Annotated in this window: 123 protein-coding genes and 2 tRNA genes (2 of these 125 cut by a window edge); 49 read left to right on the plus strand and 76 right to left on the minus strand. The window is 36.9% G+C overall.

Annotated elements, in window-relative coordinates; genetic code table 11:
• From TYM08_RS14985 to tssA, 8 genes are all read right to left on the minus strand, one after another.
• On the minus strand, nucleotides 1-324 hold the 5' portion of the coding sequence (locus TYM08_RS14985; protein WP_422379958.1) for a type VI secretion protein IcmF/TssM N-terminal domain-containing protein. Its footprint begins 3,204 nt before the window's first position; the window shows 324 of its 3,528 coding nt (coding positions 1-324); it begins with the start codon at nucleotides 322-324; its stop codon lies beyond the left edge, outside the window.
• A 16-nt stretch (nucleotides 325-340) separates the two neighbouring features.
• Nucleotides 341-1,015: a DotU/TssL family secretion system protein gene (locus tag TYM08_RS14990; RefSeq protein WP_422379959.1), complete on the minus strand. Its 675-nt coding sequence runs from the start codon at nucleotides 1,013-1,015 to the stop codon at nucleotides 341-343.
• 2 nt (nucleotides 1,016-1,017) lie between these two features.
• Complete coding sequence (tssK, locus tag TYM08_RS14995) at nucleotides 1,018-2,403, minus strand: type VI secretion system baseplate subunit TssK (protein ID WP_422379960.1); 1,386 nt, start codon at nucleotides 2,401-2,403, stop codon at nucleotides 1,018-1,020.
• A 183-nt stretch (nucleotides 2,404-2,586) separates the two neighbouring features.
• Complete coding sequence (tssJ, locus tag TYM08_RS15000) at nucleotides 2,587-3,318, minus strand: type VI secretion system lipoprotein TssJ (RefSeq protein WP_422379961.1); 732 nt, start codon at nucleotides 3,316-3,318, stop codon at nucleotides 2,587-2,589.
• A gap of 19 nt (nucleotides 3,319-3,337) precedes the next feature.
• Entirely contained in the window at nucleotides 3,338-3,853 is a 516-nt protein-coding gene (locus TYM08_RS15005) for an Hcp family type VI secretion system effector (protein WP_422379962.1), read from the minus strand.
• A gap of 103 nt (nucleotides 3,854-3,956) precedes the next feature.
• On the minus strand, nucleotides 3,957-5,432 hold the full coding sequence (tssC, locus tag TYM08_RS15010; protein WP_422379963.1) for a type VI secretion system contractile sheath large subunit: 1,476 nt from the start codon (nucleotides 5,430-5,432) through the stop codon (nucleotides 3,957-3,959).
• A 39-nt stretch (nucleotides 5,433-5,471) separates the two neighbouring features.
• Entirely contained in the window at nucleotides 5,472-5,966 is a 495-nt protein-coding gene (tssB, locus tag TYM08_RS15015; protein WP_422379964.1) for a type VI secretion system contractile sheath small subunit, read from the minus strand.
• Nucleotides 5,959-8,325: a type VI secretion system protein TssA gene (tssA, locus tag TYM08_RS15020; protein WP_422379965.1), complete on the minus strand. Its 2,367-nt coding sequence runs from the start codon at nucleotides 8,323-8,325 to the stop codon at nucleotides 5,959-5,961. The genes tssB and tssA overlap by 8 nt, the downstream gene beginning before the upstream one ends.
• A gap of 605 nt (nucleotides 8,326-8,930) precedes the next feature.
• Between tssA and TYM08_RS15025 the strand changes: the two genes are divergently transcribed.
• Complete coding sequence (locus TYM08_RS15025) at nucleotides 8,931-10,442, plus strand: ShlB/FhaC/HecB family hemolysin secretion/activation protein (RefSeq protein ID WP_422379966.1); 1,512 nt, start codon at nucleotides 8,931-8,933, stop codon at nucleotides 10,440-10,442.
• Nucleotides 10,443-10,511: 69 nt separating this feature from the next.
• Here TYM08_RS15025 and TYM08_RS15030 read toward each other — a convergent pair whose 3' ends face one another.
• Together TYM08_RS15030 and TYM08_RS15035 are read right to left on the minus strand one after the other, a co-directional pair.
• Complete coding sequence (locus tag TYM08_RS15030) at nucleotides 10,512-11,222, minus strand: SapC family protein (protein ID WP_422379967.1); 711 nt, start codon at nucleotides 11,220-11,222, stop codon at nucleotides 10,512-10,514.
• Between the two features lie 90 nt (nucleotides 11,223-11,312).
• Nucleotides 11,313-11,388 (minus strand) — tRNA-Arg (locus tag TYM08_RS15035).
• A gap of 291 nt (nucleotides 11,389-11,679) precedes the next feature.
• On the opposite strand from TYM08_RS15035, the gene TYM08_RS15040 reads away from it, so the two are divergent.
• The 9 genes from TYM08_RS15040 (at nucleotide 11,680) to TYM08_RS15080 (ending at nucleotide 18,987) form a co-directional block, all read left to right on the plus strand.
• Nucleotides 11,680-12,237 carry a GspH/FimT family pseudopilin gene (locus tag TYM08_RS15040; RefSeq protein WP_422379968.1) on the plus strand — a complete coding sequence of 186 codons (558 nt, stop codon included), beginning with the start codon at nucleotides 11,680-11,682 and terminating at the stop codon, nucleotides 12,235-12,237.
• Nucleotides 12,228-12,692: a type IV pilus modification protein PilV gene (pilV, locus tag TYM08_RS15045; RefSeq protein WP_422379969.1), complete on the plus strand. Its 465-nt coding sequence runs from the start codon at nucleotides 12,228-12,230 to the stop codon at nucleotides 12,690-12,692. Before TYM08_RS15040 ends, pilV begins: the two co-directional genes overlap by 10 nt.
• A complete protein-coding gene (locus tag TYM08_RS15050; protein WP_422379970.1) occupies nucleotides 12,692-13,780 on the plus strand; it encodes a PilW family protein in 1,089 nt (362 codons plus the stop codon). The genes pilV and TYM08_RS15050 overlap by 1 nt, the downstream gene beginning before the upstream one ends.
• Entirely contained in the window at nucleotides 13,780-14,430 is a 651-nt protein-coding gene (locus TYM08_RS15055; RefSeq protein ID WP_422379971.1) for a pilus assembly PilX family protein, read from the plus strand. Before TYM08_RS15050 ends, TYM08_RS15055 begins: the two co-directional genes overlap by 1 nt.
• Nucleotides 14,431-14,570: 140 nt before the next feature.
• Nucleotides 14,571-14,646, plus strand: a tRNA-Thr gene (locus tag TYM08_RS15060).
• A gap of 166 nt (nucleotides 14,647-14,812) precedes the next feature.
• A complete protein-coding gene (locus TYM08_RS15065; RefSeq protein WP_422379972.1) occupies nucleotides 14,813-14,980 on the plus strand; it encodes a hypothetical protein in 168 nt (55 codons plus the stop codon).
• A gap of 62 nt (nucleotides 14,981-15,042) precedes the next feature.
• Entirely contained in the window at nucleotides 15,043-16,632 is a 1,590-nt protein-coding gene (locus TYM08_RS15070; RefSeq protein WP_422379973.1) for an L-lactate permease, read from the plus strand.
• 71 nt (nucleotides 16,633-16,703) lie between these two features.
• Nucleotides 16,704-17,720 carry a GGDEF domain-containing protein gene (locus TYM08_RS15075; protein ID WP_422379974.1) on the plus strand — a complete coding sequence of 339 codons (1,017 nt, stop codon included), beginning with the start codon at nucleotides 16,704-16,706 and terminating at the stop codon, nucleotides 17,718-17,720.
• 97 nt (nucleotides 17,721-17,817) lie between these two features.
• A complete protein-coding gene (locus TYM08_RS15080) occupies nucleotides 17,818-18,987 on the plus strand; it encodes a cation:proton antiporter (protein ID WP_422379975.1) in 1,170 nt (389 codons plus the stop codon).
• Here the strand turns inward: TYM08_RS15080 and TYM08_RS15085 are convergent.
• The 13 genes from TYM08_RS15085 to prfC form a co-directional block, all read right to left on the minus strand.
• Nucleotides 18,973-20,967: a transglutaminaseTgpA domain-containing protein gene (locus tag TYM08_RS15085; RefSeq protein ID WP_422379976.1), complete on the minus strand. Its 1,995-nt coding sequence runs from the start codon at nucleotides 20,965-20,967 to the stop codon at nucleotides 18,973-18,975. The two genes, TYM08_RS15080 and TYM08_RS15085, sit on opposite strands and share 15 nt — an antisense overlap.
• The gene (locus tag TYM08_RS15090) at nucleotides 20,967-21,923 is read right to left on the minus strand and encodes a DUF58 domain-containing protein (RefSeq protein WP_422379977.1); all 957 of its coding nucleotides are present in this window, start codon (nucleotides 21,921-21,923) and stop codon (nucleotides 20,967-20,969) included. Before TYM08_RS15090 ends, TYM08_RS15085 begins: the two co-directional genes overlap by 1 nt.
• A 12-nt stretch (nucleotides 21,924-21,935) precedes the next feature.
• Nucleotides 21,936-22,859 carry an AAA family ATPase gene (locus TYM08_RS15095; RefSeq protein WP_422379978.1) on the minus strand — a complete coding sequence of 308 codons (924 nt, stop codon included), beginning with the start codon at nucleotides 22,857-22,859 and terminating at the stop codon, nucleotides 21,936-21,938.
• Nucleotides 22,860-22,935: 76 nt separating this feature from the next.
• Nucleotides 22,936-23,976 carry a DNA polymerase III subunit delta gene (gene holA / locus TYM08_RS15100; protein WP_422379979.1) on the minus strand — a complete coding sequence of 347 codons (1,041 nt, stop codon included), beginning with the start codon at nucleotides 23,974-23,976 and terminating at the stop codon, nucleotides 22,936-22,938.
• A 3-nt stretch (nucleotides 23,977-23,979) separates the two neighbouring features.
• Nucleotides 23,980-24,645: a (d)CMP kinase gene (gene cmk / locus TYM08_RS15105; RefSeq protein ID WP_422379980.1), complete on the minus strand. Its 666-nt coding sequence runs from the start codon at nucleotides 24,643-24,645 to the stop codon at nucleotides 23,980-23,982.
• 18 nt (nucleotides 24,646-24,663) lie between these two features.
• Complete coding sequence (locus TYM08_RS15110) at nucleotides 24,664-25,563, minus strand: prephenate dehydrogenase/arogenate dehydrogenase family protein (RefSeq protein ID WP_422379981.1); 900 nt, start codon at nucleotides 25,561-25,563, stop codon at nucleotides 24,664-24,666.
• Nucleotides 25,563-26,672 carry a histidinol-phosphate transaminase gene (gene hisC / locus TYM08_RS15115; RefSeq protein WP_422379982.1) on the minus strand — a complete coding sequence of 370 codons (1,110 nt, stop codon included), beginning with the start codon at nucleotides 26,670-26,672 and terminating at the stop codon, nucleotides 25,563-25,565. The genes TYM08_RS15110 and hisC overlap by 1 nt, the downstream gene beginning before the upstream one ends.
• 9 nt (nucleotides 26,673-26,681) lie before the next feature.
• Entirely contained in the window at nucleotides 26,682-27,782 is a 1,101-nt protein-coding gene (gene pheA, locus TYM08_RS15120) for a prephenate dehydratase (protein WP_422379983.1), read from the minus strand.
• Nucleotides 27,775-30,465 (minus strand): DNA gyrase subunit A, encoded by a 2,691-nt coding sequence (gene gyrA, locus TYM08_RS15125; RefSeq protein ID WP_422379984.1) that lies wholly within the window; start codon nucleotides 30,463-30,465, stop codon nucleotides 27,775-27,777. The genes pheA and gyrA overlap by 8 nt, the downstream gene beginning before the upstream one ends.
• Nucleotides 30,466-31,081: 616 nt before the next feature.
• Nucleotides 31,082-32,344, minus strand: coding sequence for a serine hydroxymethyltransferase (gene glyA, locus TYM08_RS15130; protein WP_422379985.1), 1,263 nt, complete (start codon nucleotides 32,342-32,344; stop codon nucleotides 31,082-31,084).
• A 119-nt stretch (nucleotides 32,345-32,463) separates the two neighbouring features.
• Nucleotides 32,464-32,901, minus strand: a complete 438-nt coding sequence (locus TYM08_RS15135; protein ID WP_422379986.1) for a hypothetical protein — start codon at nucleotides 32,899-32,901, stop codon at nucleotides 32,464-32,466.
• 108 nt (nucleotides 32,902-33,009) lie between these two features.
• Nucleotides 33,010-33,279 carry a hypothetical protein gene (locus TYM08_RS15140; protein ID WP_422379987.1) on the minus strand — a complete coding sequence of 90 codons (270 nt, stop codon included), beginning with the start codon at nucleotides 33,277-33,279 and terminating at the stop codon, nucleotides 33,010-33,012.
• Between the two features lie 23 nt (nucleotides 33,280-33,302).
• Nucleotides 33,303-34,883 carry a peptide chain release factor 3 gene (prfC, locus tag TYM08_RS15145; protein ID WP_422379988.1) on the minus strand — a complete coding sequence of 527 codons (1,581 nt, stop codon included), beginning with the start codon at nucleotides 34,881-34,883 and terminating at the stop codon, nucleotides 33,303-33,305.
• 252 nt (nucleotides 34,884-35,135) lie between these two features.
• On the opposite strand from prfC, the gene TYM08_RS15150 reads away from it, so the two are divergent.
• Nucleotides 35,136-35,327, plus strand: coding sequence for a hypothetical protein (locus tag TYM08_RS15150; RefSeq protein ID WP_422379989.1), 192 nt, complete (start codon nucleotides 35,136-35,138; stop codon nucleotides 35,325-35,327).
• Here TYM08_RS15150 and TYM08_RS15155 read toward each other — a convergent pair.
• From TYM08_RS15155 to TYM08_RS15300, 30 genes are all read right to left on the minus strand, one after another.
• Nucleotides 35,313-35,636: a hypothetical protein gene (locus TYM08_RS15155; protein WP_422379990.1), complete on the minus strand. Its 324-nt coding sequence runs from the start codon at nucleotides 35,634-35,636 to the stop codon at nucleotides 35,313-35,315. The genes TYM08_RS15150 and TYM08_RS15155 overlap by 15 nt on opposite strands.
• Nucleotide 35,637: 1 nt before the next feature.
• Nucleotides 35,638-40,065: a hypothetical protein gene (locus TYM08_RS15160; RefSeq protein ID WP_422379991.1), complete on the minus strand. Its 4,428-nt coding sequence runs from the start codon at nucleotides 40,063-40,065 to the stop codon at nucleotides 35,638-35,640.
• Between the two features lie 78 nt (nucleotides 40,066-40,143).
• Nucleotides 40,144-40,563 (minus strand): hypothetical protein, encoded by a 420-nt coding sequence (locus tag TYM08_RS15165; RefSeq protein WP_422379992.1) that lies wholly within the window; start codon nucleotides 40,561-40,563, stop codon nucleotides 40,144-40,146.
• A 22-nt stretch (nucleotides 40,564-40,585) separates the two neighbouring features.
• The gene (locus tag TYM08_RS15170) at nucleotides 40,586-41,008 is read right to left on the minus strand and encodes a hypothetical protein (RefSeq protein WP_422379993.1); all 423 of its coding nucleotides are present in this window, start codon (nucleotides 41,006-41,008) and stop codon (nucleotides 40,586-40,588) included.
• Nucleotides 41,008-43,011 carry a hypothetical protein gene (locus tag TYM08_RS15175; protein WP_422379994.1) on the minus strand — a complete coding sequence of 668 codons (2,004 nt, stop codon included), beginning with the start codon at nucleotides 43,009-43,011 and terminating at the stop codon, nucleotides 41,008-41,010. Before TYM08_RS15175 ends, TYM08_RS15170 begins: the two co-directional genes overlap by 1 nt.
• A 138-nt stretch (nucleotides 43,012-43,149) precedes the next feature.
• Complete coding sequence (locus TYM08_RS15180) at nucleotides 43,150-43,530, minus strand: hypothetical protein (protein ID WP_422379995.1); 381 nt, start codon at nucleotides 43,528-43,530, stop codon at nucleotides 43,150-43,152.
• On the minus strand, nucleotides 43,530-43,919 hold the full coding sequence (locus tag TYM08_RS15185; RefSeq protein ID WP_422379996.1) for a hypothetical protein: 390 nt from the start codon (nucleotides 43,917-43,919) through the stop codon (nucleotides 43,530-43,532). Before TYM08_RS15185 ends, TYM08_RS15180 begins: the two co-directional genes overlap by 1 nt.
• A 3-nt stretch (nucleotides 43,920-43,922) precedes the next feature.
• On the minus strand, nucleotides 43,923-44,351 hold the full coding sequence (locus TYM08_RS15190; RefSeq protein ID WP_422379997.1) for a hypothetical protein: 429 nt from the start codon (nucleotides 44,349-44,351) through the stop codon (nucleotides 43,923-43,925).
• The gene (locus tag TYM08_RS15195) at nucleotides 44,348-44,914 is read right to left on the minus strand and encodes a phage tail protein (RefSeq protein ID WP_422379998.1); all 567 of its coding nucleotides are present in this window, start codon (nucleotides 44,912-44,914) and stop codon (nucleotides 44,348-44,350) included. Before TYM08_RS15195 ends, TYM08_RS15190 begins: the two co-directional genes overlap by 4 nt.
• A gap of 4 nt (nucleotides 44,915-44,918) precedes the next feature.
• A complete protein-coding gene (locus TYM08_RS15200; protein ID WP_422379999.1) occupies nucleotides 44,919-45,281 on the minus strand; it encodes a hypothetical protein in 363 nt (120 codons plus the stop codon).
• Nucleotides 45,281-45,766: a hypothetical protein gene (locus TYM08_RS15205; protein ID WP_422380000.1), complete on the minus strand. Its 486-nt coding sequence runs from the start codon at nucleotides 45,764-45,766 to the stop codon at nucleotides 45,281-45,283. The genes TYM08_RS15200 and TYM08_RS15205 overlap by 1 nt, the downstream gene beginning before the upstream one ends.
• A 76-nt stretch (nucleotides 45,767-45,842) precedes the next feature.
• Nucleotides 45,843-46,853, minus strand: a complete 1,011-nt coding sequence (locus TYM08_RS15210; protein WP_422380001.1) for a major capsid protein — start codon at nucleotides 46,851-46,853, stop codon at nucleotides 45,843-45,845.
• Between the two features lie 78 nt (nucleotides 46,854-46,931).
• On the minus strand, nucleotides 46,932-47,300 hold the full coding sequence (locus TYM08_RS15215) for a head decoration protein (protein WP_422380002.1): 369 nt from the start codon (nucleotides 47,298-47,300) through the stop codon (nucleotides 46,932-46,934).
• Nucleotides 47,301-47,360: 60 nt separating this feature from the next.
• Nucleotides 47,361-48,692, minus strand: coding sequence for a S49 family peptidase (locus tag TYM08_RS15220; RefSeq protein ID WP_422382838.1), 1,332 nt, complete (start codon nucleotides 48,690-48,692; stop codon nucleotides 47,361-47,363).
• A gap of 48 nt (nucleotides 48,693-48,740) precedes the next feature.
• Nucleotides 48,741-50,363, minus strand: a complete 1,623-nt coding sequence (locus TYM08_RS15225) for a phage portal protein (RefSeq protein WP_422380003.1) — start codon at nucleotides 50,361-50,363, stop codon at nucleotides 48,741-48,743.
• A complete protein-coding gene (gpW, locus tag TYM08_RS15230) occupies nucleotides 50,360-50,581 on the minus strand; it encodes a gpW family head-tail joining protein (protein WP_422380004.1) in 222 nt (73 codons plus the stop codon). The genes TYM08_RS15225 and gpW overlap by 4 nt, the downstream gene beginning before the upstream one ends.
• A 14-nt stretch (nucleotides 50,582-50,595) precedes the next feature.
• Nucleotides 50,596-52,644, minus strand: coding sequence for a terminase gpA endonuclease subunit (locus TYM08_RS15235; protein ID WP_422380005.1), 2,049 nt, complete (start codon nucleotides 52,642-52,644; stop codon nucleotides 50,596-50,598).
• Between the two features lie 6 nt (nucleotides 52,645-52,650).
• Nucleotides 52,651-53,184: a DUF1441 family protein gene (locus tag TYM08_RS15240; RefSeq protein WP_422380006.1), complete on the minus strand. Its 534-nt coding sequence runs from the start codon at nucleotides 53,182-53,184 to the stop codon at nucleotides 52,651-52,653.
• Between the two features lie 561 nt (nucleotides 53,185-53,745).
• Nucleotides 53,746-53,898 carry an Rz1-like lysis system protein LysC gene (gene lysC / locus TYM08_RS15245; protein ID WP_422380007.1) on the minus strand — a complete coding sequence of 51 codons (153 nt, stop codon included), beginning with the start codon at nucleotides 53,896-53,898 and terminating at the stop codon, nucleotides 53,746-53,748.
• Between the two features lie 4 nt (nucleotides 53,899-53,902).
• On the minus strand, nucleotides 53,903-54,157 hold the full coding sequence (locus tag TYM08_RS15250; RefSeq protein ID WP_422380008.1) for a hypothetical protein: 255 nt from the start codon (nucleotides 54,155-54,157) through the stop codon (nucleotides 53,903-53,905).
• Between the two features lie 13 nt (nucleotides 54,158-54,170).
• Nucleotides 54,171-54,398 carry a hypothetical protein gene (locus tag TYM08_RS15255; protein ID WP_422380009.1) on the minus strand — a complete coding sequence of 76 codons (228 nt, stop codon included), beginning with the start codon at nucleotides 54,396-54,398 and terminating at the stop codon, nucleotides 54,171-54,173.
• On the minus strand, nucleotides 54,391-54,867 hold the full coding sequence (locus TYM08_RS15260; RefSeq protein WP_422380010.1) for a hypothetical protein: 477 nt from the start codon (nucleotides 54,865-54,867) through the stop codon (nucleotides 54,391-54,393). Before TYM08_RS15260 ends, TYM08_RS15255 begins: the two co-directional genes overlap by 8 nt.
• On the minus strand, nucleotides 54,864-55,094 hold the full coding sequence (locus TYM08_RS15265; protein ID WP_422380011.1) for a hypothetical protein: 231 nt from the start codon (nucleotides 55,092-55,094) through the stop codon (nucleotides 54,864-54,866). Before TYM08_RS15265 ends, TYM08_RS15260 begins: the two co-directional genes overlap by 4 nt.
• A 63-nt stretch (nucleotides 55,095-55,157) precedes the next feature.
• Nucleotides 55,158-56,546, minus strand: a complete 1,389-nt coding sequence (locus TYM08_RS15270; protein WP_422380012.1) for a hypothetical protein — start codon at nucleotides 56,544-56,546, stop codon at nucleotides 55,158-55,160.
• Entirely contained in the window at nucleotides 56,546-56,827 is a 282-nt protein-coding gene (locus tag TYM08_RS15275; protein ID WP_422380013.1) for a hypothetical protein, read from the minus strand. Before TYM08_RS15275 ends, TYM08_RS15270 begins: the two co-directional genes overlap by 1 nt.
• A 157-nt stretch (nucleotides 56,828-56,984) precedes the next feature.
• Complete coding sequence (locus tag TYM08_RS15280; RefSeq protein WP_422380014.1) at nucleotides 56,985-57,479, minus strand: DUF1870 family protein; 495 nt, start codon at nucleotides 57,477-57,479, stop codon at nucleotides 56,985-56,987.
• Entirely contained in the window at nucleotides 57,476-58,108 is a 633-nt protein-coding gene (locus TYM08_RS15285; RefSeq protein WP_422380015.1) for a hypothetical protein, read from the minus strand. The genes TYM08_RS15280 and TYM08_RS15285 overlap by 4 nt, the downstream gene beginning before the upstream one ends.
• Complete coding sequence (locus TYM08_RS15290; RefSeq protein WP_422380016.1) at nucleotides 58,098-58,736, minus strand: hypothetical protein; 639 nt, start codon at nucleotides 58,734-58,736, stop codon at nucleotides 58,098-58,100. The genes TYM08_RS15285 and TYM08_RS15290 overlap by 11 nt, the downstream gene beginning before the upstream one ends.
• A gap of 61 nt (nucleotides 58,737-58,797) precedes the next feature.
• Nucleotides 58,798-59,256 carry a hypothetical protein gene (locus TYM08_RS15295; RefSeq protein ID WP_422380017.1) on the minus strand — a complete coding sequence of 153 codons (459 nt, stop codon included), beginning with the start codon at nucleotides 59,254-59,256 and terminating at the stop codon, nucleotides 58,798-58,800.
• 156 nt (nucleotides 59,257-59,412) lie between these two features.
• Nucleotides 59,413-59,739 (minus strand): hypothetical protein, encoded by a 327-nt coding sequence (locus TYM08_RS15300; protein WP_422380018.1) that lies wholly within the window; start codon nucleotides 59,737-59,739, stop codon nucleotides 59,413-59,415.
• Nucleotides 59,740-59,900: 161 nt separating this feature from the next.
• Here TYM08_RS15300 and TYM08_RS15305 point away from each other — a divergent pair, with 161 nt between their 5' ends.
• Complete coding sequence (locus tag TYM08_RS15305; RefSeq protein ID WP_422380019.1) at nucleotides 59,901-60,506, plus strand: hypothetical protein; 606 nt, start codon at nucleotides 59,901-59,903, stop codon at nucleotides 60,504-60,506.
• 100 nt (nucleotides 60,507-60,606) lie between these two features.
• On the opposite strand, the gene TYM08_RS15310 is transcribed toward TYM08_RS15305, so the two are convergent.
• The 8 genes from TYM08_RS15310 to TYM08_RS15345 all read right to left on the minus strand — a co-directional run bounded on the left by TYM08_RS15310 (nucleotide 60,607) and on the right by TYM08_RS15345 (nucleotide 65,766).
• A complete protein-coding gene (locus tag TYM08_RS15310) occupies nucleotides 60,607-61,395 on the minus strand; it encodes a hypothetical protein (protein WP_422380020.1) in 789 nt (262 codons plus the stop codon).
• A 135-nt stretch (nucleotides 61,396-61,530) separates the two neighbouring features.
• Complete coding sequence (locus TYM08_RS15315) at nucleotides 61,531-62,115, minus strand: BRO-N domain-containing protein (RefSeq protein WP_422380021.1); 585 nt, start codon at nucleotides 62,113-62,115, stop codon at nucleotides 61,531-61,533.
• A gap of 320 nt (nucleotides 62,116-62,435) precedes the next feature.
• The gene (locus TYM08_RS15320) at nucleotides 62,436-62,804 is read right to left on the minus strand and encodes an antiterminator Q family protein (protein ID WP_422380022.1); all 369 of its coding nucleotides are present in this window, start codon (nucleotides 62,802-62,804) and stop codon (nucleotides 62,436-62,438) included.
• Nucleotides 62,785-63,237: a hypothetical protein gene (locus TYM08_RS15325; protein ID WP_422380023.1), complete on the minus strand. Its 453-nt coding sequence runs from the start codon at nucleotides 63,235-63,237 to the stop codon at nucleotides 62,785-62,787. The genes TYM08_RS15320 and TYM08_RS15325 overlap by 20 nt, the downstream gene beginning before the upstream one ends.
• On the minus strand, nucleotides 63,234-63,836 hold the full coding sequence (locus TYM08_RS15330) for a DUF1367 family protein (protein ID WP_422380024.1): 603 nt from the start codon (nucleotides 63,834-63,836) through the stop codon (nucleotides 63,234-63,236). Before TYM08_RS15330 ends, TYM08_RS15325 begins: the two co-directional genes overlap by 4 nt.
• Complete coding sequence (locus TYM08_RS15335) at nucleotides 63,826-64,857, minus strand: replication protein (RefSeq protein WP_422380025.1); 1,032 nt, start codon at nucleotides 64,855-64,857, stop codon at nucleotides 63,826-63,828. The genes TYM08_RS15330 and TYM08_RS15335 overlap by 11 nt, the downstream gene beginning before the upstream one ends.
• A gap of 2 nt (nucleotides 64,858-64,859) precedes the next feature.
• Entirely contained in the window at nucleotides 64,860-65,474 is a 615-nt protein-coding gene (locus TYM08_RS15340) for a hypothetical protein (RefSeq protein WP_422380026.1), read from the minus strand.
• Nucleotides 65,475-65,562: 88 nt separating this feature from the next.
• The gene (locus TYM08_RS15345; protein ID WP_422380027.1) at nucleotides 65,563-65,766 is read right to left on the minus strand and encodes a YdaS family helix-turn-helix protein; all 204 of its coding nucleotides are present in this window, start codon (nucleotides 65,764-65,766) and stop codon (nucleotides 65,563-65,565) included.
• A 120-nt stretch (nucleotides 65,767-65,886) separates the two neighbouring features.
• Between TYM08_RS15345 and TYM08_RS15350 the strand changes: the two genes are divergently transcribed.
• The 21 genes from TYM08_RS15350 to TYM08_RS15450 all read left to right on the plus strand — a co-directional run bounded on the left by TYM08_RS15350 (nucleotide 65,887) and on the right by TYM08_RS15450 (nucleotide 77,627).
• Nucleotides 65,887-66,537: a LexA family protein gene (locus TYM08_RS15350; RefSeq protein WP_422380028.1), complete on the plus strand. Its 651-nt coding sequence runs from the start codon at nucleotides 65,887-65,889 to the stop codon at nucleotides 66,535-66,537.
• A gap of 50 nt (nucleotides 66,538-66,587) precedes the next feature.
• Nucleotides 66,588-67,463: a hypothetical protein gene (locus TYM08_RS15355; protein ID WP_422380029.1), complete on the plus strand. Its 876-nt coding sequence runs from the start codon at nucleotides 66,588-66,590 to the stop codon at nucleotides 67,461-67,463.
• A 237-nt stretch (nucleotides 67,464-67,700) separates the two neighbouring features.
• Nucleotides 67,701-68,078 carry a hypothetical protein gene (locus tag TYM08_RS15360; RefSeq protein ID WP_422380030.1) on the plus strand — a complete coding sequence of 126 codons (378 nt, stop codon included), beginning with the start codon at nucleotides 67,701-67,703 and terminating at the stop codon, nucleotides 68,076-68,078.
• A gap of 37 nt (nucleotides 68,079-68,115) precedes the next feature.
• Nucleotides 68,116-68,349, plus strand: a complete 234-nt coding sequence (locus tag TYM08_RS15365; RefSeq protein WP_422380031.1) for a hypothetical protein — start codon at nucleotides 68,116-68,118, stop codon at nucleotides 68,347-68,349.
• Between the two features lie 252 nt (nucleotides 68,350-68,601).
• Nucleotides 68,602-68,769, plus strand: a complete 168-nt coding sequence (locus TYM08_RS15370; RefSeq protein WP_422380032.1) for a hypothetical protein — start codon at nucleotides 68,602-68,604, stop codon at nucleotides 68,767-68,769.
• A gap of 9 nt (nucleotides 68,770-68,778) precedes the next feature.
• Nucleotides 68,779-69,183, plus strand: coding sequence for a hypothetical protein (locus TYM08_RS15375; RefSeq protein WP_422380033.1), 405 nt, complete (start codon nucleotides 68,779-68,781; stop codon nucleotides 69,181-69,183).
• Nucleotides 69,184-69,192: 9 nt separating this feature from the next.
• Nucleotides 69,193-70,080: a recombination-associated protein RdgC gene (locus TYM08_RS15380; protein ID WP_422380034.1), complete on the plus strand. Its 888-nt coding sequence runs from the start codon at nucleotides 69,193-69,195 to the stop codon at nucleotides 70,078-70,080.
• Between the two features lie 5 nt (nucleotides 70,081-70,085).
• The gene (locus TYM08_RS15385) at nucleotides 70,086-70,556 is read left to right on the plus strand and encodes a single-stranded DNA-binding protein (protein ID WP_422380035.1); all 471 of its coding nucleotides are present in this window, start codon (nucleotides 70,086-70,088) and stop codon (nucleotides 70,554-70,556) included.
• A 13-nt stretch (nucleotides 70,557-70,569) separates the two neighbouring features.
• Nucleotides 70,570-70,779 (plus strand): helix-turn-helix transcriptional regulator, encoded by a 210-nt coding sequence (locus tag TYM08_RS15390; RefSeq protein WP_422380036.1) that lies wholly within the window; start codon nucleotides 70,570-70,572, stop codon nucleotides 70,777-70,779.
• 33 nt (nucleotides 70,780-70,812) lie between these two features.
• A complete protein-coding gene (locus TYM08_RS15395) occupies nucleotides 70,813-72,234 on the plus strand; it encodes a DNA cytosine methyltransferase (RefSeq protein ID WP_422380037.1) in 1,422 nt (473 codons plus the stop codon).
• Nucleotides 72,235-72,236: 2 nt separating this feature from the next.
• Nucleotides 72,237-72,467 (plus strand): hypothetical protein, encoded by a 231-nt coding sequence (locus TYM08_RS15400; RefSeq protein WP_422380038.1) that lies wholly within the window; start codon nucleotides 72,237-72,239, stop codon nucleotides 72,465-72,467.
• 4 nt (nucleotides 72,468-72,471) lie between these two features.
• Complete coding sequence (locus TYM08_RS15405; protein ID WP_422380039.1) at nucleotides 72,472-73,029, plus strand: hypothetical protein; 558 nt, start codon at nucleotides 72,472-72,474, stop codon at nucleotides 73,027-73,029.
• Nucleotides 73,029-73,913, plus strand: a complete 885-nt coding sequence (locus TYM08_RS15410; protein WP_422380040.1) for a hypothetical protein — start codon at nucleotides 73,029-73,031, stop codon at nucleotides 73,911-73,913. The genes TYM08_RS15405 and TYM08_RS15410 overlap by 1 nt, the downstream gene beginning before the upstream one ends.
• A 30-nt stretch (nucleotides 73,914-73,943) precedes the next feature.
• Nucleotides 73,944-74,696: a hypothetical protein gene (locus TYM08_RS15415; RefSeq protein ID WP_422380041.1), complete on the plus strand. Its 753-nt coding sequence runs from the start codon at nucleotides 73,944-73,946 to the stop codon at nucleotides 74,694-74,696.
• Nucleotides 74,693-75,298 (plus strand): hypothetical protein, encoded by a 606-nt coding sequence (locus tag TYM08_RS15420; protein ID WP_422380042.1) that lies wholly within the window; start codon nucleotides 74,693-74,695, stop codon nucleotides 75,296-75,298. Before TYM08_RS15415 ends, TYM08_RS15420 begins: the two co-directional genes overlap by 4 nt.
• Nucleotides 75,295-75,654, plus strand: a complete 360-nt coding sequence (locus TYM08_RS15425; protein ID WP_422380043.1) for a hypothetical protein — start codon at nucleotides 75,295-75,297, stop codon at nucleotides 75,652-75,654. Before TYM08_RS15420 ends, TYM08_RS15425 begins: the two co-directional genes overlap by 4 nt.
• Entirely contained in the window at nucleotides 75,647-76,054 is a 408-nt protein-coding gene (locus tag TYM08_RS15430; RefSeq protein ID WP_422380044.1) for a hypothetical protein, read from the plus strand. The genes TYM08_RS15425 and TYM08_RS15430 overlap by 8 nt, the downstream gene beginning before the upstream one ends.
• The gene (locus TYM08_RS15435; RefSeq protein WP_422380045.1) at nucleotides 76,047-76,811 is read left to right on the plus strand and encodes a hypothetical protein; all 765 of its coding nucleotides are present in this window, start codon (nucleotides 76,047-76,049) and stop codon (nucleotides 76,809-76,811) included. The genes TYM08_RS15430 and TYM08_RS15435 overlap by 8 nt, the downstream gene beginning before the upstream one ends.
• On the plus strand, nucleotides 76,786-77,070 hold the full coding sequence (locus tag TYM08_RS15440) for a hypothetical protein (RefSeq protein WP_422380046.1): 285 nt from the start codon (nucleotides 76,786-76,788) through the stop codon (nucleotides 77,068-77,070). Before TYM08_RS15435 ends, TYM08_RS15440 begins: the two co-directional genes overlap by 26 nt.
• Nucleotides 77,070-77,342: an ASCH domain-containing protein gene (locus TYM08_RS15445; protein ID WP_422380047.1), complete on the plus strand. Its 273-nt coding sequence runs from the start codon at nucleotides 77,070-77,072 to the stop codon at nucleotides 77,340-77,342. Before TYM08_RS15440 ends, TYM08_RS15445 begins: the two co-directional genes overlap by 1 nt.
• Before the next feature lie 3 nt (nucleotides 77,343-77,345).
• Complete coding sequence (locus TYM08_RS15450; RefSeq protein WP_422380048.1) at nucleotides 77,346-77,627, plus strand: hypothetical protein; 282 nt, start codon at nucleotides 77,346-77,348, stop codon at nucleotides 77,625-77,627.
• Between the two features lie 13 nt (nucleotides 77,628-77,640).
• Here the strand turns inward: TYM08_RS15450 and TYM08_RS15455 are convergent, their stop codons facing one another.
• The 8 genes from TYM08_RS15455 to TYM08_RS15490 form a co-directional block, all read right to left on the minus strand.
• Nucleotides 77,641-78,861 (minus strand): tyrosine-type recombinase/integrase, encoded by a 1,221-nt coding sequence (locus TYM08_RS15455; RefSeq protein ID WP_422380049.1) that lies wholly within the window; start codon nucleotides 78,859-78,861, stop codon nucleotides 77,641-77,643.
• 399 nt (nucleotides 78,862-79,260) lie between these two features.
• The gene (locus TYM08_RS15460) at nucleotides 79,261-79,794 is read right to left on the minus strand and encodes a DUF2937 family protein (RefSeq protein ID WP_422380050.1); all 534 of its coding nucleotides are present in this window, start codon (nucleotides 79,792-79,794) and stop codon (nucleotides 79,261-79,263) included.
• A gap of 38 nt (nucleotides 79,795-79,832) precedes the next feature.
• Complete coding sequence (locus TYM08_RS15465) at nucleotides 79,833-80,678, minus strand: symmetrical bis(5'-nucleosyl)-tetraphosphatase (RefSeq protein WP_422380051.1); 846 nt, start codon at nucleotides 80,676-80,678, stop codon at nucleotides 79,833-79,835.
• A 14-nt stretch (nucleotides 80,679-80,692) separates the two neighbouring features.
• A complete protein-coding gene (gene apaG / locus TYM08_RS15470) occupies nucleotides 80,693-81,061 on the minus strand; it encodes a Co2+/Mg2+ efflux protein ApaG (RefSeq protein WP_422380052.1) in 369 nt (122 codons plus the stop codon).
• Complete coding sequence (gene rsmA, locus TYM08_RS15475; protein ID WP_422380053.1) at nucleotides 81,048-81,854, minus strand: 16S rRNA (adenine(1518)-N(6)/adenine(1519)-N(6))-dimethyltransferase RsmA; 807 nt, start codon at nucleotides 81,852-81,854, stop codon at nucleotides 81,048-81,050. Before rsmA ends, apaG begins: the two co-directional genes overlap by 14 nt.
• Nucleotides 81,847-82,842, minus strand: a complete 996-nt coding sequence (pdxA, locus tag TYM08_RS15480) for a 4-hydroxythreonine-4-phosphate dehydrogenase PdxA (RefSeq protein WP_422380054.1) — start codon at nucleotides 82,840-82,842, stop codon at nucleotides 81,847-81,849. Before pdxA ends, rsmA begins: the two co-directional genes overlap by 8 nt.
• A complete protein-coding gene (locus TYM08_RS15485; RefSeq protein WP_422380055.1) occupies nucleotides 82,832-84,106 on the minus strand; it encodes a peptidylprolyl isomerase in 1,275 nt (424 codons plus the stop codon). Before TYM08_RS15485 ends, pdxA begins: the two co-directional genes overlap by 11 nt.
• A 1-nt stretch (nucleotide 84,107) precedes the next feature.
• The gene (locus TYM08_RS15490) at nucleotides 84,108-86,621 is read right to left on the minus strand and encodes an LPS-assembly protein LptD (protein ID WP_422380056.1); all 2,514 of its coding nucleotides are present in this window, start codon (nucleotides 86,619-86,621) and stop codon (nucleotides 84,108-84,110) included.
• A gap of 83 nt (nucleotides 86,622-86,704) precedes the next feature.
• On the opposite strand from TYM08_RS15490, the gene djlA reads away from it, so the two are divergent.
• From djlA to pnp, 8 genes are all read left to right on the plus strand, one after another.
• Nucleotides 86,705-87,532 carry a co-chaperone DjlA gene (gene djlA / locus TYM08_RS15495; RefSeq protein ID WP_422380057.1) on the plus strand — a complete coding sequence of 276 codons (828 nt, stop codon included), beginning with the start codon at nucleotides 86,705-86,707 and terminating at the stop codon, nucleotides 87,530-87,532.
• Between the two features lie 57 nt (nucleotides 87,533-87,589).
• Nucleotides 87,590-88,255, plus strand: coding sequence for an HAD-IA family hydrolase (locus TYM08_RS15500; protein ID WP_422380058.1), 666 nt, complete (start codon nucleotides 87,590-87,592; stop codon nucleotides 88,253-88,255).
• Complete coding sequence (gene hslR, locus TYM08_RS15505) at nucleotides 88,252-88,650, plus strand: ribosome-associated heat shock protein Hsp15 (RefSeq protein WP_422380059.1); 399 nt, start codon at nucleotides 88,252-88,254, stop codon at nucleotides 88,648-88,650. The genes TYM08_RS15500 and hslR overlap by 4 nt, the downstream gene beginning before the upstream one ends.
• Nucleotides 88,651-88,653: 3 nt before the next feature.
• On the plus strand, nucleotides 88,654-89,508 hold the full coding sequence (locus TYM08_RS15510) for an Hsp33 family molecular chaperone HslO (protein ID WP_422380060.1): 855 nt from the start codon (nucleotides 88,654-88,656) through the stop codon (nucleotides 89,506-89,508).
• Between the two features lie 18 nt (nucleotides 89,509-89,526).
• A complete protein-coding gene (locus TYM08_RS15515) occupies nucleotides 89,527-91,839 on the plus strand; it encodes a Tex family protein (RefSeq protein ID WP_422380061.1) in 2,313 nt (770 codons plus the stop codon).
• A 228-nt stretch (nucleotides 91,840-92,067) separates the two neighbouring features.
• Nucleotides 92,068-92,709 (plus strand): 16S rRNA pseudouridine(516) synthase, encoded by a 642-nt coding sequence (locus TYM08_RS15520; RefSeq protein ID WP_422380062.1) that lies wholly within the window; start codon nucleotides 92,068-92,070, stop codon nucleotides 92,707-92,709.
• 121 nt (nucleotides 92,710-92,830) lie between these two features.
• The gene (gene rpsO, locus TYM08_RS15525) at nucleotides 92,831-93,100 is read left to right on the plus strand and encodes a 30S ribosomal protein S15 (protein ID WP_422380063.1); all 270 of its coding nucleotides are present in this window, start codon (nucleotides 92,831-92,833) and stop codon (nucleotides 93,098-93,100) included.
• A 204-nt stretch (nucleotides 93,101-93,304) separates the two neighbouring features.
• A complete protein-coding gene (gene pnp, locus TYM08_RS15530; protein WP_422380064.1) occupies nucleotides 93,305-95,431 on the plus strand; it encodes a polyribonucleotide nucleotidyltransferase in 2,127 nt (708 codons plus the stop codon).
• 209 nt (nucleotides 95,432-95,640) lie between these two features.
• On the opposite strand, the gene TYM08_RS15535 is transcribed toward pnp, so the two are convergent.
• Nucleotides 95,641-96,387, minus strand: a complete 747-nt coding sequence (locus tag TYM08_RS15535) for a hypothetical protein (protein ID WP_422380065.1) — start codon at nucleotides 96,385-96,387, stop codon at nucleotides 95,641-95,643.
• 820 nt (nucleotides 96,388-97,207) lie between these two features.
• Between TYM08_RS15535 and TYM08_RS15540 the strand changes: the two genes are divergently transcribed.
• The 5 genes from TYM08_RS15540 to TYM08_RS15560 all read left to right on the plus strand — a co-directional run bounded on the left by TYM08_RS15540 (nucleotide 97,208) and on the right by TYM08_RS15560 (nucleotide 100,635).
• Complete coding sequence (locus TYM08_RS15540) at nucleotides 97,208-97,477, plus strand: DUF1778 domain-containing protein (RefSeq protein ID WP_422380066.1); 270 nt, start codon at nucleotides 97,208-97,210, stop codon at nucleotides 97,475-97,477.
• A gap of 432 nt (nucleotides 97,478-97,909) precedes the next feature.
• Complete coding sequence (locus tag TYM08_RS15545; RefSeq protein ID WP_422380066.1) at nucleotides 97,910-98,179, plus strand: DUF1778 domain-containing protein; 270 nt, start codon at nucleotides 97,910-97,912, stop codon at nucleotides 98,177-98,179.
• Nucleotides 98,176-98,706 (plus strand): GNAT family N-acetyltransferase, encoded by a 531-nt coding sequence (locus TYM08_RS15550; protein ID WP_422380067.1) that lies wholly within the window; start codon nucleotides 98,176-98,178, stop codon nucleotides 98,704-98,706. Before TYM08_RS15545 ends, TYM08_RS15550 begins: the two co-directional genes overlap by 4 nt.
• Before the next feature lie 403 nt (nucleotides 98,707-99,109).
• The gene (locus TYM08_RS15555; protein ID WP_422380068.1) at nucleotides 99,110-100,102 is read left to right on the plus strand and encodes a hypothetical protein; all 993 of its coding nucleotides are present in this window, start codon (nucleotides 99,110-99,112) and stop codon (nucleotides 100,100-100,102) included.
• Between the two features lie 110 nt (nucleotides 100,103-100,212).
• Nucleotides 100,213-100,635 carry an IS1096 element passenger TnpR family protein gene (locus tag TYM08_RS15560; RefSeq protein ID WP_422380069.1) on the plus strand — a complete coding sequence of 141 codons (423 nt, stop codon included), beginning with the start codon at nucleotides 100,213-100,215 and terminating at the stop codon, nucleotides 100,633-100,635.
• A 1,017-nt stretch (nucleotides 100,636-101,652) separates the two neighbouring features.
• On the opposite strand, the gene TYM08_RS15565 is transcribed toward TYM08_RS15560, so the two are convergent.
• Entirely contained in the window at nucleotides 101,653-102,546 is an 894-nt protein-coding gene (locus tag TYM08_RS15565) for an N-acyl homoserine lactonase family protein (protein ID WP_422380070.1), read from the minus strand.
• Between the two features lie 110 nt (nucleotides 102,547-102,656).
• Between TYM08_RS15565 and TYM08_RS15570 the strand changes: the two genes are divergently transcribed.
• Together TYM08_RS15570 and TYM08_RS15575 are read left to right on the plus strand one after the other, a co-directional pair.
• Nucleotides 102,657-103,556, plus strand: coding sequence for a LysR family transcriptional regulator (locus tag TYM08_RS15570; RefSeq protein WP_422380071.1), 900 nt, complete (start codon nucleotides 102,657-102,659; stop codon nucleotides 103,554-103,556).
• A 760-nt stretch (nucleotides 103,557-104,316) separates the two neighbouring features.
• A complete protein-coding gene (locus TYM08_RS15575) occupies nucleotides 104,317-106,731 on the plus strand; it encodes a response regulator (protein ID WP_422380072.1) in 2,415 nt (804 codons plus the stop codon).
• Between the two features lie 9 nt (nucleotides 106,732-106,740).
• Here TYM08_RS15575 and TYM08_RS15580 read toward each other — a convergent pair whose 3' ends face one another.
• Nucleotides 106,741-107,643, minus strand: coding sequence for a hypothetical protein (locus TYM08_RS15580; RefSeq protein ID WP_422380073.1), 903 nt, complete (start codon nucleotides 107,641-107,643; stop codon nucleotides 106,741-106,743).
• 103 nt (nucleotides 107,644-107,746) lie between these two features.
• A complete protein-coding gene (locus tag TYM08_RS15585; RefSeq protein ID WP_422380074.1) occupies nucleotides 107,747-108,175 on the minus strand; it encodes a BLUF domain-containing protein in 429 nt (142 codons plus the stop codon).
• A 321-nt stretch (nucleotides 108,176-108,496) separates the two neighbouring features.
• Here TYM08_RS15585 and TYM08_RS15590 point away from each other — a divergent pair, with 321 nt between their 5' ends.
• Nucleotides 108,497-110,158, plus strand: coding sequence for a di-heme-cytochrome C peroxidase (locus TYM08_RS15590; protein WP_422380075.1), 1,662 nt, complete (start codon nucleotides 108,497-108,499; stop codon nucleotides 110,156-110,158).
• 166 nt (nucleotides 110,159-110,324) lie between these two features.
• Here the strand turns inward: TYM08_RS15590 and TYM08_RS15595 are convergent, their stop codons facing one another.
• The 3 genes from TYM08_RS15595 to lysA form a co-directional block, all read right to left on the minus strand.
• Nucleotides 110,325-113,534, minus strand: coding sequence for a PKD domain-containing protein (locus TYM08_RS15595; RefSeq protein ID WP_422380076.1), 3,210 nt, complete (start codon nucleotides 113,532-113,534; stop codon nucleotides 110,325-110,327).
• Nucleotides 113,535-113,907: 373 nt separating this feature from the next.
• Nucleotides 113,908-114,078: a hypothetical protein gene (locus TYM08_RS15600; protein WP_422380077.1), complete on the minus strand. Its 171-nt coding sequence runs from the start codon at nucleotides 114,076-114,078 to the stop codon at nucleotides 113,908-113,910.
• Nucleotides 114,079-114,094: 16 nt separating this feature from the next.
• Nucleotides 114,095-115,343: the 3' portion of a diaminopimelate decarboxylase gene (gene lysA, locus TYM08_RS15605; protein ID WP_422380078.1), read on the minus strand. The gene runs 38 nt beyond the window's last position; only the last 1,249 of its 1,287 coding nucleotides appear in the window; the start codon falls outside the window, past its right edge; it ends in the stop codon at nucleotides 114,095-114,097.

Consider the following 115,343-nt stretch of genomic DNA (forward strand, 5'->3'; position numbering starts at 1 on the left):
CGACTTTTTAATGCCTTTAATGGCTGTTTTCCAGCCCTTTTTTAGGTCTTTAATTAACTCACTAGAACTCATGCCTAGCTCATCAATGTCTTCTGGTTTTTCTTCCTGAACTAATCTTCTTACCTGTGCACGTGCTTTAAGGCGGATATATAATTTACGCAGCAACACCACTGAAATAACAACAGCAAAAATAAAGCCTGTAGCGATTAAGGATTTATTTAAATCCCCTGGGAAAATTAAAAACAAAAACAAAGCAATTAACGCAACAGCAATGACTGCGTAGAGCAATGTGTATAATATAAATTTTAAAATCTTTTTAAACATAACATTTCTTCTTCAATTACTGAACGACGTTCATAATTTCACCCATTAAATGGGATACTTTAAATTGATAAAACACAATAACACCAGCACATATCACTAAAGGGATACCAATTGCATAAGGTAAAACATTCAAACGTGTTTTGAATTTACCTTGAGAATTTTGATCGTGTCCACTATATGCAGTTGGGAACAAAGTCGCTGTGTCTAAATTCCTTTGTTTTTGATCTGGCAGCAATTGCTTGATATTGAATTCTTTTACTTTCTCAAGTACGCGCTTATCATCAATAGAAAAATATTTGCCTTTAAATCCTAAACCTAAAACCAATAAATATATTTCACGAACCCAATCATTGGTTTCAGTTTTATCTAGTTCACTTAATGTGTCATAAAATTCAGAACCTATATTGGTTGTTGAATAATATTTACGTTGTAATGAATTTTTTTGCCATAAACTGCGCTCTTTCCATTTAGAACACAGAATTAATTCATCAATATAAGCAATAACAGGATAAATACCTTTACTCACAACTTCACTTGAAAAATCATTTGCTTCAGCTTTGATGACACTTTCAGTCAGCATCCCAGTTAATTTATTTTGTAATTGTTCAAAGTTTACTTCGATTTTGTCAAAACTTTCGCTGACATCACGAGCAAACACAATCACATCAATAAAGTGATCCACTAATCGCATTGTTATCTCCTAACAATTACAAGTTCAATTTTCGCATCTACTGGAGCTTCATCCCATAAAAGCGCCACGTCTTTATGACGTTCAACAATCGGCCATTGTTCATCATGTGTATCTAAACGTACATAATGTGCATCTGGACGACGCGGCATATCAGCTGGAGGATTCGCTACATGAATCAAACCAACACCAGGAAGTGAACGCTCAGCCAATACTTCAACCATTTCATGCGCTGCTAATTTACCTGTTGTTAATAATGAGTTTTGGTGTTCTTGGAAATTTTCTTGAGTAGAAACAATAAGATAGAAATCGACACGTTGTTCAAAGAATTCTTGAGGAATATCCGCTTTAAATACGTTACCGATCAATGGCATTTCTACTAAGAATTGAGGACCAACTGTAATTTCATTTAATAATTTGGCCAACAAATCTTTAGCCATTGTGAAACACAAGCCTACATTTTGATGATCATATTTTGGTAGTAATCGTTCACCATCAAATGTTTCGCCTAATACATTTACGCTATCGGTAAATGTACTGATTTCGCCAATTAATTCGCGTAACACACCGTACACATCCCAAGGGTGAATTTCACCGCCATCTGTGTAGTGGAATAGTTTAGGAATATAACGACTTAGTGTACGAGAGGCTAATTTATAACGCATTAACGTAGCGTCATATTTCATACCGTCGTTTGAAGAATTATCATAACCTGTCAACTGGGTAATACGACCGGTTAACTCATCGCGTATTTCTTTTATTAAACGAGTTAAGCCGTCATTTACATTAATTGATAAAACTGGCGGGAAGAAATTTTCAGAAAATGCAATGCCGTTTTCTGTACGCATTACTTTTGCAACTGGAATCAACATGTAGTCTTCCAATTGATCGATTTCATTTTCCCAAACAAATTTTAAAACATGAGTTAATAATTTAGTTGGCGCATCTGGGCCTGATTTATACAAATCTTTAATATTTTCTGGATCAGCCTTGGTCACATAACGAGTAGTAACTTCAGTGATATTTTCGAAATTATTTACAACGGTAACATTTTCTTTATGTGCAGATAATTTTTTAAGACCTACATAAATAGTGAATGGCTTGTCAGCCTCAATCCATGCATCTTCAAAATTACGTTTATGAATAATTGCATCATTTGGTAAATTAACTAACGTGCCGTCTGGGAATAAAAATTGGCCACTGTTGATTTCACAACTTCTATGCTCCAACGCTGAACTACTTAAATCTAAAGCAGCTACACCCCAAAAATGCGCATGCAAATGCTTTTGAATTGGGCGAATAAGTGATTGTTGATATTGATCACTAAGTTGAAAGTGTTGGGGTTGTAAAAACATTCCCTGATGCCAAAAAATAGGCTTTAAATTGTCCACGGACGACCTCGTTAATTTTATTATGGGCAGACACCCAACTTTAAGTTTATTTTTTAAATCACTTATTTTTCAATTAAATGATTACGCTTATATTGATTGTTTGTAATGAAATATTAAAACTCTAGAAAAATGATTCATCGATCCTTTTTGATCACTAGAGTTTTGACTCATATTTCATTTAAATTAATTACATTCACTTGATAGATCGACCACGTTGGTGGTTTGATATTTTTTAACAGTAGAGCTGCCTAGATTTATATCAATGAATATTTTGTCAGGTTTTGCTTTTGCTTCATCAGCGATTAATGTTAATGAAGCAAGCACCTCTTCAACAATTCCGCGTCCCGATGATTTACAAGGAATTGGAAATAATTCAACATCTTGTGCCGCGTTTAAATCGTAATAACCAGCAATTATTCCGATGTATTTTGAATTTTGTGCACGACTGAAAACATCCACTCGATCTTCCCCTGGCTGAACAATAATTCGTCTAAAATCTACAATCGTATCATCGATTCGACCTTTTGAAAGTAACTCGATTGCCCCCGATTGTTCGGTACTTAACGCTTGAAATGTATTGGGGTCACTTAATTGGAAGACACCCAAAGTTAATGCATGGGGACGACCGCTGATTGCGTTCAAATCTGATGGTGCTTCTATTGTGATACTGATAGCGCCTTGCTCAAATTTCCATTCTTCGTCAGGAACGGTTAATTGGGTAATTGATGCACAACTCATAAATACTGATGTTGAAAAAAATAAAACGAATAACATCTTAGCATTGGCAATACATGCATGATATGCAGAGCAAAATAGACTGAATAGTTTTGAATTTAACTGAGAAATAACTGGCACTGAAACCTCTGACTTTTTTATTACAACAAAATATTGATGCACCTGAATAACTTCAGGCACACCAATGAAGGACTTAAAATTAAGCGCCTTCTTTTACACGCCAATCATCACCACCTTCAACACCAGCAATTTCATGAGTCCATGTAATTGTTGAGTAGCTGAAAGAAATTTTCTCTAAGTGAGTGAAGTGACCGTTAGCTGGATCTTGACAGTTAGGCATAATTGCTTCGATTTCAACAATTGCTGCACCTTCAAGATTTTGTGTGAAGTAATGCTCTTGTGTACCTTCAGATGAAGTACGGAACCATTGAATTTCACAAGTTAAGCTTTCACCAGTTACTAATGCTTGGTATAACAAAGGCGAAGCTTTATCAAATACTTTAGTTACTGTTAGTGGTTGGTGAACACGTACACCTGATGGCTGTCCTGATTGTACATCACGTGGAATAACGATTTTATGTTCAAATGCTTGAACGATAAAAGAATCATCATGACCTTCTTGATATAAACTACCTACACTTTCTTCTGAAAGTGCGCCTTCAGTAATCATACCCTGTGTTACACCTTCAACTGACATATACGCTGGAATTGGCATATAAAATTTCCTCTTTTATTTGGTTGGTTATTATGTGGGAAGTAAACTTCCCATTTTTTACTAAAAAGATATCGGTTAATTGGAAATAAAATTCCCAATACAATTAACTTTTATCTAACTTACCCGCTAAAGATAAGGTAAAACTTGCACCCATATATTTGAAATGAGGGCGAACATTCATTTGCACACGATAGAATCCTGGGCTTGAATCATCATCTTCAACTGTAATTTGCGCTTCACGTAATGGACGGCGCGAACGAACAGCTGCTGGTGGATTATCTTGGTCAGCAACAAACTGACGAATCCAAGTACTTAATTCACGCTCTAATTCTGAACGTGTTTTCCAGCTACCAATATTTTCACGCTGTAATACTTTAATATAATGCGCTAAACGGTTTACAACAAATAAGTACGGCAATTCTGTACCTAATTTATAGTTAATTGCAGCTTGTTTGCCTTCTTCGTCGTTGCCGAAGAATTTTGGTTTTTGACAAGAGTTTGCAGAGAAGAACGTTGCGTTGTCCGTTCCTTTACGAAGTGTCAAACCCATAAAACCTTGTTCAGCTAATTCAAATTCTTTGCGATCTGACAACATAACTTCAGTAGGAGAAGTTTGTTTCATTTCGCCATTTTCTTTGTAATTATGAACAGGTAAATCTTGAATCGCACCACCAGATTGAGGGCCAATAATATTTGGACACCAACGGTATTTTGCAAAACTAGCCGTTAGATTTGTTGCGAATGCGTAAGAAGCATTACCCCAAAGGAAATTTTCATTTGTGCCTTCTACGTTCTCAGTGTATTCAAATTCTTTAATTGAATTTTCTACACCATATGGCTGGCGCAACATAAAACGAGGTACGGTTAAACCTACATTTCGAGAGTCGTCTGATTCTCTAAATGATTGCCATTTTGCGTATTGAGGACCTTCAAAAATAGATTCCAAATCTTTTAAAGCTGGAAGTCCATCGTATTCATCTAATCCAAAAAATTCAGGACCTGCACCAGCAATAAATGGCGCATGACTCATTGCGCCAACACTTGCTACTTGTTGCAATAAACGGATATCTTGTGCGTTTGGAGAAAATGCATAGTTACCAATAATTGCGCCGTATGGTTTACCACCAAACTGACCGTATTCAGAAACATAAGCATGCTGATATAAACCAGATTTACTTACTTCTGGCACATCTTCAAAATCTTCTAATAACTCTTCTTTTGTAACGCTTAACAATTCAAGACGTACGTTTTCGCGAAAATCTGTACGGTCTACAACCATTTTAGCGCCACGCCAAGCGGATTCTAATTGTTTGAATTGATCGTTATGAATAATTTGATCCATTTGACCACTGATTTTCTTATCAATTTCAGAAATCATATGATCAACTACTTTTTGCTCTACTTTCTCGCCAGCACGTGACGGCTCTAGTAAATCAGCAATAAAGGCTTTAACGCCTGTTTTGGCTGTCTCGTAACCATCATCTTCTGGCTTTAAACGAGTTTGCTCCATGATTTGGTCAAGCAATGAAACTTCTTCACTTTGAGCCTGTGCCAAATCTTCTTTATTTAATTCTGTCATGTTCGGTACCCACTAAAATATTTAAAAGTATTAATGAAATTATTTTTCAGTTGCTAGGCCTAATTCGCCTTCAATTGCTGAACGTGTACTTTCATCAGATAAAATACTTTGAATCGTCTTACGAAATGCAGGTACATTTCCAAGCGGCCCTTTTAAAGCTAACAACGCTTTACGAAGATCAAGTAAAGATTTTAATTCAGGAACTTGTTGTGCAATGTTATCTGGGGAAAAATCCTTAATTTCTTTAAATTTTAATTCAACTGGAATCTGCTCATCTTCTTCAGTTTCTTCTAATTTATTAGATACATTGAAACTTAAATTCAAATCATAACTTTTCATTACATCATTAAAATTATCTTTGTTGATATTTTTTGCAGGGCGATCTTCTACCATTTCATCAGAAGCGCGTCCAGTATAGTCACCGACCATTAATAATTTAAGCGGTAATTCAACTTCATCTACTTTATCACCTGTGTGAGATTTATAGACAATGTTTACACGCTCTTTAGGTGCGACTGAAGCATCTTTAGCCATTTTTACCTTCCTGTAATTTAATCGAAGTGATTGGGTCAACTAAACAAAGTATTTGATATGCGTACTGCCTAACATCCAACATTGTTAAGTCTTTCTTATTGCTATTAAATAATTTATTCGCGCAATGGTAAAGCTTAATTGCTACTTTTTTACTCAATGAGCTGTCCCACTTTAATACATTGCTGGTTTCAAGCTCTTGAGTCAAACTTTGAAGAATTGGGACAGCCATAGAAACTCTATCCGATTGTTCCAACAAATCAGCTAATGCCAAACGCCATTGCCAATTTAATCTTAATGTAGGTGCCGAGTTAATTCCTTGGTTGAATAACTCAAGTGCTTCAGTGGTTTTTTTACTAGAAAACAACACCTTAGCTTGAAGTAGACACTCATCCCAAGGAGTTTCACCTTCAGAGTCTCCCTGCGATTTCGAAATCATCACCTCAGAGGTAATCCAACGCAAAGTTTGCTCATTGGCAAAAGCGACGCCATCAGAGAATTTTAAATATTCAATTCCTTCAGCGCGCTCTAAAAAGTTTCGAGTTTCTCGAACCACACATTCATAAGCCTCTTGGAATTTATCACCCAAAACTTGCAATGATTTGGCCGCCAAATATTGACCATCTAGCCAAAAGGGTGCACGTGTTAAAGTTTGTTCTAATTGTGGTAACAATTCTTCAAATTTATTAGCTTCAAATAATGTTTCAAGCTGCTTTCTTTTATCCGCAACCGGAGCGCTTGGTAGTTGAGTAATTCCATCTTTTGAAGGGGGGGCTTGATCTACCATCAACCATGTAGAGACACGATTAATTCGATAGGATTTAGCATTTGTTTTTTGTTGATCTAAATAAAAACCACCAGTGGTTCTTGCTGCTTCCTGTATGGAACGCAATGACTTTTTCGCTTCGTTATCAGAAGTTACCGGGCCATTTGTCACATTGGTTATGGCTTTTCTAGCCGCAGAATCATTTCTTGTGGATTCTGTTTTTTGCACAGCAGCAGAAACTGGCGCTTCTTTTTTCACTTCTTTTATAACTTCATTTTTAACAGGCGCAGCAGCGAGAGGTTTAGGTTTTTCTTCTTTTTTAACTTGAGATTCAAAATGAAATACCGCTTCTTTTCGATAATCCCTTAATGGTTTAGACAATTCAAGCATCGAAGGGCCACCGCCTTCAATTTTTTGCTCAAGCAAGCTGGTGATGTCACTTAATAACTCATAAGACTCAAGCACTGCAGAGTAATCTGACTGCTTAGGTTTATTTAATACAATATAATCCCCAGTTTTTTCACTCAACCAATTTAATGCCGCTTCCCTTGCACGAATACGCTTAAGTGGTGGATACATTTCATCCCAATGCGTTTCTATTATATCTTTAACAATTTTTAAGGATAACGTTAAACCAAAATAACCCTGAGTTTCGATCAATCCTTTTGATAAGTATGCGCAAACTAATAAATCTTTAGTTTGATTGGTTAATAAATTAACACCATATTGGCAAACATCTCGCCAATCCACAGTTGCTGCTGTTACAGATTCTTGTTTGGCTAACTCTGCTTCAAGCGCTTCAAAATCAGGTTCATACTTTGCAACTACACCACAAGCGGACTCATCCGAAATAGGGTTTGAGCCCAATTTTTCTAATTCATGCCCACTTAGAATACTAATAGATTCTTCAACCTGTGTTTCAGATTCAGCTTGCTCAACAGATGGCAAACTTACCTCCGCAACTTCTTCAACAATGCTTTCAGTTTGCACTTCAACTTTTGCAACAGGTTCTTGAGAAACTGAAGAGTCAACTGCATATTGCTTTGCTTCACGATTAGCGTCTCGTAATCGTTTATGAAGTTCAAGCATACCAGGCGCCTCACCATCGATATTGGACTCTAAAGCATCAATCAAATTATTAAAATTTTGAGACGCTAAAACAAAATAGTGAGCGTTATCAGCATCTACTGTAATGGACTCCAATAAAAAATCGGTTTTTTCAGAAAGCCATTGAAGCACACTCGCTCGCGCTCGCAATCGTTTTACTGGAGGATGCATTTGCTGCCAATGAGTACTAACAAGTTGATTTAATACATCTAAACCAGATGCAAGACCTTTAATTCCATAATTTTGCAATAACGCTTGAGCTAAATACACCGCCACGGCGATATCTTTACTTTTGTTTTTTAAAATATCTACTGATATTTGTTCAACTTCGCGCCAATCCGTTGTTTCAGATGATAAAGATTCCAACTTAGCAATTTCGGATTCTAATTTTTGGAATTCAGGTTCATACCTAATTGAGTCACCACAAGGTTGTTCTGATGAGATAGGCTGAGTACCAACCCCTTGTAACTCAAGGCTTTCAATAGACATAACGAATTCGGTCCCTTTAATTTATACTTACTACAATGCAAACACATTGAAAATATTGATTTAATTTTCGCTAGATATTACATCGTTTAAAACCGACAAAGCAACCGTTTAGAAAGTTTAATTTGATTTTTTTGTTTTTTAAGCTACAACATCAATCCTATGAAATTTAATGACAAGTAATTTCCAATAAACCATCAATCAAAACGCCGTTAAATTTTTCCTAATTTTTATATTTTACAATCTAGCTACCCTATACAAAGTTTGATACTATCCACCGCGTTTAAAAAAGGTTCAAATAAACAGTAAGCATCTAATTGATTAGGCAAATGTAATATTTACAATGAATGTAAAGACTGTCCACATTACATTCATTAATTTTTCCCTCACTTAGATATTTTCCTTTGAACTGAATAGATCGCCAACAGGATTGGCACTGATGTTTTAGTCAGTAGATACTTTACTTACCGAATTACGCAATATCACTAAATTTCAAGGTTTGCCTCAATATGCCGTCTTTATTTTCCAAAATTTTTGCTTCATTACTACTAGTTAGCATGACAACTCTGACTTTTTCAGAAACTCAATTTAAATATGAAGCTACCAAAATGTCTGTTAACGGCTTTTTGATTGAAGGCTACACCGATCAAAGTGAGCTTCAATCCGAAAAACATAAAACCGCTGTAAATGAAATCATAAATATAGACATGCAAAAAAATAAATCAGGCTACAACATTGATTTATTAAGAGATTTAACAGACCAAATAACAAACTACTACCGCTTACAAGGTTATTTTTTAGCGAGCAGCTACATCCCTCAACAAACAGCTGATGATGGCTACATCGTAATTAAAATAGTTGAAGGAACGCTAGCAAGCGTGAACCCTGAAGGGAATAAAGTATTTAAAAATGAACTACTACAAACCGCCTTTGCGCAATACATTGGCAAACCCGTAAGCAAAGACCAAATCGAAACTGCCGTTTTATTAGTGAATGATTACCCAGGATATAATGGCACCGCAATTTTCTCCCCGGGTAACAAAATTGGCGAAACAGTATTGATTCTTAAGACACAAGAAGATGTAAAAACCAAGACAGTCATCGGGTTTGATAATTACGGATCACCAACAACAGGACAATATAGATTTCGCGGTGATATATATATTAACAACCTTTCTGCGGCAGCGGACCAACTGACAATTAATGGCATTTACTCGATCGATCCTGCAAACAACCTTAGCCTTTCCACAAATTATAATAGACCAATCATTAATCCAAACATCAATTTGATTGCTAATTATAATTATAACTCCTATGTAATTGGTGGGAACTTTGAAGACCTTGGAATTAACGGTAATAGCCACATTTTAAGTTCAACTTTAAATTATAAACATTTAAGAACAACACCAAAAAATATTAATTACAATACGTCATTAGCTTACAAATATTCGGAAAGTTATGGCTTAGGCCAACCTTTATTCTCTAATTCTTTTGTACTTTCTTTAGGTGCAAATATTTCAGGACAAAGCCCATTTTTAAATGGCCGATACTTTGCTCAAACTAACTTATCAAAAGGCCTATTATCAAATTTAACTAATACTAGAGACGATTCCTACAACGAAACTTTCTTAAAGCTCAATGCATCAGGAAGTTATTCTTTTCCTGTTCCAAATTTAGCAAATCAATATGCCTTAATCAGATCAAACTTCCAATATACATCTGACACTCTACACTCATCAGAAAGACTGGCTCTTGCAGGCAACCAATCACTTCGAGCCGTTCCTATTTCTGAGTATTCTGTGGATAGCGGTATCATTTTAAATCTTGAATGGATTGCTAAATCAAAACCCACAACAGAATTCGGCTGGCTTAAAAACATTCAAGCAACTGGATTTATTGATAATGCATACGGGGCAATAAACGCCACTGAAACAGGTAGCCAAAAAGCACTGACAAGTACTGGGAATACTACATTCCAATCATCTATTGGTGTTGGAATTCACTTAACCCCAAGCAATAAGTTTCAATTAAAAAGCACTCTAGGGTATAGGCCAACCAAAATTGAAACTGCAAACGCATCCGAGTTTCTATTTTTAACTAACCTTAGCTACCAATTTTAATTTTCAAGAAGATTTAACAAGGAAAGGATAATCGGCAATTTTAGGTAATTGCCGATTATTTTTAAGAACTTAAGCGCTTTGACGCTTCAATAGGCGCTTCAATGCACCAATAGAATGTAAATGCGCATAAGACCAAGCAATCCAACCGGATTTAAACCACTTAATTACCACCTCTTCAGACAGCTCACCTAGCTTTTTCTCATCAATACAAAACATACCATTTAACGCAAGTGGACCAGACTTTTCAATATTCACTTTAATATTTAATGGCTTAAATATATCTAATTGTTTTGCCTGTTCACAAAATTCCGTTGTTTGTTTATGCTGCTCATTAAATGCATTTAAAAATTGAATTGCATTATTCAATGCTTTTGTATTCTCGCCTTTTTCATCAAATAAAGTTTGCGTAGACTCATTCGCCTCAGCTGTGAAATGCGCAGCTTTTGCATCAAAACAAACAGTACCTTCATCGGTTAATACAAAAGGATAACGGCGAATAAATGCTGGCTGATAAGCTTCACTCCAACTTCCATCTTCTTCTAAAAAATTATGACTCTCATTCATTAATGACAATAACGCGATAGGAAAATAATTACCTTTCTCATCTTTACTAAATAAAATAGGCATATCACGACTTGCTTCAAAAAATTCAATGCCTGTTACTGGAACAGAATTGATCTTACTGGTAAATGAAAAATCATTTGATACTGTAAATGCCAAATCCTTGTGCTCTTCTCTATTTAAAGCTGTCGGTTCGCTATAAAAATTCAAACTACTCATAAAATAAATATCCTAATGAAAGACTGGTGTTGAAAAACCAAAATAATCAACGCAAATATTATTACAATTTTAAAAAATCATAATAGAAATTGGTCTCCCCACCAAGACTCGAACTTGGAGCAGCCGCTTAGGAGGCGGCAGTTTTATCCTGTTAAACTATGGGGAGTTTTTCGAAAGACGGTTATTCTAACTATGTCACAAGACTCTCACAACCGTTTATTTACCAATTAACACCAACTATTTTCAATATCTGCATTTTTATTTTTCACTCATTCAGGCTCAATTTTATGTTTTACCACTATTCCACTTCCATTTAACGTTAGGGTAATGTTTTAAACTCGTGATTTTTTGTAAATAAAGCGTCCTTAGTTCATATTATTGCTCCCTTTAATTGGATAGCCACACTTTAGACATCTACGCTTACTTGTATTAACGCAAGTCAAGCTAGGTTGTACAGATGTTTCAAGTCCAAGTAAAAACAGTAAGTGGCTTCACGCTAATTGAGCTTATGGTCGCCATTGCGATTATGGCAATTTTAGTCTCCATCGCAACCCCTTCTTATCAATCGTATATCCAAGCACATCAAACTGGAAAAATTGGCTCCGATTTATTTTCCAATTTGCGCACACTTCGCCAAACGGCCATTTCTCAAGCTAGTAATGTGGTCATTTGCGCAAGCACAGATCAAACAACCTGCTCTGCAGATGTGGATACTGCTAATAATTGGGCTATTGGCTGGATTGCGTTTATGGATTTAAATGAAAACAATCAACGAGAAAGCGTAAATGAGGACATCTTAATTTTGCAAACTTCCATAACTGATGGACAGATTTCACTAAGCTCTGGAGGCATTTTAAGCTTTGATTTCAGAGGCGAAATTTCCGCATCTACCCAATTTAATATTTGCGCAGCAAACAATGAAGCAGACTTAAGCCGCGCAATTATTGTAAATAAAGTTGGCCGAGTTCAAATGGTTAAACCTAGACAATTATCAGGAGCCATTTCATGCAGTTGAACCACTCTTTGTTAAATCAAACAGGCACTGGATTAATCGAAATCATGGTGGCGGTTTTGATTATTTCAGTCTCACTGTTAGGATTAGGTGCATTGTTGAATGCAAGCTTACAGACCAACCAAGCCGCCTATGCAAGAACAACCGCCGCAACCCTCATTTACGATGTCGCTGATCGAATTCGAGCCAATCCTACTCAGGATTATTCAGTTAATTTAACTTACACCCCACCTGAAACTGAAGACACAAGCTGCGAAGTCAACTCTTGCTCCCCCATACAAATGCGAAACTATGACATCAACCAATGGTTACAACTACTGCAAACAAATTTAACCAATGGCGATGCCAGTATTCGCATGATTGGCGAATCCGCCATTATCTCCATGGTTTGGCTTAGCAGTTCGGACCCATCAGAAGAAGATACGAATGAATCTTTGCAAATCCAGGTGAACATATAATGCCCTCTTTTACTAACAGCGCTCTCAAACAGCACGGGGTTTCTTTGGTTGAGTTAATGATCTCAATGGTGCTTGGATTGGTTTTGCTTGCAGGAATGATTCAATTATTATTCGCAAGTAAACAAACATTTCAATTTAATGAACAAATGGGCATCATTCAGGAAAACGCTCGTTTTGTTTTAAAAGAATTAGCCGCTCCTATTCGCAACGCCTCTGGCAGCATAGCAAATTGTACAAGCGCAACCAAGGTAGCCAACTCAACATGGGATACTGGCGCCAACGCCCCCAATGGCGGGGGCTCCTCATTAGGACTTAAAGGATTTACAGTAAGTGCAAACGATTCTAATAACGAAGGTTTTTTAGTCAATGCGCACCCTGGTACCGACGCAATAAGTCTATCAACTATAGATTTTAATGGCAGTTTAAAGGTATTAAGTCATGATGCTTTAAATGGTATTTTTACACTTGATGGCCCCCACTCCGTTCCTGAGGAAAAAGTGTTAGCTGCCATCAGCCCTACTTGCGATCAAATTTCAATTTTTAATGTTACCGGTCCAATCGAAATTTTTAATGCATCAGATGGTGGAACAGCCTCGCACATTCACAATCGAAACAACGGCTACAACATTGGTGTAAATGATCCAGCATTGACTAATTGCAGTAACTATCTACATGGAAATTTCTATTGTAATGGACCAAAAGAAATCAATATTGTTGGCGTAGTCGAAGCAAAATCTTTTGCCCCTGGAACCGAATTGGTTCAACTCAAAAGCGATTATTATTATATTGGTGATTCTGCAATATTAGATATTTACGGCGCCCCCTATCCTGCTTTATTTTTAAATGACCAAGAACTCACTCAAGGAGTAGAACATATTTCACTTTTCTTTGGCTTGGACGATGATAACGACAAAGTAGCCAACCAATACTTAAGCCCTAACAATATTGCAGATTATGAATGGGAAAAAATTGTAACCGTAAGGGTAGAAATAACTTTACGCAGTTTAGAGCAAACAGTCAGCACCGGTGATCGATTTGCCCGCAAAACATTCAGTAAAACTTACCAAATTCGAAATCGAGGTATCTAATGCGCTGGCAAAACACTCCCACCCAACAAAACGGCCAAGTACTTTTAATAGCGCTGATTTTTTTAGTAGTACTCTCTTTAATTGGAGTAAGTGCAGTTCAAACCTCGTCATCAGAAGAATCAATGGCCTATTTATATGAAGATAAAGAGTTTGCATTAGAAGCGGCAGAATCCGCATTAATAGAAGCAGAGCAATGGATTTCAAATATAACAATTAACCCTTTAATTCATGCAAAAGCCAATTGCACCGGCGACACTCGATGCTTTCAAGAAAATTGTGAGCAGGGGTTATGCCTGACTGGATACTTAGATAGTAACGATAAATGTATTTTGCAAAATCAAGATCCCTGGGCCGATAAAAAAAACCTAAGTGATCACTATTTAAAAGATGGCTCCGATGAGTTAATTAATACATGGGAATCAGAGGGCACATACAAATTAGTCGACAATAAGTATCCAGGTGCATCCAGTAAAGCAAAATATATAATTGAGTTTTATTGTTTTACTCAAAAAGACCCCGATGGCGTGCCACCTTTGGCTTATCCAGAAGATCGACATGCATGGAGTCAACTATATAGAATCACTGCGTTAGCAAGTGGTAAATCGGAAAACTCACGAGTAATGCTGCAATCTACTTTAAAAAAAGATTAACCTCACACATTGATCATTATTCACTCAAAAACCATTTCTTTTAATTTTAATTTAAGAAAAACTTCAATTATTTCAAATAGTTGTTGACGTTTTATAAAATATCATTAATATACGCATCCGTTGTCACAGCACAGCAATTAGCCGACTTAGCTCAGTAGGTAGAGCAACTGACTTGTAATCAGTAGGTCACCAGTTCGATTCCGGTAGTCGGCACCATTTTAAAAGAGGCTTCAACCCTAGGGTTCGGGGCTTTTTTTATGTCTGTTTGTTTTCATTACATTTATTTACCTTCTATTTCAACTGATCAAAACTTCTTGGGCTATTCTAAATTCATACATCGAATTCTTTTTAAATTCCATTAAATAATGGCAGTGAGAGTGATATGAATATACTTGTCAAAACAATCAAACAAACGTCTTTAAAAGAGTTTCTTGGAAATATGTTTATTATATTTGCGGAGAACGAAATGGACGAACGCGATTTACATAAAACCCCCATTAAAGACAAGCAATGCCCATTACGAAAATTACTGCCAACTAACCCTAAATAAGCATTACTTTTCAACAATATAACCTCTAAACTAAGCACCTTTAATTTGTCTTAGTTTTTATTATGCAATTTTTTATCGCCTGCTTACCTATTCTTAGTGTCTTCGTTTTCTTAATTTTATTACGCTTACCCGCTATCAAAGCCATGCCAATTAGTTTGGCGATTGCACTTGCTTGTGTCGGTATATTTTGGAAAATGCCAAGTAATGCAATTTATGCCAGCATGATTGAAGGCATAGTTTTAGCGGGCACCATTTTAATTATTTTATTTGGTGCTATGTTAGTTTTAAACACACTCAAACATGTCGGCGCTTTAAAAAGTATTGAAATTAAATTTAATCATTTAACTCAAGATCAACGCATTCAAACATTAATTGTCACCTATGGTTTTGGTAGCCTCATGGAAGGCATTGCAGGGTTTGGCACACCTGCTGCATTGTGTGCTGGTCTATTGCTGGCTTTAGGATTTAAACCGATTCAAGCCGTTGTTTTGGCGCTTGTAGCCGATTGCGCTGCAGTAAGCTTTGGTGCGGTAGGCACACCATTATTGTTAGGAGTGGGCTCAAGCCTTGAACAATTTGATACTATGCAATTAAACCAGTTAGCAAGCTCAATATTAATGATTGAGTTTATGACAGGTATTTTAACTTCATTAAGCCTGATGGCATTAATTATCTTTGTATTTGGCAAGCAATCGATCACTGCAAAACTTGCTTGGAATCAAATGTTCTCAATGGTTCCACTGTGCATCATTGCTAACACAACATTTATTGGTGTCGCCTATTTAAGCATACAAGTCTTTAACACAGTCGAGTTCTCGTCTATTTTTGGAGCACTGGCTATGTTACTAGTGCTATTTGTGCTCTCTTATAAAAAATGGCTGACACCTAAAACTGTATTTAGATTGACCGAATTTGAAGAAAAAGATCAAACTCTTCCTTTAAGCTTAACTCGTGCAGCGACACCTTACGCGCTAATCATTCTATTGTTGTTAATTTCAAGATTAGAAGTACTGCCATTTAAGCGATGGCTAATTGATTTTAAATTTAGCCTTGTGCACATATTTGATACCAGTATTTCTGTTTCGGTTAGCCCATTGTATTTACCAGGCTTCTTTTTTGCATTAGCGTTATTTTTAAGCCTTCCAGCATTAAAGCTTTCGATCAGACAATATTCAATCGAAGCGAGCAACACCATTAAACAACTTACATTAACTTCTATCACCTTAATTTGTGCAATCGTTCTTGTCCGATTATTTCTAAACAGTTCAATTAATTTAAATCAAAGTGCATCTATGCCAATTGTCATCGCTAACTCTATGACAAGTTGGTTTCCTGATACATGGGTATTTTTCTCTCCATTTATTGGGGCTTTAGGCTCGTTTATTTCAGGTAGTGCCACATTTTCAAATATGATGTTTAGCCAGCTTCAGTTTGCAGGAGCCGAACAACTATCTCTGGACCCAAATAAAATGATGATTTTACAAGTTATCGGCGCTAATGCAGGCAATATGATTTGTGTGGTTAATGTGGTTGCCGCCGCATCAGTGGTAGGCTGCCAAGGCCAAGAAGGTCAAATCATCAAACTGACAATTATCCCGATGATGATTTATTGTCTAAGTGCGGCAAGTTTCGTTTTGCTTTTTTTCCTATAAATTACAAATAATTACAACGCGATTAGACCTGTGATTTACACTGATAATAGTGATAAAAAATTAGGTCTAATATGCCAGTACAACCAGAACAACTCGATGCCGCTTTTTTAAAAATGAATCTTGCTAAAGATTTTTTAATGGCACACCAATTGATCCCCACGCCAGTTCAATATTGGATTGCCTATGAATACAGCGCATCTGGGCACCCTGAAATAACTGAACTAATAGATGAATACCTAAAAGAGCATGTTGATTTAAATCCACATTTTATCGGTCATTTATATGAAAAGTGCTTTTTGCCAACAAGCGATACCGAGCTTGCACAAAGCGTCGACTCTTTGCTTGGCAGTGTTCTAAAAGATGTATCAGAAAATGGAAAAATGTTAGATAGCTACGCTTCACTTTTAGACAATCAAGTTGATCACATTGAGCATGCAGGCGTACAAGATGCCATAAAACTTATTTCTGAAGTGGCTAAAACCACAAAACAAACCGCGCAAAATCAACATGAGCTAAGCCAACGATTACTCCACTCTGAACAAAACGCCAAACAGTTACAACAAGCCCTAAAAGAAGCGCAATTAGAAGCCATTACCGACCAATTAACCGGCTTATATAATCGAAAAGGAATGGATAAAAAATTACCACTTTTAGAAATTGATCATGACGAATTCTCAATCATTATTATGGATATCGATTTTTTCAAAAATATAAATGATGATAATGGACACATACTGGGAGATCGTGTTTTAAGACAGTTTGGACAAGTAATTAAAAACACAGTAAGAGGGGATGATCTTAGTATTCGATTTGGGGGAGAAGAATTTTTAATTATTTTACCTTCCACTCTTACTACAGGCGCGGTCACCGTTGCACAAAACATTCAAGCTAAAATCAGTAAAATGGCTTGGAAAAATAAAAAAACAGGCGCAACAATAGGCCCTGTTACGATGTCATTTGGCATAGTGACCAAGCAATTAGATGAATCATGGGAAGATTCCATTCAAAAAGCCGATCAAGCTTTATATCACGCAAAAAATACAGGTCGAAATAAAATCATTATCTCACCAGACAAAGAAATCGATTAAGTATTACCGATTAAAAGAACATTGTTAAAACAATCGCATAGAAACCTATGCCTAGATTCTGTATGATCTATTTTCATCAAATTGTTTTAAAACTACTATGACTGAACCTTCTATAATATTTTCATTTTTCATTATTTTTTCTGGCGCTGCAGTTTTATCCACCCTTGCCTTAATGTTTAGACAGCCTATGCTCATTGCCTATATTGGGCTTGGAATTTTGGTGGGTCCTTTTTCATTAGATTTAATTCCAAATACAAAAATGCTCGATGACGTATCTGAAATCGGCATCATATTTTTGTTATTTTTACTGGGCTTGGACATGCAGCCTTCAAGCCTTTTGCACACACTAAAAAAGACAACCACAGTTGCACTAATCAGTTCGACATTATTTGCAGGTCTTGGATTTTCACTTGCGCTTATGTTTGGTTTTAGTTTTACAGAATCGATCATCACCGGTTTATGTATGATGTTTTCAAGTACAATTATCGGAATTAAATTATTACCAACCACAGTATTACACCATAAACACACAGGTGAATTAATGGTGGGCATTTTATTATTACAAGATATTATCGCCATAATGGTACTTGTCGGTATTGGCGGCATCGAACAGGGCACATCAGACTGGTTAAGTTATTTTTACCTAATAGTGGCATTCCCATTATTGATTGGCATTTCATGGATTGGGGTGCGATTTATTATTTTGCCTTTATTTATGAAATTTGATCGTTTTCAAGAATACATTTTCTTATGCGCCATTGGTTGGTGTCTAGGACTTGCAGAATTAGCAGAAGTATTTAATTTAAGTTATGAGGTCGGAGCGTTTATCGCCGGGATTTCGTTAGCTTCAAGCCCTATATCTCAGTTTATTGCCATTAGCTTAAAACCTTTACGTGATTTCTTTTTGGTTTTATTCTTCTTCACACTGGGCGCAAACTACGACGTTGAATTTATTCAACTCATTTATTGGCAAGCTGCATTACTGGCTATTGCTGTACTTGTGATTAAACCAATTGTATTTAGATTACTTTTAAATAAATTAAGTGAACGTAACAGCCTTTCATGGGACGTTGGATTTCGCCTTGGACAAATCAGTGAGTTTAGTCTGGTGATAGTATTAATTGCAGGCTCAAGCGCATTAATCAGCGCAAAATCAGCATCATTCATTCAAACTGCAGCCATCATCACTTTTGCTGTTTCCAGCTATATAGTAATGATGTACTTTCCAAACCCAATTGCAGTTAAAGAAGAATTACGTAGAGATTAATTGTCTAAAACTTTTTTTAATTTCAGACTTAGTTATGTTTGAGTCACTTGAAAAACGCCAAGACAAATACAGCGTTAAAAATTGTTCAGCATTGTGGGAAGACTTAGGATAGGTTTTAACCCACAAAGCAAGTTTATCTTCCATCGATTGGTTTGGTTTAAACTGCCCTAGTTTTTTATCAATTTTATTAATCCATTTTACATGCATCGGTAAAAACAAGCTCACAATCGGTTTTCGTAATACCCAGATTAAAAAAACCATTACACTAAAGATAAATCCCCCCAGTAAAACCTTTTTAAAATTTTGATTCCACCATCTTCCAACCCCTCTTACGATATCAGATTGATTATTCGCACTGTAATTTAATACTTTGTTTTGCCAAGCATAATTCATAGCATCCATCCTTTGTTGAATAGCTATCATCCAAGTTGAGCGAGCTATTGATTCAACAAACCCACTAGGTGCAAACATTGAATCCATTCCCTGCTCAATTCGCGTCAGCGCAACGGAAGAAGTTGGATCCACCCTTTGCCAATGTTCATTTATGTAAACCTCAACCCAAGCATGAGCTTGCTTTTGATTTATCTGCCAAAACCCACCAATTTCATTATATTCTCCACCAAGATACCCTCCAACAATTCTAGCTGGTATGCCTTGCATTCTAGCCATAACGGTTAACGTGGAGGCATAATGCGAACAAAACCCTTCTTTGGTTTCAAATAGAAACTGATCGATTTGATTGTCATTATTTAGTTTTCCAGGTGAAAGTGTGTAGTAAAATTTTTGCAAAGAAAAGTGCGTTAATATTTTTTGAATGTATTTCGAATCTGATTCACTGTCTTGCATTAACTGATTACTAAAAGCGAACGTTCTGGGATTTAATTGTTTAGGTAAAGCGAGATAATTTTGCTTTTGTTGCTCAGTTAAATTTTGCTCCAAGAAAAGCTGTTCAGAAGAGATGACATCATATTTTTCAATTTTTGAAAATTCAATATTAGATTGAACTGTTTGATCATTTAAAACCTGACTTTTACTTATGGATTTCACCGGAGAATCCATGAGCATCATCCATTTTTGGAAACTAGGTTGCATAATTACCTGATAATATTGTTGATCATTAGCTGCAGAATTATTTTCCCAGTTAACTTCATTAGAAAATTTTCGCGTCCATGATTTACCATCATAATGATCAAGCGTCATAGCACGCCAATATAAATCTTTCTGATTGGGTTGTTCACCAATAGGTAATTTTTCCCCGCGTGCATTATTAAATGTGACTCGAAATGCAGGTTGATTGGACTGCGCTAAACTAGCAATGCTACCTGGATTTAACGAGTCACTTAACCCTGTTGTGCCTTGATCATTCATTCCTGGCACACTCCAAAATGCATTAATGCGAGGAAACATCAAAAATACTATTAACATCAGTGGCACACATATCAACATTTGTTTAAAAGTAAATCCTAATATTTTATGAATCATTAAAGGGGTTTGATGCTCAATTGCTACCATTACACTTAATAGCACAGTCATATTTACAACTAACCAAATTCCATATATTAAAGACTGATCTAAAATACAGGCTGTCGAACTTACAAATAAAAGCGACATCATTAAAACATAAATATCTGTTTTTTTATTTATTTCCAAAATTTTAAAAAAAACTGCAAGTAATGAAAAACTAACAATGCCCTCCACACTATAATGCAACAAGGAAAACAGGCCAGCCAAAGAAAGTATTACGACCACAAAGGCAAATTTTACAAACGATGAAAGAGTAATGTTTTTATAAAAAATATATCCTTGGAAAGTAATAATACATATTAATAATCCATGTAACGTTATAGGCATATTTAATAAGAAAGGTAACCAAGTAACAATTAAGGCAAGTATTAACCATATTTTAATAGCTGGGTTAACAGCTGGGTTAACATCATATTTTGGTATTAAAGTAGAGTTATGTAGAGTTTTATTTTTCATCAGAATTTCGCCAATTGTAATAAGCAATCATTTAAATGTGCTTGCCTTAATTCAGATTGAAAAACGGGTTCAATTTTTACTCCTGGTAATACTAGCCCGTAGTGAATATTATTTTTGTCTGCTTGAATAATCAAATAACACAAATGACTTAATCTAGACTCTTGCTCCAGCATTGGAAAATCGTCCCATGCAATCCATATATTCCCAGCATTCACATCCACAAACTCTTTAACTTTTAATTCACCTGTTTTAGCATAATTTACCCAATGAATATGACCTAATCGCTCACCAGGTTGGTATTGTTTTAATTGATTAAAATCTTCACTCCCAACAATTTGAGTGTCTTCGAATGTTTCTTGATCACCATTTTGATTATTACCCCCTAAAACGTTTGCATTAATCGCAGCAGGATAAACCCATGTATTTAATTCCAAAAAAACATAACTAAATCCATAGGCGATACCAAACGGATACACTGATGAAAACATCATTCTATCTAAGGGTAGCTGCCCTCTTTGAAAAGTCGGTTGTTTGACAAACATTGACTTAGCTTGGTTTTTGTTTAAGTGAACCAAGGACAATACCTGGCTTGGAGTATGGATCATTAATCCATAAATATTTTTTTTGGGATGTAATAATTGAAATTGAAATTCGGCGGACTCATTCACAAAACAATTAGTGCTATTGACTGCGATAATTTGTAACTTCGCTAAATTTAAAAACGTTAATATAAAATTCCATACAAATAATGACAACAACCAAAACGCTAATATATAAAACACATTATTTTCATAATTAATACCAGCCAACACCATTAAGCTAATCACACTTAAAAACATCAAACTGAGTTTGGAAGGAATAATATAAATTTTTTTATGACTTAAAGTAACATGAGATGAATATTGCGCACGTTTTTTAATTATTTTTTCAAATCGTTTTTTTATGAACCCGTTCATAAGAAAACCCCATTAATTGGCTGAAACAGAATCTAACATCGTTTCTAATAATGCATCCATATTTTGTTTTTGAGCTAATACCAATCGATGTGTGCACACAGATTTAAATACAACACTAATATCTTTTGGGACAACAAAATCACGCTTTTGCATGAACGCCCATGCTTTACCCATTTGAATTAAAGCCATCGCACCGCGTGGTGACAATCCCACTTTACAATATTCTGGTAGTCTGGTCTTGGCAATTAAAGCCTGTGCGTAATCCAACACCTGATCCGACACATCTATATTTTTAACTTCTTTTTGGATGTCACATAACAATGCATGATTTATCACAGATGATAATTTTTCAATTTGATCTCTACCTGCTTGACCTTTAAGCATTAATCTCTCAGCTTGTTGATCGGGATAACCAAGAGATAATTTAATATTAAATCGATCTAATTGCGATTCGGGTAATAAATAGGTGCCACTTTGTTCAGTTGGATTTTGAGTTGCTATAACAAAAAATGGCTGGGCTAAAGTATAAGTTTGCCCATCAACGGACACTTCTTTTTCTTCCATGGCTTGTAATAATGCACTTTGTGCCTTGGGTGTCGCGCGATTTAATTCATCAGCTAACAATAACTGACAAAATACGGGACCTTGATGAAATGAAAACGACTGAGACTGTGGATTAAAAATATTACTGCCCGTCACATCAGAAGGCAACATATCCGATGTGAATTGAATTCGATTAAAGGATAAATCAAATAATTTTGCCATAGCAGAGGCTAATGTTGTTTTACCCATGCCAGGTAAATCTTCAATTAATAAATGTCCATTTGCTAATAAACAGGCAACCGCTAAACGAATACTTTTTGGTTTGGATAAGATGACGGTTTCTAATTGAAGAATCAGCTGATCAATACAGTGAAAGTGTGAATCATTTTTCATTTATACCAGCCTTATTATTTTACACAGTTTTAAACAGAGACTATTTAGTTTAGATCATAAAATGCATTTCATAAAACTAACTTACGTCTAATGCTTGATTTAACATGATCATGCCCTGAACATTAAACCATGCAAATATGAGCGCTTCAAATTGTTGCCACACATTACCTTTGAACTGACCTTTGATCGTCCGATCAATTAATCCACAAAAACGCACCATTTGCTGTAGATCGTTTAAACTTTTTTGACCTAATGCTCGATTGTACAATACCTGCTGAGCATCCCAGATACGCTGAGATGTAAATACTTGATTGGTAGGCTGACCATGGTTAGCTGCATATTTAAGCATTGAAAGAACTCGAATATCTTTACTTAGTGCCCATAAGATAATGGTTGGCTCAACTGCTTCACCTTGCAACCCCTGTAATATTTTAAATGACCGTTTAACATCGTTTTTAAGCATTGACTCACTTAAATCAAATACATTATAACGAGCACTGTCTGCCACTGAATTAATGACTGTCTGCAGATCTATATTACTACCTTGAGCAATTAATACTAATTTTTCAATTTCTTGCTTTCCAGCTAATAAATTACCATCGACTTTTTCAACCAGCAACTGAAGCGCTTCTTGATCAATAGTTAAACCTTTACTTTTAATCCGATCATTAATCCAAGCTGGTAATTGAGCAATTGCGATTGGCCATAATGCAATCCATTGAGCGTGTTTTTCTAAGGTTTTAAACCACTTTGTTTTAGTACTTGCCGATTCAATTTTAGGGCAGACCAATAATAAAACATTATCTGGATTAGGTTGCTCGAAATACGCAGCCAATGCTTTTTGCCCTTCGGCATTAAGTTTACCAGTCAAGCGTAACTCAATCATTTTACGATCACCAAACAAACTCACTGCTTGATTCGCCTCAATGACTTGCGCCCATTTAAAGCGACCATCCACTTCAAACACTTCACGCTCAACTACGCCTTTTGCTCTAGCAGCCTGACGAATTTGATCACAACATTCATCTACTAATAAAGGCTCATCACCTGAAACCCAGTAAAACAATTCTAAGGATTGTTTTAACTTAGCAGGTAATTGATTGGCGTTAACTTTCATGTTTTATAAGCCTATTTTATCAACTTGGTTTTTCATAAATTCAAATACTTCTTTAATATCCATATCACTGCTATCAATTAATATTGCATCATGAGCAGGTTTTAAAGGCGCTTCTTCTCTATTCATATCACGATCATCTCGGTCTTGAATATCTTTTAGTATCGCATCAAAGTCTGTATTTTTTCCAAGTTGTTGTAACTGGGTGACTCTACGTTGTGCTCGAACATTTGCACTTGCTGTTAAGAAAAATTTAACAGGCGCATTTGGAAACACAACCGTGCCCATATCGCGTCCATCTGCAACCAAGCATTGATGTTGAGCAAAGGCTCGTTGACGGTTTAATAATGACTGTCTTACAGATTTAAACGGAGCAATTTGAGACGCTAATTTTGCTACCTGTTCAGTTCTAATTTCATTTGTAACATCTTGCCCTTCAAGCAAAATTGTTAATTTTGAATCTTCATTTACAAAACGAACATCTAAATGCTCTGCAATTGTTGCTACAGCTTGTTCATTTTTTGGATCTATACTGTGCTGCTTAACGGCCAATGCACACAATCTATAAAGTGCACCAGAATCTAATAACATCCAGTTTAAATGTTGAGCTAATAATGAACTTAACGTCCCTTTACCTGCGCCACCAGGGCCGTCAATTGTTATTACCTTCATACTTCTCCCTTTGCAAGATTATTTATTACTTCTTGCTTGTAAAACTTCTGTAAAATATTCGCGTGCTGTTTTTGCTTCACTGAGCACACTTTTAATGGTTTGTTCGTCATTACTTGATATCGCTTCTTTTAAAATATCCAAATCCGCAGTGAACGAATTTAACACTTCTAATAAAGCATCTTTATTACACTTAAAGATATCATGCCACATGGTCGTTTCACTTGCGGCAATTCGCGTGAAATCTCTAAATCCGCCCGCTGCATAATGAAAGATTTCACGATTTTCACTTCTATGATTTAACGTATTAACCAATGAAAACGCCAATAAATGAGGTAAATGACTGGTCGCTGCTAACACATGATCGTGGTGCTCAACATTCATTTCTACAACATGCGCACCAACAAATTTCCAAATGGATTCGATTGTGTTTAATGCAATTTTATCTGTATAAATATCTGGAGTTAAAATAACTTGATGACAATCATAAAGCTCTGAATTTGCAGCCATCACACCACTTTTTTCAGCACCCGCAATAGGATGACCCGGAACAAAATAATTTGGCATATTGCCAAAAACTTTTTTACTTGCTCGAATCACTTCATCTTTTACGCTACCCACATCTGTCAGAATTACTTGATCTTTCAAAAAGGGTTTAATCGCTTGTAGCGAAGATTCTATAGAAAGCATTGGCACACACAAAACAATGATATCTGCTTGTTTTGCCATTGATTCTAAATCACTACTACCTTGGTCAATAATGCAATTATCAAGAGCGATATCAACAGTTTGCTGTTTGCGCGCATAACCCAGTACTTTAAAATCATCTTTTGATTGTCGTCTTTTGATTAATGCTTGCCCTAAAGAAGCGCCCATTAAACCCAAGCCAACGATTAGAATATTTTTATTATAAAATAACATTATTTTATTTCTAAAATTTGTTTAATGCACTGGATGAACTTTTCATTTTCTTGTTGAGTACCAATGGTTACTCTTAAATGATCAGGCATTTCATAATTAGCAATTGGTCGTACAATTACTCCCATTTTTAATAACTCATCATTCACAAATTTTGCTCTTCCTTTGAATTCTACGCACAAAAAATTTCCCATACTTGAAATATAATTCACATTCATTTCTTTTAAGGCTTTTTTAATTTGAGATTTACCAGAATCATTGGCTTCAATGGATTTTTCTAAATAATCAGTATCATCTAACGCTGCTTCTGCTGCCGTTAAGGCCAAGCTATTTACATTAAATGGTTGTCTAACACGATTTAAAAAATCAGCAATATGAGAAGTTGAAATACTGTAACCTACTCTTAATGAAGCTAGGCCATAAGCTTTAGAAAATGTTCTTGTGATAATGACATTTTCAAAACGTTTATGAATTCGTACACCGTCGGGATAATTTTCTTGATTGACGTATTCCGCATAAGCTTCGTCCAATACAACAATAATATGCTTTGGCACTTGTTTTAAAAACGCTTTTAACTCGCCTTTACTTAACCAAGTTCCCGTTGGGTTATTTGGATTGGCAATAAAAATAAGTTTGGTTTTATTAGTAATTGCTGCTTCCATTGCATCTAAATCATGCCCCCAATTTAATGCAGGTGTCACAACTGCTTTCGCACCAACTGCTTGAGTGACTATTGGATAAACCGCAAATGCATGTTGGGAAAATATCACTTCATCATTTTTATTTAAAAATGCACGAGCAATTAATTCAAGCACATCATTTGAGCCATTACCCAAAGTAATTTGACTAGATTTAATATTTAATTGTTCGGCTAATTTAGCTTTTAATCGAAATGCGCTTCCATCAGGGTAACGAGTTAACTCAGGTAACGCTTGGCGAATGGCTTCAATTACTTTAGGACTTGGTCCTAACGGGTTTTCATTACTGGCTAACTTAACAATATTTTGAATACCTAATTCGCGCTCTAATTCTTCAACAGGTTTCCCTGGAATATAAGGCGATAATGCCTGAACGGATTCAATTGCCTGAATTATTTGACTGTCATCACTCATGATTAAACCTTAAATCACAGCAACAGGATAGGAACCTAATACTTTCACATCCGCCGCAGTTTGTTTGATTTGTTGCATTAATTTTTGAATATTTTCGTCTTCTAAATGGCCTAAAAAATCGATAAAGAAAACATAAGCCCAAGTACTCGATGAAGAAGGACGCGTTTCAACTCGTGTTAAATCCACTTTTAAATCCTTGAATGGTTTTAGAATATTAAACAAAGCACCCGGTTGATTTTTCATTGAAATTATCAAAGATGTTTTGTCTTTCCCACTAGTTTGCACTTCAGATCGTCCAATTACTAAAAATCGTGTTGAGTTATCTGGCTTGTCTTCAATTTTGTCATTTAGAATTAACAAATCGTATTGTTCTGCGGCCATTTCACCTGCAATAGCCGCACTATTCCATTCTGACATCACACGCTTAGCAGCCTCAGCATTACTATTTACAGCAACACGTTCTGCATTTGGGTATTTAGCATCAAGCCATTTACGACATTGCGCTAAGGATTGTTGATGAGAATATATACGAGTGATATTTTTTGGATCGTTCGTTTTAGCTGTCATTAAATTATGATGAATGCGCAATTCAACTTCACCGGAAATTTTCAAATTAGAATTTAAAAAAGAATCCAATGTGTAATTAATGACACCTTCAGTTGAGTTTTCAACAGGCACAACGCCGTACTCACAAGCACCCGCTTCCACTTCACGAAATACTTCATCTATGGTAGTCATTGGCATAGACTGCATCCAATCACCAAAGTGTTTGATTGCAGCTGATTGACAAAATGTGCCTTCTGGCCCCAAAAATGCAACTTTTTGAGATTTTTCAAGAGATAGACACGCAGACATTATTTGACGAAACAATCTAGCTACGTCTTCATCTGCAAGCGGCCCTTGATTACGTTCTTGAATTTTACGCAACACCTGAGCTTCACGCTCAGGTCTGTAAAAAATGGCATTTGGGTCGTCTTGTAATTTGGCCTCTGCGACTTTTTGCGCACAGGTTGCGCGCTGATTTAAAAGGGTATGGATTTGTTTATCAATACCATCAATTTCATCACGCAAATTTAACAATGCTTGCGTATTGTTTGGCTTATCACTCATCGGCATCACCTTCATCTTCTTGAGTGTCTTGCTTTGGAGTTGAATCTGTTTTAGTTTCTGTTGCTTCGCCTTCGACCGCACCTTCGACAGCTACACCTTCAACTACATTCTCAACTACAGCACCTTCAACAATTTCACCATCAACAATTTCTTCAACCTCAGCTGGTTCAGCAACACGCTCTAATCCGATTAACTTTTCTTCTTTTGTTAAACGAATTAATCTCACGCCCTGAGTGTTACGGCCTTGAACTGAAATCTCGTTACCACGCGTTCTAACCAATGTTCCTTGATCAGAAATCATCATAATCTCATCACCCGCAAAGATTTGTGCCGCACCAATTAGTTTACCGTTACGCTCATTTTGAACCATACAAATAACACCTTTACCGCCACGACCTTTTGCAGGGTAATCAGAAATATCGGTACGTTTTCCGTAACCGTTTTCAGATGCAGTTAATACAGTACCATCTTCAGCTGGAATAATTAGACTTAATAATTTTTCTTCATCGGCTAAACGAATACCACGAACACCACGAGCCGTTCGACCCATTTCACGAACGTCGTTTTCATTAAAGCGAACCGCTTTGCCGTTATCAGCAAACAACATAATATCTTTAGTGCCGTCTGTTACCGCAACGCCTACTAAGTTATCACCTTCTTCTAATGTTAATGCAATCAAACCAGAAGTACGTTGGCGAGCAAAAGAAGTTAAAGATGTTTTCTTAACTGTCCCGTTTTGCGTTGCCATGAAAATAAATTTACCTTCTTCGTATTCACGAATGGGTAAAATAGCGGTAATGCGTTCGCCTTCTGCCAATGGTAGTAAATTAATAATTGGGCGACCTTTTGCGTTACGACCAGCTTGAGGAATATCAAACACTTTTAACCAATACACTTTACCTGCAGAGGTGAAACATAAAATCGTATCGTGGGTACTTGCAATTAATAGATGTTCAACAAAATCTTCATCTTTAACTTGAGTAGCCGCTTTACCTTTACCACCACGACGCTGTGCTTGGTAAACATCTAATTGTTGAGATTTTGCATAACCGCCGTGAGAAATAGTCACGACCATATCTTCTTCGGTAATTAAATCTAAGTTTGATAAATCTAAACGAGAGGCAATAATTTCTGTACGACGTTCATCACCAAATTGTTCACGAACATCAACTAACTCTTCTGTAATTACTTCCATCAAACGCTCAACGGAACCTAATATACGAAGGTATTCTGAAATATCTTCAATAATTTGACGATACTCACTCATTAATTTTTCGTGTTCTAGACCGGTTAATTTTTGCAATTTCATGTCTAGAATTTGCTGTGCTTGTACCGGTGATAAATGATATTTTTCATCACGAATACCGTACTGTTCTTCTAAGTCTTCTGGACGGCACGCATCTGCACCAGCACGTTCTAACATGCCTGCTACATCACCTAACGCCCATTCACGTTCAACAATTTTATCGCGCGCTTCAGCACCGGTTTTAGATGCTTTAATCAATTCAATCATTGGATCAATATTAGATAACGCAACAGCCAAACCTTCTAAAATATGACCACGTGCGCGCGCTTTGCGTAATTCAAACACAGTACGACGTGTAACTACTTCACGACGATGGCGAACAAACGCTGAAATTAATTCTTTTAAGTTTAATGTTTTTGGCTGTCCATCAACTAATGCAACGGTATTAATACCAAATACGGTTTCTAGTTGAGTTTGAGAATATAAATTATTTAAAATAACGTCGCCGGCTTCGCCACGTTTCACATCAATGGCAATACGCATACCGTCTTTATCAGACTCGTCACGTAATTCAGAAATGCCTTCTACTTTTTTGTCTTTAACCAACTCAGCAATTTTTTCGATCAATCTTGCTTTGTTCACTTGGTAAGGAATCTGCGTAATAATGATCGACTCACGACCGGTTTTACTTGTTTCAAACTCGGCACGAGCGCGCATGTAAATTTTGCCACGCCCTGTACGATAAGCGTCCAAAATACCTTTACGGCCATTAATAAATGCAGCCGTTGGAAAATCGGGCCCTGGAATATGTTCCATTAATTCATCAATAGTGATGTCTTCGTTTTCAATATAAGCAAGACAGCCAGAAATAACTTCATTTAAGTTATGCGGAGGAATGTTTGTAGCCATACCAACAGCAATACCGGAGGATCCATTCACTAACAGGTTAGGAATACGTGTTGGCATGACATCAGGAATTTGTTCAGTGCCGTCGTAGTTCGGCACATAATCTACGGTCTCTTTTTCCAAATCGGCTAAAATTGAGTGAGCAATTTTGTCCATACGAATTTCCGTATAACGCATTGCCGCCGCTGAATCACCATCAACCGAACCAAAGTTACCTTGACCATCTACTAACATATAACGCATCGAGAAATTTTGCGCCATGCGTACGATTGTTTCATAAACTGCGCTATCACCATGTGGGTGATATTTACCGATTACATCACCGACAACACGTGCCGATTTTTTATAAGGTTTGTTCCAGTCGTTACCTAATACACTCATTGCAAATAACACACGACGGTGAACCGGTTTTAAACCGTCACGTACATCAGGTAATGCACGTCCAACAATTACACTCATGGCGTAATCTAAATAGGATTTTTTTAATTCTTCTTCAATATTAATTGGCTGAACGGAGGAATGATCACTCATAACAAATTCGTATCCTTTATTGGATTCATAGAAAAAAAGAGAACTACGCTTTACCAAGTTCGAATAGGTAAGAATTCAAACCAAACTCAAACCAGAGCGAATATAAAGCGCGCTAATGTGCGTTATAGTATCACAATGACATCATTTGAATACGCTTAAAATCATGAATTTGCGTTTTAAGGCGTTTTATTTGCGTTTTGAGAGGTTTTTTCTTTTTTTGAAGTGTCAAGGGTTTATTTTTACATTTCCCTTAATTAAATATATTTATTACCCTCTAAACTTAAGGAACCTCTGAATTAGAAAGATTTTTACAGTGAGTCATTTATGCACAAAGTGCGCGGCGAGCGGCGAAGCGAAATGACGGGTCCTTTTCGAGACGATCAACAAAGCAATTTGTGCCTAAATGGCTCGCCCTACGGGGCTTTCAGAAATATCACTACTCTTCGTTACGCTTTTTCAAAATAACCAGTTATTCTGTCAAAAGCATGCCTAGATTAGTAAAATTTCTGAGAGCCTGAATTTATCTTTCTAATTCAGAGATTCCTTATACAAACTTTTTAACGGGCACAAAAAAACCAGACAATTGCCTGGCTTTTAAAATTTGAAATCTTAGCAATTAAGCATAAACAGGCAGGCGTTTACAAATTTCTAATACTTTCACTTTCACTTCTGCAATGGCCTTTGTTGCATCACCGGCTTCTAAGCCGTCTAATACATCACAAATCCAACCTGCTAGTTGCGCAGATTCTGCCTCAGTAAAACCACGACGCGTGATTGATGGAGAGCCAATACGTAATCCAGATGTTACAAATGGTGAGCGCGGATCGTTTGGCACTGAGTTTTTATTTACAGTGATGTTTGCATCACCTAACGCTGCATCGGCATCTTTACCTGAGTATTCTTTGCCGATTAAATCAACTAAGAATAAATGATCATCTGTACCGCCAGAAACGATATTGATACCACGCTCAATAAATGTTTTCGCCATTGATTGTGCGTTTTTAACTACTTGAACTTGGTATGCTTTGTAATCCTCTGATAATGCTTCTTTAAAACATACCGCTTTAGCAGCGATTACGTGCATTAATGGGCCACCTTGGCTTTCTGGGAAGACAGCGAAGTTTAACTTTTTGTTAATTTCTTCGTTGTCGTTTGCCAAGATTAAACCGCCACGAGGACCGCCTAATGTTTTATGAGTAGTTGATGTTACCACGTCTGCGATGCCAACTGGGCTTGGGTAAACACCCGCTGCAACCAAACCTGCAATGTGTGCCATATCAACAAACAAGAACGCGCCAATGCTGTCTGCAATGTCACGAAAACGCTGCCAATCAACCACACGAGAGTATGCAGAGAAACCAGCAACGATCATTTTAGGTTTGTGTTCTTGCGCTAAACGTTCAACTTCTTCGTAGTCGATTTCGCCCGTTTCTGGGTTTAATCCGTATTGGATTGCATTGTAAATACGACCAGAGAAAGAAACAGAAGCACCATGAGTTAAGTGACCACCGTGCGCTAAGCTCATACCTAAAACAGTATTACCTGGTTTAACTAATGCCATATAAACTGCAGCGTTTGCTTGTGAGCCTGAGTGAGGTTGTACGTTTGCGAATTTAGCGCCAAACAATTCTTTAGCACGATCAATGGCTAATTGTTCAACCACATCAACGTGCTCACAACCGCCGTAGTAACGCTTACCAGGATAACCTTCCGCGTATTTATTTGTTAACTGAGAACCTTGAGCTTCCATAACACGTGGGCTTGTGTAGTTTTCAGAAGCGATTAATTCAATGTGCTCTTCTTGGCGCACAACTTCTGCTTCCATTGCTTCAAATAACGCTGGATCAAAATCTGCAATGTTCATGTCTTTAGTAAACATAAGGTTCCCCTATTTGGAAAGATTAGTTAGTTTAAAATTGGTTTAATATGTGGTTAAAAATGGCGCGCATTCTAACGGTTTTTTTATTTAATCACCAATGAAAAAAATTCACTGACTCATTAGTATTGCTCACCTTGCGCAGCGATAAATTTATTAACACTGATCAACTGCCATACCCAGCAAGCCATCAAACCCATCGCCAATGGAAATAGAATTGCCGTAGTTTGTGGAATGAAAAATAGCGCAACCATATTTGCAGCTAATACAAAGGAATGAGACAGGCCAAATGCAAACAATAAAGTCGTAGAACGCCAGTTTGATAGCATTTCGATTTTATCTCGAAGTGAAATACAGATTTGATAACTAATCAAAATATTCCAGCCTTGCCCTACAAATGGAAAAAACTCGATCCAAACAAATGAAGGTTCAATTTTTCGATTTCCTTCACCGCATAAATCTAGGCTATTAATTAATAATCGAACATAAAAATAAATCGCAACGGCATAGATTACGACAAAAAAACAAATAAACAACAGGGTAAATAAGATAGGATCCATAAAGCACTCAGGTAGACAAAAACCCTAGTTTACATCACCAATCAAGATGATTAAACGATTTACATCCATGTAAGTCGTAGCTAAAAGCAAATTAAGTAAAATTAACTATTAATATTCAATTGGATCTTTAATTAACACAAATGCACCCGTTAATGACACCAATGAAATGGCAGTGTTAATTAATATCAAACTTGGCGCTACTTGCTCCTGACCCACAATCCCCACGGCAAATGCAATCAGCAAAATAACAAAGACCAAAATCATAAAATACCCTTTCGCATCATGGGCTTTTAATTTTCGATCTTTAACCGTTTTATACCAAATCATAAAACTAATTAAATTAAAGGCTGCATTTAAAATGCAAGACAGCATGATCATGATCACTCTCCTTAGAGAGCAAGTTACTGCTCTCTAGTTGTCATAAACGTCACATCAGGGTGGCGTTCTTGGGCTAAAGATAAATTCACCATTGTTGGTGCAATATACGTTAAGTTATCAGCACCATCTAAAGCGAGGTTTTCATGGCATTTTGTGCGAAACGCCGACAGTTTTGTCTGGTCGTCACAATCTACCCAGCGTGCAGTAGACACGCTTATTGGTACATAGGTCGCTTCAACTTTATATTCCGTTCGCAATCTATGCACCACTACATCAAATTGTAGTATACCAACAGCACCAACGATCAAATCATTGTTACGCAGTGGTCGAAAAACTTGAACCGCACCTTCTTCAGATAATTGAATCAAGCCTTTTTGCAATTGTTTCATCTTTAATGGATCTTTTAATTGAATGCGACGAAACAATTCAGGAGCGAAATTGGGTATGCCACCAAACTTAATCGCTTTAGTTTGACTAAACGTGTCACCAATTTGAATGGTGCCATGATTATGCAAACCTATAATATCACCAGCATACGCCTGTTCAATTGCCGAACGATCACCAGCTAAAAACGTTAATGCGTCGGCAACACGAATGTCTTTGTTTATACGGGCATGTTTCATTTTCATGCCTTTTTCGTATTTACCAGAAACAATGCGCATAAACGCAATACGATCTCGATGCTTTGGATCCATATTCGCTTGAATCTTAAACACAAAGCCTGTGAACTCAGGATCATTTGATTCAATTAAACCGGTATCTGCTTCACGCCCTTGTGGTTTTGGCGCCCATTTCACCAAACCATCTAGCATGTGATCGACACCAAAGTTACCCAAAGCCGTTCCAAAAAATACAGGACTTAATTCACCAGCTAAAAACATATCTAAATCAAATTCATGTGACGCACCACGAACCAATTCAATTTCATCTCTAAAGTCATCGGCATAGGCGCCCAAAACTTGAGACGCTTCATCAGAATCTAAGCCTTTAATGACAACTTTGTCTTGAATTTTTGAGCCTTGACCGGTTTTGTACAAAATAATTTCATCGGTATAAAGGTTATAAACCCCTTTAAACTCTTTACCCATGCCAATTGGCCAAGTAATCGGCGCACAGGCAATATTTAATACCTCTTCAACTTCATCCATTAATTCAACAGGATCTTTAGTATCACGATCCAATTTATTCATAAACGTTAAAATTGGTGTATCTCTTAAACGCGTGACTTCCATTAATTTAATCGTACGTTGCTCAACACCTTTTGCCGCATCAATTACCATTAAACAGGAATCCACTGCGGTAAGCGTACGATAAGTATCTTCGGAGAAATCTTCGTGACCTGGGGTATCTAAAAGATTGATCAAACAATCTTGATAAGGAAACTGCATCACAGAGGTAGTAACAGAAATACCACGCTCTTTTTCCATTTCCATCCAATCGGATTTAGCATGCGCACTTGAACCGCGACCTTTTACTGTTCCAGCGGATTGAATGGCGTTACCAAACAATAATACTTTTTCAGTGATGGTGGTTTTACCCGCATCGGGGTGGGAAATGATCGCAAAAGTTCTTCTAGTATTGATTTCTTCTTGAAGTTTAGACATATATTAATCTTAAAATCTCAATTATGTACACAACTATGTACACATTAATAAATGTACTTAAATATTGTGCTGTTAAAAATGGATCGGGATTGTACACCTTTTTTGCAAATTCTGCTGATTAAATCAACAGGAATTATTGTACTGTTAAAAAGTTAGAATTTACGTTATTTCCACTCAGTTTTATGTATTATTGATTAAGAATAATTTTATTATTATTCAATTTCTTATTAGTCTAATTTTAAGGGTATAGGTATGACTGCATTTGAAAGTAAAACCAAAACTTACGTCAACATCCACGGCACACAAGATGAAGCCGATCAATTTGACAAAGCATTTGAAAAACGCGCATTAGAATTAAAAGCACTCGGTGCAAATCTATCCAAACGACAGTTTGCACGTGCGATATTTAATGATGCTATTGAGCGAGTGTTAAGCGGAAAGTGATTCACTTGCCACTTGATCAAGCGGTGTATCTTTATAATTGACCGCAACGGTTATCCCTCTTGGATCATACAATACGCTGTCTTTTTTAATAAATAGAGACAGCGTTTTTTCATTTGCATTATACCCATGCTCAATCACAATATTCTGATCTTCTTGCGGAAACGAATAACGCCAATCCACTTCATTAAAATCCAAGCAATCATTAATCACCCAAGTGCCAATATCCGTTTTATTGATACTGTCTATTTCGATTAATTCTTTACCTGATCGCACATCACCGTTTGCGTATAAATTAAATGCTTTTCTCATGTTAAAGCTCCTTAACAAACCCGTTAATATCTACAGTTGTGATACCTTTGTGCCAAACTTCGTTTTCATTAACGCACAATTTATCTACTCCAAAATTCGCTTTTGTTGCACCACCTAACTCAACAACATTACTGACACCCGTTGATACAGCAACCAATGACAATCCTGTGCTTTTTATTCTGCCTGTAAAAAATGCACCCGTTGTTTCTGGATACCCATTTCCGACATATTTTATAGCAACATAACTAACAGAATTATAAGTTAGCGTAACTAAACTATATTTCTCACTAGACTGCATCAATTGTTCTGACGACATACAACCACCGAACATTGCAGATGAGCCACTTGAAACAAGCACATCTAAACGGGACGCCTGATAATTTCCCGATGTTCGATCTAGTGTTATCTGACCGTTAACGTCATTATTTCCAGCGTTAACGCACAATAGAATATATTGCGTGCTCTCAGGTTCAATCATTTCAAATCTGCGATTTATAAAATGATCTTCTTGCATTGTTATGTGACCTGGCACATCAAAGTCACCACTCACACCATCTATCGTCGCAATCGCCGCATTAGCATAACTCTCAGCATAACTTTCAGTTGCCAAGAAACTATTAAAACTTAACTTGCCGCCAATATTGATTAACGTCCCGACGCTTGCTGATCCCGTGAAATCCCTTAACAGCAACACATCATTAAATGCGCATGTATCGTGAAATACACTCATGGTGCCTGGTGCAAAATCGTTCGTACGAAAATCATTTTCGCCTAATTCAATCGAACCCGACCACGCGAATAAACCCGTTGCATTTGAACCATCGATCGAAAATGCAGTGGTACTGAAATCATCCAATATAATCGCGCCAGATCGAAATGTTTTAGACCCTGTGTAAATTTGGCTGCCGTTTGATACGGGCGTATTGAAATACCCCCCCGGCGTCATGTTTGCGGATATACTGCTGTACGCGCTAGTGACAAACGATGACTCTGCAAAAAAAGTGGACTGCAAATTACGTCGATAACCCACAACCGCTACATAATATTGCGTATTATCGCTCAATTCTGAAATCGTGATCGACGTGTCCGCCCCTTCATACGCAAGATTACCTTCAATAATCGGGACCGGATAAGACGTGCCCACATAAACGCGATGACCCACTCGAAACGGATCATCAGATGCAGGAGTAAAACTTAAAACTGCAGTTTCATAGCCGGGCTTAATCTGTAAATCAACAGGGGCCTGAACATCAGTTACATACACATTAATCGTCGTTGTATCGCTACTATAAACACCCGCGGCATTGATCGCTTTTACTTTAAAAAAATACGTATCAACATCACGAAACCCAATATCGATCGAGCGACTATAACCGTAATACAGCTTTGTGCCTTGCTCCCATGTTTCACCGTATTCAATTTCACGCACTTCAACTTTGTGATTATCTGATATGCCTGACACCAAAATCCTATAACTATCATCGTCTTTTGTTGTGCTTAAATAGGGCGAATCAACATTAATTGGATTAGTCAGATCTTCAGTGATGGCAGGTATATTGCCGTAGAAACTAATAAGCGACATTTTTGCGCCTGATTTGCTAATAGGCAAAAATGAGGCAGTAAATGTATGATTGGTTTTTGGGTGTAAGATGCGTTTTGTATACGTGTTATAACACTCACCCCACGAAACTTTGTCGACTTGATCGCCGTTTTCGTCGTATTGATAAAAATACAGCAAAAAATGATCGACATTATTTGGAATCCCAGTTAAATCAAACTCTATCGTTAAAAATTGCTGAGAGGGTGTCATGGGCGTGTTGGGCAGCAAGTTTGCAGCAATGGAAATATCCGCCGACAAATCTTGAGCGTCTAAGTTATCTGTATCGCGCAAATTTTGTTGAACCGGAACATACGCCATCACATGAGCAGAATCCGCTTTGTTTTCAGTATCTGCTACCGCTAACCGAGAATCATTGACGAAATCAAGATGTGGGTAAACAAGTTCACGAGCCCCCTGCGGTATTTTCGCACCCTGATAGCAACTTAACGCGGATCCAACTGGTGTGTAGGGTGTAGCACCATCATTAAAGTACACAAAACAACCGGGCATACCTGGTGCAGCATCCCCCGAATATATTTCATACGTTTTGATAAATGTAATATTTTGTTTGTTACCCGCGCCCGACGCTTGCAAATCACCATTATCATAACCCGCCCCATCCAAAATGATTGGGCCGTCACCCGCCATTCCGCGCGCGGTGATCATCAGTCCTGCCCCGCCTCGCTGGACGGTACCTGTCGCTTCCGCCATCGCGTTCACTGGTTTGGTAATCACTCCGTTTTGAACACTGCGCGCGTCGACGCCTACACCGTTTGCGCCCTTAGTGCCGCTCAACACTGTATATCCATGACGCAAATAGCCGTTATCATCCACGATTAGAGGGGTTCTTTGTATTGACGACACCCCTTCGTTTGTATTTCTTTCTGTTGTTAAAATATTATTCCAGCCTGCCGACAACCCAGTTAGCGCAGTCCATGGCCCCACTGCCGCGCCGCTTTGAGTGGTACCAAAATAACCTTGATCGAATTTATTAAGCCCTTTTCCGTTAATGAGCCCGTCTCGCTGAAAAAACCCTTTAATCCGCAGTTCAACATTATTTTCAATAGTCAATGTTACGCCTGACTGAAATGTCAGATTGCCGTCATAATAGTAAATAAGGCCGCCAATATAGTCGAGTCCAACGAGCGTCGCATCTTCAGTAATCACGCCATCCACGATCGTTAAAAAATCCGTTAAATTATTTCCTTGAGCCGTATAATATGCATCGGACAACACGGACTGCGCCTGTGTGCGCAAGGTCGCTTGGCTTTTTGATGTTGCACCGAGCAAATTAAATTCAACGGTACCGTTGATAAAATCAGGATTGATTTGAGTGATTTCAAACGACCGATCAATGTTACCTGTTTTGTACGGATCTGGATCGGGATATTGTATGCGCACGACATCGCCCAATTCTAAAGTGTCATACCAGATCGGCACAACAATCGACGTTGTAATCGGGGCGCTTGCTTGACGATCACGCATACCATCAAAAATTTCAAAAACCGTTTGAGCGCCCACATCGCTATTACGCAATAAACTTAAGGTTAAAATTTCCGCCTCAACTTCGCCATTTTTATCAATGCTGTCTGCATCATAAACCTGTGTAATTTGTCGATAGATATTTGTGGGCTGATGTTTGTCCCAGACAATTTTATAATTATTTTTAATATTTGATGTTTGCAATTCAATGGGTGCCATTGAAATAATGTTATCAATATCAAATGTGATTTTTGCGCTTGCGCTGGATAACACTGCTTTTCGAGGGCGCAAACCCAGCTCTCCATTACTATAAACAGGCATAAAATATTGCATGACAGGCAATATTTGCTGATTAATAAAGTCGCGTAAATTGACATCCTGCTCACCATGCAGTGTCAGCATCAACCCTTTTGCACGATCTTGCGTCCACAAAAGCTCGGGCAAATTTTCAAAGTCACTAAAACGCAACTCATCGCTTGGCATATTTGCAGACCAGTGCGAAGGCAGGCCTGATAATTCGTCGGGCTCACGACCTGACAATAACATATAAAGCATTTTACCCGCGCTTGCATACAAATACGGCACTTCTTTAATTGTTTTTTGATCTTTATCTTCAGCGGTTGCGTCATACTGATGCACGGCTTTACGCGTACCTAGCGCGCCCCTTTGCAAAACATCCACACCCCAGCCCAATGTTTCATGTTGACGCAACCCCGTGTGAATAATCTGCTCATCTTCAATTTGTATTACAGACCACGATTGATTTGGAAAAATCTTATATTCTGAACTGCGCGCAAACACCGCAAAGTAATTTAAATCCGTTAAGTTAATAGGTATAAATGTCGCATCCGCGCTAATAGTGTTTGCTAAAAATGCTACCTGCTCCTGCATGATTTGACGATCATCTAGGGCACGATTGATATCCGCCAAGCCCAGCGTGGCTTTGCCGTTTAATGCATTGTACGAGACGCCTTTTAAAGTGGATTTTAAAATATACTTTGAAAAATCTAACCCAGCATAGCCCACATAAATTTCGACCCGCGCATGTCGAATGCCCATACCATTATCATTATGCTCACGAATTTGAGTCGAGAAAATACCGTCAACATCTAAAAATTCAAACGATGCATTACCGATCGTCACAAAAAACTCATCAGCAATGGATTGCCCGGCCACGTCACCCGAAATAATGGAATCATTCAAAATTAAATACGCACTTAACCCCTCTACATCGCGCAGTGAAATATAAACAGGACTCGCAGTATTTGCCCAAATCTTCGCCACAAAATTTGGTTTTGCGGATGATGATGAATGAAAGCCATAAAAATCAGTGTTGTAATGTTGCATAATGTCTCTTGTAAAAATTAAGGCAAAAAAAAGCCCCGCGCTCAAAAGAGGGCAGGGCTTTTTAAATTAAATTGCTTGCTAGGGTAGATCAGTGACGCGAAATTCTTTAATTTCTAAACTGTAACTGCCTGACCATTCCGATGGTATATTGTGCAGAACGATACCAGGATCATTAACTAAATGAATATATCCGGGTTTGATTGGAATTGCTTTTGCTGAGAAAAAATCCACAAGAGGATTAAAATCTTTTTCATAAATGACGCGACCTTCATTATTTTTAAAATATAACGTAAATCTAATAAAATTAATTGTTTGAGAGCTTAAGTTCTCGATTTTGAATATTATTTTAACGTCAGACTGTTTCGTTGCATTTCTTTTTTTAACAGAAACATCATAAACTCGGATATTATCTTTATGCGCATTTACAATCTCGGGCTCGGACTTACAAGATAAAAGCAATAATGATAAAAACAACACAATAAACACGCGATAGAACATAACACCTCTTTTTTTAAATATATTAATTATCAATATACTCTAAAGTAAATATGTAACTAAATCGAATGTTTTTATTGTCCGTTATTTTTTCATCATAACCATCTGCTAAACGCATAATTGTGCCATTTTGAGTGTGGGGCAATCCGCTGACCTGTACGGTACCGCCGTTACTCAAAGTATCAAGCATCATGCGCCAATATTCAGATCGTTTACTTTGAATCTCCCCAGGATCAAGCCCTGCTTTAGGGCTTTCAAACTGCCACTGTCGATCAATACAAAATTCGCGATCGACACGGATATTTCGACTTAATCCATAATTACGGGATCGATGAATGTTTTTTTTAGGTTGTAATGATACTATTTTACTATTAAATAAAACAGAGTCCTCATAATCTACAGCATCTACCAAGCTATGCGTTGCTGTGTATGCAAATGTAATAACCACTACGCCACCTTCGCTGTTAAATTACGATATTGAGCAGAGCCGGGCGGGATAATTAATTGACCGCTTTTACCTACTTCAACACGGACATCATCAATTAAATGACCGATAGATCTACCTTGTATGAATACATTCGTATTCGTTGTATTATTTTGATTATTTAAATCAAAAACACGACCGGGTGCACCTTGATCAACTTCTGGCGCGAGGCCTGTTGGTGCTGCTCCCGCTGATGTGTCACCGAACTTTTGATTGTATATACTAGACACCTGAGCCATACCCGCAGCAAACGCCAGTCCACCACCGACCAATCCATATTTTGCATAAGCCAGTGTTGTCGCCTCATAAGTATTAATAAGCGCCGAACCAATGCTTGCATATTTATGCACCTCGAACCATTCTTTTGACTGGCCTTGCATCTGACTTGTAAAACCAGTGACTAAACTGGCATAACCCTGATAATAATCAACATTCATTGCACGCTCTGCTGCATGACGTTGTTCGGTTATTTTTTCAACTTGACTGGACCAAGTTTTTTGAGAAATTAATCCGTTTAATAAACTTGCGTCTAATATCCCCAGTTTTTTATCCCAACTTTCTTGGAACTTTTCCTCATCTGTTTTATTAAAGTCGGTGATGTTTTTTAACATCAAACTTAATTTGCTTTGCTGTGATACTAATTCAAGATTGGTTTTTTTATCTAAATTTACCAAAAAATCAGACTCATCAAAGCTGTCAGGTGAATCGATCGAAATTGGATTATTAGCAATCTCTAACTTAACTTGTTTGTATTGCTCAACTAATTTTTGCCCTGGTCGATCCTCGTTAACTAGCGCATCAAATTTATTATTATATTCTTCTGCAACAGACAAAAGAGAATCCGCAACCAATTGCGTGTTATTTTTTTCACGCATATTGTCATACATTTTTTCATATTCTTTATACAAGAACGTGTTGAAATTATAAATTTGATTCTTTGCAACACCAAGATCCGTTGCATACTGATCCAATTGCTCTTGCGAAAATACTTGCCCAGGAAAAAACTCGCTTTCGTGTAGCTTTCTATCTCTATCATCTTCGCCACTTAATGCATTAATCTCAGCCTGAATGTCACCAATGATCTTGAGTGTATTTCCCGCAAAAAACGAAAGGGATTGCTCAACTTTGTAAAAAATTAGCTTTAATCCAAAAAATGAATCGGCCAGCAAACCTACTGCACCAACCACCGCATCAACAGCACCTGTTGCAATCGATCCAAATTGACTGGATGAGTTTGCATTCTCCAACCATGCTGTTGATACAGCAGTAATAGCAGGAGCAAGAGCCACAGCGAACACATTAGCAACACCTATACCTTGTTTTTTAATCAAGTCCATAGCGTCATTAGCACTCTCGATTGCTGCTAAATCTAAACGATTTAAAGCAATCCCTAAACCCTCCGCCTCCTCTTGATATTTGCGTAATCCGTCCGACCCTTGATTAAAGACGTTTATTAATTTTACTCCACTGCCTGAAAATAACTGATTTGCAGCGTGCGCTTTTAGCGTTGGATCTTCGACTGATTTAATTGCGTCAGATATTTTGTAAAATTGCTCATCAGGGCTTAAATTTTTTAAATCTTCAAATTTCAATCCTAGTACTTCTAGCGCAGTTATAGCTCCGCCGGTACCAGATTCTGCCTCACCTAAACGAATAGTCATTTCTTTTAAAGCATCATCAAGCGTGTCATCAGATACACCGGCCGCCTGATTAGCCGCGTGACGCAGCCCCGCTAATTTTTCAGATTGAATGCCTATCGCATCTGATAATTTAGCCGTAACATCAAGCGTTTCATATTGAGATTTAATCAATAAACCAAATCCTGCGGCGCCTACCAATGCCCCTATTGAAGCGACCATTTTTCCCATATCCGCACTGGATTTTTTTATATTACCGCGAAATGAGTTAAACGATTTTTTTGTATCGTCTTTTCCCACCAAACGGTATTCTTGTTTAATCACTCTCATTTTCTTTACGCTCTTTTTGTCGTTCTAAAAACGCCACGTGCTCTGCTAACTCTTCAAAAGGAATATGTTCAATTTCACTAACAAATCGGTTCATTTGATGCGCGAACGATAGATATAATTCGCGCGTCGGGTCAGCACTTAAACAGGCTTTTTTTCTTCCACCAGCTCGCTAAAATCTAAGCGGGATTCGATCATGCTATTAATGCGCTCATAAATAAGCGCATCATCATTACACATGTCATTAAATTCACCCTTACTGAATAGTTTCTCGCCGTTTTCGTCTTCGCATAAAGTGATAATCTGTGCGATCACAAGATGACCCGCTGTAATGACTGCGGTTTTATCTTCCATGCGCACATAATGCTCGGCTAATTTATACGCTTGCTGCTTAATTTTTAACGAAATAGCAGGGTAATAAATTCGCGCTGGATTAGCAGGCGTCCCCCACTCTTTGACAGTGATCATCCTGCGATTATTTAATTCACTACGCTTTTGCTTAATCTGATTTCTTAAGCTCATTATGCACCCACCAAACCGTCAACAAATGTTGAATTATTTACCTGATACTCAATGGTTTGCTTGGTTTTTTCACCGCGCTTTATTGCCATTGGCTTTTTAGTGATAACCGCTGAAAATGAAATTTCGCGTTTCCCAGCTGTATTACCAAATGGATATAAAAGCACATCCACCGTTTCACCAACCACCATTGCGTTTTGACCCACATCTTCATTATCTAAAGTATGCGTTGAGCTAAACGTGTAGGTTTTATCGCTTACTTCAACTTCATCATTTCCGCCTAAATATTTTTCTGTTACTACTTCGGCGGACTCTTCAAAGCTGACTTCTGTTACAAATCCAACTTCTTCGGTTGCAACTGTTAATTCTGTTAATGAACCATCTAATTTCATTTTTTATTCCTCAAAAGAGATATATAAATCACGAGTACCGGAATAGATCCGACCTTCGTATTCGGTTTCGATCAAGCTAGGATCGGCTGTGATGCTTTCTGTTAAAAGCGCATTTAATTCAAGATTATTTTTAATTTCATTTGTGCCAAAAATAATCATCGTGTCGATTTGATCGCGTAATTCAATAAGATCATCTTGATAGGGTAAGACATAAACCAATTGAATTAACGCAGCATATTCGGTTTTTGTATTACCTAAATGCTGATCTTCTTTTGGCTCAATGTTCGATCCATCAACAGTTGCAACAAAATAGGGTAACTCTTCAATATCTATTTCATCTTGCAACGCATGACGTACCGCTTTTAAATTATCAGTGCGCGGCAACGCATCAAGACAATTAAAAACTGCCTTTCTAATTTCAGTTATTTTCATAATTGTTTTTGTTTCGCTATGATTTTATTACTACGATATTCAATTTCGCGTTGCATTGATCTATCAAAAAAATCAATACTTTCAGTGCTGCTTTGATGTTTTTGCCAAGCATTATTAAATACTTTATTTAACGGTACTTTTAAAGCAATCAACGGGTTTCTTGATCGGGTTTTACGCATAAATACCTGTGTATTTCCACCTTTACCCTTTGCAAAAAACGCCTTCGATTGATAACGCTTACCTGCTTTTACACCACGCCCTAATTGATTTTTCTTAGTTACCCCAACACGCTTGGCACCCAATTCAATCCAACTCACATCACGATTATAAAAAGTTACTGAATAATCCAAACGCCTAAAATTACTTTTACGAACCAAGCCTCGCTTATTAATCAACGCCAACTTAACACGCTTAACTTTTGCAACTTGCGAAACCGATTTTTTCTTAACATTTGCTCCTGTCCTATTAATACTTGCATTTAAGGAAGGCGTAAAAACTTTTTTCTCAATTTCGCTTAGGGTTTTTTCAACTGATTTTATATTTGATGTTAGTTTGATATTCATTATTTTAGACACCCATTAAAATCAATTTAACTCGACCATCGCTGCCAATATCTGGCGCTTTTCTAACTTCAAACATTTTGTTGTTTTTATCAGTAAAGCGATCGCCTTTTTTAATTTCACCGTATTGGTTGACGCAATCTAAATTACGCAAAGTAATGGATGGGGCGTATCGTTCAAAGATGCCATCATTATCAAACGTGGCGGTTTGTTCTTTGAAAATACCAATGCATCTAAACTCATCAGTTTGGCCTTTTGGCTTCCAAGAAAACCAAGAGCCAAACACTTCAATTTGAGCTTTTAATGCATCGTCTGCCGCTTCAATTCCGACACCAATAGATGTGTCGTCTTCACTTGGCGGCCATGACATTACGCTTGCTCAGCTTCAATAAATGCTTCAACGATCGCTTTTACTAATTTTTCTTCACCGGTATTAACTGGGCGATTTAATTTTAAAATATCGTTGGCTAACACTAATAAATCATCACGATTTAAATCAGAAACGCCTTCTTTTTCAGTTTCTGCCAATCGCTTTAATTGATCTTCTTTTGATTCACTTTTTAACGCGGGTGTTTCAAGTTTTTTAATGTGATCCGCTTGTTTTTCGTTTTCCGCTTCAAGTGTTTTAATCCTTTCTGCCTGCTCTTCAATCATCGCTTTTAATGTTTCGGAATCTTCATTGGTTGATTGAGATGTTTGACGTGCATCGACTTCGCACAATACGCCACGTTCAATTAAATCCAGTGCATCTGCTTCTGGCATTTCAAACGGATCGTCGCCTTTTTTATATTGTTTACCGCCGAATCGAATACACCCAATTAATACACACACTAAAATCATTTTGATTTGAGTCATTTTTTTACCTGCTTTATTTAAATATTAGATATAAAAAAAGCCACGTTTTACGGTGGCTTTTTAGTGATTAACTCGATTACTTAACAGTAACTAATCGGGTGGCGTTGGCGTTACCGACAACCATTAATGGCGCTGATTGTGTTTGTAAAAACTTACCTGCGGGGTCGTCTTTTTCAAACGTTTTTGGAAATAAAGGAAACCCTTTGTAATCTGCTTTAGGGTCGCGAATCGAACCAAAACAACGCACACCACCAACGGCTACCGAATTCACATATAACACTTTTGCCCCTGACATAATGTATTGTTTGTTACCGGCTTCATCGTGGTAAAATCCATTATGCACATAAACATGCACTTCACCCATCATGCCTTTGTAAGCAATTTTACTGGCTTGAATACCCAGTTCAATACTGATACCCGCTCCGTTATTTTTATCAAACCGTGCCGCAATTTCCGCATCTGTGTGACGCGCTTTTACTAAAGCCCAAGCCTCTTTAGACATCACGATCACATCGGCAGGGTAATCCATATCCGTGACTTCGGCTTCCATTGCATCCAATGGCTTAGCACCTGAATCATCCCACTTATCAGTGCCTGTGTAAGTGATCGTGTTTTCATTATCACGCTGATATGACACTTGTGTTTTTGGATAATTGGAACCTTCAATAATAACTTCGCCATTCAAGATCGCTTCAGAGGCTTGTTTTTCCCAGGCACGCATTACTTGATCACGTTGCAACATTAACAAATCAGAAACTGCGGCTTGTTCACGTTGCGCCGCTGATTGTGGGGTATTAAATGCTTCACCAGGTCGACGCTTATAAACGTGTTTATCTGGTTCAATTGCATGCATTGGCTTGTGGTATGCAGGCTTAAAACTTGAAGTTTGCATGGATTTATCTTTTTGCACCACACCTGCAACAACAGGCGAAATATAAGGCGCAACCGATAAATCAGGCAAAACTTTATCCAAATCAATTTCTTCAGTATCAAACGTAGCTTCTTGACGAAAAAACATATTTAAAAAGAAGGTTTCAAAAGCTAGATTTAGGTTTAACACACCTAATAGTGTTTTAGTTGTATACATTAAATGTACCTCAGTTTTTAAAGACATAAAAAAACCGACTCATGTCGGTTTATATTTTGTGATTGTTAGATGAATGAATTAACGAAAAACCAAATTAATTGGCTTCGCATCAAACGCGGTTAATTTGTCGGCATCGGTTGAAAATGATGCATCCCAAGTCAGTAAATTACTGTCAAATCCACCACCGCTATAAACAGGGCAGGTAATAGCTTCACTGGTTGCATCGATGTCGTGAGTTAAAATTTTACTCGCATTACCAATGCCGCCCGCGCCGCCTTTCTCGGCTGGCACCAAATGCCCCGACGCAGTTTCACGCGCCAATACGGTACCGCGCACTAATACGCCTTCGCCTGACTTAATCGTGTCAGAATGAGTCGTTAAATCTTGAGAGCTTGCCACTATTTCAGTGGTTTCAAGAGTTTCAACAGAAGAACTTGCTAATGTCATAATGTGTCTCGCTTATTTAAAAAATGTGTAAATGATTAAGCGCTTAAATTTAAGCGTTATTTATTTTGGTTTTACAAGGGGATTAGATCGGCTGTAACTTGCCATTTGTTGAGCAAGGACATCATCTTCATCCACTTGCGTTTCGCTTTGGCTTTCTGCTTCAACATTTGCGCCGCCCATAATACCCATTGCTGTACCTAATGGATCAGCTGGCGTAGCCGCTTCAACCGGTTCAACTTTTGCCGCTTCTTTTGCTGACACTTCTAGCAATGCCGTTGCATCTTCAACGCTCATGTCTGTATTCATGGCTAAATGATTCGCCAATGTGCTGCGACCTTCTGCAGCCTCACAACTTAAAATGCCGTTAATACGCGTACGCTCTGCGCTTTTGTCTGTACTTGCAGACACTGTAAATTCAATACCAGCTTGCGTAAGTGCGGCGGCGTCTTCTGCTGTTGGGGCAACAGCTAATACAACTTTTTTCATATTGTCGTTCTCGTTTTTATTAACTTCGCTTGAAGTTGGGTTTTGGGCAATATCACCCATGAAAACACCGCCGCCTGTTGCCGTGGTGCTGGTTAAACTTTCTAATACTTTATCTGGATGCATTACCGCATCGGCTAGGCCATTTTCAACGGCTTCAACGCCTCGAAAACAGGCCGCTTCGGTTGCCAACACATCATCAATTGTTAACGATCGTTGGGTTGCAACGTGTGTGGCAAACTCAACACGCAACGAGTCGATACCGGCTTGCATTCTGCTTTTTACGTCATCAGGTAATTTATCGTAAGGGTTGCCATCTGCTTTGGTCTCGCCCGCATAAATTAGCGTGACGTCCATGCCGTATTGTTTTAAATGCTCTTTATAATTCCAATGAGCAGTGATCACGCCGATTGATCCCACGCCTGAGGTTTGAGTTAATACTAATTTTGTGCAAGAGCAGGCCAATGCATAACCAGCCGAATACGCAGACGAAAACGCAAACGCGGTAATTTCTTTTTGTTTGCTTAATTCCGCCAACGTTTCGCAGGCCTCAAAACACCCATTAACCGCACCGCCACCTGTGTCGAAATTAATTAATATCTTTTTAACTTGCTGATCAGAAACCGCCATTTTTACTTCAGCAATAATGCCGTCGTAACCGCGATAGCCGTACCAATCGCCCCATATTCCTAATTTTGAAACCAACACACCTGACACATCAATGACCGCTACGCCATCAATAACCTGGTAAGGTGTTTCACCATTTTGAAAGGATTCATCCAGCCAAAACGCTGCGCTTGGTTCCATATCTTCTGGACGATCGATGGACAGCATTTGCGTGTCTTGCATACTACTGATTAACGCGGGTAAAAATTGCGGATCAAGTAAGGCGGTTTGCCCAGCTAACACGGCATGCAAGTTTATTTTTTTAATATTAATAACGTTCTCCTTTGCCGTTTATGCGGCTGCGGGTTGTTCGTGCCCTGTTTGCTCAGGTGCCAACGCCTCTGCATCAGCGGCGGTGATTCGATTTAAGCCTAATTTCTCAGCGGATTTTTTCTCTTTAGCAAGTTGAGTGAAGTTTTCTTCCCAATCCCCTTCAAATTTGACACTTTCTTTTTCGACTGTAGATAGGCCCGCTTCAATTAATAAAATGGATTCTTTTACTTCTTTAATGCCGTCGATGATGGGACGACCTACACCGTTCCAAGTGCATCGAGTCCAGCTTTGCACGTTTGACCAAAACGTCATATTTGAAATACCAAGCGGTAAATCAAACCCGCCACGTTCTGACGTTTTAGATACCATTTCTTCAAAAAACAATCTGAAAACTTGGCTTGAAAATCTTGCTGCTACCGTGACACGCAGCACCATAAAATGGCGCCACGATTCAAACATGCCCGCGCGCGCACTTGAGTAGTTTGTTTTAGTAAAATCTTTGGCTAATTGCTCATAAGACACACCCGCTGCCATGGCGATATAACGCAATAGAGAGGTTTCAAACTCTGTTTTTCCGCTTGGGTTTTTGGCTGTTAATAACTCTAATGATTCGTGTGGTAATAACGCAGGTACATTCACACCATCGTGTTTTAAACGGGGTGAGTTTTTATAATATTCACCTCGAAACCCTAAATAAGTTTCCGCCGGATCGGTACCGTTTGAATAATCCGCACCGATTGCCGCCATTGCCTCGGCAGGTAAATCGGATTTTAAAACCATGGCGTATTGCGCGTTTAAAATCGCGTTACTGATTTGCGCTTCGTTCCATTTTTCAAATAAACGGATTTCTTTTAAACACGCCGCTAATTTGTGGACACCTCGATTTTGATCTGGGCGATCGGTATTAAAAATATGCAGGATTTGTGGACGACCCCAAGGGGTAGTTTTTGCTACTTTTTTCCATTTACCGACCGACATACCAAAGCCCACATCGTTTTGATGGCTATGACGAATGTTGTAATGCGTCGCTGCCCCAAATCGATTGATTTGAATACCGGCTCTTAATTTATCGCCATCTGTTTGACCGTATGGATTCGATAAGCGATCAGGGTCAATGGACTTAATCGCGGTGCTGATTTTTTTATGCTTGAACCACTCAACGCTGGCCAGTGACTCACCGACCATTGCATCTTGGCCTACGTTTTCACGTACCATTTGTAATAGGGTGCGTTTTTCTTCTGCGTCAATTAGCTCTGGCGTTTCGGAATACTCAGTAAACCTAGCTTCAACCATGCGAACAAAATCACCCAGCTTTTCATCGTTGTCTTCGATTTGCTGTTTGGTTAAACCAAGCGCTGTCCAGTTTGGGCGATACGATAATTTCCAAATGTGCCCGACTACATGATCTTGATGTAATTGGATAACACCTTTACCTGGCGCGGTATTACGAACGGCATCTTTTGAACGGGCATCCATCAGTAATTTATCATCTAATAAATCCGCGTCGGCACTGCCTGACATTGGATTCCAACTCGACATAGAGTTTGAAGCGCCACCTGCATTAAAACCCGCCATTGAGTTGTTTTTAATGTAGTTCGTGCCTGTATTTGGGTTGATGATTGGAGAAACTTGCATACTCATATTTCAAACCTTGCTGGACGTAAACGCGCCGACTGACCACTGATGATGTTTTCAAGTCTTTGAATATACGCTCTCAATTGACCGATATTCGCCGCATTAAATTGGGTCGAATTACCATCAACATTTACAGACACAACCGCACGACCAATATTTAAATTGTGCAATGCTTTTTGCGCTTCGGCCAAATAGATTTGAGCGGTGGCTTTTGAAATATTCATAAGATTATCTTTTGTTATGCGTTAAGTGCCGCGAGTTGTGCAGCGGTTAATCGCTTGCGTTTTTTAGGTGTGTTGGTGTTGCCAGTTACGTGCGAATTATTATCCCAATCGTCTGCCCAAGCGGGCGGATCAGACCAGTTGATTTTGTCTGCTTTTACTTTGTCGCTGTATGAACCGGCTAACGCATAAACACATAAATCCGTGGCCTCGTTGGGTGTGCCTTTCGGGCATTTCCACTCGCCATTAATTGATGTTTCGGCGGTTAATTCTTTGAAAAACCAAAACGGCAACCAATCGGGTAAAACCAAATCCGCTTCATCATCGACGCGAATTAATGATGCGCTGATCATGTCTTTAAATCGGTTGGTATTGATGGTCAATATTGGAATTTCACCGCGTGCATCGGCTGTTCTGTCTTTGCGATTTGTGTTGTCTGGGTAACTGACTTTAACTAAAGGGATTTGTTTGCGACCTTTGACCAACATAAAATCACGGTGCATGCCTTTTTTCTTTAATCGCCGATAAAATTTATATGCATTGTCAGTGGTTGCCCCTGTTCCGCCTAAATCGGATAGCACAAGTTTTAACCCCATTTTTCGACCTGAGTCATCATCCAATTCATATTGTTTATTCATGAATTGGTGCTCTAGCTGATCCCAATCTTCTGGAGCCGATTCTGGCATGACGCGACGCTCTGAAATTTCGCCTGTTTCTGGATCCACTGGGTGACGAATATCAAAGCGATCGATAATGTATTTTTTACCGTCGTACGCAAACCCCATCACTTGGCAAACAAAACGGCCTTTGGATCCGTTTTGAATATCAACGGTGCCGATCAAATAACGAACGCCTTTTGGCACTTTGTTTTTTGCAAAGTCTTTGGCTTGTTCCTGTAATTGATCAGCGGTGGTTTCATCTTCGCCGATGGGCTTGCAAAATGGTTTACCTTGGTCGACATTGACTGTCACTTTTAAATCTTGGTAATCGCCTGTGTCTTCAAATTTTTCTTTTGCTTTTAAATATTTGGTGACTAATTCGCTCCACTGCTGAAAACATGCGGCAACGCCTTCTAACCAATAACTGACCATTGAGCTTTCACGGGCTTGTCCTGAAATTTCACCTTTGCTATTTATTTTTAATCCTTCAGATAGCCACTTTCCTTTTTGATTTAAACTGTAGCGTTCACCGGATGTGTGTTCGTGTTTGCAGTGCGGACAAATGTATCGAGCTGATCGACCAGCGGCTTCGTGATCGGGTGTGTCGTCCCATTCAAGATTATTAAATTCTGCAGGTGCGTATTTTTTACATGTGTCGTTTTTGCACTGCCAATACCACAACCGACGATCGCCATCGTTATAAAGCGATGCAATGCCAGGTGCAGGTGGTGCAATATGTGGTGTTGCTTTATTTTTATAATCTTTTTCGGTGTACATGTGACCAGGTGATGACTCGGCCATGGTCATGCCGTTTTTTAAAACACCTGCATTAAATGTTTGGTTACGCTTTTGGGTTAACGCAAATAAATTACCTTCACCACCAATGTCTAATGGAAAACGATCGTAATCGGTGATTGCACAACGTCTTATTGTTTTGGATGCTAGTTGACTGACGGTTGCCCATCCGTAAATAAATACGGTGCCGTTTGCCCAAACTTTTTCGCGTAAGTTGTCGTTTTGTTTACCGGGTAATAATTTGTTTTTAACTTCTAAATTGCCTTCAATCCAACGGCGTATATCTTTTTTTACATAATCTCGACAGGTACCCATCGACATATTCACAAGCATAAAATCACTTGGATCAAATAGGGCAATATGTTGCTGCCAATTCATAACTAATGAATCTGTTTTTAATGAACGGGCAGGCCCCATAAAACTTAAGCCTGTGTGAACATCGCTATTAAGCATGTCCATTGGTTCGATCATGTAAGGAGCAATGTTATTGTCCCAAGCACCGACCTCATAAACTCGACGCGTTTCATGTGCGCATTGGCTTACTGAAATTTCACGCGGCGGCCTAACTAAATCAACTTGATTGACTGCTAGATCGAGCGCGTTTGCATACATGTTTATTTATTTCTCTTCGGTTTCCTCGGGGAACTCTTGTTGCCTGTTTTGAATTTCTTCGCTTAATGTTTTCAATTGATCGTCTGCTAATTCATCCAACCAACCTCGCACTTCTTTTGCGATCGTTCGTGTTTGTTCGATCGTTAAATCTAATGATTGCTGTAATTTGTTTGGCAATCTTAATGCGTTATCACTGATTGATTTTTGCATTAAGCCAACTACTAAAATAAATTCACCTTCAGTAATTAGCATTCCTGATTCTTGCAGATATTTTTGCTTTTTTAATTCCGCATCCCAATGCGCGACACGCATACTTGGCTCAAGTTTATCGACTTCATCCATCGATAATGCACCGGACTTTGCCTCACTTTTCATTAACGCAGTGGCAACCGCTGGCAATGTGTAAGCAGGATGGCCGCCCGAATTGCCACAGGGACGAATGCCTTCAATTCTCTTTGAAACAGTGCGTCGATCTAATCCAAAATCTGCAGAAAGTTGAGTAATACTAAACAGGCGTTTTCCGTTAATCGTCGATGCCATAAAATCCCCAACAAAAACCCTTCATAAAATTGGCAACCAGCCCAGTAAAAACACGCCCTCCAATGGGGTCGAAAAAAGTCGAAACGTTGTACATCGAAAATTCTAAAAATGCTCACCCATGCTCAAACCCGCAAGCCAGATAACTAAAGGGCTACAGCTATTTTTTACCCCTGACCTGTGGAGCATTCCCAAAAATTAAAAAAAAACTCACAAAGCCCGCGCTCAGCCACCACCGTGGTAAGGGCATAATCTGCCTAAGTACCTTTTTTTATTTGAGAGGGGAATTTGCATGATTTTTTGATCTCAACAACGAATAACAAGACAAGTAAAAACTAATATAGAAAGACTTCAACTTGTTCTATTAAATCTTTTTAAATTAACTTTCCCGATCGTTAAATTATTTTTTAATGCTTTATATATAGGCTTAATCTATTCGCTAGTTCAATTGGCATTAATAACAACACAACAACCTAATGTTTAAATATTTTGATAACAACTTAAGCAACGCGCTCAGCTATACCCGTAAGGGGGGCACCCCATCTAAAGTACCTTTTGATTTTACTAATCAGTGCTTTCATTAATCCAATCTCTGATTGCTTGCTTGTCTTGATCACATTGCTTTAACTTCAATGCTACTAACTCCAATGCACTGCGCCATGTCTCACCAATCAACGATGGTACGGGACAGGGCTGTACTAACTCAGTCGGTGGCACTAACTTAACCACCGAACTGGGCGTCGAACATGATGATGTAATCGCTATTGATATCATCATTACCGCAATCATTTGCAGCATCTTCGAGCTGTTGCTTAACCTGTCGATAACCCTCTGCATAATCTTCCCGCTGTCGTCGTGCCTGTTCGATTATTTGTTTATCAATCGACTGTTGCTTTTGAATACCGCTGATTGTTTGCAATGCTGAATCACGCTGCAATCGTGTTTGTATGATTGTGTTATGACTCTTGTATAACATGACACCCATTAAACTAATGATGATCACCATTAGAATCATTGGGTTTTTGAATAGAGTTTTTATTGCCGCTGTCCACATAAAATTTAAACCACGCTGAACCTGCCGTTACCATTGCAATCACAAACGCTGATTGCTCGGCGCTTGGCGTCTCTAACTGCATAAACCAATCGCAGCTTTTAAATAAAAGATTCCCAAACAAAATAGAAAACAATCGAGGGAATACACGATGCTTATTAAGCATGTCCACGTTGATAACTCTCTATAAAGTGATCAACCGTTCCTGCACCTTTGTGCGTGTTGTAATATTTTTTCCAATACTCAGCTAACGCAATCACATTTGTAGATCGGGGCAATGATTCTTTGACACGCAAATAATGAATCCTTGCCATCGCGGTTGCATACACCAGGTTAAATACTAATTGACGATGACCTTCTGTAAATCCCTCACCCATTACGATTGATAAGCATAAAACTTTACTCATTAACTCAGGCTTATATGCTAAGTAATTTTTAAAAATATCATCATGCGTGGCCGGCTCCATTTGATAAATACCCAGTGCAGGACCACCACCCAACTGCTTTAAATCTTTACCACCTGCAGACTCAGCGCACACAGTACCGATCAATAAATTCACAGCCGATTCACTATTTAAATCAAGAAAATCAAGCGTCGGAATAATCACTTCATCTTTTAATTGTTTTAAATTCATTGGTTATTATCCTGCGACGCTTTAAATGATTTATGTTTGTAATAAATACTAAATCCCAAACCTGCAACCGCACACACAATAGAAACAATACCCGCAATTGCCGTGATCTCTGGACTATGCAACCCAAGCCATGAGACTTTTTGCTCAGCATAAACACCAAGCCCGCCCGCAGTGCCGGTAATCCCTACCGCTTTACTTATAAACATTGCTCCCTCGTTGTGTGTCATGCTTTTCTTTCGCCCAAAAAAAAGCCCTCGATTAAGAGGGCGGTTAAATTAATTTTCAAACCACTACAATCTATATGGCACTTCTGGAAGCACCACAACACCATCAGAAATAGTGCCAGTGCCGGAATGATTTCGGATATAACAATTCGCTAAAGAGCTTTTCATGACACCAATTGGAGATCCAAAATCAGTACAGAATGACAACCACATTGTTACCGAGCTCCCCCAGACACCAAAAGCACCCCATTCCAAACCGCCATTATTTGGCTTATCACCATCGCTATCACCAGCTTTTGTACCAAAATGCCAAGCTCTTGTATCTTCATCAACGTGACCCACGTTAGATCCAACAGAACCTGAGAAGTAACCCCCAATTTCCGCCAATTTTGCACCTCCATGCATAGTTATCCCATTACAGGATTGCCTAGGTGTAATTGAATCAAAGTTTGTTCCTGATCCCACAGATTTACATCCAACCGCCAAAATATGAGGCGGGTAATCACCATAAACACTTCCAGCAAAACCATCTGCCCACGATTGCCCAACAGTACAATTAAAAAAAACTCCTAGCGTCCAATCCTCTATACTAAATACTGTAACGCCAAAAACATCATCAAATTCACCACTCATAGCGTACTGCGCAGTACAGTTATCTAAAACACCCCAAGACTCAGTTATAGTGGGCACGCCATTACCATCAGTGTCTTCGTAAAATCTAAAAGTACCACTTTTACCACCATAACCATCAAAGTTACGAATTAAGCACTTAGCTTTTCCACCAAGCCCCACCCCAGGAAAGTTCCGAATAACAAAAAGAGTTCTATCAGGCTTTGTTCCATCCAATCTGCGAACATAAACCAAACTCCCATTCACATATATACTATTTGGAGTCTCCGCCACTTCCGCAATACTATTTACGGGTTTTAAGTACATTTTAGATAAAAAATCATAACCCCGAATAGATTGGGTTATAGTAGAAACCCAAACATCAGTATAAGAACCCTCTAACGCCCATGATTTATGATCGCCGGTAGCACCAGCGAGCGTTGTCACCCTTCCATGCATCGCCTCAAGTGTATAGTCTACATTCATATATGTAATATTCCCTGATTGCGTTGTACTAAATCCGTAATCATAAATACCAGACATAACTAATATACGCGTTGCAACACCTGATGCCTCAACAGCTAATAATGCATCATAAATTGAGTTATAAGCATTAACCCAAGAGCTACCATCCCCCGCTCCAGTCGCATCTATATCTACATACAACTTATTTGGGAAACTAGCAGGATTTATGAAATCCTCAACTTTCTTATCACATAAAAATTGATTACCAATTTTGGTGAATGTCGGTGTTGGAAGACCTGGATTCCACCCCAACCCTGCAGGCGGCCTTTCGGAATAAAAATATGCAGAAAAATAAAAATCCGACTCTTTACTCCAACCCATTACACAATCCCCACATTAATCAAACCAGCGACATCACTATAAACCCAAGCACCACTATCACCAGACTCATTCACTTTACTGCCACGACCTTCCAAGAAAACAAATCCACTATCTGCATCAGGCTCACTAGCTTGAGAGCAAAGTTTTACATCTGATAAATATAAATTATTAACAATTAACTTTTGACCAACAGAAACACCAGCATCAGTAAGGGTGGGATGTGTATATAAATCAACCCAAGTGGATGCAGGTAATTTAATATTTGCTAACGTATCTGACATAACTTTCTCTCAGGCATAAAAAAACCCGCTCCTGAATTCACAGTGCGGGTTAGATATAAAATAATTCTTAGGGTGCAAAAAAACAAACTACCTGATAAATACTACATAGTTGGATCCAACTGATCAACTATTTTTTAAATAATTTTTCATTAACCTATTATTTGTTTTTTTTGGCTAAACGTTTATTAAAAATTTCTTCTTGGCGTGCGTGCTCGATTTGCTCATCTGTTTGTTTGTTTAACCATTTATATAAATAGCTATTTTTTAATAATGGTGCGTCACTTGTTAATGAAATATTGCCACTTTCTGCAAACATAAACGCGCACACTGCTTGATGCAAACGCCAGCTGACTTTATTGCAATCGGGATAATCCACAATAAATTGATCAAACGTGTGATACCAGCGCATTAAATGCGTGTCGTCACTTTCTGGATAATCGTCTAGTGTTTCATCAATTAATAAATTACGCATTTGCGCCAAACCGTACATTTCCATTTCAATGTCGTCAGGAATTTTTGAACGGCCTGATTCCCAATATTGCCACGATCGTGTTGAAACTTTGCCGATCAATTCTGCGGCTTCGCTCACATCTAACATAAGTAAACGACGCATCGCCTGAAGTTCAAAATTATTAAAATCTCCAGAGCTCATAAACTATCCTCCAAAATTCCATTTTCTGTAAGAAAATTTAAAATATGATCCAGTTTTATTCTCTTATCTGAAATAACTAAATAATCACCATCTAATTTTAATTTTGTGACAGTCGATGTTTTTTTGATCTTAAGCCCCTTGGGTTTTGTATTTTTTAATGATTCTTCGATAATATTTTTTTGCTCTTTAATCGTTCTGATTTTGTTGTCTGCAAATATTTGAGGAATCATTTTTGCACTTAAATCTACAAGATCAACTTTCTTTTCAATACCTGTAGCAGGGTCTATATATCGTACTGATCCTGTTGATGCAATTTTGTTTTGCTCTTCAATATTTAGCATCGACAATGCATTCAAAAGTGTTTTTTGTCCCGCGTATCCAATCACTAATTTGGGATCAATTCGATTATGAGCAATCATCGGAATATAAACAGCAATTCCTTTTTTAAGTGCAGATAGGTCAATATTTCTATTTTCTAATTCCAACCAAATTGCAGCTAAATACGTTAAATGTTTGGCTGTGTATTCAAGCGAAACAGCAAATAAGTCTTTTAATTGCTTGGTATTGAGTTTTGATAGATTTTCAATTTCTGGTAACTGGTTATTTCTAATATCAATATTAGTCATCATTATTCTCTTCTATGTTTGTTATTTTTTGATCTAAGATTCGAAGTCTGCTTAATTCTTTTCTCTGATAATGCATTCTAAGCGCTCTACGAGAGCGCTCTATATACTTGGCATATTTGACTGGATCTGTTTCTTTTAAATTTTGGACATACTTAGATCTCCATTCACTTGTTGCTTTATTTTCTTTTGATTTAATTAGCTTCTGTTCTTTTTGAGATAGTTTTGAAATTCGCTCTAACTTTTTTTCATATCGATGTTTATTATAATTTTCATCGCTTTCTAATCGTTGTTGATACCGTTTTTTATTGTGATCTGGATCATCAGCGACCTGTTTTATATATCGTTTTAAATGTTTGTTGTTTATCTGTTGCTTTCTACATATTTCAGAACATGTGTTACGTTTTACACTAAAACTATCATCATTAATTTTACCACCACAAATCACGCACGGTCCGCGTCTGCATGTTTTACACGCAAGTATTAATCCTTTTTTTAATGATGTTTGATCAATTTCAACTGTGTTACCGCAAGCGCATTTGCACAGCCAAATTTTTACATTATTTCGACCATGCTTCACTAAGGCAACATTTTTAATCACAGTTAAATTGCCAAAATGTTCACCTGACATCATATTTACAACTCCAACTTAAGGTCATCTAAGGAACAAAAGCCCCGTAGGGCTTGGTGTTTAGTTATTTTTCTGACCAGTCACCGCATTCGTCTTGAATCCAATCTTCTGGGTCGTTTGATGCTAAAGTGATATTGTTTGCGTCAATTGTTAAATCTCTTAATACTGTCCACACTTCAAATAAGTCATTTTTTGTTTTGATCGCTTCGCAGTATTCGTTGATTTCTTCAAGTTCATCTTTTAAATCTGAGTCATCAAAATCGCTTTCACAAATTTGATCAATCAATTCAAGTACGCGATCCGCACCGCCATCAACTGAAATTGTAAATTTAGGATCAGGGCGTGAATAATCGTTACCCAAATAACCGTTGCCCGCTTGAAACATTGCGCAAAAAGTTTGATCACCAATTTCAATATCACAAAAAATATCCGCTTGATGTAATACATAATCGCTTGAGAAGTTTGAAGAAACCACTTTTGAGTTGTGGTAGTTGTGATCGAAAGAAGTAGTTGAAATATTCATAATGTGTCTCGCTTTAATTTTGCTTCGAGCCGTTCTCGTAAGCTATGTAGGTATATTAGTTCGCAATCACGAACAATGCAAGCGATTTAATTAAATAAATGTAAAATAATTTTCAAGCATAAAGTGTGGGCGGATAATACAGAAAGAATATTTTGTTTAACTAATAACTTCCTCCAACTCCAACACTTCGCCATACCAGTCAACCAACTCAAGTATGGCGTCACTGCTCATCTCTACTCGATCAATGTAATATGAAGTCACTTCTTTGAGTTCTGCTATGGAATCAAACTCGATCAACTGACCTGCCAAACATCCGCTTGTTTTATTACCTGCTTCGTCATAGTTGAATACTGAAATATTGACTTTGAATTGACATTCTTTATGCCCTTCTACTTTACAGTCCCACCCACGGTACTCATAAATAACCGATTTAGATCCGTTTTCTGTATAAACATCCATTTTTCTAGCTTTTTTTAAGTTCATTGCTTTCCCTTAACCTCGTTATTCCTTTTGTTGATTAAAATTGTCATATTAATTTATAAGCATAAAGTGTACCTGTCTAATAATTGTCACCCCCTAAGATAATAGTTTAATATAGCGCTCCCAGATAAATAGGGGAAAATCATTTATAAAAGGTATTTACTATGAAAGACACAGCAAACCATATAATAAAAGAAAAAATCAAACACCCTTTCTGGTCCGGGTTTATAATAGCTTGGTGCTTTCTTAACTGGAAGGTATTCGTGGATTGCATCTTTAAATTTTCCGAGATAGATTCGAGCTACTTAACCGACAACCTTATTGGTATAAATGATAGTGCTCTATTTTTTGCAATATCAATTGGATTATTCAATGTAATAATTTCTCCAATTCTAAATGATTTTTTAAATTCATTAGCAATTAGCATTCAAAATAGAATTAAAAAAATGTATATATTTATAACAAATGAAAGAATTGTAACTAAGAATGAATTAGAAACATACAATGCAGATTTAAACAATAAAGAGGTTGCGTTTGAAAAAATATCAAATGAAAATGATGAATTATCATCCAGTATAAATATTTACAAAAACGATAATATATGTATCAAAGAATTTTTATTTCAACTCAATAGAGACTTAAAAATAATAGATAATGCACCCATGAGAGATGAAGAGGATATTGATGACCTTCAAAAAAGAATAATTTCACTTTCTAATTTTGTAAAAAACAATGAAGTACAAACCATACTTTCAAGAGAAAAAGCTTAACCCCCCACCCCCCCTTGAAATATCAGTAAAGAAATAAAAAATACTTTGTTTTCCTGTTTTGGTCTACTTTTGTAGGTTAAAACAGGAAATGTGTAACTATTTAAGAGTTTGACGTAATCACAGCAAGTACAACCACAATTATAATCACTATAATTACTAACATCCCTTTCGAGCTAACACCTTCAGTTGAAGAGTTATTGCTTTCAGCAATCAAATCATAACTATTAAGTTTTTCTAATAATAACTCACGCTTATCTTTTTTAAATTTTTCGAAGTCATTTTTCAAGCTTTCTAGCTCTTCTTTAGCATCTTCAACATCTGATATTGCTGATTCTAATTCATCCTCATATTCTTCCAAGTCTGAGAAGTCTGATTTTTTTAGCTTCATTTCTTTTAATAATTTCTGATTTTTGGTTAACTCTTCTTTGGCATCCAAAATACTGTCTTTATAATATTCAGTTTCTTCTTTAATGGACTCTGAAAATGATCTAACTTCTTCAGATATTTGAGCTTTTTCAATATTGAATTTTTCTAATACTTCCCTTAGCACTTGTTTTGCATCAACTGTATTTAATTCGACATCACCAAGATCAATATTATTTCGGTTCTTCTCTTTTTCCTCTTTTTCCTCTTCCTTAGAAACTGCTTGGCTAATTAACTCACTTAATCCGTCCTTAGTTGGATTGGGTGGGATGACAATATTTAAATCTCTGGCATATGCTATTTGTTTTTCTGTTGCAGGGTCAGGTTTTAATTTGATAATTTCAATAACAGTGGTTTCGTCTAATTTAGCTAGATTTCTTGCCTCTTCTTCCGTTTTCGCCTCATAAACTCGCGTTCTCATGCGGTTTGTTTTGATGCCTTTGCCTTTGATCTCATATTTTGGCATAACTATTATCCATTAAATTAAAACCACCATTTAACTAAATAACAACAACACCCTCAAGTACTTTATGCGTTTATGAATAAATTCATCTTATTACACCCGAGACGGTCAATTTGACCACCTCGGGAAGTTGGGCCATTAATACTTACTAATCGCCTGTATTCGATCCAACTTCGCTCGATAACTCTCAGTCAAATGCATCAAGGTTCTAACCTCAGACATCGACCTAGCAATTGCGCCTGGCTTAATGATGATTTCCTTACCTTCGTTTGCCTTTAAAGCATGAAGTAATTTGTTTATTTCCATGGACCAACCGCAATCGTGCAATTCTTCAAATTTTAATAAATAAGGGTATTCAACCGGCTTAACTTCTCCGATCACAAGTGGAGCTTCTTTTTCAACTAAATTATCAAGGACATCTAAAACCCAGCGTCTGAATTCTTTAGCCTTGTCGGTACGTGAAAACATGGCAATTAGATGACAGCCTCTTGGAGAGAAAATACGGCTACAGGCCAGTAAATTCGACGAGGGGGTCAAATTGACCACCTCGGTCATATCGGGGGTAAATTCACTTTCATTTCGATTAAAAACTTTAGTCAATGATCGAGAATCTTTATAACCTAAAGCTAGGCTTAATTGAGAAGCTGTGAGGCAAGGTTGATTGTTATGATTTAGGATTTTTAGCTCGGTTGAGCCAAAAGAAATGGTATTTGGGATTGTCATTATTGATAACCTTTTGTGTAAGTTTTATTAAAACCCAACACCAAAGGTTGCAATCTATGGTGGTGGACTGAACAGGGTTGCAACAACTGCCACAAAAGAAACAGCCCACTCGAAAGTGGCCCCGTCCAGCCCCCCATAACGAGGACGAACAGTCACACAGACACGCAAAAAAGGCGTATCAGTGTCTTCTAATGTGAAAGCGGGGTTGCAATCCCGACACCTGATTTTGCAGGTGCAAATAAATTATACCTTTATAATTAAGGTATGTTCTACCATTTTTGGTAGGGTAATGACTTTTGGTAGGTAGTTTACTTTTCATTCTAAGCACCCTCACCCAAAATAACCTCTAACGCCAAATCAAACCAAACCTCACCACTTCTGGCTATACTTGCAATCTCTTTGCGGTTTAATCCCATCACTCGCGCCACTTTGGATGCATTGCCCTCACTTAAATAATACCAATACAGCACATTGCCCAATTTTGGATTTCGTTTAATTAACTTCCCCATCAAGCCATCTATGATCAACGCTAAATCGTCTGATATTGTCGTATCTCTATGATCAGACTCTTGTGGTCCAGCAGTGGCTGATACTGACTGCCAATTAATATTCAGCCCCTTATTTTGCTTTGCCCATATTGCCCACTGCTCAAGCAAAACAATTGTTTCTCTATTGGCTAAGTGCTCCATATCTCCCCCATGCTAAATATCCAAAATAGGCAGCTGAACGGCTGTCTTCATTACTTCGCTTATTCCAGCCGGTTACCCTTTCGAAATGTTCTTTTTGTTTCGCCCAATTCCCCCTTTGCGGTGGATACAACACGTAAGGGATCTTGTAGTAATCAAACAATCTTTGAAGCTCAACTTGCGCCTGTTGGCATCTGCCCGTATTCATGGCAATTGTGGATTGAATTTTCTTGTTTTTATTTTCGTTGCGCTTGTACACAAACTTATTGCTCATGACATCTTCTAGGGCGCATATCAATTCTTCATCGGCCATTTGATTTTTAATGTCGTTTACCAGGTGTATGGTTTCTTTCATGTCTAACGATATTAATTTACCGTTTTTGTAATACGCCACACCGTGTTTTTGACAATCTGGATCTATACCAATGACAATCATAAATTCACCAACATCGTGTTTATTGCGTTATCCGCTTCGGCTTGATTTTCAAATTTATGATTCAAGATATATTTCCAACAGACAGAAAATGCAGCTTTATAAAATTCTGTAAATTCCTCTTCAGATATTGCATTGAAATTAATGGATTTAGGCACCTTACGGATCCCCTTTGGTGTGACATGTAATTCATACCAACCCGCTTCAAGTTTGATCCACTCATGCAACATTTTTTTAGTTTTTTGAGGTTCCTCTATTTTGCTTTCACGACTTGCACGCAATTTTTTTAAAAACTCATGACATTCATTCGTAACCCAAGAATCTTGTTCGTTTTTAGAATTTATATACGTTTCAAATTTTTTAATGGTGACCACTTCAGATGCATTCAACAACCCGTCCATTGGCTCCCAATAATCAAACGTAAGATCGATCAAACCTGACCAGTATTTTTGGTGTTTTTTGAGCGTTCGTGCCTTCTGGCGCGTGCCAACAAACTTCATCGAAGAGTGCGCCTTAATTCGACTCGCTTTCTCAATATCAAACGTGGTGCACGGTCGAAATGTGCCATCGCTTTGTTTTATCATCATGATTTCAATCGTCATGTAACCACTCCCCTTCGATTGGTTGATCTTGGTATGCGGGTGTTTGATCAAATGTTTCTTGGTGTGAATAATCATCTGCCCAGCTAGTGTCATCGATATTTCGCAACTGCTGTCGAACCTCTTCACGCTGAGGGTTTCCTGAAATCGATGGATTCGAATTCATTGGTATGTACGGGATTCTCCAACGGTATTCTCGAATAAACTTTGTAATTCCCACCACGTACTGGCCATTGCCGTTTGTTTGCCACTGCGAATCCAAAACAGCCGCTCGCTTAAGCCAATCAACCGCCAATTGAATTTCGGATTCTTCGAGTTTTTCAGATTTCCACGTTTTCCAAGCTTGCTGATAATTTCCACCACGACGATGCTCTGGATATTGGTTAAAAAATTCTTTGAATAATTCTGGTGTGACTTGCCGTTTTTTCTTTTCAGGAATATTTTCTAAATTTTGATTTAAGGTACATATATCTTTTATCTTCTTATTATTAAGTTTCTTCTTATTGTGTGTACCAGATTCGGTACTTTTTTGTACCATTTCTGGTATTGGGCTGTACCGTTCTTGGTACAAATTTGTACCAGATTCGGTGCACCCTTTTTTATTAATATTTGTACCAGATTTGGTACAGTTTGATTTTGGTTTTTCGGTTTCTTTCCACTCAGAAATAACTGGATTAATACCGATCTTCTTTCCATCTTTTAATAAAATTTTCCGCTTAATCAATTCCAGTCTTGATCGACAAACATGGCTTCTTGCTATGTTTGTTATTTCTGACAATTGAGAATCACTAATCCAATCTGTCTTCTGATGAAATCGAAACGTTTTTAGCATCACAGCGTCTATAATTCGTCTTTCATAACCATTTAATTTGGTTTTGGCCAACTGCTCGAGTAACTGATTAGCAAGCCTTAAAAAGCCATTTTCAATATTAGCTTCCACGACTGTCCCCCTTTCGCTACTTTGAACGTTTTGATTGGGCCTAGGAAATGGAACAACATTATTTGTTGAAGGTAACTGGCTCATAATTAACCCACTAAGGTGCTTAAATCATTCTTTGAAAATGCAGCAGGATTAGATTGCATAAGTAATTCAAGCGCCTCTAATTTTGTTGCAATATCTTCTCTTAATTCAATTTCTGCTTTGTGTAGTTGCTGGTTGGTAGGGTTGTCACCCAATTGAAGGACAGCCAATTGAGCTTCGGTGGACTCTTTGATCATGGACTCAGTGATAGCAAAACGATTTAACTTTGAATCCCCCTTGTTTACATTGGCAGTACTAAAACAAGCAGTTGAATCTTTATAAACTTCGTTTAGGTATGAGATACGAATATCTTCAGGCATTGCACCCACAATCCCCTGCTCAACAAAAAATAAACGCGCAGGAGAACGCTTAGCCCCGTTATCCATCACCCCCAACCATCTAAATATCTTTTGGCGGTTTGTATTAACATCGGCAAATACATCACCGGTATTCATAAAGAAGATGTCTTCTATTTGAAGTTCACTATCTAAGTTTGTGCGCTTAAATTCTTCAACAATACTTTGAGCCACTAATGATTGATTAATACCTGGTAGGTCCAACCATTTTTGGATGTGTTTATTAAGAATCACTAACCTGTGTTTTGTGTTTATCATTTTCATTTAACCCCGTAACTTTTATATTTATATTGCATTTGATAATCATTCTTTTGATTTTCAAGAAAAACCGATTGTTAAAATTGATGACTAATTACTCTTTGTTGTGATCCGCCAGTAACTCTTCTACTGTCACTTTATTATCAGTAAGAGCAGAAATGCGCTTAATGTATTTTGCGGGGGCTTGACCTCTTACATGCAACCAATTCCAAACATTGGCCTGTTTGATATTTAAATGATTAGCAAGAGCAGTTTGACCACCGATGATTTCGGTAGCGTTTTGAATAGCAGTTAGCATTTTTTTACCTTAACAAACAACTTAAAGTTGTATTAGATTACAACTTTAAGGTGTTTGTCAATACAATCTTAAATTGTAAGAATGTATTTCTTATATACCTTCAGTATTAGAGTATGAATAATGACGTTAGCAACAAGGTTTAAAGCTCGTAGAATGGAGTTAGAGTTAACTCAAAATGATATTTCTAATAAGCTGGCAATTTCGCAGCAGGCACTTCAAAAAATTGAAAGTGGCGAGACCTTAAGACCAAGAAAAATTGAAGCAATAGCAGAGATTTTAAAATGTTCGCCTGAATGGCTTTTATATGGCTCAAAAGATTCCAATATTTCAGTGCAAGAATCCACCAATCTATATAGAGCTGCAACATCACTAAATGAAGTTCCTTTGATATCATGGGTTCAAGCAGGTGGCTGGGCTGAAATTGTAGATAATTTTCACCCAGGTGATGCAGAAGAATGGAGACAAACAACAGCAAAAGTGAGTAAGCATGCATTCGCTCTTCGTGTTGTCGGTGATTCAATGACGAACCCTTTTGGTTCACCATCGATACCAGCAGGGTCAATAGTGATTGTTGACCCTGAAGCCGAAGCGATAAATGGATCGATTGTTGTAGCAAGACTTGAAAACAGCACTGAAGCAACGTTAAAGAAATTAGTAATAGATGGCAATGACCGACTATTAAAACCCTTAAACCCAGATTTTAGCACCATCCAAATTGACGAAAAAACAACAATTGTTGGTGTTGCTAAAAAAGTAGAGATGGATTTATAGGAATAAACATCTTAAAACAATTTAGATCTAGATGATCTCGAGGAAATATTATGAACGAGCAAACTAAAACTTCTTTTAAAGTAATACTTGATGGTGAAACCTATAACGATCATGAAATTCAAATTTTTACTTTTGCAAAATCACTCAAAGCTATAGGAGAATTACTTTATGAGACTAGCGCTGAAATTAATGGTAGTCGAGATGTAATTGATGTAAAAGTAAATGCTGACTTTATACCGGGTTCATTTGGATTTGTTATTGATGTTTTTCAGAATTTAGAAATTAAAAATGTTGTAGAAGCCGTGGGTTTTGTTAAAGCGGTAGGGGCAGCATCTGGAGTAGGCGGTTTATTGTCACTAATGAAGAGTTTGAAAGGCAAAGATGTTGAAAGTTACACTAACACTGATGGTAGCGCTACTATTGAAACTGAAGATGGCAATAAAGTGATATATAAAAAAGAAGTTGTCAGTCTGATAAAAAATACAAACATTAGGAAAAGCATGGATTCACTCGTTCGAGAGCCTTTATTGGAAAAAGGAACGAATAATTTTAAAATAGAATCATTGCAACAAGATGATAATAGTGAAATATTAATTACAAAAGAAGATATCCATTCATTTGTTAAATTAAAGACAAGCGATTATACTGATGAAAAGACTATACCAGAAGATAAGACTATAATTTTTGTTGCTGCTAACATTAATTCTTCGGTCGGCTGGAAGATAGACAACAAAGCGCCTAAAAAAGGTGAAAAAAAGGAAATTCCAATTAAAATGACTGATAAAGAGTTTATTTTAAAATTAAAAGAACAAAACATTGAAGCGGCGCATATTTTTGGAAAACCTTTCAAGGTAAGGTTTTTGACTATAAAGAAAACAGTAAACAAGAAAACCACAACCACTTTTGAGATATCAAAAGTTTACTAGGCCAATTTATGCTTTTTGATTTGATATACATTTTTAGCTGGCTAGTCTGTATTTTCGTCGGAGGGCTTCTTGGTTATCGAATAGTTAGTTTTATTTTCATTTTTTTCTTTGGCACAAAATATAACTTTGTTATAAAAGATAAAAATGGTAATGAAAAGAAAATCGTCAAGTATGTTAAAGATTTTTCAGATTTAGAAGATTTTATTTTGGAATCTTATAACAATAGGCATAAAAAGGATGACTAGCCAAACTAATAAAAAACAGAAAGACATGACGCCAAGTGGATCTCTAAGGATGATAATAAATGCAACTTTATCATTTGCAATTAATTTCGTGGTAATCACAAATGAGTGGGCTAAAGAAACATCTGAGTTTTTAATTTATATCATCCCCCCTATATCAATATTGATTAGCGAAGGTGTACTATGGCTTTTATACATTATAAAACCAGCAAGTTCTGAATTATTACGAAAAAGATGGCAACTTAAAAATAGTATTAAGAAAAAGAAGTGGTTGCTGAATAAATATGCTGATGATATGCCAAGTCAAGATAAGGAAGAGATTAAAATTGGGATAAATTCTTTAATTTTTGAACTTAATAATACATACAAATAAATCTGGTCGTGATTTAGGAACAGGCGGAGAAATCAATATGAGCAATACTGTTAACAATACATCAAAAATAACTGCATTAAACGCTTATAAAGCAAGCAGAGATTTAGAAAATTCAGCTGAACTAGAGGGTTTAACATGCGCTAGTCCGTTTGATGCTAAGTACGAAATTAAGAAATTAAATGATATGGGCTTTAACGCGATCAGTAAAAAGCCTTTGGCAGACCTATCTGAAGATGCAATTAATAACTTTAATCAATTTTTAAATGCTTAAATAAAAGTTGAAATTTATAAAACCGCCATTGAGCGGTTTTTTTTCGCCTAAAGGATAGTAAAAGGGTTAAAACTACAATAATAACCCTTCAAATCCCTCAAAATAAGAATTAATTTTGCATAACTGATACATCAATTTGAAAAACTTAATCCTGAAATACAACTTAAATTAAATAAAACAATTTAAAGTTGTTGACATAAATACCACTTTAAGTTGTAATTAGTCTCGTTATCAACAAACGGGACCACTCAAATGTTTAAGAACCTAATCATAAACAAAACCGCTAACTCAGTTCGTCGTCAGTCTTACTTTTCGACCTCTGATGACAACGCAATACGCCTAGTTCGCTACAAGCGCAAAAAAGCAATCAAAGCTGCAAACCCTGATATTCGCTTCCCTCTTGAATTCCAAGAAGCGTAAGGATTGAAAATGATTGTTGCGACTCCTGAAATTTCTAAATTCAAAAACAACGCTGATGTCGTACCCAACGCTATTCAAAAGCAATGGATGCAAACCGTCCTTAGTTATGCGAATGAATTTGGCAACGTGGTACCAGGATCAGGACGAACTCAAATACACCATGTTGTTGGCCGTACTTATGTACAGAACAAAACCCCTATAGGCCATTGGTTCATATTACCAATGCCAGCCCAACTACATGATTCAGGAAGTAACGATCCGCTGAATGTCACCCATTACAGACATCGCTTTACAGATCAATACGGCAAACAAACCACTTTATTTAAAACCATGTGTTTATTGATCGAAGCAAAGGGATGGCATGTGCCATTTTCTAAAACTGTTTGGATGAATATTGAAGATACAAATTATTAGGAGAAGAACATGTTTAGAAATGCAGTTAGTTATAGTTTTAATGAAAATTTCACATTAACAATTGATCAAATTGAAAATGCTTTAAGCACTAAGCCAAAGCGTTCACTAAGTAGCCAAGAGATTGAATCATGGGCAGCTGAAGAATTTATCAAAGGTGATGATCGTTACTGTTTAGATGCAACCAATGGCTTCATTTTATTTAAATTTAACATTCAAACTCGTGTTCTACCTGCTCAAGTAGTGAATAAAGCAGTAAACGATAAAATTGAAATAATCAAAGAAAAAGAGCAAAGAAATATTTCAAAAAAAGAACGCGCTGAAATTAAAGAAAACATTCTTTTTGAATTAATTCCAAGATCTTTCATAAAAGAAAAATGTGTTAATTGCATGGTATCGACTAATGATCGTCGTTTAATTGTTGATACACAAAGTTTCGCCATGGCAGATGAAATCACTTCATTATTAAGATCATGCTTAGGCTCATTGGCGATAACACCATTAAGTGCTTTGTATCATATCCCCGAAACAATAACCCAGTGGCGTAACAAACCACCTGCAGACATAGAGTTATTAGAAGAATTTCAATTAATCAGTTCACTTGATAGAACTATCAAGGTAAATCATAAAAACACGAGTCTTTATTCAAACCAAGTCAATGAACATATTGAAGAAGGTATGATTTTAAAATACGTAAGAATGTCATTTGATGAAAAAATCGAATTTACATTAGATGATTTATTTTTGCTTAGAAAAATTAAATTTGCAGTTGAACCAGAAAATAAAACAGAAGATGAATATGAAAATATTCAATCACAAGCGTTCCTAGAATCAAAAGAATTAAATTTATTATTGGATAAAATCATTGCCAATATAAGTTCAATTCCTAACAGGGCTTAAAGATTATGGCAAAAGGCAGTGTAAACAAAGTAATTATTGTTGGTCGCTTGGGGAAAGACCCTGACATTAAAGCGACCGCGAGTGGAACACAAATAGCCACTCTCTCAGTCGCAACAACTGAGTTAGGTCGAAAAGACCCTGCAACAGGCGTGCGCGGTCCAGATGAGACCGAATGGCACAGAGTTGTATTGTTTGGATTCTTAGCTGAAAACGCAGCCACTTATTTAAAAAAAGGGTCGCGTATCTACATCGAAGGTAAATTAAAAACCCGCAAATGGACAGACAATATTGGAATTGATCGATACACAACTGAGGTCACTGGATTAGAAATGCAATTCCTTGGAAACAAAGCAGCGAATCAAGCTGTTCCAGGTAATCAGCAACCTCTACAGAAAAATAACAACCAGCAGAATAATCACCCCCAACCTGCAGAAGGAAATGGGTTTGACGATTTTGATGACGACATACCATTTTAAAAAGGGGATTAAAATGTCAGAACTAAGCAAAGGGTTTTTAAACACTAAAGATTTAGCAAAGCGTTACCGTTGTTCAAATCAAACCATCTTTAGAAAAGTTTCAAAGGGCGCACTACCCCAACCCGCCATACAACAAAACGGGGCAAGTAATTTATGGCGTATTGAAGATATTGAACAATTCGAAGATAAAAGTTTTATAAATTCAAATCCTGTTGAGCATTAGATTAAAAATTTAAACACTTTTAGGGCAATAATAATGAACGCACAAATCAATTTTCATCTACCAATCAACCCTATTTCATTAAATAAAAATGAGCTAATCGTTGATAATTTCGCAGGGGGTGGCGGTGCATCTTTGGGGGTTGGTAGTGCGTTTGGGCGTGACCCTGATATTGCAATCAATCACGACCCTAAAGCGATTGAAATGCATAAATTAAATCACCCAGAAACAGAACATTACTGCGAAGATGTTTGGGCAGTTGACCCTGTAAAAGCTGTAAAAGGTAAGGCTGTTGGGTTTGCTTGGTGGTCACCCGATTGCACCCATTTTTCAAAAGCTCGCGGAAAAACGCCTGTAAAAAAAGAAATTCGCGGATTAGCTTGGGTGTTATTGCGCTGGGCATGTTTAACAGATATGCGCTGTTTTGCGCTTGAAAATGTAGGTGAATTTCAAGACTGGTGCCCAGTTATTGAAATAGATGGTGAATTATATCCAGACACTAAAAAGAAGGGCGCGACTTACCAGGCGTTTTGTTTGGCGCTAACAACGGGCTTGCCAGAAAATAACGAGGCATGGGAAGAAATTAAAAATTGTCTAGGTGATGATTTTGATTATTCAAAAATAAAAAACGGTTTAGGTTATGAAATTAAATCAAGCGTATTAAAAGCGGATGATTTTGGGGCCGGTACAACACGTCCAAGATTTTATATGATTGGTCGTAAAGATGGTGAAGCGTTTGATATGCCTTCACCTACTCACGGCGATGGATTATTAAAAAAAGATTGTGCGGGTAATCATATCGATTGGGCGATACCAACAAAATCAATATTTGGGCGCCCTAAGCCGTTAGCTGAAAACACATTAAACCGAATAGCAAAAGGCATTGAACGATTTGCATTAGATGGCTCGCCGTTTATTGCCAGAATTGGACAAACTGGATTTGGTGGCGATCGTTTAAGTTGGTCAATTGATTCACCACTAACAACGGTGACCAGCAAAGCCGAACATTTATTGATTACAACGAACATCATTAAATTACGTAACGGATGCATAGGCCAGTCAATTGAAAAGCCGCTTGATACTATTTCAGCGGGCGGCAATCACTTTGGTGAAGTAAGGGCGTTTTTAATTAAATACTACGGACAAAGTGTTGGTCAGCCATTAAATGAAGCAATTCACACAATCACATCAAATGATCGTTTTGGTTTAGTTACTGTAAAAATTAAAAATGGCGTTTACCAGGTTCTTGATATCGGAATGAGAATGTTGCAACCGCACGAGCTTTATAGTGCGCAAGGTTTTTCATCGAGTTATCGATTTTCATACGACATGAACGGGAAAAAGATTTCAAAAAAAGAACAGGTTAAGCGTGTTGGAAACAGTGTCGTGCCAATTATGGCGGAAGTGATCGTGAGATCATTATTTAATTATCCAATCCAAAGTCAGTTGGCTGCATAGCAATGAATAATAAAATTGAAGAATTAAAACACGAGATTGCAAAAGACTGTTTTGATGTGCGCTGTCCTGATCCGCATACACAGTTACCGATTGTTTTAGATTTTGATGAAGAGTTTGAATTATTTAAAACACTGAATTATCAGATTAAAAAACAAGCGACGCACGTTAAAAGAAAAATAGCGTTATTAGTCAGTTTAGAAGTACAAGAAAGCAATCAGCACCATTGGGGGTGAGTAAGTGAATATAGTAGACACAGCAATCAGATCGTTAAAAATTACAGGGGTGGAAAGATTAGATCCAGTCTCTGTTTACATTGAGGGTTATGTACAAGGAAAAGGTAAGCTAACTGTTGAGTGTTTTGGAAAGTCTTGGTCTGCATTCTGGGGCGCAATTGGTAAAAAAACAGTAGAAGAATTTATTTTGTCGTCTGATATTTGTTATTTGGCAAATAGTTTATGGGACCATTCTAAGGAGCAGTACGAGGATGATTTAACCGGAGTTACTCAGTATGTAAGAAAAACAATCATTGAGCGTAGAAGAGAAGAGTTTGTTTGTCGTGATACTGCAAGAGCGATTTATGATATTGAAGATTGGGAATATTCCATGCCTCAGCATCCCTATGATGAATTTCATAAGCATGATGATTTATCGGAGTATCAGTTTATTGATGCGCAAAGTATTTTGGAGAATTACAACATAGAGCAAAAACAAACAAGCGAATATGCCTATTTAAATAGAATTGTGAGTGTCGTACAAGATGCATTAAAGCAATTAAGTGAAAAGGAATCTAAGTAATGAGTAATAAACAACCCACAGTAGAAGAGTTTAAAAAACACGTTGAAAATCATTCAATGCAAGTATTGAGCGACAACGGTGTAAACAGAACATTAGAGTTTAGAAATAACGGATCATCAAATCGGTATTTCACGATTACTACCTGGTCAAATCATTTATGTATATCGGGTGATATGGGGACGTTTGTATTTGCACGATTAGAAGATATGTTTAATTTCTTTCGCAGTGATGATGATGAATTAAATATACAAGGCGGCTATTGGTCTGAAAAGCTAGAAGCTGGTAAGCATATGGCGTTTGATCAAGATCGATTAGTAACTGCATTGTATAAGCGTATTTATTATTACTTTGAAATTGACGACGATCAGTTTAACGAAATTTATGAAGATGAAGATCACGAGCATCATCAAGTTATTGTTGATTTAAAAGACAACGTGATTGATTGCATCGAAGAGTATAACTATGCATCTTTAATTAATGATTTTGAAAGCCCTAGCGATCACAACCCATTAGAAGACTTTTTTATTGATTGTGGTTATGAGTGCGAGTCTCCAACTTATCATTACGTCTGGTGCAAATACGCAATCGTCTGGGCAATAAAACAGTATGACGCAAGCAAAAAAATAGAAAGTTTAAATAGAATAATAAAAGTTACTTATTCAATCGACGGAATGAGGCGCGGATTAAGTAACAAACTAAAAGAACTTAAAAATGAAGTGGAAAGCTTTATTGAAGAATATGGGCGCAGAGAATACGAAGAATTAGCAGATATAACAGACGATTTAATATGCCAATCGAATAGTTTTAATTGTGTCAGCGTCAAGGAAATTGAAGACTTTAGCGATATGAGCGACTTGGAAATTGATGCAATACGAGTAGATTAAAGAAAGTAACCAGCGCCATTGGGGGATTAGATGAAATTACAAATAATCGAAAAAGCATACGAATGGAATACACACGAGCCGTTAGATGGTTTTTACAATCCTGATGATCATATTGTATTTGGCGAAACGGCAGGAAAGGCAAAATATCAGCTGTTTAAAGAAATGCAGGATCTTGGCTGGGTGGATTCGTTTGATGAAATTATTCAAAACTATTCGATAAGACGTTGCAAGTATAACGACAAAGTTAAATTGCCTGATGCGCCTATTCTTGAAACGTTAAGCCAAGAGCAAAAACAAATTGTGTTTCATACAAATGGCAATAACGACAGTATAATTGGTGATAGAAATCATTATTTTATTAAGTCAGAAAATAAAGATATCAGCGCATTGATTGAAATGGGTTTGATGAAAAAAGGTAATGCGATTTTTGACGGTCAGTATTACCACTTAACTGAAATTGGTCAGCAAGTAGCAAATTCAGTGCTTACTATGAAACGAATTGATGTTGAATATTTATCATACAAAGAACCACAGAAAACTGAATCAACGTTAATTTCATTACAAACAGTAAAAAGATGTCCTGAATTTTTAGAATCAAACAAAGATCGTGAGTGCAGAATATATTCTGGTCAGTGGGGTTATTACTGGCGATCTAATGGATCGGGTTATGGCGGGAAGTCAGAGGCAGGTATTTACACATTTAAAGATGCTTATGACCGAACAAGCCATTGTGGAAAAGAAAAAGGCATTTATTTTGAATTTATTGAAGGGGGTGAATCATGAATATTTTAAACTGGACAGCGAATGATTCGGAGGTAAGAAGTTATCTGCGTAGACCGTTTATTCTTGGGGATTGGTTGGTAGCAACAGATGGGCAAAGAATGATTGCGACCACTAAGCTGGTGTGGCCTAAAATTCAATTTAGTGAAGTTACGGATGCATTTAAGGAAAATGTTAGTAATTTAATTAAACCTCTTTTTGATAAGCCATTTCCAAGAAGTTTTAAACTATTGCCGCCAAAGGCTGATTTGGAAAGCGTTTTTATTCCAATGGCGGAAATGTTTGGGCAAGACAGAAAAGAGGTTACTGAAAATTGTTATGAATGTGATGGTGATGGCGTTGTGTGTTTTGACACGCATTACAATCATTATGAGTGTGATTGCAAGAAGTGTGAAGGCCGTGGAATGATCGCTGGCACTCAAGAGTCATTCAAGGAGTGCCAAATATTTAAAATTGATGGCGTAAATATTCATTGTGATTTGATTGAAGAATTATTTAAAGAAAGCGCTGTTCGATACGCAGTGGATACAGAAAAGAAAATGTTCTATTTCAGTGTGGGAATCTTTGTTGGCGTGATTATGGGAACAAGATGGGGTGAATCATGACCATTACCTCTAAAACCAATGACGAAGTGGTGCTTGAAGCATTAAAAAAAGATTTGCTCTTCTGGACGAAAAAAGCAGAAAAATGCAAAGCTGAAAGTGAAGAGCGTGACAATGTGTATACAGATTTGCTAAACATTCACAAAGAATTTACAGAAATCGTACAAAAGAAGGATTACTCAGAAGTCACGATGAATAAATTAGATAAATTAAAGGCCAGAAAAACAGTAACAGATAAAATATTAAAAAAAGATTCGCTGAAATTAAACGACAATCAATTTAATGCCGAGTCTCAAAGAGATACTTTAAAAAGTGAAATTAATAAAATTGAATTTAGAATGGGATTGCGTAATGAGTAATATATTAAATTTTAAAGGTGTTTTTAGCGGTGAAATGGATTTAGATGAAGCAAAGATGGTTTGTGTCCCATCAAAGCCTCACTACGGAACTGTGGATATTTGTTTAAAAAATGATGGTGTGACGGGTAATTTTTGTGTTTTAGATGTTGATTGTAATTCACTTAGTTTTGAAGAGAAGCAAAAGCTAGGGTATGAAGTTGAAAAGCGTTGGAATGCTGGTCAAAAAAATAAGCAATATGAAACCAACGATGATCGACTAAAAGAATTACAAGAAATAATGCGTAATGCTGAAAAGTTAGCGCATGAATTTTTTGTAAATTGTGATCTAGGGGTCGAGCGAGAGCAAGCGAGGCAAAGATTTGAAAATATCAGAAATGCAATGAGGGTTTGTAATGGTTAATACAGATATGAAATTATTAGATACATCTAAGCAGCCAAACGAAGTTTTTAATCAGATTGCTGAATATTTAAGAAATGCACGACCTAGTGCTAATTTCGATACTCTTGCGGATGAGATTGACGAAATGGCGAAGGATTGGGTTTTGCGTTTAGATTCATTGTCTAATATTGAAGAAGGAAAGATTTCGGTTAACGGCAACTGTCTTAAATTGTACGCACAGGCTTTCGCAAACATGCTAAAAGGTAAGCCGTTAAAAAATTACATCCAAATGCACTTGGATCATAAAGATATTGGAAAGATGACAGTTACTCTACAAAGGGTTGAAGGGTTATCGCCTGCAGAAAAATTAAATACTGCATTAGAGCGCATCCAAGAGCTTGAACAATCTAACCAGTTAAAATGGAACAACCCAGAAACCACGCCAACGGTAAAACTAGGTACCGAAGAATTATTTTGGATAGCGGTACAGTCATCGAGACGAGAAGAGCCGTTTGTCTTTTTAGCTTATTTTCAAAACCGTCCATGTGACACAGCAATCGCAAATGATGATGGGCCAGTAGAACATTGGGCGGTGTCAAATGAGCATGATGGTTATGTGTCGTCGGTGGGTTGGGTTGAAAATAAAGCCCATTACGATTATTCAGAATTTTATGAGCCTCTTGAATTTAATGATGATTACAAGTTATTAGCCTGGGCTGAATATATCGCTCCAAAATTCACGGGGGTGATCTGTGACAGAAACGATCAAGATTCGTAAATTAATCGCGCAGCAAGAGCATGATTGTAATGCGGCTCAATGGATATTAGAAAGCCGGTTATATCAGTTCAAAAAAATGAGTGATGAGGATTTACAGATTATCGAACAAGCCAAGGCCGAAAATTTTAAAATTAAAAAAGGGGCTTGGTATAAAAATATTGCCGCTGAAAATGAAGATGAATTTTTAGTGTTTCGTGCGCGCTTGGATTTGGATGCAATTTGTCATAAATATAAACTTTATATTGGTGAGCGCAAATAATGAAATTACACCTAAATCTAAAAGGCGAATATTTTCATCAAATAAAATGCGGTGAAAAAAAGTATGAATACCGATTGTTTAATAACTATTGGAAAAAACGATTAACGCACCCGGTAACGTTTAGTGAAATTGTCATTAAATTAGGTTATCCAAAATCAGATGATAAAGAGAAAATCATTTGTAGGCCGTGGAAAGGCTTTGAAGTGACAACAATCACACACCCGCATTTTGGTGATGATCCTGTTCAAGTTTTTGCGATTAAGGTTAATTAAATTATGAAAACAAAAACACTATGCACTGCAAGTTTCGAGCAATGCCAAAATGAAAATTGTTTTGATCGTGCGCGTATGACTGTTTTGAATAAATTACAAAAACGAGGATTGGAGTTGAATAAAATTAATTATGTGGATTTGTCGGATAATTGTGAAAAAAAACCTATGCTAGCTTCACAATCAAGCGGAGAAATGATTTATTTAAAAGCACCAAAAGGTTCGATTGATTTATTAGTTAATCAGTTAAACCAAGAATTAAAAAAATATGATAATTATCCAAAATAATTAGGGGTAATAATCAATGTAATTGAGTAATAAAACCTAAACCATTCAAATCAATAAACCACTTACTATAAACCTCAGTTTGCTCATCCAAATAATTATGGTGGTCGTACACATGCCATTGACCAGGTAATTTATGACCAAGCATAATTTCAGATATATGAGGTTGGGCGTACTTAGAAAAATTGGTTCTAGCTGTTCTTCTTAAATCATGTATTGACCAATGTTCCATTTCAAAATCTTTATTCTTTCTTAGCCACTGCATCACGTTATACGGAAGTGCTAATGGCGAACTCCTGCTCATAACATTTTTATTGTTAGCGTTGTTGAATAAATACTCACTTCCCTTGCTTAAAAGCATCGCTTCTTTAATCAACGGGATAAGTTCAGGAATGATAGGTCGGTATAATGGCTTGCCAGTTAGTTTACCAATTTTGTGATTCTCTGCAGGTACAGTCCAAACCATCTCGTCAAAATCAAAATCTGATTTCTTAGAAACTCTAAGCTCACCATTTCGACATCCATAAAAAAGACATAATTTAATGAATAATGAATTCTTGCGAGTCATTCGAGATTTATCTAATGCTTCGAGTAATAATGTCACTTCATCGTTGGATAAGACTCGATTAACTTGCTTCTTAGATATTCGTAAATCTGCTTTTGCTGTAATTAATGCGATTGGGTTAATTTCAATAATTCCACGCTTAATACCCCAGTTATAGCATTGCTTAACATTCACTAAAACACGTTCAGCGATACTTTCAGATTTTGTTTTGATTTTATGAAGATGCTCCATCCAAATTTGTGGAGTGATGTCTTTTGCATCTAACACCCCCAAATCCTTAAATACATAAAGCTCAAACGATCTTAATAGCTCAACATGACCAGTTTTAACATTCACGCAGTAATCATTGTAGAACGCCATAAAAAGGCCTTTAAAATTTTTAGTGTCACCAGCTGGATTTCGTTCTATTGATTTAATTGATTTAGGATCTTTACCCTTTTCTAGTAATGAGCGATAACGCAGATTTTCAGACCTAGCATCTTTTAACGATATTTTTGGATAACTCCCTAAATCTAATCGAGTTAACTTTCCATTAATTCTGTATCTCATTTGGAAAGTAATTTTACCTTTAGGGCTCACACGGATGCTTAAGCCGTCACGATCAGTAACCTCAATTCTTTTATCAATTAGCTTTCCATTATTCGCTTTTAGCCAAGTATCAGTTAACGCCATGCCATCCTCTCATGTGTACATATTATAAAATATTAGCAAATTTATAATTTTGTGTACACAAATATGTACATATTTCACTTTGTTTAGGTTGGCTTAGAATGTTTTAGGTTGGAATACCTAAACCCTTATTTTTAAAGGACTTAAAGAGAGTTTGAAGTAATTTTGTATTAGGTTGAATTTGGTTTAATTACGCACGATTATGTGGGTGGGAAATGATCGCAAAGGTGCGACGAGTTTGAATTTCTTTTTCAAGTTGAGATAACGACATGTTCAATCTGTGCAAAAAATGGGGGCGCTATTGTCGCTGATTTTGATTACATTTGCGAATCTTAGGAGAATGATAGTTAAAAAAAATGCCTTATAGAAAATAAGGCATGTATTTTTGATTGAAATCAGGGTTTATCGATGAATTGTTTTTTTGATTCGTCGCTTTTGTTTGATTTTAAAATACCCATATTTACAAACAAATTGAATAAACTCATATAAAGCGCAGCAAATCACCGCAAAAATAGCACCGAAAGCTAAGGCTACGAGAGTAAATTGTACACTCATTGTATATTGATCTATGGTTCGATTATAAATATCCGTATCTGCCTGAAAAATCAAAACAAACCCTGCTGAGAAAATATTCTTATCTAACAATACTTTATGTTTTTTTAAATAACTATACCGATCAACTAAGGTTTGGATGACCGTTGCTTCATCTTTAAATGAAGGGTTTTGACTTTGCTTATGTAATTCTATTAGATCTTGCATATCACCATTGTGATATTTATTTGCAATAATTTGATATTGTTTTAATAAACTTGTGGCCTCTATTAATTGGGCGTCCACACGCTTGGTATATTGATCAATAACAGAAGGTATTTGTAAGCCAATTAAAAACATGACAGTGAATAACACCATAGTAAGGTAATGATTTATTTTCGCCATGAAACCTCTTCAAAAAATAATTATTTCTGATTGACCATTTATTCGAGCATTTGTTTTATTTTTAAATTCGAATCACACAACCACATTTCATTGGTTTTGGGATTGACCATTTTTAAGTATCCATCCCAAATATACCCAGCATCAGTCGCTATGTATTTATGATGCCCACTGTTTCCTTCCAGCGCCGCCCAATGACCAAAATACCAAGTACCATCAAAAGGAATAATGCGATCCTGCTCAAACCATGGAATCGCCTCATAGGACAAACTGGCTTCTAAGTCTGCGCCCGCCTTGTGCATTAATTCTAATGTACCGTCTTCTTCAATCATGCGCATTCGAGTAAAGTAATTGGTAATGACTCTAAGCCGATCATTTCCCTTAAGTGAATCATCCCATTTTGCAGGTTGATTCCCGTACATATTTTTGAAAAATGACTTCCTACTTGCTTTATCAATTAAGGCTTGATGAAATTCATTCGACAATTCCACTGCTTTTTCAGCAGAAAAAATATGAGGCAAACCGGCATGTGACATAAAAATTGTTTTTTTCTTGTTATGATGCACCAATGGTTGTTGATATAACCACTTAGCCATTTTTTTGCAATTTTTATGATTTAAAATATCATCCAGTGTGTCGAACTTCCCTGGAGATTTCACCTTATTAATAATGGCTAATAAGTGTAAATCATGATTACCTAATACAATTTTTACGCAACTTTCATGACGCATAATAAATTCAAGACAGGCTAATGATTGGGATCCACGATTAACGATATCACCAGCAAGCCATAACTCATCTTTTCCATAGTTAAATTCAACTTCACTAAGCAAAGCCAATAAAGGGGTCAATGATCCCTGTAAGTCCCCAACTATATATTTAGCCATTTAATTACACTTTATTAATTTACTTTATTTGGAATTTGTAATGTAAAAAGATCAATTGGAAAACTTAATAATTCTCCATCTTGAGTAATACCATGATACGAGCCACTCATAAACCCTATTTCAGTTGCTATGGCCACACTGGAAGTATACTCAAAGCTTTCACCAGGAATGATCGTTGGTTTTTTACCCACTAGGCCTTCGCCTTTAACATGAATTACTTTTTCATTGGCATCGGTAATTTCCCAAAATCGGCTAAGTATTTGAATATTCTGATCACCGTTATTTGTAATATTTACATGATATGCAAACACATATTTTTCTGAATCTGAAAACCTAGGGATAAATTCACCTTCGGTTTCGATTAACACATCACTGATTTGCATGATCATCTTCACCTTGGTTTTTTAGTATGGCTGCATATAAATTACTGATATCGATATATTGATCTAAGGTAATGGTTTCTGGTCTCATTGTAGGATCAATACCGATCTCAATAAGCTGCTCTGCTGTAATGATTTTTTTCAAATTATTACGAAGTGTCTTTCTTCTTTGTGCAAAAGACGTTCTTACAATATCAGCAAACACTTTTTCGTCATCCGCTAAACGTTTTACTTTTTTAGGGGTTAAACGCACAATAGCAGAATCGACTTTTGGTGCTGGATCAAACGACTCAGGCCCGACAATAAATAAGAATTCAGTTTCACAATGATATTGCACCATCACTGTTATACGCCCGTAATCTTTAGTAGAAGGCACTGCACATAAACGCTCAACCATTTCTTTTTGCAACATAAAATGCATATCTTTTATATCATCAGCAAAATCTAATAAATGGAAAATTAATGGCGATGAAATGTTATAAGGCAAATTACCTGCAATACGCATCGGTGTTTTATTTAATGATAAAAAATCAAACTTTAATGCATCGGCTTCATGAATATTAAATTGATCATAATTGAAAAATTTTGTTCTTAAAATAGGAATCAAATCTCTATCTAATTCAATGACATCCAATTTTTTTGCACCATCAAGCAACCCTTGCGTTAACGCACCTTGGCCAGGGCCAATTTCAATGACGTGCTCATCTTCTTTTGGGTGAATACAACGTACGATTTTATCTATTACATTATTATCATGTAAAAAATTCTGCCCAAATCGTTTTCTAGCTTTATGCATAATTAGCCTTTTGACTCATTTGTAATGCCCATTTAATGGCACAAATTAAACTTCTTTCTTTTGCCTGTCCAGTTCCTGCTAAATCTAAAGCCGTACCATGATCCACAGAGGTTCGAATAATAGGTAAACCCAGAGTAATATTTACTGACTCACCAAAACCAATGCATTTTAAAACAGGTAAACCCTGGTCATGATACATCGCTAACACTGCATCGGCTTTTTCTAAATAAGGTGGTGTAAATAACGTATCAGCAGGTAATGGCCCAATAATATTGGCCTGTGTTTTAAATGTTTTTAAAGTCGGCTCAATCACTTCGATTTCTTCCATACCCATATGACCAGATTCGCCAGCATGAGGATTTAAACCTGCTACCAAAATCGTTGGATTTTTCAAACCGAATTGTTGTTTTAATGATTGAATTAACGTCGCTAATATTTCACTTAATAATTCTGGAGTAATCGCTGCAGCCACATCTTTCAAAGGTAAATGCGTGGTCACTAATGCCACTTTTAATTTAGTGCAAGCTAGCATCATGACTACTTTATCAGCACCCGTGCGTTCTTCTAAAAACTCTGTATGTCCACTAAATGGTACACCACTTTCGCAGATCACCCCCTTATGAACAGGTGCCGTCACCATGGCATCAAAGGTGTTATCAACACAGCCATCTGTTGCTATTTTTAATAATTCAAGCACATACTCTGAATTTTCTGAATCCAGCTTTCCTGGAATCACTTCGTTTTTAACAGGCACATGATACAGCAACAAAACACCCGCTTTATGAGCAGGAGTAGGGTCCCCTGGCATCCATAATTCAATGTGTATTTTTATTTTAAGCAGCTCAGCTCGTGCAATAAAAACGGATTGATCCCCCAGCACAATCCAGCTTGCCATATGATTATTTTTGGCAGCTTTTAAAATAATATCCGGACCAATTCCTGCTGGTTCACCACTTGTGATTACTAATCTTTTTGTGCTATTTGTCATCTTTGATTCGATTTAGTTTGAAGTTAACGTCACTTTCATTGCTGTATTTAATATAAGCTGATGATTTTAAATCAGCTAACCAGCGCGGATATTCTTCTTGAAAGGCTTTATCACCAATGGCTTGTTTGGCTAAGTTTTTTAAGTTTTCATTATATAAATCTTTTTGACGACGCTCGGTTACTTGTAAAAAGTGAAAACCATAATCCGTCTCAAATACTGTGCTTAGTTCATTGATTTCTACCGTTGGTAACGCAGCGCGAAATTCCGGTACCATTTCAGATCCATCAGTCCATCCTAAATTACCACCTAATGCCGCACTGCCTTTATCATCAGAATATTTTTTGGCGACCGTAACAAAATCCGCCCCCTGTTTTATTTGTTGATGTAATTGATTTATTAATTCCAATGATTGTTCTTTGCTGCGTAATTCATTTGGCATAACTAATATATGTCGTGCAAAATGCTGTGTGATGGATTGTTTTGCATCGCCTTTAATTTCAATAATTTGAATGAGATGAAACGTTCCAGAACGCTCAATCACTTCAGATACCGCATTGGTTTTTAATCCTTCGATATTATCTACAAATATTTTAGGTAAGTTTTCTTTTTTCCGATAACCCAAATCCGTTGCACTTTCATCTTCGCGCAACCCCTGATTAGTTAAACGTACTTTATAGTCGGTTGCTTCTTGAAAGGAATCAAAACGTTTATGCAAAATTCGATATTCTGGATCCGTTAATTCTTTAGAACGCTGAGCACTTAATGCACGATCTGTTTGCGCATCACTGACACGAATTAAATTCCCCACTTCATATCGAACCAGCATTTGGATCATGATTTGTTCACGAATATTTTCACGATATCGAGAATAATCCTGACCTTGCTGTTCAAGTAAGGTGACAAACGATGGCAAATCTAAATTATTTCGCGCAGCAATTCCGGACACCTCTTCATTTAACATTTGATCTGAAACATTCACGCCAATTCTTTTAGCACGCTGAACTAAAATTGAACGTTCAACCAACTCATCAATCACTTGAGATCTGACTAATTCCATATTTGCTAAAAGGGCACCTTGGTTTTGAGAAATTAATAACCCTGTTTTTTCTTTTAGCGCTACTTCAACGTCGCTGGTTAATATCACTTCGTCATTGACAATCACTTCGGTTTGATCGACCCATTGCACTTGAGCAACTGCAACTATAGAAAAAGCCAACGTGATCGCAAGTACGTAGGTTTTGCGCATAATAAATCGTGTAATCATATTAATCCTGTTCAAATAGGCTGCCCGGATAGGCAGGTAAATATTTATCTATTGTGGTATCAAAGCCTTGATCTAAACGCCCCATACCTTTAAAAATCACTTGAAAATGAAGTTTATTATCTTCATGTTCTTCATCTAAAAAATTGTTATAGCTTAACATACGAAAGGCCCAACAACAGTCATCATATTCAACCCCTATTGCCATTTCTTCTAATTGATAATTTTCAGCCTCTTCATTGGCCAAATTATATTGCCATTTACCGTAACCAATTAAACCAATTTGATGATTTAATGCCCACTGGCCTGACAATGATAACAAATGCGTACTGAGTTCAGTTTTATTTACATCATCATCTGTAATTGAATAATCACTATAACTGGTAAGCCTTATGTAATGATTATTTGGTAATTTATATTTAAACTCAACCTGCCTAGTTTCAATTAACCACTCAGGTGAATACCCCCATATTCCAGACAATGATGTTGCACTATTAGGAGTAAAGCTTGCTTGGACGTTATAATTACTAAAACGTTCAAATTCAGGATTTTCTACTGCTACTGATTGAAGATTTAATAGCTCTTGTTTAATTAATTTACTTTGCTTAATACTAAACTTAGTATGAGTGCGTTTATTTTTTTGCAAACTAAACCCCACCCCATAATGCAACTCGCTTGTGTCACCTAATCTATCAGTACCAGTAAAGCGAATTGAATTCCCATAACTTGACGATTGATTGGCACTATCTAGTACAGGAAGATAGCTAGTATCAACAAACGGAGCGTATTGCCAAATTAATTCAGGTTGAACTAACAACTGCTGTTGATCTGTGATTTTTACAGGCACATTTAATTGCTGAGTAAAGGTAGACATTGCCGATAAATAGCCTATTTTTTGTTCATCCAACACCTCAGCATCAGGATAAATCGCACCTTGAACTAAAAGATTTGGCTTTACTTTATAAGTGGCATCAGTGTTTGCAATATTCACGCTCATTGGAAAGGCATAATTAGATTTTACCGACAAACGTAACTGTTCAGTTATTGCTACATCATTACTTAATTCAGTAGGTAATTGCCTATCAAAATTTGCCACTTGTAACGAAACCGACTGGTTAATTTTAAAATCTTTTACACTGGGCGTTTTATATTTCGCCTCAAAAGAAGGAGCAACCTGGAACGCATACTCGCTTGCAAAAACAGGGGTTTTTAATGCTTTTTCACTTGCACTTAAAGCGGACCAATCGGCAATTGAAATGATGTCTTTTCTATCATCTGCTTGCTGCCATTGTTGTTTAAAATATAAATCCCATCCTAACTCTTTTGTATTTAATACATGCTTTAAACGATGAAATTTATCCGCCCCCATCTCTAGCGCCCAACTGGCATCTAATGTTTGATAAATTAATGTATCATCTAATTGATAGCGGTTATTCATACTTTGCATGGCAGAGTTAGTTTCAATGCCCCTGTAAAAATCTTGAAAGAAAAACTGATCACTTAAAGCATTAAGTTCTATGTCTGAAGTAAACCACCCTAAATTCCATTGCTGCTCAAACGTCAAATAATATCGATCAATATTTTTAAGACTATTCCCCTGAGTCCGACTAGGCATAACACTATAGGCACCAAGCAACTGCCCCTGCTGACGATTACCCAAAAACCTCAATTCATTATTTAACAATACCCCTGATTTTTCTTTATCATTAATAGTCTGAGTTAAATAAGAAACCGTAGTGGTCATATCGATATTTGGTTTAAATCGAAAATAAATAGGCTGATTAAACTCAGATAATTTACCATCAGTTAAAGCAAAAGTTGGAACCAGCAAACCACTTGTAGCATGATCATCAAACGGCATATGTATATAAGGTGTAAAGAAAACCGGAACCCCTCCCACCCAAAGCCAATTGTTTACACTGGTAATCATTCCTGTATTTGGATCAATTTTAAGTTTTGATCCCTTTAACCACCAAGATTTTTGATCAGGGTTACACCGACTTATTGTAAAATCTTTTAGATAAAACACACCATTTTCATCTCGGCGAATTTCATTTGCGCTGCCATTTACATTACTTCCATGAATCACAAATTGTGCATTTTTAATTGTGCCAGTGTGTTTTTTAATATCCATTTCAACTGAATCGCCTTGCAACATCAACCCATCAAATCGCATTTGAGTTTGGCCATTTAACAAAGTTTGACCCGTTGATTCGTGCATTTCAATAGACTGACTTAGCAACACAATAGATTTTTCAATGATTATTGCATTACCTTCAAGAATCCAAGTTTGATCCATAAGCGACTGAGATTGAGACTGAGCTTTACGAACGCCTTCTTCAGCATTTTCGCTATATTCATTAAATCTGTCGACAAACTGGCCAGAACAAGACTGACTGATCGTTTTTTGTTGAGATGTGGATAATTCATCATAAGGTACAAAATCCAAATTCATTTCTTGGGCCCATGCAGAAGCCGCTAAAAACAACAAACTTTGTAATAATAAAAATCGCAGCAAACACATAAGCAAAGGGTTATGATAAAATTAACTGTCTATCTTACCGAAATTAAAAACTTGAGACATCTATTAAGCGAGGAATCATGCAAATTTTTGGAAAACTCATAGCTGGAAGCATCGGTTTCTACTCAGGTCATATACCTGGATTGATTCTTGGCTTAGTTGTGGGGCATATCTTTGATCGATCATTACAAAAAACCGACGACCCATTTACAGGCAGTGCACCTCAACGAGGAGTGATGCAAGCTGTATTTTTTCAAGCTACATTTCTAGTAATGGGAAAAATAGCAAAAGCAGACGGACGTGTCAGTGAGCAAGAATTACAATCCGCCCGCCAAGTCATGAAGCAAATGGGTTTAAATGAAACTCAGCGACTGGAAGCCATGAAATTATTCAGCGAAGGCAAATCCTCTCAATACGATATTGGCGAAATACTAATTGATCTGCGTGACGCAGTGGGAAATCGCTCAACGTTAACAACCATATTTTTAGAAATTCAATTACAAACTGCCTATGCCGATGGCCAACTTTCACAAAACGAGCGTATTGTTATCCAAAAGATTTGCCAGTTTTTAAACATCAATAAACTGCAATTTGAGTTCATCAACCAACGTATTTTTGCCCAACAACAATTTAATCAATCACGCCAACGCTATCGCAATCAAAATCACCAAAGAACCAACTATCACACTGACGCTCAATTACTTGATAAAGCCTACGCAAGTTTGGGTGTAACAAAAAACGCGGGGGATGCAGAAGTGAAAAAAGCCTATCGTCGTTTAATGAGTCAACACCATCCAGACAAATTGGTGGCCAAGGGTTTACCTAAAGAAATGATGCAGATCGCCAAAGAGAAAACTCAAGAAATTCAAACCGCCTACGAAATGGTTAAAAAATCCCGCAAAAAATAAGCGCATTGATTTTAATAGTGATAAGATTTTGCTTTTACTGCTTCAGAATTTATCAACATGACTCAATCTATTATCAACTGGCAAACCATCGAAACCGTTCTTTTAGATATGGACGGTACCCTTCTTGATCTGCATTTTGATAATTACTTCTGGAAAAATACAGTCATCGAGCAATATGCTAAAAAGCACGATTTAACGTTAGATCAAACCACGTTACTGTTAAATGAGCGATTTAAAGAACACGAAGGCCATTTAAATTGGTACTGTCTTGATTTTTGGCGTGACGAATTGGGCTTGAACATCATCGAACTCAAACAATCGATTAACCATAAAATCCAATACTTGCCAGGGGTGATTGAGTTTTTAGAAAAACTTAAAACATTGCCCGTCAAAGTCGTTATGACCACCAACGCCCATCGCGACAGCATTGCAATTAAAGATGAACAAACTCAAGTCACCGATTGGTTTGATCAAATCGTCAGTGCGCACGATTTTGGATTTTCGAAGGAATACGATGAGTTTTGGCAACACTTAGACGCAAAATTAACATCCAAACCTGAAAATTGTGTATTTATAGATGACAATTTACCTATTTGCGCCAAAGCCAAACAAATGGGCATTGCTCAAGTTTTTAGCATCGCAAAACCCGACAGCACCTTGCCAAATAAAGATCCGTCCCCATCATTTGTGCAATTAAATTCATTGATGGACTTATTTAAATGAGCATCGAAAAAACCGAATTAAAAGTAAGAATCGACAAGTGGCTGTGGGCCGCGCGATTTTACAAAACCAGAAGCCTTGCTAAACAAAACGTAGAAGGCGGAAAAGTGCATTATGACGGCCAGCGCATTAAAGCCAGCAAAATCGTGGAAGTGGGCCAAACCCTTCGTTTACGTATTGGCCTAGAAGAAAAAACAATCACTATTTTAGCCGTTAGCGACAAACGTTTAAGCGCACCATTGGCACAAGCATTATATGAAGAAAGCAGCGAAAGCATAGAAAAACGCACCGCTGAAGCACAAAACAGAAAAGACATGAACGCCTCCATATTAGCCCCACAAAAACGTCCCGACAAAAAACAACGTCGTGATATTTTAAAAACCAAACATAGTTATTAAATCATGAAAAATACCGATCAGTCCCAAACCTTCCTTTTTGACGATACCGCTATTCGTGGTCAAATCATTCATTTAAACCAATCGTATCTTGATGTTGTGGATAAAAAAAATTATCCAACCAAAATTCGCCACATGCTTGGTGAATTTTTAGCATCTGTGACGGCATTAAGCTCCACTTTGAAGTTTGAAGGCAGTTTGATTTTACAAGCGAAAAGCCAAGGCCAAGTTCGCTTGATTATGGCAGAGTGCAAAAACCGTGAATTTGTCCGCGCAATTTGCCATTTTGACGAGAATTTCGACGAAGATAAGCCCCTATTTGAACAAGGTAACTTAGCGTTAACCTTAGAGCCTTTAAAAGGAAAACCTTATCAATCGTTAATTGCCTTACACGAAGACAATATCGCAAAAGGCATTGAAGAGTATTATTTGCAGTCTGAGCAAATCAAAACGTCGTTTAAAATTGCTGTTAACGACAACCAAGCCAGCGCCATGATGATTCAAGCAATGCCATTATTTGCGAACAATAGCTCTTTACAAATTGAAGATGAATCATACAATCGTGTGTCTTATTTATTTTCAACATTAAAAGATAAAGAGATACTAGAACTTCCAAACCAAGAAATTTTATATCGATTATTTCACGAAGAAACCGTTCGTGTGTACGACCCTAAAGATCTGTCATTTAAATGCGGCTGTTCACGCAAACGTTGTGAAAATGCAGTGATTAATTTAGGGCTTGAAGATGCTAAATTGTTGATTCAAGAACAGGGAAAAATCAGCGTTGACTGCCAATTTTGCAATCAACATTATAGTTTCAAAGACAGCGATCTTGCAGAGATCTTCCAACCACCTCACTAATTTTAAAGTTTGAATTTTATGTCTGAAAAAATATTTAATCACCTAGCAAAAGAGCTAAATGTACAGCTTCAACAAGTAACAGCCACCGTTGCCATGCTAGACGAAGGATCGACCGTGCCATTTATTGCCCGTTACCGAAAAGAAGTAACCGGCGGTTTAGACGACATCCAATTACGTACATTAGAAGAACGTTTACGTTATTTACGCGAACTTGAAGACAGAAGAGCGACAGTGATTGCCTCTGTTGAAGAACAAGGCAAAATGACCGACGCACTTAAAAAGGCCTTTTTAGAAGCGGCAAGCAAAACAGAATTAGAAGATTTATATCTTCCTTACAAACAAAAACGTCGCACCAAAGCACAAATTGCCATTGAAGCGGGGCTTTTACCATTAGCCGATGCCTTGTTAAATGACCCAACACTCGTACCTGAAGATCAAGCGACTCAATACTTAAATACTGAATTTAAAATAGCGACCACTAAAGACGCACTTGATGGCGCTCGTTTTATCTTAATGGAACGTTTTGCCGAAGATGCCACCTTAATTGGCGCAGTTCGTAACTATTTAGATAAAAATGCAGACATTATTGTTGCGGTGGTTCCGGGCAAAGAAGTCGAAGGCGAGAAATTTCGTGATTACTTTGAGCACACAGAAAAGCTGAAAACCATGCCAAGCCATCGTGCACTGGCTGTTTTTCGTGGTCGTAATGAAGGTATCTTACAATTTCAAATGGGATTAGACGGCACACCCGCACGTGAAAGTGTGACCTGCGAATCTATGATTTGTGATCATTTCAAATTAAAAAATGAAAACCGCCCTGCGGATTCATGGTTAATGCAAGTGGTTCGTTGGACATGGCGCGTGAAGTTACTTTCGCACATTGAGACCGATCTTGTGGGTAAATTACGCGAAAAGTCTGAAGATGACGCTATTTCGGTATTTGCTAAAAACTTAAAAGACTTATTATTAGCCGCCCCTGCTGGCGCACGTACCACACTTGGCTTAGATCCTGGTTTTAGATCCGGCGTTAAAGTTGTGGTAGTTAAAGATAGTGGCGATATCGCCGAACATGGCGTTATTTACCCGCATCAACCGCAAAATCAATGGCAACAAGCCATCGAAGTATTAGCATTATTATGTCGCAAATACGAAGTTGATTTAGTGGCAATTGGTAACGGCACGGCATCGCGTGAAACCGACAAGTTAGTGAATGAGTTAGTAAAACAAAACCCAACGCTAAAACTGAACAAAATTGTGGTTTCTGAAGCAGGCGCATCGGTGTATTCAGCCAGTGTATTAGCCGCTCAAGAATTTCCTGATTTAGATGTGACCATTCGTGGCGCCATTTCTATTGCCAAACGTTTACAAGATCCCCTTGCAGAGTTAGTGAAAATTGACCCAAAAGCCATTGGTGTTGGACAGTATCAGCATGATGTTTCGCAAGTTGCTTTGGCGCGTTCACTGGATGCCGTTGTAGAAGATTGTGTGAATGGTGTCGGTGTGGATTTAAATACAGCATCTGAGCCGTTATTAACGAAGGTTTCTGGATTAACCAAGTCCGTTGCCTCCCAGATCATCGCTTTTAGACACAAGATTGGTCAATTTGACAACAGAAAACAATTATTAGAAGTACCACGTTTAGGCGCAAAAGCGTTTGAACAAGCGGCGGGTTTCTTGAAAATTGCCAACGGCTCTAACCCACTTGATAACTCTTCGGTGCATCCTGAAGCGTATTCAGTGATCGAAGCCATGTTAGCTAAAAACAATAAAACTATTGGTCAGATCGTGGGAGATAGCGCATTTTTAAGAAGCATTGATCCTAAAGAGTTTGCAAACGATCTTGTTGGTGAAGTGACCATAAAAGATATTTTAAAAGAGCTTGAAAAACCCGGTCGTGATCCTCGTCCAGAATTCAAAACCGCCACCTTTGATGATTCAGTAGAAGAGATTAAAGATCTTCGATTGAACATGATTTTGGAAGGCGTGGTAACGAACGTAACGAATTTCGGTGCGTTTGTGGATGTAGGTGTTCACCAAGATGGTTTGGTGCATATATCTGCATTAAGTCACACGTTTGTAGAAGATCCGAGCAAAGTTGTGAAAGCCGGCGATATTGTTAAAGTGAAAGTAATGGAAGTAGACGCCGATCGTAAACGCATAGCATTAACCATGCGTTTAGACGACGATGCCAGCCAAGTTGAGAAAAGTAACGACAACAAACCTCAACGTGGTGGCGCAAGAAGCAGTCAAAACCATAATCGCAAACAAAACCAAGAAGCGCCAGCAAATACAATGGCGTCATTATTCGCTAAAGCAGGCCTTAAAAAGTAAATCCGCTTTAATGCTATTCGTCATCCTCGACAGCCTTATCGTCGGGGATCCAGCGCCCGCAACATCAAACCACTGGATCCACGACAAAAACAAGTCGCGGATGACAACAAACATTTAATTGCCATTAAAATCAAAAAGCACAGGTAGTCTGTGCTTTTTTATACCCAATAAGAAAATTCAATGCCGCTAATCAAATTCCTCAAAGCCAACACCTTATACAGCAAAAAAATGTTACGACAGCTGTTAGCCAGCGGAAAAGTGAGCGTTAACCATGCTGTAGAAATAGACGGGCAAATCCCCGTCACGCCTTTTGATTTAATACAATGCGAATCGAACATTCTGCAAAACAAACACGCTTATTACATCATGTTAAACAAACCCATTGGCGTAGTGAGCGCGACAACAGACGAGCAACATAAAACCGTAATTGATTGTATAAATGAGCCTTTTGCCGACCAATTGCACATTGCAGGCCGATTGGATTTAAATACTTCAGGATTAGTGATCCTGACCAATGACGGGCAATTTTCGCGAAAAATCACACAACCTGAAGAGAAAATCGGCAAAAAATACGAAGTTGGGACTGAAAACACAATCACCGATGAATATATCAAATACTTTGCCAAGGGAATGTTTTTTGATTATGAACAAGTACAAATACAACCCGCCATTTTAAAAATACGAAACAACCACAATGCACAATTAACGATTTTTGAAGGCAGATACCATCAAGTTAAACGCATGTTTGCCCGTTTTCAAAACAAGGTTATCAGCCTGCATCGCACCTCGATGGGAGCAATTGAATTAGACAAAAACTTAAGGGCTGGGGAATATCGTTTTTTAAGTGAAACCGAAGTTAATTCCATCTAATAATTCCCCTGTATTGACTATCATTTTTTAAGTCTTTTGAGTATAATCCGCGTCCGAATCTGTCTGTAAATATGCACGGGCACGATTCTTATTTTTAATGCATATTAATTAGGAGTCCGTTATGGCACTTTCCGCATCAGTTAAATCTGAAATCGTTACAAAATACGCTCAATCTGAAGGCGACACTGGTAGCCCTGAAGTTCAAGTTGCATTGTTAACTGCGAACATCAATGAATTACAAGGTCATTTCAAAGAGCACCATAAAGATCACCATTCACGTCGTGGTTTGATTCGTATGGTAAACCAACGTCGTAAGTTGTTGGATTATTTGAAACGTAAAAATGCTGCACGTTACACAAGCTTAATTTCTAGCTTAGGTCTACGTCGTTAGTAGTTAAAAGAATTAGCCTCGAATATCGGGGCTTTTTTTATTTTTAAAAAGTATTAAATAAACAGTCGTGAATACGTAGTAGGAGTGCTTCTTATTGAGTGTTTTGATTCTACTCCAGCAGATCACTGAATTAGAAGCTCTCTACGAAACGACAAAATATAATCAATCAGGCAATTTGGCCTGAATCAATTTAAAGGAAACTCAATGAGTTTATTAAACCCTGTAAAAACTGAATTTCAATTTGGTAAATCTACCGTTACTTTAGAAACAGCTCGTATCGCTCGCCAAGCATCTGGCGCGGTTTTATGTACTATTGATAACGCAACTTCAGTTTTAGCAACCGTAGTAGCTGCAAAATCTACTAAACCTGGTCAAGACTTCTTCCCTCTTTCTGTACATTACATCGAAAAATACTACGCAGTGGGTAAAATCCCTGGTGGTTACCTAAAGCGTGAAGGTCGTCCTTCAGAAAAAGAAACGTTAACATCACGTTTAATCGATCGCCCTATTCGTCCATTGTTCCCTAAAGGTTTCATGAACGAAGTACAGGTTGTATTAACGGTTGTTTCTGCAACTGCTGACATCGATCCTGATATCTGCGCAATGATCGCTACTTCTGCTGCATTAAGCATTTCTGGTGTTCCTTTCAAATGCCCAATTGGTGCTGCACGCGTTGCTTACACTGAATCTGCTGGCTACACATTAAACCCAACAATTTCTGAATTAGCAGAATCTGATTTAGACATGGTTGTTGCCGGTACATCTGACGCTGTATTGATGGTTGAATCTGAAGCGAAAGAATTATCTGAAGATGAAATGTTAGGCGCTGTATTATTCGCACATAGCGAATTCCAAACTGTTATCAATGCCGTTGCTGAATTTGAAGCAAAAGCTGGCAAAGAGAAATGGGTTTGGGAAGCACCGGCTAAAAACGAAGCATTAATTGCTCAAGTAACTGAAGGTTACGCAGCTGCAATCGGCGAAGCTTACTCTATCTCTGATAAAGCAGCACGTTACGAAGCATTAGGCACAGCCAAAAAAGCAGCCGTTGAAGCATTAAGCTCTGAAGAAGTTAGCGCTGATGAAATTTCAGGCGTATTCTCTTCAATCGAAAAAGCAACAGTCCGTACACGTATCGTAAATGGCGAGCCTCGTATTGATGGTCGTGACACTAAAACTGTTCGTGATATCGAAGTTGAAGTTGGCGTATTACCTGGTGCACACGGTTCAGCATTGTTCACTCGTGGTGAAACTCAAGCATTAGTTACCGCTACATTAGGTACATTACGTGACGGTAAAATCGAAGAAACGGTAAACGGTAAGTACACAGATAACTTCATGTTACATTACAACTTCCCTCCATATTCTGTTGGTGAGTGTGGTCGTATGGGCGCAACCGGTCGTCGTGAAGTCGGTCACGGTCGTTTAGCTCGTCGTGGTGTTGGCGCAACATTGCCAAACGTAGAAGAATTCCCGTACACAATTCGTATTGTTTCTGAAATCACTGAATCAAACGGATCAAGCTCTATGGCTTCTGTTTGTGGTGCTTCATTAGCAATGATGGATGCTGGTGTTCCAGTTACCACTCCGGTTGCTGGTATTGCAATGGGCCTAGTTAAAGAAGGCGATAAATTCGCAGTCTTAACCGATATCTTAGGTGACGAAGATCACTTAGGTGACATGGACTTTAAAGTAGCCGGTTCTGCTAAAGGTATTACTGCGCTTCAAATGGATATCAAAATCGAAGGTATCACTGAAGAGATCATGGAAATTGCATTAGACCAAGCGAACGATGCACGTATCACGATCTTACGTGAAATGGGCAAAGTAATTGGTTATGCACGTCCTGAATTACCAGACAACGCACCAAGCATGACGACTGTTAAAGTACACCCTGACAAAATCCGTGACATCATCGGTAAAGGCGGCGCAACTATCCGTTCTATCTGTGAAGAAACAGGCGCTGAAGTAGACATCGACGATACTGGCCTAGTACGTATTTACTCACCAAGCAAAGAGTCAACTCAAGCAGCATTAGCAATGGTTTCTGAAATCACTGCAGAAGCTGAAATTGGCGCATTATACAAAGGCAAAGTAATGAAAATTGCTGACTTTGGCGCATTTGTTAACTTCTTACCGGGTAAAGACGGCTTGGTACATATCTCACAAATCTGTGATCGTCGTTTAGAAAAAGTTGAAGAAGAATTAACAGAAGGCCAAGAAGTCGTTGTTAAATGTTTAGACGTTGACAACCGTGGTCGTATCAAGCTTTCTATTAAAGAAGTTTCTGAAGAAGAGAAAACTGAATTTTTAGCTTCTTCTGAAGTTTAATTTCAAAGTCCCTTTTGAATATTTTTATTAATTGTTTTTTTAATTAATAAAACTTAAAGAGTGAGCTTTGTGAATACTCTGGCGTCGGGAAACCCGTCTTGAGTATTCAGTCGCTATTTGGGCTTCCTGCCCGATGAGTGGTAATCGCAAAGTTGTAAAAAAAAGAGACGCTTTATGCGTCTCTTTTTTTGTCTGGGATTTATGGAACTCTATTGAGTTTTAGGCTTACTTTTTTTATGTAACAATTCTTTATAACTATTTTTAATTTTTTTATTTATAACAATATAATTACCCAACTCATCTATTATCTCTGGATACAAATACAAAGGTGAATTACCAGCAGACACTTTCGAGGGTATGGAAACTTTCTTTCTATTGACTTTAGTATAAAAAAAATTTCCATAAACTAAGTATTTTCGAGCAGAATGCATTTTTTCATCTAAAACCTTCTCCAACCACCCTCCTTTAATTATTGTATTTTTTACTGACCTAAGTTCAAAATCAAATAAATCTAAGTCTGGATCAGATTTAAAGTTAATTTCATTTTCACTGTAATTATATAATTCAGCATTACAAAATCTTCTTATTTCCCAAACAGCTTTATCTAACTCTATTATTAATGGTTTATAAATAAACCAAGATTGCTCGTAATATCTATCTGAGGCCCCATTAGTTTCTAAACCTCTAATAAAGTTTAAAGTTATTTCTGAAAATTCAACATCAAACTTGCCACCAAACCTTTCAATTGATTCCAAAGCTGTATGTCCTGAATTTTTGTTAGGTATTCGACATAACAAAAGAATGCACTTTGAATATTTCTCCAAGCAATGTAAAGATGACCATAAAAACTGAGGAATCAAACCAGCATTATATGCCATTCGTGCATGGATATAATCTTTGTCAGCGGTTTCTCTAAACGCTCTCAATGCAAATGTATTAATTTTTTTATAATTCATTTTTTTACCACTTATAAACCGACTAACGGGATCCTACCTTACACTTAACATAGACACTAACGCTTTTTAGGATACCACGGTGATGTGAGGACAATTCAGAAGTAACATCCACTTTAAATTCAGAAGTAACATCCACTTTAGAATTTTGAGCTAAAGCTCAACCCTACGATTTTAATTTTAATTCTAGGGTCGGATCTAGAACCCACACTGAAAACACCCGAGATAGTCGTGAATACAGTCACGGTCAGGAGTACAGCAATCAGGAGTGACACCCACTTTTGAACAATTTATAGGAACCAGAAGTAGAACCAGAAGTGACATCCACTTTTCAGATTTTGTTATCACATACACAATGAAAGTAAAAGAAACCAGAATCAGGAGTGACACCCACTTTTGAACAATTTATTATATATCTAACGGGATCGCGCTTTCCATTTAACAAATATAACAGCAATGAGTAAAAAGGGGGAAAATCAGTTATTTCACAATACTATTCATATAAGAAAAGTATCATAAGACGAACCAGAAGTGACACCCACTTTTCAGATTTTGGTTTCATATACAGATTCACTCTACTCTGCCTTCCGACCATCGATTCTTACGCCCTCTTTTTAAGCTTTATAGCGTGCGAAACCGTGCTTCCCACACCTATTACAATAAATAACAATCAAGCCCCCACCCGTTTTACATGGCTAGAGTTAACAAACACCACAAAACAAACCTCCGTACATTTTCCGTACAACCTGTATTCACTGCCAATTAAACCTATACTCCAATCTATACAGCACTAATCCGTACAAATTCAAAAGATAGGTGACACATGGCGACTGCACGCTTAGATATACGCTTAGATGAACACATCAAAGCCAAAGCCGAGAAAGCCTCTGCGCTGCTAGGGCTAAAAAGTTTAACTGAGTACATTGTGAAAATAATGGACGAAGACGCAACAAACGTCATCAGCGAGCATGATCAAATGACGCTTGAGGACAATCTGTTTGATCAATTTGCGCTTGCTTGTGAGAAATCAAACAAACCCAATAAAGCACTTTTAGATGCCGTTAAATTTACAGAACAAAGTGGCATTAAATGAGTTGGCAAACCAGAAGTGACACCCACTTTTGAAAAACCAGAAGTGACCAACCAGAAGTGACACCCACTTTTGACACAATTCATTACAATTCTAATCGTGAAAAATAGCCAATATCATCTACATTTAAAGACGAACCAGAAGTGACACCCACTTTTCAGATTTTGGTTTCATATACAGATTCACTCTACTCTGCCTTCCGACCATCGATTCTTACGCCCTCTTTTTAAGCTTTATAGCGTGCGAAACCGTGCTTCCCACACCTATTACAATAAATAACAATCAAGCCCCCACCCGTTTTACATGGCTAGAGTTAACAAACACCACAAAACAAACCTCCGTACCTTTTCCGTGCAACTTGTATTCACTGCCAATTAAACCTATACTCCAATCTATACAGCACTAATCCGTACAAATTCAAAAGATAGGTGACACATGGCGACTGCACGCTTAGATATACGTTTAGATGAACACATCAAAGCCAAAGCCGAGAAAGCCTCTGCGCTGCTAGGGCTAAAAAGTTTAACTGAGTACATTGTGAAAATAATGGACGAAGACGCAACAAACGTCATCAGCGAGCATGATCAAATGACGCTTGAGGACAATCTGTTTGATCAATTTGCGCTTGCTTGTGAGAAATCAAACAAACCCAATAAAGCACTTTTAGATGCCGTTAAATTTACAGAACAAAGTGGCATTAAATGAGTTGGCAATCTGAATTTGAAGAATTAGACAAAACAAAACACGATAGAGAATCGTTTGATTGTTCAGAAAAAGAATTAAACGATTTTATTAAAACAAAAGCCGCCAAACACAAACAAGCAGGCATCAGCCGAACAATGGTTTTACCTGCAACGCTGCCTTTATTAAATAACAAACACCCAATATGTTGTTTTTATACAGTGTCTCCAACGTCTATTGGCAGAAAAACATTACCTGAAAAACTTTCAAAAAAATTACCTCATTATCCCATTCCTGTATTTTTACTGGCGCAATTAGCTGTAAATAAAAACTTTCAAAAACAAGGGTTAGGCAAAATCAGTTTAATTAATGCACTTAAGTATTTATGGAACGTAAATACTCACATGCCTGCTTATGCAGTAATTGTTGACTGTTTAACAGATGATGCACAAACGTTTTACGCGAAATATGGGTTTGAGGTTTTATGTGAACATAATGGCCGAATTCGAATGTTTTTGCCTATGAAGACGATTGAATTATTATTTGAATGATGTTGTTTTGAATGGCATATTTAATAATTGAAAAGCCGAATATTCCTATTCGGCTTTTTTGGATTGGCACGACCAACGCGGTCGCGTCTTACATTTGACATTGACACATACAAACTGGCTAGTTTTACTTTAAAAATAACATTAAAAGTGAAACGTTAAAAGAAACGTTAAAAGTGACACCCACTTTTAAAAAATTGATAATCTAAAATTTAAAAAAACGCGGCGCATAAGCGTCTTTAAAATCTAAAATGTCACAATCAAACAAAATCAATCAAACCAGATCAACTATCACAGTAACCAGAAGTGACACCCACTTTTGACACAATTCATTACAATTCTAATCGTGAAAAATAGACAAAATCATCTACATTTAAGTAAACCACTCAATTATAAGAATTCGATTATGGCTGTTAAACGCTCCGCTCAAATAGATCTATCCTTAACCACAAAATTCCATTGTTGTACACGCGCGGTCAGAAAAGCATTCATCCTTGATGATCAGTCAAAATCTGACCCAAACAAGATTGATCGTAGACAATGGATTGAGGATCGTATTCTTTTTTTAACCACTGTGTTTGCCATTGATGTTTGTGCTTATGCTGTAATGAGCAATCATTACCATGTCATTCTTGATGTGCATAAAAGCATTTCAGCGAAATGGTCTCCATTGGAGGTAATTACTCGCTGGCATATGATTTACAAAGGCACTGAATTATCTAGGTCTTATGTAAAAGGAAACAATTTAACTGAAATTGAATCTGAGTTAGTCTTAGAATTTGCAGAAAACTGCCGTAAAAAATTACATGATATCAGTTGGTTTATGCGAAATATTAACGAGCCCTTGGCGCGTATTGCTAACAAAGAAGACGACTGTAAAGGTCGTTTTTGGGAGTCTCGTTTTAAGTCACAAGCGTTATTAGATGAGCAAGCATTATTAACGTGCATGGCATACGTGGACTTAAACCCTATTCGTGCAAATATGAGTAAGACCATTCAAAAATCAGAATTTACGTCTATTAAAAAACGTTATGAAAAAGCAAAACAAGCCAAAAATATTAATAATGTAAACACGCAACCTAAAGAGTTATCAAAATTAACTGGGAATTATTCTACAACCAAAAAAAATGACATTCCGATTAAAGTGAGTTCTTATATTGAATTAGTAGAATGGACAGGAAAACAATTACGAGACAATAAATCCTCGATCAATAAAAACACACCGTCAGTGCTATCAGAGTTTAATATTGACCCCAATGAATTTTTATATAGTGCACAAAATTATGGCAGTCAATTTCATAGGATGGTTGGCTCTATTAAAAGTATTTGTAATGCAATGAAACATTGTGACATCAATAAAACTGCAGGCATGAAAAAAGCGAAGTCGTTATTTGGATAATACAAATCAAAACTACCAATTAAAAAACTCACCAAACTCGTTATTTATTATTGAAATTGATATAATCCTTTCATTTATTCCATCAATTTATATCATTTTTTAGGTCTAACATGATTCAAACTTTAAACATCCAATTAATCCACGGTATATATGCTGAAGACTCTTGGGAAATAACGATAGAAGTACCAGAAAATTATAAATTAATTGACTTAAGTAGTATTATTTTGGATTCAATTGAATTTGACGATGATCATTTATTTGAATTCTATATTTCAAAGCTACCAAGATCTAAAATGAGAGAACGATTTGAATGTGATGAAGAAGAAATCACTAAAATATCCATTGGTGAAATTGCCGAAAAGTTAACAGGGAAGTCATTATTTTATTTATTTGATTATGGGGATAGCTGGCTTTTCAAAATAAACAAAACACGTAAAAAATTATTCACGCCAATAAAAAACATTCAATATCCACAAATCATTAAACAAGTAGGTACCAAACCAGAGCAATACCCAGATTATGATGAATATTAACATCAAAAGAAACGTTAAAAGTGACGTTAAAAGTGACACCCACTTTTAAAAAATTGATAATCTAAAATTTAAAAAAACGCGGTGCATAAGCGTCTTTAAAATCTAAAGTCAGAAGTGACATCCACTTTTCAGATTTCAAAGTCAGAAGTGACATCCACTTTTCAGATTTCAAAGTCAGAAGTGACATCCACTTTTCAGATTTCCACTTTTCAGATTTAGAAGTGACATCCACTTTTCAGATTTTAGTTTCACATACCGATTTACTCTGCTTCCCACTACCCTTCTTCACCCCCCTTTCTTTTAAACAACTAGGGGTATCCACTTTAACAAAGTCAGAAGTAACAGCCACTTTTGATCACAGCCACTTTTGATCACAGCCACTTTTGATCATCAGTGGGTCGAGAGTCTTACCTTTGTCATTGACACATACAAACTGGCTAGCTTCAATGACAACCAATAAGGGACATCACTTAAATAAATCTAAGTAGGGGGAATTTTGACTATTGATCTCTGGATCCCCTTCTATTTTATTTTTAAAATTTAACTTAACCACCCCCTTTATTTAAAACCTCTGAATTAGAAAGATTTTTTCAGCGAGTCATTTAGGCACAAAGTGCACGGCGATCGTCGAAGCGAAATGACGAGTCCTTTTCGAGACGATCACAGTTTTTTTTACTCCTCGGCTATTTGTTCCCGACATAGCTCTAACACCTAAATCCATTTAGGCGTGCAAAGTTCTAATTTGATACATCCCTGTATCGATTCGTTACGCTTTTTCAAAATAACCAGTTATTCTGTCAAAAGCATGCCTCGATTAGTAAAATTTCTGAAAGCTTGAATTTATCTTTCTAAATCAGAGATTCCTTAAGTCGGTTAAACAAATCATCCCACTTATTTACCTGATTTTAATATAATTTATAATTGTTAAAAAAACATTATGCCGATCTTATTAATCATAAAAATGAAGCAGCTACGGTGGATGAACACCATAGCCGTTTCAAAATTGCTTACCTACCTTTACTCGTAGAAATTAGGTGAAAGTGTTAGTTTTTCAAATTGTTTTTTATCATGTTGAATCCACAGTTCACTGTTCGTTAAATCAAGAATTCTGTCAATCTTTGCAAAAGAAGAAATAGTTGCCTTCTTGTCATTCCATGATGGAATACCATATTGTTCCCGATTCGATTCAAAATGATATAAATCACCCGATAAGACTATAGGTCCATGTTTGGGTAAATCTATAAATAACGATTGATGACCAGCGCTATGCCCCGGGGTTGAAATAATAACCACAGAGCCGTCATCAAATACATCAAAGTCTCCTGTTAACTCAGTAATATTGAGTGACTGAGTGGATTGATAATCCAAAGGTGCATAACCATATTTTTTAGCGTAAGCACTATTAGCAATTGCAAACTCTTGCGCTTGAATTAACCAATTAGCTTGTGAAAATAATAATGCATTACCCGTATGATCAAGATGCATATGTGAAAAAGCGAGGTAGTTAATATTTTTTGGCTCAATATTAATTTCTTTCAATTGCTCAGTTAATGTTTTGGTAACTGAAAAATTAAAAGCCCCGCCAGAAACATCAATACCATTTGGCTGCGTTATAATAGCTTCAGAAACACCCGTATCCCATAAAAGCGTGCCTTTTTGATGCTGTATTAAAAAACATGGATTAGCCAAATGCCCTACTGTGCCTTTTTTAATAGATGAATTAAATACCGACATATCTTGCGATTTAACTTGACCACAATCTAAAACATAGACCTTTAAAGGGGTTTTTCCTGTGGACTGAATGGTTAACTCTGATTGAGCTCCCTGACTATTCGAGATAAATGACATACCTCCAATTAGTATTAATGACAATTTTATAAATAGTGAATGATGCAATAAACGTGATTTCATGAGATAGCCCTTTGCTACGATTTAAGAAGCAGCCATGCTATCATCCCATTTATGTCAAATAAGCAGTCTTTACTGGGATAGAACATCCCATAGATGGGATCAAATACATTATGTGGAAATATGAAGACATATCAATTGTGGTCGAAGTCATTAAACATGGCAGTTTCATTCAAGCATCTAAGCATCTAAGCATTCCTTCTAGCACTGTAAGTAGGCGCGTTTATGCGCTAGAGGAATCTCTTGGTGTTCAACTTTTAGATAGAAGTTCAAGAAAAATACAATTAACCCAAAAAGGCGTTTTATTTTTTGAAAAATGTGCTCCACATATCCAAGAAATCAAACATAATATTCATAATCTAATGGCACAACAACAGGAGATGAGCGGGAAAATATCAGTGACTACCACTGTGTTTCTTAGCCAAACCTTAGTTGGTGATTGGTTATGTAGCTTCTTGAGAGAACATCCTAATTTAGAATTAGACATCGTGATTAACAATCATTACCAAGATATACTAAATGACAAAATCGATATTGCTATACGTGTCGGTCCATTAAAAAATTCAGATTTTATTGCTCAATATTTATTTACGTCTCATTTTATATTATGTGCATCGCCCGATTATTTATCTAATTTAAAAAATCCTATTGAATCAATGGCGTCATTACAACAAGAAGCATTATTACTTACTCAACAGCATAAATCTGGAATACGAATTAAACATAAGTCATCATCAGTTTCTACAGAACATATATTTGAAACTAAAATATGTGCGAATGATATTAATATCGTATTAAAAGCGGCCATTAACTCAATAGGGATAACGTGTCTTCCCGTATTATGTGTAAGTGATGCAATTCAAAAAGGATTATTAGTACCAATCCTCCCAGATTATGAAATCAGCACCTCAAGAGAAATATACATTGTCTACCCAACTAAAAGGCACCTGTCTCAAAAAACACGTACATTAATTGATTACATAAAAGAAAAATCCAAAGAATTGGATGGATAGTAAAAAGATCTGTTAGAAATAGACAATCGTTTTTAATGTTTTTATCAAGATAAGATTATCGGTGTCGAAATTAACTGGGACGCGCCTTTATTTGACATAAAAACTTACAAACTGATTAGTTTGCTCGTAGTAAGCGCTTAACTATAAAATCCGAGGATCACATCTAGAATATTGACATAAATCAATGAGTAAACAATTAAGAACAGGCTTCATTTAAATACACCAAAATGAATTGTTTTTTTAGTTTTGGCTTTCCACAGTTTATTGTCCACAGTTATAGTCCACAGTTATTCTTTATTTTTTTTGAACCGCCAACTTGAGCAATAGACAACCAGTCATCTTTCGAATTAAACATGCCACATAATTCAATAAGTAAGACATAAAATACCGATAAAAAGCGTTTATTGAATGCCTCCTTTGTAGGGTCTTTAATTTCGCTTAAATAATCTATACAGATGAATTATTAATTCATTTTTATTATATCTCTAAGAATGTGCCTCTATTATCCACAAAAATGCGCACGTCATAGCAAGATAGTGCAATTACCCTGCCCTACCACTTGCAGGGGAGTTCGACACTAAGCTACTAAACAACCATTTAGTAGCAATTAAGCCAATCCAGGCCTTTTCATAGTACTTGATTGGGTTTTTATGCATAAACACACACTCTTTTACATCCAGTAATTCTTGGACGCATAGTGATTCAGAAAATTATTAATTTAGGTCTATACTGAATCAATAACCGATTTTTCAGACTAATTATGAGCGAACTTACAATCGATCACCCACAAATACACAGTTCCAAAAACAATTCATTCCTTGCGAATAATTTGCTTCGTGTGGTACTTAGTGTGTACTTTATTGTTGCGGTTTCGATCACTGGATTACAGCTTAAAATTGAATACGACATCACTAAAAAAAATCTCGAATATGAAATCATTTTTAATGGAAAATCCATCGTTCAACCATTAAGTCTTGCGTTATGGAATTTTGATTACAAACAGGTGGATTCACTTTTAGATGTCATTCAAGAAAACAAAAATATTTCACATGTCGAGATTGTTGATTTAAGCCGACCAAATACTGAACCCACTAAATCAGATTACAAAAAAGTACTCAGCCAAAAAGTCAAAGGGGTGAGTATTTATGAAATATTTAATGAAGGTCGACATAGTCAAAGTGTGTATCAATTTGATGTTTTTCATGATGAAACCAAAAATTCCATTGGTACATTATATTTATACAGTAATACAAGTGTATTACTTTCAAAAATAAAACCCTTATTTTTAATTACTATTTTTAATGCATTGATAAAAATATTAGTGATTGCGCTTGTATTTTATATCGTATTTTATCAAATGGTGGGTAAGCGTTTAAAAGTATTAAAAGATGCGATTACTGATTTCAACCATACCGAACACAGTTATGATTCACACAATAACACCAGCTTTAAAAAAATGCTCGCCTCTAAAAACGATGAGTTGGGGGATATTTTTTCAAGTTTTCAAATTCTACAGAGAGATATTATTGTAAAAAACAAAGAAATCAATAATCAAAAAAAATCATTAGAACTGGCAGTATTACAACGAACAGAAGAGCTTGAAAATGCCCTTGCCGCTTTAGAAAAATCTAACAATTTCAAGAGTCAATTTTTAGCGAATATGAGCCATGAAATACGCACCCCAATGAATGGAATTATTGGGGTTGCTGAGTTAATAAAAGACACAGAATTATCCGACGAGCAATACAATCATATCAGTACTATATTAAATTCTGGACATGCGCTTACCACAATCATTAATGATATTTTAGACTTTTCAAAAATTGAAGCAGGTAAAATGCATCTTGAAAATATTGAGTTTAATCTTCGGGATTTAGTCGATGAAACCCTTCAATTATTTAGAAAACAAATTCTAGATTCCCCCATTTTTTTAGGCACAGATATCAGCAGCAATGTACCTGACATCATTTGTGGCGACCCTACTAGAGTCAGACAAATTTTATTAAATTTAATTGGCAATGCGTTTAAATTTACAAAAGAAGGTGAGATTTACGTAATGATTTCATTAATTGAAATCAACAATGATTTAATAACGTTAAAATATGAAATTACAGATACTGGAATTGGTATCGAACAAAATAGACAGGATGAACTATTTAGTGCATTTACTCAAGCGGATACATCCATCTCAAGAAATTATGGAGGCACAGGGCTTGGACTTGCTATTTCAAAACGGCTTTGTGCACTTATGAACGGAGAAATAGGTTTTAATAGTGAACTTCAGCAGGGATCCACTTTTTGGTTTACTGGTATCTTTAAAACACATGAAAAATTAAATTCTGAACATTCTATTTCTCATAAAATATCTGAGTTAATTGACAAAAGACTGTTAATCATCGAACCTAACAATCGCCTTAATGATGTATTACAAGTTGCAGCCAGTGACTGGGGATTAATTGTTGATTGCGTTTCAAATACATCATTAGCAAATAAAGTAATCAATCAAAACAAACATAGTATTCCATATGATTTTGTTGTGATAAATAATGAACAACCAGAAATAGAAGGCATAAAATTTTGTGAACAACAATTCAGCCAACATAAGAAACCCGACGTAATTTTACTTAACAAAACCGCGATTGATATTGAGATAAATACACTGCGTAAATTTGGTATTTACCGCATCATGACACACCCCATAACAGCGAATAAATTAAAATCTATATTAATAGGAAGATATAAATCCAACTTAACAACACCACCAAAAGAGCTAGTTAATAAACATAAATTTAGTTTATTAAAGGTTTTAGTTGCCGAGGACAATGAAGTAAATCAAGTGGTCATAAAAGGTTTTTTGAAAAAATTAAATATTACACCAACATTGTGTGCCACTGGTCTAGAAGCTGTAGATAAAGTCCAAGAACAGGAATTTAATTTTATATTTATGGATTGTGAAATGCCTGAAATGGACGGGTACGAAGCAACCAAATTAATTAAAACAAAACACCCTAACATGATTATTATTGGATTAAGCGCTCATGCTTTACAAGAACATCGTTTAAAAGCATTAAAATCTGGGATGGATGACTACATTACAAAGCCAATAAAACGTAATGAAATAATTGAAAAATTAGAACATTTCCAAAAAGTCATCATTAATCAAAATAAATCTTAATTTAATACATTATTTTACGGCCTTTTCAATAGGGTAAAACCAATATTCACTAATATCAAAAGGCGTTTGAGGACTTAATAATGGGTTACCCAACAAGAGAATTTTACGTTGCTGAAGATTAGCACGTTGTATATCTTTGTGAAAAAACTCATTAAATAATTTTTCAAAACTGCCATCTTCGATGATACGTTTAAACCCATCATTAAGTCGACTGGCTATTTTTGGATGTTGCTTGCTAGTATAAAAATAAACAGGTAACGGTATATACAATGCAAGAGTATTTTCAATTCTTAAATTTTCCATTTCATTGTTTAACCCTGGAAACTCAACAAATATTTCATTCATGCCTCTTGGGATATAGTCAAACCGATAGGCATTTAACATTTTAAATAAATTATCATATTCAGTCCCGCCTGTACTTTTAAACCCTAACCCACTCATGATCTTAGTTGTGGTCCATTGACTATTTAATCCCAGCTCAAAAAACTTTAAATCCTCTATCGAGTTTACATTTGCAAATAATCCCATTGATCGATCATTAGTTAATAATATGCGGTAATTAAGTAACCCTTTATAAATTGGAATACGTAATGGAAGAGTTTTATCCTCCCAATCTACATCTGCAGGTGCAATATAAACATTTATATCCTGTCCTTCTTGAATAGCTTGCAATCCTCTATTTCTAGACATGGTAACTTCTGAATTTTGAATTGTGTAGGATCCATAATCTTTAACTGTGGCATCTAGAATATTCGTTAATAACGTTCGAAGATAAATAGCCCTTTGATCATTTTCTGATTGAGACAATACCGTTTTAATCACATCTCTGTTTTGAGCAATTACCGTTGAATTAGCGAAAAGATGAATAGAATTTAATACAATGACCGATGCCACTAATTTAGATAACTTCAAATGGTTCCTCCTCATTTAGAAAACTTATTTTGCTTAACTAATTATAGTTGCCATTAAAGTGAATCAATAAACATTCATGTAATTATTTTTAAAGTCAGCAGTTTTAAACGCGCCATTTTCCTTGTTGAAACGCATTTAATAACGTTTTTGCTCGTCCTTGCTCTAATTGCATAAACGATTTTCCACTCACAAAAAAATCATTTAAGCCTTCAATTTCTGTCAGTTCTTTTTTTGTTACACGCGGATAGCCCATTGACCAATGACCAAACGCTCTTTCTTCAATAGGCTCCATGATTAATTTAGTCACATTTTGATGACGAGTATCTTTGACAATTTTTTCATACACTGCCTCTACCATTTTTTGATCGCCTTCCAACACTTGAAAAAACGAACCTGAATCGTACAACAACATTCCTGTTATTTCAGCTTGATCATTATTGATTCTGGATTGATCTAAAATCACATCCAATTCTTGTTTAGATAGTTCATCCGCTGTAATGGCACTGCAATATATAAGATGTATTAATTCCATCGCTTTATCCTAATGTTAATAAGCCTGTATAGAGCATAGAAAGCTTAATGATGCTTTGCAAAGTATAATCTTCACCAGCCAATTAAAAAACACAGCACGAGTAAAATATCGTCAATTTTATACATGACAGTCAAATATTTAACATAATAGTTGCATCCAGCAACCTAGGCACTTACTTTGTTCGTTGATAAATTATGAAATTTATCGATGTCTGTTTGTATCGGATGTTTTGTGTATTTAAAACATAAAATTAAACAGTTAATTAATTGATTCAGTTGTAAAAGGGATATTTATACTTGTTTCACCTTTTGAGGCAGTACCATGAAAAAATTCTCACGTAATCTCCAGTTGGGCGTGTTATCAATAGCAAGTATCAGTTTGACCTCTTGTTTTGATGATGTTGTATATTTAGATCAAAACTGGAATGAAGACAATCAACTTAGAACCCTTTCCTATTCTACCTCTCAAGGTAGCCAATTAATTCCATACAACTGGTATTTAAACTTAGTCGACGCTAAAACCAAACACCCTTTAAACTCATCAATCGTTATAGAATCTTTAGGGTATTTACCTGATTATAATCCTAACTCTACATCTAATCCCGACCAATTACCTGTTGGATTTGTTAAAGATACTGACCCAGTTACTGGTGACTGGATCGGCATAAACTGCGCAGCTTGTCACACAGGCCAGGTGGTTGTAGATGATGTGGCCATCCGAATTGATGGTGCACCAGGTATGGGAGATTACATAGGTTTAATGCGCACAACTAAAGCCTCTATTGACTATACATTAAATAATAAACGTGCTTTTAAGAAGTTTTCTAAGGCCTTAAAAGAACAAGACACCGATACATTAAAACTAAATTTACAAGCCGCCAGCGAAGAAATTGCAGGCATTATTTATCGTGATGGATCTGAATTACACAAAGGCGGTTTTGGTCGTGTAGATGCAGCAACAGCAATTCGTAATGAAATTTTCGTGCATGATTTAGGTGTAATGGATAATTATTTAACACCATCTGCACCAGTTAGCTACCCTGCACTTTGGGACACGCCACAGTATGAAAAAGTGCAATATCCAGGTTACGCAGAAAACCCGTTTGGCAGAAATGCAGGACAGGTATTAGGCGTTATGGGTCGATTAGATCTTAAAAACCCTGAAAGTTTTTTACAATCGAGCATTCGTCGTGACAACTTATTTTATCTAGAAAATTGGCTTACTCAATTGCAACCACCCAAATGGCCAGAACAATATTTAGGTAAGATTAATTTAGAATCTGCTGAACGTGGTGCTGTTTTATATGCTCAACAAGATCAAAATGGTTACAGCTGTATTAGCTGTCATGCTCTTAAAGATGAAAACGGCCAATATCCATTAACCCCAGCTGAGCAAAATGCATTTGGTAAACAATTTATTAAAACGCCACTTACCCCAATTCTAATTGTACAAACCGATCCTAATGTATTGCTAAATTTATATGACCCAAGACCGATTCAAACGGCACAATTAGCGCCATTGTTTGGTGGCGCTCAAGAGGTTTCGTTTACCACTGCACTAGTTACCCTAACCAAATATACAGTGGGTACATTATATAATGCTGAGACTGCTTTATCGCAACTAGAGCAAGCCGCTTACAGTGGATTTAGATTTTATGCACCTGGCAATTCTGCTGCGCCTTTATTTTCAGGATATTTAACCCGCCCACTTGCTGGTGTTTGGGCAACTTCGCCTTATTTACACAATGGTTCAGTGCCAAACCTGTATGAATTATTATTACCTGCCGATCAAAGAAGCGATGTATTCTTTGTAGGTAATCAACAATTTGATACAAAAAATGTCGGTTATCAAAAAGACGAATGGATACGTGCATTTGAATTTGATACCAACGTATCCGGCAATAGCAATGCAGGTCATGAATTTAGTACACATTTAAATGACGACCAGCGTTATGATTTAATAGAGTTTTTGAAAACACTCTAATTTGAAAACATTATAACAAGTGCAACAAAATACAATTAGGGTAACTTAACCCAAATTTTTAGCCCTCGTGATTGAGGGCTTTTTTAATCATTATTTATTAGATTCCAAACAAAAAAATGCCCCGACTAACGGGGCATTTTTGATTTTATATTGTATTGGTTATTGATCAGTTACAGCCGATTCTTTCTGTACTAACAACAATGTCGTCAAACCAAATATCCGTTAGTCCAAAATTACCAAATGCTCTCCAACCGAAGGTTACATAGTCAGTTGCATCATCAAAGAAGCCAGTTGTTGCGCCATTTGACCAGTGGCTTGCTTGAGTTGCTGCAAACACTTCAGAATCATTTAACCATCCGTACATATGATCAAAAGTATCATCTTTTACAACAGCGTATTCAAAGCAAGTCCATTCATTAGCAAAAATGGTATCTGATGGGGTAGCGGTCGTTGATGAATCGCTATTTTTAGCTTGGAATCCACCAATTACATTTTTACGCCATGTGCCATATCGAATATCTTTATTTGTATCAGAAAAATCTACTGTTACGCCGTCGCCGTTTTGGAAAAGTTCTTCTACAGTTGCAGACCAGTGTACATGCTCACTGTAACCACCTAATGCACCGCCGCCAATATTGATTTCAGTATACATATAGCCTCGAACATAGATTGCTGTTGGGTTAGATGATTTATCAATTTTTTGGAATACAAAGGTTGGTGCCGCTTCTTGACCAACTTTTACATGCAATGAAGATTGGCCGCTATTTGCTTTGGAGCTATCAACTAATGCATATTGGCCGTCACTGCTTGAATTGTTTCCGTTGATTTGGCCATAATTTAACCAAGTTCCCCAATCTGAAGATAGGCTACCAGCTGATGTAGTTTCAAAGTCATCACTAATGATAATATTGCCTGATCCTGTATTGCCACCACCGTTATTACCACCATTGTTATTAAGTGAGGCGGCAATGGCTGTCACTAACTCTTCCCAATCTTGCTCATTAGCTGATGTGGTGATTTTGTCTCCAGGTGGATGACCTGATCCATTTGGTGTATCGATCAGTTTTTGCGCACTATTTGCAGCGATGTAATCGCTCATGGCTGTTTCAACATCTGCAGGATTAGTTGAGGCAAACTTGATTGGTTTATTTTGAGCCACGGTATGACAGTTGTAACAAGTCGGCGCCACAATGTTTGCAGCCACGCGAGTTAATAAATCATCATAACCAGTATCAACTAATGTGATGGTTTTAGTTAATGTTTCAGTGGTCGAGCCGCTTTTTAACGTCAACGTAATGGTTTTTTCACCAGCGGTGCTAAACGCATAACTTGTTATCGCACCTGTGTCAGAGTATTCCCCATCAAAATCCCATTCATATGTAAATGCAGCTGAGCCAGTTGATGCGTTTGCATTGACACTGACTACCATGGCGTCTTCAGACATCACAAATTGTGGGTCAAGTGTTACTGTGGGTGTGCCTGTGCCTGGTTTGGTGATTTCAACTTTACGTAAATTTAAAGACTGCTCAATGAATAATTTAGGGGTGTTGGCATTAAAATTTGCATCATCGTAGTTTCTATAAACAAGGCGATTAGCCGTTTCGGAAACAAAATGTACGGTATTCACATTGCGGTTTTGCATTTCTGACCATGTTTTAGCTATACGGTTATAATTCACTTCTTCCCAGAAACTCATGTCTTGTACTGGCACTTCAATGCGCAGCCATTTATCTAGATCTGCAATTGAGATCTCTAAATCAACAGAAGCTGCATACGCGCCGTCGGATTTTAGATTGACATCAAAATGGATTTGACCATCTGCAAACTCTTCAATTTGAGCATTGGTCATTAAGTTGCCATAGGTGTCTTTTACTTCTTGTAGAGTAGGAATGACAGAGTTTGCGCTGTCTATATAAACATCCATCACAAGGGTATCTAAGTCTGCAAAAGTAGGTGAGTTAGGGACAGTCAACGTAAAGCCATTGGAATGCTGGTGATCCCAATCGCCATATTTTTTAACTAATACACTGTTATGTACTGATGCATTTGCACAATCGTTGGCTGTGCCATTAAAACTGGTTGCAATGTTGTAATCATTCGCTTGTTTCGCTACGCCTTGCCATTCTCCGGTTGTGCTTGTGATGTGATTCCATGATCCGGCTAATATGAAAGAAGAATCCAGCACTTTAAAACTATTGCTGTTATTGGTTGGGTTAACACCACAATTTAATATTTCAGACACATCGCTTAGGCCATCGGTGTATAACAGTGAAGTATATTCATCCGTTGAAGGGTTAATGGTAAGTGTTACAAATTCCACTTCATCATCTTCAGCATCATTAATGTCTTTAACGGTTAGAGTAATATTTTTATTACCCGCGGTGGTGAAGGTATGACTTGTTGATTCACCAGAACCCGTAGCCTCACCATTGAAATCCCAAGTAAACGTTAAATCAGAAAATGCTCCATCTGGATCACTTGAGCCGCTTGCGTCAACTGATACTGTTAAATCTGATTTTGTGTAGGTGAAGTTCGCCATTGGTGGTTGGTTAACAATCGCAACTTCATCCACTGTAATTTCAACTTGGTCAAAATCGCTAAGTAAACCATCAGAAACAGTGAGTTTGACTAAATATGTCCCTGCATTTTCAAATATATGTGATGGATTCATTAAATTAGAAACGGCACTGCCATCATTAAAGTCCCATTCAAAACTTAGTATATCTGACGTATTAACATCACTAGATTCTGATCCATCAAACTCAATAGTTAAAGGTGCTTCCCCACTTTGCGTTACAGGCTTAATTACTGCAAAAGGCGCTTCATTTGTTTGTGTTTGTGTATTTGTATTTGTATTTGTATTTGTATTTGTATTTGTATTTGTATCGGTCTGAGTCATTGACTCAGTATTTGTCATAGTATTTGTTTGAGTTACGGTGTCAGTATTTGTTTGTGAGCCTGTTTGAGTTTGAGTTTCAGTTCCGGTATTTGTTTGCGAGCCCGTTTGAGTTTGAGTATTTGTATCTATAACTGTATTAGTTTGAGTCGCTGTAACTCCAGATCCGGTAATAATAAATTCCTTTGAGCTTGATAACCCTTGAGTATCCGAAGTGACCAATATTATTTTGGTGCCATCAAGCATACCTGAAACATCAATACTCGAATGCGTACTTTTAAATTCACCATTTACATACCAGGTATATTGCAATTGAGTTTGGCTACTTTGATCATCTGTTGATGCTGCCAGCAAAGTATTCTGATTTTTTATAATGTGAGTAACAGGAGCTTGATTGATTGGAGCATCATCTGAAACAGGCTCAAAACAACTACTTAGCAAAACACCTGTAAACAAAGCACTTAATGTTTTAACGTACATAAGGGATACCTTCAAATTTGGTTTATTTTACACATTGTATGTAATTAAATTAACTCGTCTATATAAAGAATTAAGGAGTGTGAACTTAGTTTTAAAATTGATCCTAACACGGTCTTTTTTATGTAATGCTGTGCATTAATACTCAATTTCTCAAGAGGCCTCATCAGTAAAAACTCGTACCTTTTAACCGATTAAAAGCTAAACATTGGATTCGATTCACTTATGCATCCATACATCAACACCTATTAAACATCCAGCCCCCCGTCAAACATCAAACATCAAATTAAGATGTGATACCCATCGACCATTGTGAAATTTTTACTCTGAATAAAACAAGCAAAAAATTATTGCCTGTTTTAATTTTGGTTTCACATTATTTCTTAAACACATATTTTTTCAAAATCAAAAAAACAAGTACTCCTAAAAATATTTTTCCGATTAAATTTCCCGCCTGATATCCATTAGATGACTCATCTACTGCAAATGCAATATGACTGACACTTAACAATCCCACTGTAAACATAATAACTATTTTATTTTTCATTTTTCATATCTCTCCACTAAGTTTCAGAATCATACTTTAGATAATTTAAAAAAACAGGCACACAATCTAACGCAATTAAAGATTCTACCGTTTGTTCTTTTCTAATAACGTAATCACAATTATTTTTTACAAGCACCTCTTTTATAATAGGTCGCGAATTATAACTGTTTGATGTCACCGCGCAATAAGCACCGGTACTGTGAATAATAATTAATTCCCCTTGTTCAACTTTTTGCATCGTTCTATCTTGCGCAAGATAATCTCCAGTTTCACAAACAGGCCCCACCACATCAACAGATTCCATTTCATTTGAATAATTAGCAGGACTAATTACGTGATACGCATCATACAAAGTAGGCCGTATCAAATCATTCATACCCGCATCCACAATTAAAAATACTTTGTTGTGCTGATACTTTTTAACAATCACTTTTGTTACTAAAACACCTGCATTACCCATTATAAATCGCCCAGGTTCAAAAATAATTTTACAATCTAAATCAATAGCGTGTTTATTGATTACCCTTGCATACTCAATTAATAAATCCGATTCTGTTTTGTCATTTCTTTGATATTGCACGGCTAATCCGCCACCAAAATCAATATGTTGTATTTTAATATTTAATAGATTTAGCTGTTCGTATAATTTTTTTATTTTTACAATTGCCAAATCAAATGCGTTCATATCGGATATTTGACTGCCTATGTGCATATCAATACCCACGATATTTATAAACGAAAGTGACTGTGCGTATTGATAAAGTGAAACGGCTTGATCAATATCAACTCCAAATTTATCGCCTTTTTTACCTGTAGATATTTTTTTGTGGGTGTTTGCATCCACATTGGGATTAATACGAAACGATATATTCGCCGTGATTTTTAATTGAAAAGCCACTGAAGCGAGCTGATCTAATTCAGGTTTTGATTCCACATTAAAACATAAAATATTTTGTTGTAATGCAAAAACCATCTCCTCCTTTGTTTTCGCCACACCTGAAAACACAATTTTATTTGCTGGAATATTAGCAGCCAAAGCTCGTTTTATTTCCCCGATAGAAACAACATCCGCACCTGCACCTTCATCAGCCAATAACGTTAAAATTGCCTGATTAGAGTTCACCTTTACGGCATAACACACCAATGCATCCAAATTAGAAAAGGCATCTTTAAACATTCGAAACTGAGTTTGCACCTTTGTCGCGCTATAGCAATAAAATGGCGTTTCATGACGGTCAGCCAATTGTGAGATTGAAAGTCCTTCA

This window comes from Marinicellulosiphila megalodicopiae (genome assembly GCF_045862395.1).
GTDB classification, from domain to species: Bacteria; Pseudomonadota; Gammaproteobacteria; order Pseudomonadales; family Natronospirillaceae; genus Marinicellulosiphila; species Marinicellulosiphila megalodicopiae.

Excerpts from the sequence above, each read along its gene's own strand:
- TYM08_RS15365 (WP_422380031.1), top strand. The coding sequence starts at position 68,116 with ATGAGCAATACTGTTAACAATACATCAAAAATAACTGCATTAAACGCT.
- TYM08_RS15545 (WP_422380066.1), top strand. The coding sequence starts at position 97,910 with ATGGCGACTGCACGCTTAGATATACGTTTAGATGAACACATCAAAGCC.
- TYM08_RS15190 (WP_422379997.1), bottom strand. The coding sequence starts at position 44,351 with ATGAAAATAACTGAAATTAGAAAGGCAGTTTTTAATTGTCTTGATGCG.
- TYM08_RS15410 (WP_422380040.1), top strand. The coding sequence starts at position 73,029 with ATGAGTAATAAACAACCCACAGTAGAAGAGTTTAAAAAACACGTTGAA.
- TYM08_RS15155 (WP_422379990.1), bottom strand. The coding sequence starts at position 35,636 with ATGAGAAAAGCATTTAATTTATACGCAAACGGTGATGTGCGATCAGGT.
- TYM08_RS15350 (WP_422380028.1), top strand. The coding sequence starts at position 65,887 with ATGACGTTAGCAACAAGGTTTAAAGCTCGTAGAATGGAGTTAGAGTTA.
- TYM08_RS15140 (WP_422379987.1), bottom strand. The coding sequence starts at position 33,279 with ATGATCATGCTGTCTTGCATTTTAAATGCAGCCTTTAATTTAATTAGT.
- TYM08_RS15400 (WP_422380038.1), top strand. The coding sequence starts at position 72,237 with ATGAATAATAAAATTGAAGAATTAAAACACGAGATTGCAAAAGACTGT.
- holA (WP_422379979.1), bottom strand. The coding sequence starts at position 23,976 with ATGAAAGTTAACGCCAATCAATTACCTGCTAAGTTAAAACAATCCTTA.
- rpsO (WP_422380063.1), top strand. The coding sequence starts at position 92,831 with ATGGCACTTTCCGCATCAGTTAAATCTGAAATCGTTACAAAATACGCT.
- TYM08_RS15275 (WP_422380013.1), bottom strand. The coding sequence starts at position 56,827 with ATGTCAGATACGTTAGCAAATATTAAATTACCTGCATCCACTTGGGTT.
- TYM08_RS15445 (WP_422380047.1), top strand. The coding sequence starts at position 77,070 with ATGAAATTACACCTAAATCTAAAAGGCGAATATTTTCATCAAATAAAA.
- TYM08_RS15520 (WP_422380062.1), top strand. The coding sequence starts at position 92,068 with ATGTTACGACAGCTGTTAGCCAGCGGAAAAGTGAGCGTTAACCATGCT.
- TYM08_RS15310 (WP_422380020.1), bottom strand. The coding sequence starts at position 61,395 with ATGCCAAAATATGAGATCAAAGGCAAAGGCATCAAAACAAACCGCATG.
- gpW (WP_422380004.1), bottom strand. The coding sequence starts at position 50,581 with ATGAATATTTCAAAAGCCACCGCTCAAATCTATTTGGCCGAAGCGCAA.
- TYM08_RS15370 (WP_422380032.1), top strand. The coding sequence starts at position 68,602 with ATGTTTAAGAACCTAATCATAAACAAAACCGCTAACTCAGTTCGTCGT.
- TYM08_RS15355 (WP_422380029.1), top strand. The coding sequence starts at position 66,588 with ATGAACGAGCAAACTAAAACTTCTTTTAAAGTAATACTTGATGGTGAA.
- TYM08_RS15255 (WP_422380009.1), bottom strand. The coding sequence starts at position 54,398 with ATGCTTAATAAGCATCGTGTATTCCCTCGATTGTTTTCTATTTTGTTT.
- TYM08_RS15135 (WP_422379986.1), bottom strand. The coding sequence starts at position 32,901 with ATGGATCCTATCTTATTTACCCTGTTGTTTATTTGTTTTTTTGTCGTA.
- TYM08_RS15425 (WP_422380043.1), top strand. The coding sequence starts at position 75,295 with ATGACCATTACCTCTAAAACCAATGACGAAGTGGTGCTTGAAGCATTA.
- TYM08_RS15590 (WP_422380075.1), top strand. The coding sequence starts at position 108,497 with ATGAAAAAATTCTCACGTAATCTCCAGTTGGGCGTGTTATCAATAGCA.
- TYM08_RS15325 (WP_422380023.1), bottom strand. The coding sequence starts at position 63,237 with ATGATTGTCATTGGTATAGATCCAGATTGTCAAAAACACGGTGTGGCG.
- TYM08_RS15380 (WP_422380034.1), top strand. The coding sequence starts at position 69,193 with ATGTTTAGAAATGCAGTTAGTTATAGTTTTAATGAAAATTTCACATTA.
- TYM08_RS15485 (WP_422380055.1), bottom strand. The coding sequence starts at position 84,106 with ATGATTACACGATTTATTATGCGCAAAACCTACGTACTTGCGATCACG.
- TYM08_RS15510 (WP_422380060.1), top strand. The coding sequence starts at position 88,654 with ATGAAAAATACCGATCAGTCCCAAACCTTCCTTTTTGACGATACCGCT.
- TYM08_RS15040 (WP_422379968.1), top strand. The coding sequence starts at position 11,680 with ATGTTTCAAGTCCAAGTAAAAACAGTAAGTGGCTTCACGCTAATTGAG.
- TYM08_RS15025 (WP_422379966.1), top strand. The coding sequence starts at position 8,931 with ATGTCTGTTAACGGCTTTTTGATTGAAGGCTACACCGATCAAAGTGAG.
- TYM08_RS15240 (WP_422380006.1), bottom strand. The coding sequence starts at position 53,184 with ATGGCATCGACGATTAACGGAAAACGCCTGTTTAGTATTACTCAACTT.
- pnp (WP_422380064.1), top strand. The coding sequence starts at position 93,305 with ATGAGTTTATTAAACCCTGTAAAAACTGAATTTCAATTTGGTAAATCT.
- TYM08_RS15540 (WP_422380066.1), top strand. The coding sequence starts at position 97,208 with ATGGCGACTGCACGCTTAGATATACGCTTAGATGAACACATCAAAGCC.
- TYM08_RS15415 (WP_422380041.1), top strand. The coding sequence starts at position 73,944 with ATGAAATTACAAATAATCGAAAAAGCATACGAATGGAATACACACGAG.
- pheA (WP_422379983.1), bottom strand. The coding sequence starts at position 27,782 with ATGAGTGATAAGCCAAACAATACGCAAGCATTGTTAAATTTGCGTGAT.
- pilV (WP_422379969.1), top strand. The coding sequence starts at position 12,228 with ATGCAGTTGAACCACTCTTTGTTAAATCAAACAGGCACTGGATTAATC.
- TYM08_RS15250 (WP_422380008.1), bottom strand. The coding sequence starts at position 54,157 with ATGTTATACAAGAGTCATAACACAATCATACAAACACGATTGCAGCGT.
- TYM08_RS15285 (WP_422380015.1), bottom strand. The coding sequence starts at position 58,108 with ATGATGACTAATATTGATATTAGAAATAACCAGTTACCAGAAATTGAA.
- TYM08_RS15095 (WP_422379978.1), bottom strand. The coding sequence starts at position 22,859 with ATGAAAAATGATTCACACTTTCACTGTATTGATCAGCTGATTCTTCAA.
- TYM08_RS15065 (WP_422379972.1), top strand. The coding sequence starts at position 14,813 with ATGAATATACTTGTCAAAACAATCAAACAAACGTCTTTAAAAGAGTTT.
- TYM08_RS15320 (WP_422380022.1), bottom strand. The coding sequence starts at position 62,804 with ATGGAGCACTTAGCCAATAGAGAAACAATTGTTTTGCTTGAGCAGTGG.
- TYM08_RS15030 (WP_422379967.1), bottom strand. The coding sequence starts at position 11,222 with ATGAGTAGTTTGAATTTTTATAGCGAACCGACAGCTTTAAATAGAGAA.
- TYM08_RS15110 (WP_422379981.1), bottom strand. The coding sequence starts at position 25,563 with ATGTTATTTTATAATAAAAATATTCTAATCGTTGGCTTGGGTTTAATG.
- TYM08_RS15585 (WP_422380074.1), bottom strand. The coding sequence starts at position 108,175 with ATGGAATTAATACATCTTATATATTGCAGTGCCATTACAGCGGATGAA.
- TYM08_RS15160 (WP_422379991.1), bottom strand. The coding sequence starts at position 40,065 with ATGCAACATTACAACACTGATTTTTATGGCTTTCATTCATCATCATCC.
- TYM08_RS15225 (WP_422380003.1), bottom strand. The coding sequence starts at position 50,363 with ATGAGTATGCAAGTTTCTCCAATCATCAACCCAAATACAGGCACGAAC.
- TYM08_RS15335 (WP_422380025.1), bottom strand. The coding sequence starts at position 64,857 with ATGAGCCAGTTACCTTCAACAAATAATGTTGTTCCATTTCCTAGGCCC.
- TYM08_RS15235 (WP_422380005.1), bottom strand. The coding sequence starts at position 52,644 with ATGTATGCAAACGCGCTCGATCTAGCAGTCAATCAAGTTGATTTAGTT.
- gyrA (WP_422379984.1), bottom strand. The coding sequence starts at position 30,465 with ATGAGTGATCATTCCTCCGTTCAGCCAATTAATATTGAAGAAGAATTA.
- TYM08_RS15315 (WP_422380021.1), bottom strand. The coding sequence starts at position 62,115 with ATGACAATCCCAAATACCATTTCTTTTGGCTCAACCGAGCTAAAAATC.
- TYM08_RS15340 (WP_422380026.1), bottom strand. The coding sequence starts at position 65,474 with ATGAAAATGATAAACACAAAACACAGGTTAGTGATTCTTAATAAACAC.
- apaG (WP_422380052.1), bottom strand. The coding sequence starts at position 81,061 with ATGCAAATCAGTGATGTGTTAATCGAAACCGAAGGTGAATTTATCCCT.
- TYM08_RS15165 (WP_422379992.1), bottom strand. The coding sequence starts at position 40,563 with ATGTTCTATCGCGTGTTTATTGTGTTGTTTTTATCATTATTGCTTTTA.
- TYM08_RS15550 (WP_422380067.1), top strand. The coding sequence starts at position 98,176 with ATGAGTTGGCAATCTGAATTTGAAGAATTAGACAAAACAAAACACGAT.
- TYM08_RS15330 (WP_422380024.1), bottom strand. The coding sequence starts at position 63,836 with ATGACGATTGAAATCATGATGATAAAACAAAGCGATGGCACATTTCGA.
- TYM08_RS15535 (WP_422380065.1), bottom strand. The coding sequence starts at position 96,387 with ATGAATTATAAAAAAATTAATACATTTGCATTGAGAGCGTTTAGAGAA.
- TYM08_RS15385 (WP_422380035.1), top strand. The coding sequence starts at position 70,086 with ATGGCAAAAGGCAGTGTAAACAAAGTAATTATTGTTGGTCGCTTGGGG.
- TYM08_RS15185 (WP_422379996.1), bottom strand. The coding sequence starts at position 43,919 with ATGAAATTAGATGGTTCATTAACAGAATTAACAGTTGCAACCGAAGAA.
- TYM08_RS15575 (WP_422380072.1), top strand. The coding sequence starts at position 104,317 with ATGAGCGAACTTACAATCGATCACCCACAAATACACAGTTCCAAAAAC.
- TYM08_RS15080 (WP_422379975.1), top strand. The coding sequence starts at position 17,818 with ATGACTGAACCTTCTATAATATTTTCATTTTTCATTATTTTTTCTGGC.
- TYM08_RS15210 (WP_422380001.1), bottom strand. The coding sequence starts at position 46,853 with ATGTATACAACTAAAACACTATTAGGTGTGTTAAACCTAAATCTAGCT.
- TYM08_RS15390 (WP_422380036.1), top strand. The coding sequence starts at position 70,570 with ATGTCAGAACTAAGCAAAGGGTTTTTAAACACTAAAGATTTAGCAAAG.
- TYM08_RS15215 (WP_422380002.1), bottom strand. The coding sequence starts at position 47,300 with ATGACATTAGCAAGTTCTTCTGTTGAAACTCTTGAAACCACTGAAATA.
- prfC (WP_422379988.1), bottom strand. The coding sequence starts at position 34,883 with ATGTCTAAACTTCAAGAAGAAATCAATACTAGAAGAACTTTTGCGATC.
- TYM08_RS15560 (WP_422380069.1), top strand. The coding sequence starts at position 100,213 with ATGATTCAAACTTTAAACATCCAATTAATCCACGGTATATATGCTGAA.
- tssA (WP_422379965.1), bottom strand. The coding sequence starts at position 8,325 with ATGTCTATTGAAAGCCTTGAGTTACAAGGGGTTGGTACTCAGCCTATC.
- TYM08_RS15270 (WP_422380012.1), bottom strand. The coding sequence starts at position 56,546 with ATGGGTTGGAGTAAAGAGTCGGATTTTTATTTTTCTGCATATTTTTAT.
- TYM08_RS15050 (WP_422379970.1), top strand. The coding sequence starts at position 12,692 with ATGCCCTCTTTTACTAACAGCGCTCTCAAACAGCACGGGGTTTCTTTG.
- TYM08_RS15175 (WP_422379994.1), bottom strand. The coding sequence starts at position 43,011 with ATGAGAGTGATTAAACAAGAATACCGTTTGGTGGGAAAAGACGATACA.
- TYM08_RS15290 (WP_422380016.1), bottom strand. The coding sequence starts at position 58,736 with ATGATGTCAGGTGAACATTTTGGCAATTTAACTGTGATTAAAAATGTT.
- rsmA (WP_422380053.1), bottom strand. The coding sequence starts at position 81,854 with ATGCATAAAGCTAGAAAACGATTTGGGCAGAATTTTTTACATGATAAT.
- TYM08_RS15430 (WP_422380044.1), top strand. The coding sequence starts at position 75,647 with ATGAGTAATATATTAAATTTTAAAGGTGTTTTTAGCGGTGAAATGGAT.
- TYM08_RS15395 (WP_422380037.1), top strand. The coding sequence starts at position 70,813 with ATGAACGCACAAATCAATTTTCATCTACCAATCAACCCTATTTCATTA.
- TYM08_RS15280 (WP_422380014.1), bottom strand. The coding sequence starts at position 57,479 with ATGAGCTCTGGAGATTTTAATAATTTTGAACTTCAGGCGATGCGTCGT.
- TYM08_RS15265 (WP_422380011.1), bottom strand. The coding sequence starts at position 55,094 with ATGACACACAACGAGGGAGCAATGTTTATAAGTAAAGCGGTAGGGATT.
- TYM08_RS15195 (WP_422379998.1), bottom strand. The coding sequence starts at position 44,914 with ATGAATATCAAACTAACATCAAATATAAAATCAGTTGAAAAAACCCTA.
- TYM08_RS15075 (WP_422379974.1), top strand. The coding sequence starts at position 16,704 with ATGCCAGTACAACCAGAACAACTCGATGCCGCTTTTTTAAAAATGAAT.
- TYM08_RS15555 (WP_422380068.1), top strand. The coding sequence starts at position 99,110 with ATGGCTGTTAAACGCTCCGCTCAAATAGATCTATCCTTAACCACAAAA.
- TYM08_RS15055 (WP_422379971.1), top strand. The coding sequence starts at position 13,780 with ATGCGCTGGCAAAACACTCCCACCCAACAAAACGGCCAAGTACTTTTA.
- TYM08_RS15085 (WP_422379976.1), bottom strand. The coding sequence starts at position 20,967 with ATGAAAAATAAAACTCTACATAACTCTACTTTAATACCAAAATATGAT.
- pdxA (WP_422380054.1), bottom strand. The coding sequence starts at position 82,842 with ATGACAAATAGCACAAAAAGATTAGTAATCACAAGTGGTGAACCAGCA.
- TYM08_RS15500 (WP_422380058.1), top strand. The coding sequence starts at position 87,590 with ATGACTCAATCTATTATCAACTGGCAAACCATCGAAACCGTTCTTTTA.
- TYM08_RS14990 (WP_422379959.1), bottom strand. The coding sequence starts at position 1,015 with ATGCGATTAGTGGATCACTTTATTGATGTGATTGTGTTTGCTCGTGAT.
- TYM08_RS15090 (WP_422379977.1), bottom strand. The coding sequence starts at position 21,923 with ATGAACGGGTTCATAAAAAAACGATTTGAAAAAATAATTAAAAAACGT.
- TYM08_RS15295 (WP_422380017.1), bottom strand. The coding sequence starts at position 59,256 with ATGAATATTTCAACTACTTCTTTCGATCACAACTACCACAACTCAAAA.
- tssC (WP_422379963.1), bottom strand. The coding sequence starts at position 5,432 with ATGACAGAATTAAATAAAGAAGATTTGGCACAGGCTCAAAGTGAAGAA.
- hisC (WP_422379982.1), bottom strand. The coding sequence starts at position 26,672 with ATGAGTGATGACAGTCAAATAATTCAGGCAATTGAATCCGTTCAGGCA.
- TYM08_RS15260 (WP_422380010.1), bottom strand. The coding sequence starts at position 54,867 with ATGAATTTAAAACAATTAAAAGATGAAGTGATTATTCCGACGCTTGAT.
- djlA (WP_422380057.1), top strand. The coding sequence starts at position 86,705 with ATGCAAATTTTTGGAAAACTCATAGCTGGAAGCATCGGTTTCTACTCA.
- TYM08_RS15180 (WP_422379995.1), bottom strand. The coding sequence starts at position 43,530 with ATGAGCTTAAGAAATCAGATTAAGCAAAAGCGTAGTGAATTAAATAAT.
- TYM08_RS15375 (WP_422380033.1), top strand. The coding sequence starts at position 68,779 with ATGATTGTTGCGACTCCTGAAATTTCTAAATTCAAAAACAACGCTGAT.
- TYM08_RS15420 (WP_422380042.1), top strand. The coding sequence starts at position 74,693 with ATGAATATTTTAAACTGGACAGCGAATGATTCGGAGGTAAGAAGTTAT.
- TYM08_RS15515 (WP_422380061.1), top strand. The coding sequence starts at position 89,527 with ATGTCTGAAAAAATATTTAATCACCTAGCAAAAGAGCTAAATGTACAG.
- TYM08_RS15360 (WP_422380030.1), top strand. The coding sequence starts at position 67,701 with ATGACTAGCCAAACTAATAAAAAACAGAAAGACATGACGCCAAGTGGA.
- TYM08_RS15150 (WP_422379989.1), top strand. The coding sequence starts at position 35,136 with ATGACTGCATTTGAAAGTAAAACCAAAACTTACGTCAACATCCACGGC.
- TYM08_RS15595 (WP_422380076.1), bottom strand. The coding sequence starts at position 113,534 with ATGTACGTTAAAACATTAAGTGCTTTGTTTACAGGTGTTTTGCTAAGT.
- glyA (WP_422379985.1), bottom strand. The coding sequence starts at position 32,344 with ATGTTTACTAAAGACATGAACATTGCAGATTTTGATCCAGCGTTATTT.
- hslR (WP_422380059.1), top strand. The coding sequence starts at position 88,252 with ATGAGCATCGAAAAAACCGAATTAAAAGTAAGAATCGACAAGTGGCTG.
- TYM08_RS15200 (WP_422379999.1), bottom strand. The coding sequence starts at position 45,281 with ATGTCATGGCCGCCAAGTGAAGACGACACATCTATTGGTGTCGGAATT.
- TYM08_RS15205 (WP_422380000.1), bottom strand. The coding sequence starts at position 45,766 with ATGACTCAAATCAAAATGATTTTAGTGTGTGTATTAATTGGGTGTATT.
- TYM08_RS15465 (WP_422380051.1), bottom strand. The coding sequence starts at position 80,678 with ATGGCTAAATATATAGTTGGGGACTTACAGGGATCATTGACCCCTTTA.
- TYM08_RS15460 (WP_422380050.1), bottom strand. The coding sequence starts at position 79,794 with ATGGCGAAAATAAATCATTACCTTACTATGGTGTTATTCACTGTCATG.
- TYM08_RS15455 (WP_422380049.1), bottom strand. The coding sequence starts at position 78,861 with ATGGCGTTAACTGATACTTGGCTAAAAGCGAATAATGGAAAGCTAATT.
- TYM08_RS15005 (WP_422379962.1), bottom strand. The coding sequence starts at position 3,853 with ATGCCAATTCCAGCGTATATGTCAGTTGAAGGTGTAACACAGGGTATG.
- TYM08_RS15300 (WP_422380018.1), bottom strand. The coding sequence starts at position 59,739 with ATGAACTTAAAAAAAGCTAGAAAAATGGATGTTTATACAGAAAACGGA.
- TYM08_RS15570 (WP_422380071.1), top strand. The coding sequence starts at position 102,657 with ATGTGGAAATATGAAGACATATCAATTGTGGTCGAAGTCATTAAACAT.
- TYM08_RS15435 (WP_422380045.1), top strand. The coding sequence starts at position 76,047 with ATGGTTAATACAGATATGAAATTATTAGATACATCTAAGCAGCCAAAC.
- tssB (WP_422379964.1), bottom strand. The coding sequence starts at position 5,966 with ATGGCTAAAGATGCTTCAGTCGCACCTAAAGAGCGTGTAAACATTGTC.
- TYM08_RS15305 (WP_422380019.1), top strand. The coding sequence starts at position 59,901 with ATGAAAGACACAGCAAACCATATAATAAAAGAAAAAATCAAACACCCT.
- TYM08_RS15345 (WP_422380027.1), bottom strand. The coding sequence starts at position 65,766 with ATGCTAACTGCTATTCAAAACGCTACCGAAATCATCGGTGGTCAAACT.
- TYM08_RS15450 (WP_422380048.1), top strand. The coding sequence starts at position 77,346 with ATGAAAACAAAAACACTATGCACTGCAAGTTTCGAGCAATGCCAAAAT.
- TYM08_RS15600 (WP_422380077.1), bottom strand. The coding sequence starts at position 114,078 with ATGAAAAATAAAATAGTTATTATGTTTACAGTGGGATTGTTAAGTGTC.
- cmk (WP_422379980.1), bottom strand. The coding sequence starts at position 24,645 with ATGAAGGTAATAACAATTGACGGCCCTGGTGGCGCAGGTAAAGGGACG.
- TYM08_RS15565 (WP_422380070.1), bottom strand. The coding sequence starts at position 102,546 with ATGAAATCACGTTTATTGCATCATTCACTATTTATAAAATTGTCATTA.
- TYM08_RS15070 (WP_422379973.1), top strand. The coding sequence starts at position 15,043 with ATGCAATTTTTTATCGCCTGCTTACCTATTCTTAGTGTCTTCGTTTTC.